Genomic DNA, 114,567 nt, shown 5'->3' with positions numbered 1-114,567 from the left:
CAGCTGCTGTAGGGAAACTCCTTGCCTTTGCGTACCCACACCACACTGTGGGCCGTAAATACCGGAGGATGCACATAATCCATGGTTTCCAAGCGCGACAGCGTGATAACGGCTCCGGCTAGCATGTCGACCCTTCCCGTGCGCACTTCCTCCTGGGCCCGCGACCAAGGCCCGCTGTCGATCACCTCTATTTTTACTCCCAAATCCTTGCCAAGCTGCTCCAGCAAGTCGGCATTAGCGCCGATTAATTTCTTGGGATTTACGGGGTCACGCCAAAGATACGGGGGATACTCCGGATTGCCGGTTGCCAATAGACGCTCACATTTACCCGCAGCCACTCCCCAAGTCGGTAACAAGACACATGCGATTAATAGCGAAGGCTTGAGAAGCTTATAAACGTACATAGCTATTTCCCTTACTGAAGGCAGCCAGATGAACAGCAACCTCTGTTCGAGCCGCTAGGCTTCATGCTAATTTCGAAAGCAAACCATAATAATTATTAGCAATAAAGGATTGAGAACTGATGAAAAAGCTATTGCTTGGCTTGGTTCTGATTTTAGCCGCCGCAGCCGCAACCCTTTACCTTTCTCCCGCCGCGTTTCTTGCCACCATCCGCTTTGTCGATCTACAGCGGGCGGGTCTTTCACACGAGGTAAAGGAAGTCGCGAATCTTAACATTCACTATTACGAAGGCGGCCCAACGGACGGGGAAACCATCCTTATGCTGCACGGCTTTGGAGCGAACAAGGACAACTGGCCCCGCTTCGCGAAGTACTTCACCAAGCGCTATCACGTGATTGCAATCGACTTGCCAGGCTTTGGCGATAGCAGCAAGCCGGATGCCAGCTACGACGTGGGTACTCAAACGGAGCGGCTAGCCGCCTTCACCAAGGCTCTAGGGATTGAGAAGGTGCATATCATCGGCAACTCCATGGGCGGGCATATCAGCGCCCTATTCGCCGCGCGCCATCCCCAGCAAGTCCTTTCAGTTGCGTTGATCGACAACGCTGGAGTAACCGCACCAACACCCGGCGAGCTTGCCTTGCGCCTGAAGCGCGGCGAGCCAAATCCACTGATAGTCACCAAACCCGAAGATTTCGATCAATTACTGAAGTTCGTGTTCGTTGAACCGCCGCGACTCCCAGAGCGGGTAAAGACTTATCTAGCTCATATGGCCATTATCAATAGCGACCATAACAACAAAATTTTCCAGCAACTGATGGAGCGGTATATCCCGCTAGAATCTGAACTTGGGAAGATCCAAGCACCCGCATTGTTACTCTGGGGGGATCAGGATCGAGTGCTGAATGTATCCAGTATCGAGGTGATGAAACCGCTACTGAAAAATCCCACCGTGGTGATCATGAAAGACTGTGGCCATGCACCGATGATCGAACGCCCTCAGGAAACGGCCGAACATTACCAGGCATTTCTTGATAGCGCGCAGACCCACTGAACATAAAAAAACCCGCTCGATGAGCGGGTTTTTTATGTCACTGAAAGACTGGATCAGACCAGTTTTTCCAGCTCCGGAATGATCTCGAACAGATCACCAACCAGGCCGTAATCGGCAACCTGGAAGATCGGAGCTTCTTCGTCCTTGTTGATCGCGACGATCACTTTGGAGTCTTTCATGCCTGCCAAGTGCTGGATCGCGCCGGAAATACCGACGGCGATGTACAGCTGCGGCGCGACGATCTTACCGGTCTGACCGACCTGCATGTCGTTCGGCACGAAGCCAGCGTCGACTGCGGCGCGCGAAGCACCAACAGCGGCGCCGAGCTTGTCGGCCAGGCTGTACAGGTACTTGAAGTTGTCGCCGTTCTGCATGCCGCGACCGCCGGAAACGACGATCTTGGCAGCGGTCAGCTCCGGACGGTCGGACTTGGCCAGCTCTTCGCCGACAAAGCTCGACTTGCCGGCGTCGCCGCCAACGCTGACAGCTTCAACGGCTGCGCTGCCGCCTTCGGCTGCGACCGGATCAAAACCAGTGCTACGCACGGTGATCACTTTCACCGCGGCCGAGGACTGCACGGTGGCAATCGCGTTGCCGGCGTAGATCGGACGCTGGAAGGTGTCAGCGCTGACTACTGCAGTGATCTCGGAGATCTGGTCAACGTCCAGCAGCGCGGCAACGCGCGGCAGGATGTTCTTGCCATTGCTGGTAGCAGCGGCCAGCACGTGGCTGGAACCCTTGCCCAATTCGGCGACCAGCGGTGCGATGTTTTCCGGCAGCTGATGAGCGAACGCGGCGTTGTCGGCGACCAGCACCTTGGCGACGCCGGCGATCTTCGCTGCGGCTTCAGCTACGGCACCAACGTTCTGGCCAGCGACCAGTACGACGATTTCACCACCGATCTTCTGAGCTGCTGCCACGGTGTTCAGAGTGGCAGGCGCCAGGGCGGCATTCGTGTGTTCTGCAACAACCAAGATAGTCATTTAGATTACCTTCGCCTCGTTCTTCAGTTTCTCGACCAGTTCGGCCACGGTCTTGACCTTGATACCGGCGCTACGTGCAGCCGGCGCTTCGACCTTGATGGTCTTAACGGTCGAGGCGGTGGATACGCCCAGGGCGTCCGGAGTGATCACATCGAGCGGCTTCTTCTTCGCTTTCATGATGTTCGGCAGCGAGGCGTAACGCGGCTCGTTCAGACGCAGGTCGGTGGTGACAATGGCTGGCAGGGCCAGGCTCACGGTCTGCAGGCCGCCGTCGACTTCACGGGTGACGCTAACTTTGTCGCCAGCAACTTCAACCTTGGAGGCGAAGGTACCTTGAGCGTAACCACTCAGTGCGGCCAGCATCTGCCCGGTCTGGTTATTGTCGCTGTCGATAGCCTGCTTGCCAAGGATGACCAACTGCGGCTGTTCCTTGTCGACTACGGCTTTCAGCAGCTTGGCCACGGCCAGGGAGTTCAGCTCGTCGTTCGACTCGACCAGGATCGCCCGATCGGCGCCCAGAGCCAGTGCAGTGCGCAGTTGCTCCTGAGCAGTGGTAGGGCCGACGGAAACCACTACGATTTCGCTGGCGACGCCCTTCTCTTTCAGACGTACCGCTTCTTCCACGGCGATTTCGCAGAAGGGGTTCATCGACATTTTGACGTTGGCCAGGTCAACGCCGGAATTGTCCGCCTTGACGCGAACTTTGACGTTGTAATCGACCACTCGTTTGACAGCTACAAGAACCTTCATGGATTCCTCGTTACTCTCCGGTGAATAAGAATGTCGCCAAGGCGTACCCGGCTGGTGTTGCACGCCGGCCGGAACCGGCGGTCAGCCCTTAAAAATTGGCGGGCGCAAAACCGCCCGTATCTTGACGGCATACCCCCTTTCGGTCAATACGACCAGATAGCCGTTCATGCCGCTGGGTCCGCTGCTCACTAGGGTTAAAGAATTCAAACAAACGTTCGTATTGGACCCTGCAAAGCCTGTGGATATAATGCGCAGGCATCGCTCCAGGAAGGAGCCGGCCCTCCAAACATAAAATGTCCAAGCCCTGAGTAGGAGATAGTCTGTGGAACGCGAATTTATGGAATTCGACGTCGTCATCGTCGGCGCCGGCCCTGCTGGTCTGTCCGCCGCCTGCCGACTCAAGCAGAAGGCCGCCGCCGCGGGCAAAGAGCTCAGCGTCTGCGTGGTCGAGAAAGGTTCCGAAGTCGGCGCCCACATCCTCTCCGGTGCGGTATTCGAACCGCGCGCGCTAAACGAGCTGTTCCCCGACTGGAAAGAGCTCGGTGCCCCGCTGAACACCCCGGTCACGCGCGACGACATTTACATGCTCAAGAACGCCGACAGTGCGATCAAGGTGCCGAACCTGTTCGTGCCCAAGACCATGCACAACGAAGGCAACTACATCATCTCCCTGGGTAACCTGTGCCGCTGGCTGGCGCAGCAGGCCGAGAATCTCGGCGTCGAGATCTACCCGGGCTTCGCCGCCCAGGAAGCGTTGATCGATGAAAACGGCGTGGTCCGCGGCATCCTCACCGGCGACCTCGGCGTCGACCGCGAAGGCCATCCGAAAGAGGGTTACTACACCCCAGGCATGGAACTGCGCGGCAAGTACACGCTGTTCGCCGAAGGCTGCCGTGGCCATATCGGCAAGCAGTTGATCAAGCAGTTCAACCTGGATTCCGATGCCGACGCCCAGCACTACGGCATCGGCATCAAGGAAATCTGGGACATCGATCCGAGCAAACACCAACCCGGTCTGGTGGTACATACCGCCGGCTGGCCGCTGAACGTGGTCGGCACCGAGAACACCGGGGGCTCTTTCCTCTATCACCTGGAGAACAACCAGGTGGTGGTCGGCCTGATCGTCGACCTGTCCTACAGCAACCCGTTCCTTTCGCCGTTCGACGAGTTCCAGCGCTACAAGCACCACCCGGTGATTGCCCAGCACCTGGAAGGCGGCAAGCGCGTGTCCTATGGCGCACGGGCGATCTGCAAGGGCGGCCTGAACTCGCTGCCGAAGATGGTCTTCCCGGGCGGCGCACTGATCGGCTGCGACCTCGGCACCCTGAACTTTGCCAAGATCAAGGGCAGCCACACCGCGATGAAGTCCGGCATGCTCGCCGCCGAAGCGGTGGCCGATGCGCTGCTGGCCGACGGCCAAGGCGGCGATCTGCTCAACAGCTACGTCGATGGCTTCAAGGCCAGCTGGCTGTACGACGAGCTGTTCCGCAGCCGCAACTTCGGCCCGGCACTGCACAAGTTCGGCCCGCTCGTTGGTGGCGGCTTCAACTGGCTGGATCAGAACATCTTCGGCGGCAAGATCCCCTTCACCCTGCACGACACCAAGCCGGACTACGCCTGCCTGAAGCCGGCTGCCGAGTCCACGCGCATTGACTATCCGAAGCCGGACGGCAAGTTGAGCTTTGACAAGCTCTCCTCGGTATTCCTCTCCAACACCAACCATGAAGAGGAACAACCCTGCCATCTGAAGCTCACCGACCCGAGCATCCCGCTGGCGAAGAACCTGCCGTTGTATGACGAGCCGGCGCAGCGCTATTGCCCGGCCGGGGTGTACGAGATCGTCACCCAGGAAGATGGCGAGAAGCGCTTCCAGATCAACGCGCAGAACTGCGTGCACTGCAAAACCTGCGACATCAAAGACCCGGCGCAGAACATCACCTGGGTCGCCCCGGAAGGCACCGGCGGGCCGAACTACCCCAATATGTAACTCGGCAAACAAACTAAAAAGGCTCCTTCGGGAGCCTTTTTTTATTCCGTCGGCTGCTGGCCGATCGGGAAAAACTCCCCGCTACTCCAGACGCCCAACCAATCCTGGCCATCGATCTGGCGGGTAACCGCCAACTCCACCAACTGATAAAACACATTGCGGTGGATCAATGCTTCCAGGTTGCTGCGCACCAGCACGTAAGGGGATGGCTCTTCAGTTTCAGCATCGAGGATCACCCGAAGCGGATGCTCGGCATTGGCCACGACCTCATCATCAACATTGGTGAAAAACCGCAAACACTGCGCTTCACCCTTGCCTTCTACCTGCAGGGTGACAGCCACGAAAGGTGCATCGTCGACTGTGATTCCGACCTTTTCCACCGGAGTGATGAGAAAGTAATCGTCGGCATCGCGGCGAATAATCGTGGAGAACAACCGCACCATCGGCTTTCGGCCGATCGGGGTGCCCATATAAAACCAGGTCCCGTCGCGTGCAATCCGCATATCGATGTCGCCACAGAAATCCGGATTCCATAAATGTACAGGCGGTAGGCCTTTTTCGGCTTTGGGAATCTGCGCCAGCAGATTGCCGGCCTTGCCTGGATCATTCATTAAACATTCTCCTATTCGCTCAAACCCAGCAGACGGCGAGCGTAATCCTGTAACGGCGGGCCGATGAGGTCCTCCGGCTTATTGTCATAGAACGTGAGGAAGCCGCCCCGGCTACGGATACTCGCCGTATCGACGAGATAGCGGGTATTGGTTTCAACCAGCATCAACTGGATCGTTCCGCGATCCACGCCCAAACGATCCACTGCCTCCTGATCCTCCCACTCTTCGGGCGTGCCAATGCGGTCATCCGCTGCGGCAAAGCGGCTATACAGCAGATAATGTGCACCCGCCGAGCGGGCCTGACTCATCGCCTCTTCCAGGCCAACCGGGCCACGAGCGCGGCGGACCATCGGGAAATACGGTACGAAGCCATTGAAAGCCTCTTCAGCTACCACGTTGGGACGCGGATACGCGCTGCCCGGTGGTAAGAAATACCCCTGAGCGATATAGATGAAAGAGTCGGGCTGCAAGCGCCAAGGGCTAGCTCGACGTATCTCGCTATGATCGAGAAAACCGGCATCGCTCAGCTGTGTGTGGGCGCCATCAGTGAGGTCGCTGACCTTCATACAACCCATCAGCAGCAGAAATGCGAACAGCGGAATCAGACAACGCATTGCAATTCTCCCAAGCCGGTGACGGAAAACCGGCGGACAGAAGCTCTCTGCAGCTTCCGCGCCAGCTCTGCGCTCGCTGCTCTGCAATGCAAATTAGCCACCGATAATTTTCATGACGGTTGCGCCGCCAGAAAACGCCACTTCCTGTTTATCCGCCAGCGTCTTGACCAGTAATCGCTGCAAGGCGGGCAAGGCCTGGTGGCGCGGCTTATCGAGCAAATCGCCGATGTAATGTCGATTGCTCGACGACAGGCAACCATGCAGCCAGCCAGTCGACGACAGCCGTAGGCGTGAACAGGTACGGCAGAACGGAACGGACTCGTTGGCGATCACGCCAAAAAATCCCTGGCCAGGGATTTCATAACGCAGCGCCGTTGCATCCAGAGGTGCGGGCGCCTGTGCATAGCCATAGCGCTCACCGATCAGCGCGAGCAACTCGGGCATGCCAACGAACTGTTGCAGGAAAGCATTCGGATCGCGGGCCAAATGGCCCATCCGCATCAACTCGATAAAGCGCAGCTCGAAACCACGCATGAGGCAGTAATCCAACAGCGGAAGTACTTGATCGAGATTGTGGCCGCGTAACGGCACCATATTGATCTTGATCTTCAGCCCCGCCTCGCGCGCTTGGTCGAGCCCGCCAAGCACACTGCTCAGATCACCGCCACGGGCGATTTTGCGGAACGCTTCCGGATCAAGGGTATCGAGAGAAATATTCAGACGCCGGATGCCAGCATCCAGCAAAAGCGGCAACTTACGCGCCAACAACTGACCGTTGCTGGTGATACTGATATCTGCCAGACCCAAACGCCCGACGCCTTGCAGGAATGGTTCAAGTTTGGGACTGACCAGTGGCTCGCCACCCGTGATACGCAAACGCTCAATGCCAGCCGCCTCGATCAGATAGGCAACCCCCTGAACCATGGCGTCAGCCGACAGCTCATCCTGCGCGGCGACAAGACGCTTACCGTCCGGCACGCAGTAGGTGCAAGCGTAGTTACAGGCGGCGGTCAGGCTGATCCGCAGGTTGCGGAAACGCCTGCCCTGGCGATCGACGATCATGGAAAAGCTCCCGCGATGTCTTACTGGAGTATATCCCTACCGCCAGCGGCGCCCATACGCCGCTACGGTGGCGACCTCAGTTGGCGGAGGGATCACCCTCGCGCTTGCGCTTGTTGCCCATGCGCACGCCGATATCCATCAGGAACTGGAAGAAGCCATCCTGATCTTCAAGCACATTGCTCCAGAATGGCGAGTGATACAGCGCCACGGCGCCATGCACCAACGCCCAGGCAGCGCAGTAATGGAAGTACGCCGGCACATCCTCCAGCTTGCCCTCCTCAATGCGCCCTTTGATCAACTGGGTCAGGCGCTCGAAGTTTGATGCACGGATCTTATGCAGTTCATCGACCATTTCCGGCACTTGATTGCCCTTCACCACTTTCTCTTCCAAGCGGTCGAACAGGCGATAGCGCTGCGGGTCGCGCATGCGAAACTCGAAATACGCACGTGACAGGGCTTCCTTGTCACGCGACACATCCTCGGAATGGAACAGGCTGTTCAGGTCACGCTCATAATCCAGCATCAGCCGCAGGTAGATCTCGGCCTTGGATTTGAAGTGCTTGTAGATAGTGCCTTTGCCAATGCCCACAGCGTCGGCAATCATCTCGACCGTCACGCTGTCTTCCCCCTGCTCGAGGAATAGCTTCAGCGCAGTATCGAGAACTTCTTGCTCACGACGACGAAATTCGCGGATTTTACGAGGTTCTTTCTGCATAAATAGACTGCAAGGTCAAAAAAACGAAGGGGCGTATTATGCCTATTCAGGGCTAAATTGCACGGATCTAAACCTATGTATGCCTATCGAAATGAGTTTACTCAAGCCTCGGGACTGCGCTATCTCAATCATGCCGCCGTCGCCCCGTGGCCACGCCGTGCCGCAGAGGCTGTCGCGCGCTTCGCCGAGGAAAATGTTTCCATCGGTGCACGCGACTATCCGAACTGGCTAATCCTGGAAAATACCCTGCGCGACCGACTCAAACGCTTGCTCAACGCGCCGAGTCGCGATGACATCGCCCTGGTAAAAAATACTTCCGAAGCGCTCTCCTTCGTGGCTTTTGGTCTGGACTGGAAAGCTGGCGACCAAATAGTCATCAGCAACGAAGAATTCCCCTCTAACCGCATCGTCTGGGAAGCCCTGAAACCTCTAGGCGTCGAAGTGAAGCAGGTGGATTTAAGTGGTGACGACCCAGAAGGCGCCCTACTCGCCGCTTGCGGACCGCGGACTCGGCTGATGTCGATTAGCGCGGTGCAATACGCCAGTGGCCTTCGGCTTGAATTGGAACGTCTAGGCCACGGTTGCCAGCAGCGAGGGGTGCTGTTTTGCGTGGATGCCATCCAGCAATTGGGCGCCCTTCCCTTCGATGCGCAAGCATGTGCATGTGCGTTTGCTATGGCGGATGGGCATAAATGGATGCTCGGCCCTGAAGGTCTAGGCGTCTTTTACTGCCGCAGCGATCTACGCGAGCAGTTGAAACTCCACGAGTACGGCTGGCACATGCTCGAACATGCCGGCGACTATGATCGCAGCGACTGGCGACCCGCGCGGTCTGCTAAGCGTTTCGAATGTGGCAGCCCCAACTTGCTAGGCGCGGTAGCCCTGGAGGCCAGCCTGTCACTGCTGGAAGAAGTGGGTATGAGCGCGGTCGGCCAAGCGCTGAACGAGCGGATACATTGGCTACAGAATGGGCTTGACCGGATTACCGGTGTCACGCTGCATAGCCCGCGCAATCCAGCTCGACGCGCTGGGATTCTGACTTTCAGCCTTGACGGTTGGGATCAGCGCGCCCTCTTCGAGAAACTGAAAAACGAGCAGATCGTGTGCGCCCAGCGCGGGCCGGGTATTCGTTTTTCACCCCATTTCTACACCGAAGGCCATGTTATTGAAGAAGCCTTGACCGTTCTAACCCAGCTGGCATCTAGGTGAGCACTCAGCAGTAGTTCATGTATTCCAAATCCGTTTAAAAAACGAACATTAGTAATCTGGACGATCAGCGATCTTCACCAATACTCAGAGTACTGGCGTGCGACATCTCCCCCCAAGTGTCCCGCCAGCCAAGGTACCGTGGACTGCGTACCTTGATTTACTCCTAATGGTCTTGACCCGGATTCATCCCCCAGAACCCGGGTTTTTTTTATCCGCGATTTAAGCCCACCAACGGAAACAGACGCTGAAAATTGCTCGTAGTCTGTTCGGCCAACAGATCAAAACTTACACCACGCAGCTCAGCGAGAAACTCAGCGACATCGCGAACATACTGCGGAAGATTCGGCTTACCGCGGTGAGGAATGGGCGCCAAGTACGGGGAGTCGGTTTCCACCAGCAGGCGATCGGAGGGGACTCGGCGTGCCACGTCACGCAATGCATCGGCATTGCGAAAGGTGACGATGCCGGACAGCGAGATGTAGAAGCCTAGATCCAGCGCGGCTTTGGCCATCTCCCAGTCTTCGGTAAAGCAATGCAGCACCCCGGCTTGTGACAAGGCCGCCTCGCGCAACAGCTCCAAGGTATCGGCGCGCGCCGTCCGGGTATGCACGATGACTGGTTTACCGGTGATTTGCGCCGCTTGTAGGTGCAAGCGAAAAGCCGTGCGCTGCAGCTCCGCGGCTTCCGGCTCATAGTGATAATCCAGCCCGGTCTCGCCTATCGCGACGACACGCGGATGCTCCAACTCGCTGAGCAACCAGTCTAGCGCTGGCGCCGCCCCAGGCTCCAAATCCAACGGATGGATACCCACTGAGCAGTGAACATCCGGATACTGCTCGGCGAGTCTCTTCACTACGGAAGCATTCTCGGCACTCACGCCGATGCAAAGAAAATGACCAACGCCAGCTTCACGGGCGGCAGTTAACGCCGCGTCGAGGCTGCCGTTGTGGGCTGAAAGATCGAGACGATCCAGGTGGCAATGGGAGTCAATTAACATGAAAACCTCAAACCGGACGGCGACCTTGTAAGCCGTGACGCCGGGGCTGATGCACTCGCCGATAGCTTGAGGTTGGCCGCCTGCGGCAATTACATCGTGTGGGTCGGACGATCGGAAGTCAGGGCGCCAGCCAGATAGGTTTCGATCTTGTTACGCGCAGTGTTGTCGCCATCATTGAACTGCACGCCGACACCAGCAGCGCGATTGCCCTGGGCACCCTTGGGCGTGATCCAGACCACCTTGCCGGCAACTGGAATTTTTTCAGGCTCATCCATCAAGTTGAGCAACATAAACACTTCATCGCCGAGCTTGTAGCTTTTGTTGGTGGGGATGAACAAGCCGCCATTCTTGATGAACGGCATATAGGCGGCATAGAGCACGGACTTGTCCTTGATAGTCAGAGACAAGATCCCGTTACGCGGGCCAAGATTTGGTGGCAAGCTCATGCGGCATTCCTAACTGACTGGTGCGCCGATTCTAGCCTTGTCCAAGCAGGCTTGCCCACTGCACCAACAAGGCTTCGAGAAGCAACACACGGTTGAGATTGGCCTTGGCCAAGACTTTCTGCCGATTGGCCAATAGCCACTCTTGCAGGGAAAGGATTTTCGCCGGGGTGGTCTTGTCGGCCAGATACTGAACCACCTTACGCATGTCGGCGAGCCCCAGGCCTGACTCATCACGCGTCATCTGGTAACGCAGGATCAATAGCGTCCAATCGCAGAACCAGTCGAACAGCAAAGGCAACGGTACGGCACTCCAGCCTTCAGCCAGCTGACTCGCCGCCTGCTGCTGTTTGAGCAGTTTTTTTACCCCCTCTACAACCTGAGCACGCTGCGCGATCGCGCCCTGCTCATGTAGACGTATCGCGGTCAGTGGCGAGCCTGCCGCTAACGTCAACAGCTCGCGGCGCTCATCCTCGCTGCTTTGCGGCAACGCTTGCGCCAGCCAGGCTAAACTCATTTCCGTGCTGGGTAACGGACAGGCTTGCTGTACGCAGCGACTTTTCACGGTTGCCAGCAACCGGCTCGGCTGGTGACTGATCAGCAACAGCACGGTATCGCCCGAGGGCTCTTCGAGACTTTTCAGTAGCGCGTTGGCGGCGTTCAAGTTCATTGCTTCGACCGGCTCGACCAACACCACCTTGCGGCCACCCAGCTGCGCGGTTTGCACGACAAAGCTCACCAGTTCGCGAACCTGATCAACCTTGATCGCTTTATCCGCCTCTTCTGGCTCGAGAATAAAGTTGTCAGGATGCGTCTCTGCTGCCAGCAGCAAGCAAGCCTTGCATTGGCCGCAAGCGTGTAAGCTAACTGGCGTGCGGCACAGCAAACGAGCCATGAGCCGTTCAGCCAGGGCGCGTTTGCCAATCCCCGCCGGCCCATGCAGCAGATAGGCGTGTGCGTGCTGAGCACGCCCAGCTAGTTGCTGCCAGAGGTCGTCTTGCCAGGGATATGCCTCAGCCACGTGCACGTTCCACAATCTGCGGCAGCAAACTATCTAAATCACGCTGCACTTGCGTCAATGACTGCGCGGCGTCGACGATGCGATAGCGCTCCGGCAACGCCTCGGCCCGGCGCAAATAGGCGAGGCGCACCGCCTCGAAAAAAGCCCGCCCTTCTTGCTCAAAACGATCGAGGCGTCCACGAGCAGCCGCTCGGGACAAGCCGATCTCTACCGGCAAATCGAATATCAGCGTGAGGTCCGGATTAAGATCGCCCTGAACGAAGCGCTCGAGCTCGGCGATACGAGCTTCCGGCAGCCCGCGACCGCCACCTTGGTAGGCATATGTTGCATCGGTAAAACGATCACACAGCACTATCGCGCCGCGCTGCAATGCCGGCCGAATCACCTCGGCCAAATGCTGGGCTCGCGCCGCGAAGACCAGCAGCAGTTCGGTATCTGCGGCCATTGCCTCATCGCTGTGCGCCAGCAGCAGCTCACGAATCCGCTCCGCCAGCGGCGTGCCGCCAGGCTCACGGGTTAACACCACTTCAAGATCGTGCTCGCGCAAGCGCTGCGCCAAAAACTCGCGGTTAGTGCTCTTGCCGGCGCCTTCGGGCCCTTCAAGAGTGATAAACAAGCCGGTCACTGGCTGTCCTTAATAATGGTGGCATCCGGAAGCGGTGCCGGGCTGGAGCGATAGTCTGCGCGCCGCTTGAGCTGAAACTCCCGCACGGCGCGGTTGTGCGCGTCAAGATCAGCGGAGAATACGTGGCTACCATCGCCGCGTGCGACGAAATACAAACTGGTGCCACCCTGAGGATGCAGCGCTGCACGAATGGCTTCGCGGCCGACCAGCGAGATCGGTGTCGGTGGCATCCCGGCGATCAGGTAGGTGTTGTAAGGCGTAGGTTCGCGCAAAAAGGCTCGGGTCAGCTTGCCGTTGTAACGTTCGCCAAGACCGTAAATCACTGTGGGATCGGTCTGCAGGAGCATGCCCTGCTGAAGCCTACGGACGAACACTCCCGCGATCTGGCCCCGCTCCTGCGGCACACCCGTTTCCTTCTCGATCAGCGACGCCATGATCAGCGCTTGGTACGAATCGCGGTACGGCAAGCTGTCCGAACGTCTTTGCCATTCTTCATCAAGCACTTGAGTAAGGCGGCTGTAGGCCTGCTTGAGCAGGTCCGCATCGCTCATCCCGCGCACATACCGATAGGTGTCGGGGAAGAAGCGCCCCTCAGGAAAGACACCGGGCTGACCGAGATGGGCCATAAGCTCAGGGTCACTCAGTCCAGCCACGGTTTGCTTGAGCTTGTCCTGTTTGGCCAGAGCCGCGCGCACTTGACGGAAGTTCCACCCTTCAACCAGCGTCAGGCTGTACTGCACCACCTCGCCCCGCTGCCATAAGCCGATCAAGTCGATGGCCCGCTGCCCAGGCAACAAGCGGTATTCGCCACTGTGCAGCGGCTGGCCATCCAGATTGAAACGCCAATATAAACGCAGCCAGAAGGCATTCTGCAGAATACCCTCGCGCTCAAGACGATTGAGCACACCACCTGGAGTGGCACCGGCAGGAACGTCAAGGAGCTGTTCGGCACTCACGCTCAATGGCTGTTGTAGTGCTGCACGCTGCTGCCAAGCGGCAAACGCCACCAACAGCCCAGCCAGCAAAAGGCCGACTTGTAGCAGCAAGAGAACTTTACGAATCACGAATCAACAGTCCACTAGATCGCCGGCGATGCTCTGGAGTTTACGGGTGAGCGAGCCGACCGGCCAGTCATGATCCAGCAGCGCGCGCACCGGCCAGATGCCGTAGAGACTGTTGCACAGAAATATCTCATCAGCATCCAGCAACTCCGCGTAGCTGATATCGCGTACGACGGCGGTGATACCACGCGCCGAGCACTGCGCCAACAACTCGGCACGCATCACGCCGGCCACGCCGCAGCGCTGTAAATCCGGAGTGGCCAGTATTCCATCCTTAATTAGAAACAGATTGCTGAACACGCCTTCGATGACCCTTCCGGAAACATCCAGCATCAAGCCCTCAGCGTGCTCGAAATCCTGCCATTCGGCACGGGCCAGGACTTGCTCCAAACGGTTCAGATGCTTCAGCCCGGCGAGCAGGGGTTGTTCGGCAAGCCGCGTTTGGCAGGAAAACAAACGTACGCCATGTTCGGCGTTTTTTGCAGGGTAGTCAGGCCAAGGACTTGCCTGCAGAATTCGCCGTGCTTGTGCCGATACTGAAGGAGCGTAGCCACGCACACCGTCGCCGCGAGTCACGATCAGCTTAGCGACGCCCTCACCGATCAGCGCACAGAAGCGCAGCAGTTCGGAATGGACAAGGTCTACATCACAGGGCAAGGCTAAGCGCGCGCAGCCCTCCTTCAAGCGGGAGAGATGCCGAGCCAAGAGCAGCGGCTGGCCATTCTTTACGCCGATGGTTTCGAACAACCCATCGCCGTAAGCGAGACCGCGATCCTGAACAGGAAGTGTCTCGCTGGGGCAACCGTCGACCCAGGTCAGCATTAGCCGGCGAACCGGCGAAACACCAGCGAGCCGTTGGTACCACCAAAGCCGAAGGAGTTGGAGAGCACGACATCAATCGGCAGCTCCTTGGCTTGATGCGGAACGAAATCAAGGTCACAGCCTTCGTCCGGGTCGTCGAGGTTGATGGTCGGCGGCGCCACCTGATCGCGAATCGCCAACACGCTGAAGATCGCCTCCACCGCGCCCGCCGCGCCAAGTAAATGGCCTGTCATCGACTTGGTCGAGCTGACCGCCAGCTTGTAAGCATGATCGCCGAATACCGACTTGATCGCAGCCGCCTCAGCCAGATCACCGGCCGGAGTCGAGGTGCCATGAGCATTGATGTATTGGACCTGATCGACACTCAGGCCGGCATCACGGATTGCGTTGGTGATGCAACGGGCGGCACCGGCACCGTCTTCCGGCGGCGACGTCATGTGATAGGCATCGCCACTCATGCCGAAACCGATTAACTCGGCATAAATAGTGGCGCCACGCGCTTTCGCATGTTCGAGTTCTTCGAGCACCAAAGCGCCGGCACCATCGGAAAGAACGAAACCGTCACGCCCCTTGTCCCACGGACGACTGGCACGGGTCGGGTCGTCATTACGGGTAGACAGCGCGCGCGCCGCGGCGAAACCGCCAATTCCCAGTCCGCAGGCTGCCATCTCGGCGCCCCCGGCAATCATGACGTCAGCCTCACCATAGGCAATGTTGCGGGCCGCCATGCCTATGCAATGCGTGCCTGTGGTGCAAGCCGTCGCAATCGCGTAGTTCGGTCCCTGCAATCCCAAATGGATGGACATGAACCCAGAAATCATATTGATGATCGAGCCGGGCACAAAAAACGGCGAAAGACGCCGCGGCCCTTGCTCATGCAATACCTTGCAGTTGTTCTCGATATTGGTGAGGCCACCAATCCCGGAACCCATCGCCACACCGATGCGCTCACGGTTGGCGTCAGTTACTTCCAGCCCCGAGTCACGAATGGCCTGGAAACTGGCTGCCATCCCGTACTGGATAAACAGGTCGAGTTTGCGAGCCTCTTTGGCTGACAAATATTGCTCGACATTGAAATCCTTCACCGAGCCGCCAAAACGGGTGGAATAGGCAGAAAGGTCCATATGCTCGATCGGACCAATGCCACTTCGGCCAGCCAGAATACCCTGCCAGCTGCTCGGCACATCGGTACCCAGCGGCGACAACATGCCCAGGCCGGTGACCACAACGCGTCTACGCGACACAGTAATCTCCTTCATCTATCTACTACATTGATTGCGCTTAAAGAAAAGCCGCACGCCCGGTTGGGGCAGTGCGGCTTTTCCGAGTCGGGAAACCGACGATTACATGTTCTTACGCGTGCGCAGTAACGTAATCGATAGCTTCCTGAACAGTGGTGATCTTCTCTGCTTGTTCGTCCGGGATTTCGGTCTCGAACTCTTCCTCGAGAGCCATCACCAGCTCAACGGTGTCAAGAGAGTCGGCACCCAGGTCTTCAACGAAGGAAGCGCTATTGGTTACTTCGTCTTCTTTGACGCCCAGTTGCTCAGCAACGATTTTCTTGACGCGTTCTTCGATGGTGCTCATACCTTGTTTTCACTCCTAATGGACAAATCCAGGCAGCTGGTCTGTGGGTAAGTGTATAGAAAGGGTTTTCCGCATTTCAAGCCAAATGCCTAGGACCTTCACTATCAGCCCAACCATCTACCTATAAACCGTTGCAACTTTATAACGGATTTTAGACAGCAGCTATGACAGTTTTCTGAAGGTCTTGGTCACATTTAGCTCATGTACATTCCGCCATTCACTGGAATAGTAGCCCCAGTGACATAAGCTGCACCGTCAGAAGCCAAGAAGCCTACCACCTTGGCGATCTCTTCAGCCTGGCCGAGACGGCCCAATGGAATCTGCGCCGCCAGCGCCTCGCGCTGTGCTTCGGGCAATTCACGAGTCATATCGGTGTCGATAAAACCTGGCGCTACCGAGTTCACGGTAATCGCACGGGAGCCGACTTCGCGAGCCAAGGCTCGACTGAAACCTTCCAGCCCCGCTTTAGCAGCAGCGTAGTTAACCTGGCCAGCATTGCCCATGGCACCAACTACCGAACCGATATTGATGATTCGCCCCCAGCGTGCCTTGGTCATCCCGCGAAGCACGGCTTTGGAGAGACGATACAGACTGTTCAGGTTCGTGTTAATGACATCGTGCCACTCGTCATCTTTCATGCGCAGCATAAGATTATCGCGAGTGATCCCGGCATTATTCACGAGAATCAGCGGCTGACCGACACTCTGCTGGATTTGCTCTAGAGTACTGGAGACCGATTCGTCATTGCTCACATCCAATACCAGCCCAGACCCCGCGATACCGTTTTCCTTCAGCATCTGTGAGATGCGCTCGGCACCCGATGCTGAAGTGGCGGTACCAATGACTACTGCGCCTTGGCGCCCTAGCTCAAGAGCGATCGCTTGACCGATACCACGACTCGCACCCGTTACTAGGGCAACTTTATCTTGCAGGCTCATGCAGCTTTCTCCTTGATTCAAGCCAGAGCCGCGCGGGTAGCGGCAAAAGCATCTGGGGTATCCAAGTTGTAGGTGTCGATGCCTTTTACGCAGCGCTTGTTAAGCCCTGAAAGCACCTTGCCGGGCCCGCATTCAATCAGGCCAGTCACGCCCTGAGCCGACAGCTGCACCATCGACTCGACCCACCGCACAGGGTTATAGAGCTGTGCAAGGAGATCGCGCTTAAGCGTTTCCAGATCAATCACCACTGCTGCACTGACATTCTGTACCAGGGAAATTTGCGGGGCCCGCCAAGCGACAGCCGATACCGACTCGGCAAAACGTTCAGCGGCTGGCCGCATCAGATCACAATGCGATGGCACGCTCACTGGCAGCGGCATGGCGCGCTTTGCTCCACGGGCTTTGCATGCATCGATTGCGCGCTCGACAGCTGCGGCAGCGCCGGCGATAACGACTTGACCGGGCGCATTGAAGTTAACGGCACTGACTACCTCGCCCTGCGCAGCTTCAGCGCAGGCCGCGCGCACATCATCATCCTCAAGACCAAGAATAGCGGCCATGCCACCCTGCCCAGCTGGTACCGCCTCCTGCATCAATTGACCGCGACGTTCGACCAACTTCAGCGCATCGGCAAAACCTATGCTCCCAGCTGCGACTAGAGCCGAATACTCGCCCAAGCTGTGACCAGCAACAAAGGCCGGCTGCAGACCTTGTTCTGCCCGCCAGAGGCGCCATAGCGCAATGGATGCGGCCAGAATTGCTGGCTGAGTCTTGTCGGTTTGATTGAGAAGGGCTTCAGGTCCCTGCTGAGTCAGCGCCCACAGGTCATAGCCGAGCGCATCGGACGCCTCGACGAAAGTATCCACAATTTGTTGCTGCTGGGCCCCATGCTCGGCAAGCATGCCAAGCGATTGCGAGCCCTGCCCGGGGAAAACGAATGCGAAAGATGCAGACATTTAATGGGTCCTTAAGGCCTGAACATCGAGAAAAGTGCATCCAGGCATGCCAGACGCGATAGACAGAATGTTGGATGACCAGCCGTGTCGGGCGGTCACATCCTACAGCAACAGATGCTCTAATCGCCCATGCAAACGCTGCGGCAGATCCTCGCGAATCTCGACGACCGCACGCCGAATTGCACTTTGAAAGCCATCAGGCCCAGCTGAGCCGTGGCTCTTCACAACGATACCCTGCAGCCCCAAGAAGCTCGCGCCGTTATGCCGCGCTGGCGCCAAGTCATTCTGCAAGCGCCGCAGCAATGGCAACGCCAACGTACCGACCAAACGGGAACCGAAACCCTGCTTGAAAAGCGCCTCCATTCGCGACGAAATCATGGATGCCAACCCCTCGCTGGACTTGAGCAAGATGTTGCCGACAAAACCATCGCAAACCACTACATCCGCCTCACCCCGATAGAGGCCGTCTCCTTCGATGTAGCCGATATAGTTCAAACCCTCGGCTTGCCGCAACAGGCTGGCAGCAACCTTCACCTGCTGATTACCCTTAATGTCCTCGGTACCGACATTCAATAAGGCAACACGTGGACTTGAGACACCCAATGCCTCTGCAGCTACCGCTCCCATCACAGCGAACTGATAAAGATGCTCAGCACTGCAATCGACATTGGCGCCCAAATCAAGTAAGTGGCAATACCCCGTCGACGTCGGGATGGCACTTACCATCGCAGGACGATCGATACCCGGCAGGGTCTTCAGGATATATCGGGAAAGCGCCATCAATGCCCCGCTGTTGCCGGCACTGATACATGCCTGGACTTCTCCATCACGCAGCATTTCCAGGGCGATACGCATCGATGAGTCAGGCTTGCCTCGCAACACCTGAGCAGGTCGCTCATCCATGGAAATTACTTCAGCAGCATGCACAACGCGAAGGCGTGAGCGATCCACAGCGGGGTGCTGGGCAATTAATTTCTCTACAAGAGGGGCTTGGCCGACTAGGACCAGTTGTAACGAAGGGAATTCAGCGAGCGCAGCTAGGCTGGCCGGAACAATGCAGTGGGGACCGAAGTCCCCACCCATTGCATCGATCGCGATGATCGGAGCGGACAAGGATTACTCGTCAGCGCCTTTATCGATCACTTTGCGACCACGGTATACACCTTCCGGAGATACGTGGTGACGCAGATGCACTTCACCAGTGCTTTTCTCTACGGACAGAGTGCTAGCCTCGAGAGCGTCATGAGAGCGACGCATGTCACGGGCAGAGCGGGATTTTTTGTTCTGCTGAACAGCCATAATCTATTAACTCCTAAACGTTTGGGTCACGCTTTAACTGTGCCAATACACTGAACGGGTTGGACCGCGATACCTCGTTCTCGCTCGGCTGGGGCTCATCGAGACCCACCGGCTGCTGACAATCTTCTGGATCATGCGTAGGCACGATAGGCAAGGCGAGCAATAGCTCATCCTCAACCAATTCCAGCAAATCTAAAGGACCTTCGCCCAACTCCAGCACGTCATAGCCTTTCGGCACTGACTGGGTATCCGCGCCTTCCTTTACCACGGCATAACTGCATTCGCTGTGGATTGGCAAAGCAACCAGCTCCAGACAACGCTGGCATACCATTTTGACTTCAACATCGATTGCGCTGTGCATAACCACTGCATTTCGCTCATCACGCTCGAAAGTATATTTCGCGCGTACAGTGCCAGCATTGCCAGCAAGCGAATCGCAGAGTCGCACCAAATTGGCCAGCGACACTTCGCCCTCGAGGGAAGCGCCGCGATCAGCCAACTTACGCGGATCAATATGAGGTGGAATCGGCCCATTCAACATAGGCGCAGCATTTTAGGGAGGCACCCTCCCCCTGTCAAAGGAAATTCGACACTTCAGAGCATGCCAAACCTTGGCTAAAATCGTGCACCGCGACACGCAGGAAGAATCAATGCAACCTCTACTCCTAGCATCCAGCTCACCTTATCGGCGCGAGTTACTAGCGCGATTGCGCCTACCGTTCAGCTCGGCCACTCCAGACATCAATGAGGCGCCTCGCGACGGCGAGAACCCTATCGAGCTAGTGAAACGCCTAGCTCAAGAAAAAGCCCAGGCCTTAGCCGCAAGCCACGAGCAACACCTGATCATCGGCTCCGACCAAGTCGCACTACTGCGAGGAACTATTCTCGGCAAACCTCACAGCATGGAGCGGGCGATACAGCAGCTGCGAAGTGCAAGCGGCGAAAGTGTGCATTTCCTTACCGGATTGGCATTGCTCAATAGCGCCAGCGGGCAATGTCAGGTGGATTACGTGCGCTTTACCGTTAATTTTCGACAATTGAGTGAAGCAGCGATCATTCGCTATTTGGAAGCGGAGCAACCCTTTGATTGCGCCGGCAGTTTCAAAGCCGAGGGCCTAGGCGTCTCGTTGTTTCGCAGCACTCAAGGCGATGACGCTACCAGCCTGGTAGGGCTTCCACTGATCCGCTTGGTCGACATGCTTCTGGTCGAAGGTATCCAGATCCCTTAGTGCAACCAAGGAGCGAGCCCAGCAGGGCTCGCCCTTGCCTCAGCGCAGCACTGGCCCTTGGAAGCCCATCCACAGCGCAGCCTGCTCAACGACGCTGGCGCCGATTTTTTTCGCAAAACGGTCGAACGGTGATTCCTGCACAGTGAAGTCGACCAATTCCTTCTCACCGACAACATCACGCGCCACCGCACTGGTACTGCTCAACCCATCGATCAACCCCAATTCCAACGCCTGCTCGCCAGACCAAACCAAGCCGGAAAACAGCTCAGGGCGCCCAGCATCCTTCAAGCGATCACCGCGACCCTTCTTAACGCTAGCGATAAACTGTCGATGAGTGGTGTCGAGTACGCCCTGCCAGAATTGGGTTTCTTCGGCTTTTTGCGGCTGAAACGGATCTAGAAAAGCCTTGTGCTCGCCCGACGTGTAGATGCGCCGATCCACACCCAGTTTCTCCATCGCACCAACGAAACCAAAACTCGCCGCCGTCACTCCGATGGAGCCGACCAGGCTCGCCTTGTCTGCATATATAGAGTCCGCAGCACTGGCAATGTAATACGCACCGGAAGCACCCAGATCAGTAATCACCGCATACAGCTTGATATCCGGATGTTCGCCCCGCAGGCGACGAATTTCGTCATAGATGTAACCAGACTGCACCGGACTACCACCAGGGCTATTGATGCGCAGGATCACTCCCTTGGTATTCGCATCCTCAAATGCCTTGCGCAAACTGCTAATGACGTTATCGGCACTGGCAGCCTCCTTATCGGCAATCACCCCCCGAATTTCGATCACCGCCGTGTGGTTCCCGCTACGCGCCGCCCCCCCCTTCAAATCGAACGAAGGCGAAAGCAGCGCGATAGCAACGAAAAGATAAATAAATGTCAGCAGCTTGAAAAAAATCCCCCAACGCCGCGACCGACGCTGCTCTTGAACGCTTGCCAGCAGTGTTTTTTCTAACAACTGCCAACTTTTAGCATCGTCACCCGCTGCATCTGCAGACTTCCACTCATCCGACATGCCTATCCACCTCAAGCAATGATTCATTCTTCGAGTGCCGGCCCAGCCAGCCCCGTAATTCCGTGAATTCGTCGATCATCAAACACGGCCGCTCATCGTTCAGCAGAGCTGAAGACTGGGCACCGTAACTAACCGCCACCGAGTCCATCCCCGCATTTTTAGCCATGCGCAGATCAAAAACCGAATCTCCAACCATCAGCGCCTGCCCTGCCCCCACCTGACAGTGCCTAAGAATTTCATTCAGCATCAGAGGATCGGGCTTACTGGCAGTTTCGTCGGCGCAGCGGGTGACATCGAAATACTTCAACCAACCGCGACGAGCCAGTACCGAATCGAGGCCATGACGAGTTTTTCCGGTAGCTACCGCGAGGCGATAACCTTGATCACGAAAAACTTCCAACCCCTCCTCAACGCCAGCGAACAAAGGCGACGGCTCAGATTCGAAGGCCAGATAACGCTCGCTATAGAGTCGACGGAAACGCTCGATAGATGGTCCGTCAGAAAAAACGGGGTACAGACTGGAGATGGCCTCCGGCAAACCCAACCCAATGATGCCCCTGATGGATGCATCCTCAAGCCGTTGCAAGCCACAACCCTCAGCGGCGAAATGCATCGAATCGACAATGCGCTGGATCGAGTCGACCAACGTACCATCCCAATCGAAGATCAGTAGCCGGTAATCAGACAATGAGCCGCTCCAGGGTTTTGGCCCAGACCTCATCGACCGGAGCCTCAAGCCGCAGCTCGCCCCCATCGGGCAGCGGAACCGTCAGCATGTAGGCGTGCAGGAACAAGCGCTTGCCACCCAGCCCTTTAATCTCACGCGTGAAATCCTCATCGCCATACTTACTGTCACCCGCGATGGAATGGCCGGCATGCTTGGCATGCACACGAATCTGATGCGTGCGCCCGGTGACCGGCTTAGCCTCGACCAAGGTGGCAAACTCGCCAAAACGCCTCAGGACGCGAAATAGAGTCAACGCCTCCTTGCCTTCAGAATTGACCTCCACCATGCGCTCACCCGAACGCAAATTGCTTTTCTGCAGAGGTGCATTGACTTGCTTTTTCGCCGTCGCCCAATGACCACGGACTAGCGCCATGTAACGCTTGTCCACGCCATCCTTGCGCAACGCCTCGTGCAGATGACGAAGCATGCTGCGCTTCTTGGCAATCATCAGCAGGCCCGACGTATCCCGATCCAGGCGATGCACCAACTCCAAATCCTTGCTATCTGGACGCAACTGACGAAAAGCCTCGATAACACCATAGTTCAGCCCACTTCCGCCGTGCACCGCCACGCCAGCCGGCTTGTTGAGGACGATCAGGGCCTTGTCCTCATAGACGATTGCCGCCTCTAAACGCTCCAGCAAGCCCTGCGCGAGAGGCGCCGGCTCATCGCGCTCGGCAAGCCGCAACGGAGGCACGCGCACAATGTCGCCGGCCTGAAGTTTGTATTCTGGCTTGATACGCCCCTTGTTCACCCGCACTTCGCCTTTGCGCAAAATGCGATAGATCAGGGTCCTAGGCACACCCTTCAGACGGGCAAGGAGATAGTTATCAATACGTTGGCCGGCATGTTCCGGTTCGACTTCAAGCAGCTGAACGCCGGAAGTCGGAGAGGCAGATTCTGTCATCCGCCAATGATAACAATTTTTTATTGAATTGAAGCACTTAATCAGAGCTGCTATAGTCGCGAACGCCGCCAAAAACGGCCTAGTTATCAGCTATCGCGCCAACTGCGATCCTGGCTAACTTGCACGGTATTTAGGACACAAGGCCGTCCGACGGATTGTTTACCGCATACAGCGTGAAGAGTCCGAAATAAGGCCTTTTAGTTATGACGCGCGCTCACCTAGGAGAGCGCAACCAATACCAACCCGCTGCGGATTCTGCGAGCGGCACCCGATTTTCAGTGACATGTGTAGGGTGGAGATGCACGACCGTCGGACTGCGTAGCACCAAGCTTTATTAAGACGCTCAACGCGTCCGCTACCGATGGCTGATTCCTCCTTCTGACTGCGTGCTTATACAGCACAACCCACAGGAGACGTCCGTCGCGACCCCAGCCCTATTGGCTGACGTCGCTTGACAGTGGAACGGCTGACAACCGTTTCTGACGCACACCTGACACCGACCTGAGAGTCGTGTGTGCCGAACGCCGTTTCCGGCAGCCCGGAAACCGACGGTACTACATGAAAAGAATGCTGATTAACGCAACTCAACCCGAAGAGTTGCGTGTTGCCCTGGTAGACGGCCAACGCCTCTATGACCTGGACATCGAATCGGGTGCTCGTGAGCAAAAAAAGGCCAACATCTATAAAGGCCGCATCACCCGCGTCGAACCCAGCCTCGAAGCTGCTTTTGTCGACTTTGGCTCTGAGCGCCACGGTTTCCTTCCCCTCAAAGAAATCTCCCGCGAATACTTCAAGAAGTCCCCAGAAGGCCGCGTCAACATTAAAGATGTGTTGAGCGAGGGCCAGGAAGTCATTGTTCAGGTCGAAAAAGAAGAACGTGGCAACAAGGGCGCAGCCCTGACCACTTTCATCAGTCTGGCCGGCCGCTACCTGGTTCTGATGCCGAACAACCCGCGTGCTGGTGGTATCTCCCGCCGCATCGAAGGCGAAGAACGCAACGAATTGCGTGAAGCACTAAATGGCCTGATCGCTCCGGCGGACATGGGCTTGATCGTGCGCACCGCTGGCCTCGGTCGCTCCAGCGAAGAAATGCAGTGGGACCTCGATTACCTGCTGCAACTGTGGAGCGCTATCAAAGAAGCCTCGCTGGATCGCGCCGCACCTTTCCTGATCTACCAGGAAAGCAACGTCATCATCCGCGCCATTCGTGACTACCTGCGCCAGGACATCGGCGAAGTACTGGTCGACAGCGTCGAAGCCCAAGAAGAAGCCCTCAGCTTCATCCGTCAGGTGATGCCGCAGTACGCCAGCAAGATCAAGCTGTACGAAGACAGCGTACCGCTGTTCAATCGCTTCCAGATTGAGAGTCAGATCGAAACCGCCTTCCAGCGGGAAGTGAAGCTGCCGTCCGGTGGCTCGATCGTTATCGATCCGACCGAAGCTTTGGTGTCCATTGACATCAACTCGGCGCGCGCCACCAAAGGCAGCGACATCGAAGAAACCGCCCTGCAGACCAATCTGGAAGCGGCCGAAGAAATCGCTCGCCAGCTGCGCCTGCGAGACATTGGCGGCCTGATCGTCATCGACTTCATCGACATGACGCCGGCCAAGAACCAGCGCGCCGTGGAAGAGAAAGTCCGCGAAGCACTGGAAGCCGACCGCGCCCGCGTGCAAGTCGGACGCATCTCGCGCTTTGGCCTGCTGGAAATGTCCCGTCAGCGCCTGCGTCCGTCCCTTGGCGAAACCAGCGGTATTGTCTGCCCGCGCTGCAATGGCCAAGGCATCATCCGTGACGTCGAATCGTTGTCGCTGGCGATCCTGCGCCTGATCGAAGAAGAAGCACTGAAAGACCGCACCGCTGAAGTTCGTGCGCAAGTGCCAATCCCGGTTGCCGCCTTCCTGCTCAATGAAAAACGCAACTCGATCACCAAGATCGAACTGCGCAGCCGTGCGCGCATTGTCATCCTGCCAAATGATCATCTGGAGACGCCGCACTTCGAAGTTCAACGCCTGCGCGATGACAGCCCGGAAGCCCTCAGCGGCCAATCCAGCTATGAAATGACCGCCGCTGAAGTCGAAGAAGCCCAACCGGTCAGCGCCACTCGCACACTGGTACGCCAGGAAGCTGCGATCAAGGCCACTCCGCGCCCCACTCCGACCCAAGTAGCACCGGCCAGCGAAGAGCCCCCTACCCCCAGCGCACAGCCCAGTCTGTTCAAGGGTCTGGTCAAATCGCTGGTAGGTCTGTTCGCCGCCAAGGAAGAGCAACAGCCGGTCGTCGTCGAGAAGAAAGCTGCGACCGAGCGCCAGCCACGCAGCGACGAACGCCGCAACGGTCGTCAGCAGAATCGCAGTCGTGGCGGTCGTCGTGATGACGAGCGCAAGCCGCGCGAAGAACGCCAGCCCCGCGAGGAGCGTCAACCTCGCGAAGAGCGTCAGGCTCGTGAGGAACGTCAACCGCGTGAAGCGCGCGAGCGTGACGACAGCCAGCCGCGTGAGCCGCAAGAAGCCCGTCGCGAGCGAGCTCCTCGTGAAGAGCGCAAACCACGCGAAGACCGCAAGCCCCGCGAAGAGCGCGTACGTGAGCTGCGTGATCCGCTGGAAACAGCCCCGACCGCTCAAGCACCTACCGAAGAGCGCGCCGAACGCAAACCACGCGAAGAGCGTCAACCGCGTCCGCCGCGTGAAGAGCGCCAACCGCGTGCTGCCGTGGAGCAGGACGCCGAGGACGCTCTGCCAAACGAAGAGCTGCTGAACGATGAAGAGCAGGAAGGCGGTGAAGGCGGTGATCGCCCGCGCCGTCGCTCCCGCGGCCAGCGTCGTCGCAGCAATCGTCGCGAACGCCAGCGCGATGCTGACGGCAATCTGATTGAAGGTAGCGAAGAAGAAGCCTCTAACTCCGATGAAGCCGCCCCAGTAGTGGCCGCCGGCGTCGTAATCGCCGCTAACCAAGCGACCGAGCAAAGCGCTGAGCAGGTTTTCAATCCTGAAGAAACCGCCGCTCCCGCTCATCAGTCGATTGCCAGCGAAAACGAGCAAATCGCCGTCGAAGCCGTCGAAACAGTAGCTGCTGAAGTTGCACAGCCTGAAGTCATCGCACCGGTCTTCACAGAGACGCCTGCCGTAGAAAACCTGGCCGAGGTTGAAGCCGCACCGGTGACGCCGAGCGTTGCTGAACCGGTAGAAGTAGCTGCCGAACCCGTAGTGGAAGCTGTCGCAGCGGAAGTCGAAGTCCACGACATCGTAGAGAACGTTGCGCAAGCGGATGAAGCACCTGCTGTTACCGCTGGTGGCCGCGCCGCCAATGATCCGCGCGAAGTACGTCGCCGTCAGCGTGAAACCGAGCGCCTGGCTAAAGAAGCTGAGCAGGCCGCTAGCACTCCCGCTGCGATCATCAGCGCGCCGGTTGAAGAAACCCTTCCGGTTGTCGAAGCCGAGCCCGCCACTGAGGCCGCTCAACCAGTAGCAGAAGTAGCCGATAAAGCTGTTGAGCCAACTGAGGAGCGTGACGAGAGCACTGGCGACGCATTTACCGGCGTCTCGCCAAGCGAGCACAAAGAAGCCGATGACGAGTCCAAACCTTCGGTTTAAGACTTGCTGCGTACAAAAAGGGATGCCTCGGCATCCCTTTTTTGTGGCCGGCGGTTACCGGAAAGATCGTACTGATGAGTCTACTCCAACCCTTCCTAGAGTACGTTTGGTTCTATTTCCAGGGCGACGCCGAAGCGCACCGCCACATCGGCCTGAATGCGCCGAGCCAACCCCAGCAACTGGCCACCAGTGGCCTCTCCGTAATTCACCAAGACCAAGGCTTGCAGTCGATGCACGCCCGCATCCCCCTCACGAAAACCCTTCCAGCCGGCGCGCTCGATCAACCAGCCAGCGGCTAATTTGACCAATCCACCAGCCTGCGGATAAGCCACCAGGTCTGCGTATTGCTGACGCAAACGGTCGGCCTGCTCCGCCGCCACCAAGGGGTTCTTGAAGAAGCTGCCGGCATTGCCGAGCTCATTGGGGTCCGGCAGTTTTTCGCTGCGAATTGCGCAAATGGCCCGACTTACATCCATAGGCGTCGGCGCCTCAATACCCTGCTCGACCAGACGCTGACGGATTGGGCCATAGTCAAGATGCAAAGCCGCCTGGCGACTCAGGGCCAGACGCACCCGCAGGATCAGCCAGCGCCCAGCTTCACGCTTGAACCGGCTATCCCGATAGGCGAAGGCGCAGTCCGCCAGAGAGAACTCGCGCAACTCGCCGGTGTGCCGGTCGAGGGCGGCGAGCCCAACAAAGACATCTTTCAACTCGACGCCATAAGCACCGATGTTTTGCATCGGCGCGGCACCCACGGTACCGGGAATCAGGCTGAGATTCTCCAAGCCACCCAGCCCTTGCCGCAGACTCCAGAGGACGAATGGATGCCATGGCTCGCCCGCCTCTGCTTCGACAATCACACGCTGGCCGTCGTCGCTGAGAAGTCGCGATCCGCGGCTGGCCATGCGCAGCACCAACGCATCGACATCGGCAGTCAGGAGAAGATTGCTGCCACCGCCGATGACCAACAACGGCAGTTGCTGCTGCTCGGCATAAGCCAGTGCCTCGCGCACTTCATCATCATCGTGCGCCTCGGCGAACAGGCGTGCCTGCACGTCGACACCGAAGCTATTGAATGGCTTGAGCGATACGCGCTCGCGAATCTGCAGGCTCATAGCCGTTGCCGCACTTCGGCGAGCAGCGCATCGCTGGCTTGCTCGATCAGATCCAAGACCTGCTCAAAACCGTCAGCGCCACCGTAATACGGGTCAGGCACCTCATCGAGAGGCAGGTCATAGCGGCGCAGATAGAGGTCCAGTTCGGCCTGCGCCACGGCCGGCTGCATGCGCTGCAGATCGCGCAAGTTACTGTGATCCATGGCGAGGATCAGATCGAAGCGGGAAAAATCCGCCACTTCGACTTGCCGCGCACGTAGCGCGGACAGATCGTAACCCCGTTGGCGAGCAGCCAAGCTGGTACGGGCATCCGCCGCCTTACCGATATGCCAATCGCCAGTGCCGGCCGAGTCGACCGTCACCCGCTCTGCCAGCCCCGCCTCACTGAGCTTGCGACGAAAAACGCCTTCGGCAGTCGGCGAGCGACAGATATTGCCCAAGCAAACGAACAGAACGCGCATCAAGCCCCCAACAGGCGGCGGACGCGCTCAAGGTCTTCCGCCGTATCGACGCCGGTTGGCGGCGCCTGCAAGGCATCGGCCACATGAATTCGCACGCCGTGCCATAGCGCTCGGAGCTGCTCCAGGCTCTCACAGTTCTCCAGCCAGCATGGGCCCCAAGTGACGAAGTCATGAAGAAACTGGGCACGGTAGGCATAGATGCCAATATGCCGGCGATAAGGTATGCCGGCGGGCAACTGTTCCCGGCTGACCGCGAAATCATCCCGCGCCCAAGGCAATGGCGCGCGACTGAAGGTCAGTGCCAGGCCATTGATATCGGTCAAGACCTTGACCACATTGGGATTGAACAGGGTCGCCGCCGCATCGATCGGCTCGGCCAAAGTGGAGATCGCCGCCTCGGCGTGGGCGAGCAGATTGGCTGCCACCTGGTCGATGATCACCGGCGGGATCATCGGCTCATCGCCTTGGACATTGACGACGACGGCATCACCAGACAACCCCAGTTGACTGGCCACCTCGGCCAGGCGGTCGGTGCCCGAGTTGTGATCCTCGCGGGTCAGCAGTACGTCAGCGCCGAAACCCTGGCACACCTCGACGATGCGCGCATCGTCGGTGGCAACGATCACCCGCTGGGCCTGGCTTTTGCGCGCCTGCTCCCAGACATGCTGGACCATTGGCTTGCCAGCGATGTCCTGCAAGGGCTTACCCGGCAGGCGAGTCGACGCGTAACGGGCAGGAATGACCACGGTGAACGCCTGGCTCATTTCTCCAGCCGCTCTTCCGCCGTGAGGGGGCGCGCTTCACTTTCCAGCATCACCGGGATGCCTTCACGGATGGGAAACGCCAGCCCGGCGCCTTTGCTGATCAGCTCGGACTTATCTTCGCTGAGTTTGAGCGGGCCCTTGGTAATCGGGCAGGCGAGAATATCCAGCAATTTCGGGTCCATCGAAGATCCTTTGAAGTCAGGGGCGCATGGGCAGCAGGCGTGCCAATTGCGCATCGAACCAAGTAACGAAGGCTTCCGAAGGGGCGGCGTCAATTGCCAGATACCACCAGTCGGCTGCAGCGAAGCTTCGGCACTTAACGGCATCCTTCTCGGTCATCAGCAGCGGCAATGGCGGAGTGAACGTCAGCGCAGGCTTACTGTATTGCGCGTGATCGGCGAAGGGATGCGGGATTGGCCGCCAGTTTAGCGCTTCGAGCGTGTTGAAGAAACGCTGCGGATTGCCGATCCCAGCCACCGCATGCAGCGCTTGCCCGGCGGCGAAATGGTCGAGCGGCACGCGCTGATCGCTGGCCAGATTGACCAACGCGGTTGGGCGCAATTGGAGCGCATAGCCCTCTCCCGTATCAGCGGCGCCACCATTGAAGAGCCGCGCATCGACACTTTCTAGACGCTCGAGCGGCTCGCGCAGCGGGCCGGCCGGTAGACAACGGCCGTTTCCCAGACCGCGCGCGGCATCGATCAGCACCAGTTCCAGATCGCGAGCCAAGCGGTAGTGCTGCAGGCCGTCGTCACACAGAATCAGATCCAGCGATTCGGACTCAAGCAAAGCGCGGACTGCCTGCGAGCGATCCGGATCGATCATCAGCGGAACGCCGGTACGCTGAACGATCAGCAGGGGCTCATCACCGGCGACGGTCGCGCTCTGATCGGCTTCAACCCGCCAGGGGAAATGCGCAGGCTTGGCGCCATAACCGCGACTGACCACCCCAACCCGCAGGCCACGCTGGCGGCAATGCTCGATCAACCAGAGGATCAGCGGCGTCTTACCGGTGCCGCCGACGGTGATATTGCCGACCACCACGACGGGGACCGGAGCGCGGTAGGTGGGCAGTTCACCCGCGAGAAAGCGCTGGCGCTTGCGGCATACCACGGCGCGATAAATGGCCTCCAGCGGACGCAACACGTGCAGCGCTGGGTGGCCGTCGTACCAGGCCGCAAGCAGACGATCAGCCAGAGCCATCAGGGCGCCGCCTGGGCCTCGACGGTGGTGATGCGCAAATGACTGAAACCGAGCTTGCCGGCCGCATCCATGGCGGTCACTACTGATTGATGAGGGGTCTTTCCGTCGGCGCTGATGGTCAGCGGCAGGCTGCTGTCGCCTTCCGACTCTTTCTGCATGGCCGCCATCAAAGTGCTCAGATCGCTTTTCGCCAGCACTTGGCCATTCAGCGAATAGGTGCCCTCGGCGTTGATCGCGACTTCGAGCTGTTTCAGCTCGGTGTCTTCGGCAGGTGTGGCGCTGGCCGCCTCGGGCAAATCGACCTTCAGTTGGGTCGGACGGCTAAAGGTGGTGGTGACCACGAAAAACAGCAGCAACACGAAGATCACATCGATCATCGACGTGAGGTTGAGAAACACCTCTTCGCGGGCCACATTGCCCGCCCTGCGGCGGAATTTCACGCTTTGGGCACCTCGGCAAAATCGACTTCACGATTGCCCTGCACCACCTCCACCAGCTTGATCGCCTCCTGTTCCATGGCGATCACCAATTCATCGACCCGGCGCAGCAGATAGCGATGGAAGAACACCGCCGGAATCGCCACGATCAGACCCGCGGCGGTGGTTACCAACGCTTTGCCGATACCGCCGGCGAGCATCGGCGCGTTGGCGGCGCCGCTGCCCATGAAGCCACTGAAAATATCGATCATGCCGAATACCGTGCCGAGCAGACCGAGCAATGGTCCCATGGCGGCGATGGTACCCAGGGCATTGAGGTAACGTTCCAGCTCATGGATGACTCGGCTAGCGGCCTCTTCAATGCACTCTTTCATGATCTCGCGACCATGCTTGGAGTTGGCCAAGCCTGCCGCCAGCACCTCACCCAGCGGCGAGGACTGGCGGATTTCCTTGAGTTTCTGCGCATTCAACTGCTTGTTCTTGATCAGCAGCCAGACTTGCCCCAGCAATTGCGGCGGCGAAACCCTGCTCACACGCAAGGTCCACAGGCGCTCGACGATGATGCCCATGGCAGCAATAGAACAGAGAATAATCGGCAGCATCATCCAGCCGCCTGCTTTAATCAGTTCCCACACGGCATTGATTCCCCTTGGAAAAGTGGCGCCACTCTAGCATAGGGTGCGGTGCCCGCCGACCGCCGCCGTTCTCATTTTTCCCGCCAGAATCGACGCTGTTCACGCAACCCGTACAAGGTGTCGTTAGCCCCCAACTGAATACGTTGAGCGCCGGTCACAACCGTGTCGTAAGTCGGGATGCCCAGCGCCTGATAGCGGGCCAGACTCTGCGGATGCGGATGACCGAAGGTGTTGTTGGCGCCACGGGAAATCAGCACCGCTTGCGGTTGGACGGCCTTGAGAAAACCCATTGAGGACGAGCTGCGACTGCCGTGATGCGGCGCCAACAGCCAATCGGCGCGGATGTCGCGACCGGCAGCGAGCAACGCGCGCTCGGCGCCGGCATCGATATCACCGGTCAGCAACAGACGCTCACCGTTCGCCTCGATTTGCAGCACGCAACTGGCCGGATTGCCTTCGACAGCCGACGGCCAACGCCAGGTCGTGAAACTCACTTCATCCCACCGCCAGGTGCTGCCATCGACACACAGCTCAGCGCGCAATGACGGTGCCAGCGCCGCGGGCTCACCACTGAGCACCCGATCGACCGACATGCCGCGCTGCACGCTGAGCGCACCGCCGGCGTGATCGGTGTCGGCGTGGCTAATCAGCATCAGGTCCAAACGATCAACGCCAAGCGTGCGCAGGGAAGGCAGCACCACCCGCTCGCCGCTATCGAATTCGCCATAACGCGGCCCGCTGTCGTATAGAAGTGCATGGTGCTGCGTGCGCAAGGCAACGGCTAACCCTTGACCGACATCCAATACCCAGGCGTCCAGTCGTCCTGGCGCGGGAGTATCGATCGGTGGCCGCAGCATCGGCAAAAGCAATGCCAGTCCTAGCGCGCGCAACGGCATGCCCGTCGGCAGAAGGATAAGCAGTGCGCCTGCAGCACCCAATAGCCACGCCCACCAAGGAATAGCCGGCGCCGACCAGGCCGGTAGCCAACTGGCGATCCAGGCTAGCAGTTGAAAAAGCAACTCCAACAGGCCGCCCGCCAGCCACAACAGCCCATCGCCCAACCCGAATAACGGCAGCAATAGCGTGCCGAGCAGCGCCAACGGCACTACCAGAAAGCTCACCCAAGGAACTGCAATCAAGTTAGCCAACGGCCCGCTGGCACTGACCGGCAAGCCTAAAGCCAGCAGCGCCGGCAGCAGACCGATGGCCATGGTCCATTGCGCCCTGCCCCAGCTCCGCCACCAACTCCACGGTCCGAGGCGACCGGCGAAGACCAGCATCAACACCGCGACAGCGCCAAACGACAGCCAGAAACCAGCTTGCAGACTGGCCAGCGGCTCCAGCAATAGCACGCCGTTAAGCGCCAGCAACCAGGGCAACCAGACGCCAAGATGGCGGTAGCGCAGCCGCCAGATCAGTACCATGGCGATCATCACGCAGGCGCGGCGCACCGGGACCTCGAAACCGGCCAGCACGCCATAGCCGAGCGCCACGGCGAACGATAGCGCGCAGGCCCACGGCAGCCATGGCCAGGATGGGGGCCACCAACCGAGGCGCGCCAGGGCGACGATCAAGGCGTAAACCAGGGCCGCCAGCATCGCCACATGCTGACCGGAAATCACCATCAGGTGCACCGTGCCGGTGTCCTGCAGCAATCGCCAGTCGGCCACCGACAATCCCGAGCCGTCGCCGATTACCAAGGCCACCAAGCCACCCTGACGACCAAACGCGTAAACCTTGAGCATCCGCTGACGCAATGCATCGCGCCAGGCGGAAGGCCCGTTGGCTGGGCTGATCCGCTCACCGTGTTTGACGGTGCCGGTGCCGCCAACCCGCTGTGCCAGCAACCAGGCTTCGTAATCGAAGCCCTGTGGATTAACCATGCCATGACCGCGCTTGAGCTTGACCGCCAACCGCCAGCGCTCACCCGCTTGCAATGCCGGGCCGCCGTACCAGGCCAGCCGTAGGCGTTGGGGTAGAAAGGCGCGCCGCGACTCGGGCTGTCCAAGCTGAAAGCGCACCACCCCATCACCCTGCTCCGGCAGACCAACCACCAGGCCTTGCAGCCATAGCGTATTGCCGTCCAGTTCAGGCGCCAGACGATCGTCCAGCGCCCATTGCGCCGAGGCGCAGGCCCAGCTGAAACCGAACAGGAAGAAGGCCAACGGATAGCTGCGAAACGGCAGCAGCATCAAACCCAACAGCGGAAGAACGCCCAGCAGCCAGGCGGGTGGCAGCTCCGGCAGAAACCGCAGCGTCAGCAGCCCGGCCGCCAACGCCAACATCCCTGTTCGCATGAATTACTCCTGACCCATCCTTGGGTCGCTGCATCAAACACTTATCTGTTGTCACAAAGTGCCGACTTGATCGCCGTGCAATCCATGCATAATACCCAGGCTTTATGCCTGCCCGAGAATGCTCATGCCGCGACGTCTGTTCAAGCGCTACATGCCCAATCCGCAAAGTATCCGCGAGCACAAGTCGCTGCGTTTTCTTGGCAGTTTGATGCACGATCCGAATCTTTGGCACCTCAATCGACACTCGGTATCGCGCGCCATGGCAGTCGGGTTGTTCGCCGCGTTTATTCCCATTCCCATGCAGATGCTGCTGGCAGCCACCCTGGCCCTGCCGGTACGGGGCAACTTGCCCATTTCGGTGGGCTTGGTCTGGCTGACCAACCCCATCACCATGCCGCCGGTTTTTTACTGCACTTACAAGCTCGGCGCGTGGGTCATGCAAGTACCGGCCGGGCAGATCAGCACGCAGGTGTGGCCGCGCATCAGTCGGTTCTTCGATGAGCCGTCATGGGAACTGATTCAGCTGATGTGGAAGCCGATCCTGCAACCATTTCTGGTGGGCTCAATTGTCTGCGGCCTGCTCGCCGCTCTGGTTGGCTATGTGCTGACCATGCTGTATTGGCGCTGGTGGGTGCAACGCAGCTGGGACAAGCGACGCAAGGCGCGACGCCTGGGCGCAGAATAAAAAACGCCGCTCAACAGCGGCGTTTTTTATGGCTTATTCGTAGCGCAACGCTTCGGCAGGCTGAATCTGCGCGGCTCGCCAAGACGGATAGAGGGTGGCCAGGAAACTCAAGCTGAGCGCCGCCACGGCGATCAGCAATACATCGAAACCTTGCAGATCGGATGGCAAGGTACTGATGAAATACACATCGGAACTGAAAATGCGCTGGCCGCTGACCTGCTCCAGCCAGCCGACCAGGCTGCTGACGTTCAGCGCAGCGATTACCCCAAGCACCGTACCGATCGTGGTGCCGACCACGCCGATGATCGACCCCTGCACCACGAAAGTGGCCATGATCTGCCCCGGCGTCGCACCGAGGGTCCGCAGGATGGCAATGTCGCCACCCTTGTCGGCGACCACCATGATCAACGTGGCGATGATGTTGAACGCCGCCACTGCTACGATCAGCAGCAGCAGCAGACCGATCATGGTCTTCTCCATCTTCATCGCACTGAACAGGCTGCCCTGAGTCTGCGTCCAGTCGCTCGCCGTATAGCCGTCACCCAGCTTCGCGGCAACCGCCGCGGCAACCTGTGGCGCCTGATACAGATCCTTCAGCGCCAGGCGCACGCCCTGCACTTGGCCAGGCTGCATACGCTGCATGGCGGCGGCATCGGCCACGTTGATCAGCGCCAGATTGCCATCCAGCTCGGCACCCACTTTGAATACCCCGACCACATTCAGCCGCTGCATACGTGGCGTGATACCACCGGGCGCCGAACTGACTTCGGGAACGATCAGAGTCAGCTTGTCGCCGACATTGATGCGAAACCGCCGCGCGGTGATCTCGCCGATCACCACACCGAATTCGCCAGGCTTGAGCGCCTCGAGACTGCCTTGCACGATGTGCTGGCCGATGATCGAGACCTTGGGCTCTTCCTGCGGATCGATGCCGTTGATCTGGACCGACTGCATGGCGCCCTTGTACGACAACATGCCATCCAACTCGCCGAATGGCACCGCAGCCAATACTTGCGGGTTACCTTGGGCGACTTTGGCTACCGCGCGCCAATCGCTCAGCGGTTGCGCATTGCCGATGGTGGCATGTGGGACCATACCGAGGATGCGTGAACTCATTTCCTGCTGGAAACCGTTCATCACCGACAGCACCACGATCATCGCCAACACACCGAGGGCCAGGCCGATCATCGAGGTCAGCGAGATAAACGAAATGAAATGGTTGCGCCGCTTGGCCCGCGTGTAGCGGCTGCCGATGAAGATCGAGATCGGTCTGAACATGGTTACGCCGCCACCAGCCGGCCATCTTCCAGACGCAGGATGCGATCCATCTGCCCGGCCAGCTCGGGATCGTGAGTAACCACCAGGAAGGCGGTGTTCGACGAACTGCTCAGCTCGCGCATCAACTCCTGAATGCCCTGCGCCGTGTGGTGATCGAGGTTACCGGTCGGCTCATCGAGCAGGACCAAGCCGGGCTGATTGACCAATGCCCGGGCAATCGCCACACGCTGGCGCTCGCCGCCAGACAATTCGGCTGGCTTGTGATCCAGACGGTGACCAAGACCCACCCGCTGCAGCAATGCCGCCGCCCGTTCACGCGCCGCGGGAATGGCCATCTTGCCAATCAGCAACGGCATGCAGACATTCTCCAGCGCAGTGAACTCCGCCAGCAGATGGTGGAACTGGTAGACAAATCCCAACTGCCGATTACGCAGCAACCCGCGAGCCTTTTCGCCGAGAGCCGAGAGTTCTTCACCAGCCAACCAGACACTGCCCTGACTCGGCGTATCGAGACCGCCCAACATGTTCAGCAGGGTGCTTTTGCCCGAACCGGAACTGCCCACGATGGCCACCCGCTCACCCGCCTGCAATTCCAGATCGAGGCCGGCCAGCACTACCACCGCCTGCGGGCCCTCTTCATAGCTCTTGCCAAGATTGCGGCAGCTCAGAACCACTTGCTTACTCATAACGTAACGCCTCCGCAGGCTGGGTACGCGCAGCACGCCAGGCCGGATAAAGAGTGGCGAAGAAACTCAGAATCAATGCCGCGCCGCACACCATGACGACGTCTGCGCGCATCAGTTGCGACGGCAGGTAATCGATGAAATACACATCGGCGTTGAGGAATTTGATGCCCAGCAGACGCTCCAGCGCGGCGATCCAACTGCTGACATTGAGCGCGGCAATAATCCCCAGCACAGCGCCAAGTAGGGTACCGATCACGCCGATCACCGTGCCCTGGACCATGAAGATGCGCATGATCTGCAACGGTGTCGCGCCCAAGGTACGCAGGATGGCGATATCCCCTTTCTTGTCGGTCACCACCATGACCAACGTGGAAATAATGTTGAACGCTGCGACTGCGACGATCAGCAGCAACAGCAGGCCGATCATCGCCTTTTCCATGCGGATGGCCTGATATAGGTTGCCGTGCGAACGGGTCCAGTCGCGGGCGTAGTAGTCAGGGCCGAGATGCTGGGCGATGCCCCAGGCAATGCGCGGTGCCTTGAACAAGTCGTCGAATTTCAGGCGCAGACCCTGCACCTGCTCCGGCTTCCAGCGATGCAGGCGGGCGATGTCCTGCAAATGCGCCATGGCGACATGGCCATCGATCTCGCCAGCGCCTACGTGAAAGATGCCGACCACGGTGAAGCGCTTGATGCGCGGAAACATGCCAGCTGGAGTGACCGTCACTTCTGGGGCGACGAAGGTCACTTTGTCACCGACGCCGACGCCGAGTTTGACCGCCGCCTTGTCGCCGAGGACGATGCCAAAGCCGCCGGCCTTCAGATCGTCCAAGCTGCCCTGCCGGAAGAACTCGCCGATGACTGACACCTTGCCCTCTTCCTGCGGATCGATGGCGTTGATCAGCACCTTTTCGACCTGGCCGGCGTTGGTCAGCAAACCCTGCATTTGCGTAAAGGGCGCCACCGCCAGGATCTGTGGCCGCTTGATCTTGTTGGCCATCTCGCGCCAGTCGCTGATGGGCTGCGCCGCTTCGAGGGTCGCGTGCGGCACCATGCCGAGGACGCGGGTACGCATTTCATGGTCAAAGCCGTTCATGACCGACAACACCACGATCATCACCAGCACGCCGAGGGCGAGACCGATCATCGAGGTCAGGGAGATGAAGGAGACGAAATGATTGCGGCGTTTAGCGCGCGTATAACGGGCGCCGATGAACACGGACAGCGGTCTGAACATAGAAAGAGTTGGTTCGCTGGCGAAAGAAGGAACGTCCTTGTGGCGGGGCTTGGCGAGCGGCCTTACACTCAGACCAATCTCGCTGCCATGGGTTCGCCATGACGACACAAGACGAAAATGATCGCCGCGAATACTATCGCATCGACGACACCATCGCACTGGAATTCAGCCTCTTGTCAGGCGCTGAGGCCCTGGCTGGCGAGGCGCTGCACGACACCTCGCCGCTGTTCAATCTACTCAGCGAACTGCATCTGCTCGACTATGAATCGCAGCACCTGTTGCGGCATATCAGCGAACGCGACCGCACCCTGGCCAACTACCTGAAAGTCATCAACCGGCGCACCGATCTGCTCGGCCAGGCACTGGCCCAGAACCTGCTGAGTGCACTCGGCACACCGCGGCAGGTCACCATGTCCGAAGGTGGCCTGAGCTTCGACAATGCCAGCTCGCTTGAGCTTGGCAGTCACTTGGCGCTGAAGATGGTGCTGATGCCGCAAGCCCTTGGCTTGCTGGTTCGCGCTTTAGTGATCCACTGCCAGCCGCTGGAAAATGGCCTCTATAACATCGGCACCGAGTTCGAAAGCCTGACCGATGCCCAGCGCCAATTGCTGGCGCGGCACATCCTGCAGCGCCAAGCGCTGGAGCGCCGCCAGGCACGCGAACAACTCTGATCAGTTCGCCAGGAGACGGCCATGTGGCGCCTGTTACTACTCATCACCCTGCTCGGCCCGCTGGCTAGCTGGGCGCAAACCATCGAAATCCCGGTAGGTCAGCAAGGCGCTGCGGAGATCGCCCTACCCGCTCGCGGCCTGACGCAAAAAGAAGTGCTGATGCGCTTCGGGCTTGCCGACCAGGAGCATCCCGCGGTCGGAAAACCACCGATTACGCGCTGGGACTACCGCAATTTCAGCGTCTATTTTGAAAGCGGTCGAGTGATCGACAGCGTCCTTCAGCATCGCCCACGCAGCCCAGCGGGGCAGCCTGGCGCACAACCCAAGGAGTTCCAGTGACGCAGATTTACGGCCATCGTGGCGCCAAAGGCGAAGCACCGGAAAACACCCTGAACAGTTTCAAGAGATGCCTGGAACAGGGCGTGCGGCGCTGTGAGCTGGACTTGCATCTGTCCCGCGATGGCGAGCTGATGGTGATCCACGACCCAACGCTGAAGCGCACCACTGGCCGCCGCGGCAAGGTTTCCGCATACGATGCCACCGACTTGACCAACTACGACGCTCGCCAGGGCGGCCCTGGCTGGGTACAGCCCTGCCCGATTCCGCGCCTGGCTGAGCTGTTCGAAAAATGCCCGTTCGAACACTGGCAGCTGGAGGTCAAGAGCGCTTCGCGTGACCGTGCAGCCCGTAGCGTGCTGGCCATTCAGGAGCTCGCCAACCACTACGGGGTGATCGACAAAGTCACCGTCACCTCCAGCTCTCGCGAGGTGCTGCGTGCGCTGACCCAGCTAACCCCGCAACTGGCGCGTGGCCTGGTGGCCGAGTACGCCTGGCTCGATCCGCTCAAGGTGGCGCAGAGCTATGGCTGCAATCTGCTCGCGCTGAACTGGACGCTGTGCACCCCGGAACGCCTGTTCAAGGCGCAGAAGCAAGGTCTGCATGTATCGGTGTGGACGGTCAACGAACCCGCCCTGATGCGCCGCCTCGCCGACTTCGGCGTAGACAGCCTGATCACCGACTTCCCGAGCCTGGCGGTGAGTACGCTCAAGGCCTGAACCACACATTTTATTCATGCACAAAAAACCGGCCCAAAGGCCGGTTTTTCGTTACCTGGTCAGAAACTCTCCCGATTCGGCCAGCGCCAGGTTGGGGAGTCGCTGAAAAAGTCCCCCCCGACCGGCTCAGGCCACCGGTCGGAGCTGGTCAAAAAAGCCGGTTGAGCCCATCGAATGCGGCCACCCGATAGGCCTCGGCCATGGTCGGATAGTTAAAGGTGGTGCTGACGAAGTACTTCAGCGTGTTCGCCTCGCCTTTCTGACTCATGATCGCCTGGCCGATATGGACGATTTCCGAAGCCTGGTAGCCGAAGCAATGCACGCCGAGGATTTCCAAGGTCTCGCGGTGGAAGAGAATCTTCAGCATGCCCACCGGTTCGTTGGATATCTGCGCGCGCGCCATGCCCTTGAAGAATGCCTTGCCCACTTCGTAGGGGATCTTCGCCTGGGTCAACTCTTTCTCGTTCTTACCGATCGAGCTGATCTCCGGAATGGTATAGATACCGGTCGGCACGTCGTCGACGAAGCGCCAGCTGTCGTTCTCGGCGATGTTGCCGGAGGCCGATCGGCCTTGGTCGTAAGCGGCACTGGCCAGACTCGGCCAGCCGATTACATCGCCAGCAGCGTAGATGTTCGATACCGAGGTGCGGTAGTTCTCATCCACCTCGACCTGCCCGCGACTGTTGACCTTGATGCCGATGTTTTCCAAGCCGAGCTTGTCGGTGTTGCCGGTACGCCCGTTACACCAGAGCAGCGCGTCGGCCTTGATCTTCTTGCCCGACTTGAGGTGCAGGATCACGCCGTTGTCGATGCCCTCGATGCGCTCGTATTCCTCGTTGTGGCGGATCAACACATTCTGGTTGCGCAGGTGATAACTGAGCGCATCGGAAATCTCGTCATCGAGGAAACTGAGCAACTGGTCGCGGTTGTCGATCAGGTCGACCAGCACGCCGAGGCCGCTGAAGATCGACGCATATTCACTACCGATCACCCCGGCACCGTAGATGATCAGCCGGCGCGGGGTATGGGTCAGGCTGAGAATGGTGTCGCTGTCGTAAACCCGCGGGTGCGTGAAGTCGACGTCCGCCGGACGATAGGGACGCGAACCGGTGGCGATGATGATGTGCTTGGCCACCAGCTTTTCCACCACGCCGTTCGGGCAGACCACTTCGATGGTCTGATCGGCGGCGAAGCTACCGGTGCCGAAGAACATGTCGATGCGGTTGTGCGCGTAGTAACCGGTGCGCGAGGTAACTTGCTTGGCGATCACCCGCTCGGCGCTTTTCAGCACGTCCGGAAAGGAGAACCAGCGCGGCTCACCGATCTGGCGGAATAGTGGGTTGGTGTTGTACTGCATGATTTGCCGCACCGAGTGGCGCAGCGCCTTGGAGGGAATGGTGCCCAAGTGCGTGCAATTGCCGCCGACTTCGCGACGACTATCGACCACCGCGACCTTGAGGCCGCTCTTGGCCGCATTCATTGCCGCCCCCTCGCCCGCGGGACCGGAACCGAGCACTACCACGTCGTAGTTGTAGACCGCCATGCTTACTCCTCTCAACTGGCCAGAGCGCCTTACTGCGCTGCGGCTGAGCCACGGCCGTGGCCATGACGAACACAAATTTGGCAACAAGCACCGGGATTGCCGTTGCAGCTTACCCGCGACCCTCGGCGCTGCCCATTAGCGCTTGGTCATAGGCAGGCAACTCGCGCCATCACTTAACAGGCTGTTGAAAAATTACCTGCGTTGCCGATCCGGCGTTAAAAACGGCCTCAAAATGCTCATTTACAACACGTAAACTGCGCTTTTTCGGCCGCTTTTGCCTTGTCTCGGCTGCCTCGCCTACATTTTTCAACGGCCTGTTACCGTTGATTTTCCTGCCTGCAGCGCCTGAAACGCAGGGCTCGCATCGACTTGAAAACCATCGACCTCGCGACGAATGAACAATGCCGCGACCCCCTTTTGCTTTGCGAATGCCAGGCCGCGCTGCGGGCCCAGCACCATCAACAAGGTCGACAACCCATCCGCCCGCAGCGCCGACGGATCGACCACCGTGACCGAAGCCAGGTTATGCCTGACCGGCGCACCGCTGGCCGGATCGAAGGTGTGCGAGTAACGGCGCCCCTGTACTTCGAAATAATTTCGGTAGTCGCCGGAAGTGGACACACCGTAGCCGTCCAACGTCAGCTCTTGCTGGGCCTCCTGACCCGCCTCGCGCGGCGCCTCGATAGCGACACGCCAGGGCGAACCATCCGGCTTGCGTCCGCGCACCTTGAGTTCGCCGGTGACGCTCAGCAAATAGCTGCGCACCCCTGATTCATCCAAGCGCTGCGCAATGCGATCGACCGTATAGCCGGCGGCGATGCTGTCGAAATCCACCTGCACGGCGGCATCTTTGCAAAGCTGTTGACCGTCCACACGCAAGTGAGTGAAGCCGACATTGGCGCGTACTGCAGCGATTTCCTCGGCACTCGGCACCCGCTCGCCACGCGATTGCGGACCAAAGCCCCACAGATCGAGCAGCGGCTCGACGGTCAGATCGAACGCCCCGGCGCTTTCCCGCGACAAGCTCTCGCCAAAGCGCACCAGATCTAATATTGACGCTGGCATCGCCTGGCAACGGTTCGCCGGTAAGGCATTGAAACGGGAAATCAGCGAGTCGCTGCGATAGGTCGACATCTGCGCATCGACCTCAGCGAGTATCGCCTCGACCTCGCCGCGCAACTGCGCCATACCAGGTCCGTCGGGTTCAGCCACATATTTGAGCGAATAGTGACTGCCCATGGTCGGCCCCTCGAACGCTTCAATCTGCGCGCCGCACCCGGCCAGCAGGCCAATAACAGCCAGCAGCAACGTCGTGCCACTGCGCCTTGCCTGCCACATCGCCACACCTATCGCACTCATGGAACCACCGCACCCGTAAATGCAAAACGGGAGCCGAAGCTCCCGTTTGTCATACCGCGTTTAGCGCGGGAAAGCTGGCGGGTTGACCCCAGCCATGTCTTCCATCACGCGAACTACCTGGCAGCTGTAGCCGAACTCGTTGTCGTACCACACGTACAGAACGACGCGATTGTCGTTGGCGATGGTGGCTTCGGCATCGACCACACCGGCGTGGCGCGAGCCGACGAAGTCAGTGGATACCACTTCCTGCGAGCTGACGAAGTCAATCTGCTTCTGCAGATCCGAATGCATGGCCATCTGGCGCAGGTATTCGTTGATTTCTTCGCGGGTGGTGGCTTTCTCAAGGTTCAGGTTGAGGATCGCCATCGACACGTTCGGCGTCGGTACACGAATCGCGTTACCGGTCAGCTTGCCTTTCAGCACAGGTAGAGCCTTGGCCGCGGCAGTGGCTGCACCGGTCTCGGTGATCACCATGTTCAGCGCGGCGCTACGACCACGGCGATCGCCCTTGTGGAAGTTGTCGATAAGGTTCTGGTCGTTGGTGTAGGAGTGCACGGTTTCAACGTGGCCGTTGACGATGCCGTAGCGATCGTTCACCGCTTTGAGCACCGGCACGATGGCGTTGGTGGTGCAGGAAGCCGCGGAGATGATCTTGTCCTCAGCGGTGATTTCGCTGTGGTTGATGCCGTGCACGATGTTCTTCAGCGCGCCTTTACCAGGAGCCGTGAGCACCACGCGGTCGACACCCGGGCACGCCAGGTGCTGGCCCAGACCTTCGGCATCACGCCATACGCCGGTGTTGTCGACCAGCAGGGCGTTCTTGATGCCGTATTGGGTGTAATCCACTTCTTTCGGGTCTTTGGCGTAGATCACCTGGATCAGGTTGCCGTTGGCCGTCAGGGTGTTGTTCTCTTCGTCGATGGTGATGGTGCCATCGAATTTTCCGTGTACCGAGTCGCGACGCAGCAGGCTGGCACGCTTGACCAGGTCGTTGCTGGCGCCCTTGCGGACCACGATGGCGCGCAGACGCAGGCCGTCGCCACCACCGGTTTTCTCGATGAGGATGCGTGCCAGCAGGCGGCCGATGCGACCGAAGCCGTAGAGCACGACGTCGGTGCCTTCGCGGCCGGAGCCGTTCTGCTTGCCAACCACGTCGGCCAGGGCGTCCTTGACGAACTGCTCGACGCTGCGGCCGGCCCCTTCGGCCTTGAACTTGGCGGCCATCTTGCCGAGGTCGACCGAGGCGGCGCCCAGCTTGAGCTCGCTCATGGCCTTGAGGATCGGGAAGGTGTCATGCACCGATAGCTCGCTGTCGTCCGCCAGACGGTGACGGGCGAAACGGTGTGCTTTCAGAATGTCGATCACCGAACGGTTGATCAGACCACGGCCGTAGATCGAGGTAACCACGCTGTTGTTGCGGTAGAGTTGGCCGATCATCGGGATCATCGCTTCTGCGAGGGCTTCACGATCAATCCACTCACCGAGACACTGGTCGGGCTTCTGGGTCACGGGCAATACCTTCCAAATGTAGGGGCTGAAAAAAGGGGCTACATTATGACGGCGCACGTTGGCGCCGGCAATCAGCAGCGGCGCTGACACTGACAGCAGGTCATCGGGGTAGTTACAATCCGCCGGTCCATTTCCCGACCGGAGCTACGACCGCCCGTGTCCGTATTGCGCCTTCCCCCCCTGCCCGCCGCGGCAGGCAAAAAGCATTGGGGCAATCTGCCCGGTGCCGCCCTCTCCCTCGCGATTGCCGAGGCCGCCAGCGCTGCCAAGCGCTTCACCCTACTATTGACTGCCGATAGCCAAGCCGCCGAGCGCTTGGAGCAGGAGCTCGGATTTTTCGCTCCCGATCTGCCGGTGCTGCATTTCCCCGACTGGGAAACGCTGCCGTACGATTTGTTCTCGCCGCACCAGGACATCATTTCCCAGCGCATTGCCAGCCTCTACCGCTTGCCCGAGCTGAGCCACGGAGTGCTGGTGGTGCCGATCACCACCGCCCTGCACCGCTTGGCGCCGACGCGCTTTCTGCTTGGTTCCAGCCTGGTCCTGGACATCGGCCAGAAGCTTGATGTCGAGCAGATGCGCCTGCGTCTGGAAGCAACCGGCTACCGCTGTGTGGATACGGTGTATGAACACGGCGAGTTCGCCGTGCGTGGCGCGCTGATCGATCTGTTCCCGATGGGCAGCACGCTGCCGTTTCGCATCGACCTGTTCGACGATGAGATCGAAACGCTGCGTACCTTCGACCCGGAAACCCAGCGCTCGATCGACAAAGTCGAATCGATCCGCCTACTGCCGGCGCGCGAGTTCCCGCTAGACAAGAAATCCGTCACCGACTTCCGTGGCCGCTTCCGCGAGCGTTTCGACGTGGATTTCCGCCGTTGCCCGATCTATCAGGACTTGAGCACTGGCATTACCCCGGCCGGCATCGAGTACTACCTGCCGCTGTTCTTCGAAGAAACCGCGACGCTGTTCGACTACCTGCCGCAGGACACCCAGGTGTTCTCCCTGCCGGGAATCGAGCAAGCCGCCGAACAGTTCTGGAATGACGTGCGCAACCGCTACGAAGAGCGGCGCGTCGATCCGGAACGCCCGCTGGTGCCGCCGGCCGAGCTGTTCCTGCCGGTCGATGACTGCTTCGCGCGCCTGAAGAGTTGGCCGCGCATCGTCGTCAGCCAGGACGATATCGACACCGGTGTCGGTCGTGACCGCTTCAACGCCCGGCCGCTGCCGGACTTGGCCATCCAGTCCAAAGCCAGCGAACCGCTGGCCGCGCTGCGCCGCTTTATCGAGGAATATCCCGGCCGCGTGCTGTTTAGCGCCGAATCCGCTGGGCGCCGCGAGGTGCTGCTGGAATTGCTCGCCCGTTTGAAACTCAAGCCCCAGGAAGTCAGCGGCTGGCCGGAATTCACTGCCAGCCGCGCACGCTTGGCGATCTGTATTGCGCCACTGGACGAGGGTCTGCTGCTCGACGATCTGGCGCTGATCGCCGAGAGCCCGCTGTTCGGCCAACGCGTCATGCAGCGCCGCCGTCGCGAGAAAGCCCGGGATGGCGGCGACAACGTTATCAAGAACCTCGCCGAGCTGCGTGAAGGCGCGCCGGTGGTGCACATCGACCATGGTGTCGGCCGGTATCTGGGCCTGATCACCCTGGAGATCGAAGGCCAATCCGCCGAATTCCTCGCCCTGATGTACGCCGAGGAAGCCAAACTGTACGTGCCGGTGGCCAGCCTGCACCTGATCGCCCGCTACACCGGCAGCGACGACGCCCTCGCCCCGCTGCACCGCCTGGGCTCGGAGACCTGGCAGAAAGCCAAGCGCAAAGCCGCCGAACAGGTGCGCGACGTCGCCGCCGAGCTACTCGACATCTATGCCCGGCGTGCCGCCCGCGAGGGCTATGCCTTCCTAGACCCGGGCCTCGACTACGCCAGCTTCAGTGCCGGCTTCCCCTTCGAGGAAACCCCGGACCAACAGACCGCCATCGACGCGGTGCGCGAGGATATGCTCGCGGCCAAACCGATGGATCGACTGATCTGCGGCGACGTCGGCTTTGGCAAGACCGAAGTGGCGATGCGCGCCGCGTTCCTCGCCGTGCACAGCGGCAAGCAGGTGGCGGTACTGGTGCCCACTACCCTGCTCGCCCAGCAGCACTACAACAGCTTCCGCGACCGTTTCGCCGATTGGCCGGTCAAGGTCGAGGTGATGAGCCGCTTCAAGTCCGCCAAGGAAATCGACGGCGCAGTCCAGCAGCTCGCCGAAGGCAAGGTGGATATCGTCATCGGCACCCACAAGCTGCTGCAGGACGACGTCAAGTTCGACAATCTGGGCCTGGTGATCATCGACGAAGAGCACCGTTTCGGCGTCCGTCAGAAGGAGCAACTCAAGGCGCTGCGCAGCGAGGTGGACATTCTCACCCTCACCGCTACGCCGATCCCGCGCACGCTGAACATGGCGGTGGCGGGCATGCGCGACCTGTCGATCATCGCCACCCCGCCGGCGCGCCGGCTGTCGGTGCGCACCTTCGTGATGGAGTCCAACAAGCCGACTATCAAGGAGGCATTGCTGCGCGAGTTGCTGCGCGGCGGCCAGGTCTACTACCTGCACAACGATGTGAAATCCATCGAGAAATGCGCCGCCGATCTCGCCGAATTGGTGCCCGAGGCGCGCATCGCCATCGGCCACGGGCAGATGCGCGAACGCGAACTCGAGCAGGTGATGAGCGACTTCTACCACAAGCGTTTCAATGTGCTGATCGCCTCGACCATCATCGAAACCGGTATCGACGTGCCGAGCGCCAACACCATCCTGATCGACCGTGCCGACAAGTTCGGCCTGGCCCAGCTGCACCAGTTGCGTGGTCGGGTCGGGCGCAGCCACCACCAGGCTTACGCCTACCTGCTGACCCCGCCGCGCAAGCAGATGACCGACGATGCGCAAAAGCGCCTCGAAGCCATTGCCAATGCCCAGGACCTGGGCGCCGGCTTTGTGCTTGCCACCCACGACCTGGAAATCCGCGGCGCCGGCGAACTGCTCGGCGACGGCCAGAGCGGGCAGATCCAGGCGGTCGGTTTCACCCTCTACATGGAAATGCTCGAGCGCGCGGTGAAAGCCATCCGCAAAGGCGAGCAGCCGAACCTCGACAAGCCGCTGGGCGGTGGTCCGGAGGTCAACTTGCGGCTGCCAGCCTTGATTCCCGAGGATTACCTGCCGGATGTGCATGCCCGCCTGATTCTCTACAAGCGTATTGCCTCGGCTGCCGATGAAGAGGGCCTCAAGGAACTGCAGGTAGAAATGATCGATCGCTTCGGCCTGCTGCCGGAGCCGACCAAGAACCTGATGCGCCTGACCCTGCTCAAACTGCAGGCCGAACAGCTCGGCATCGTCAAAGTCGACGCAGGTCCGCAGGGCGGACGCATCGAGTTCGCCAGCGATACCGGCGTCGATCCGCTGACCCTGATCAAGCTGATCCAGAGCCAGCCAAACCGTTACAAATTCGAAGGTGCGACTTTGTTCCGCATTCAGATGCCGATGGAACGCCCGGAAGAACGTTTCAATACTTTGGAGGCGCTTTTCGAGCGCCTCACCCCGCAAACGGCCTAAAGCGGTTGCGCCCGGAGTGGCCGCGTTGAAAACTGGTCGTCTGCCTTTCGTTCACCCGCTTCAGCTCATTGCTTGATCAAAAAGGACTCACTTCATGCGTATGTTCCGCCACCTGGCCCTGTTGCTCGCTCTGTTCGCCCCGTTGGCGGTGGCCGATGGTCAGTACCTGATCGAACTGATCATTTTCCGCCAGGCCGGTGAGCCCGTGCCCGCCAGCCAGCCGGCACCGGACGACTGGGCCGGTGGCGCGCAGTCGATCGCCGGCACTGAACGCGGTACCGCGCTGGATGGCGAAGCCGCCAAGCTGAGCCCTAACGCGGGTTATGAGGTGTTGCTGCACAAGGCGTGGGCACAGAATCTGTCCGCCGTACCGAGCAAAGTGGCGCTCAGCTCCGGCGACCAGCACTTCGGCCATTTCCCGGTAGAAGGCACGGTCAGCCTCACCCAGGTGCGCTTCACCGACGCGACTGTGGAGTTCTGGATCAACCAGTTCGACGCCGACGGCCTGCTGACCGGCAGCGAGCGCCTGAAGCAAAGCACCCGTCTGAAGAATGGTGAACTGACCTATCTCGATCACTCCAATCTCGGCGTGCTGATCAAGATCGTGCCGCTCTAAGCACCGATGGACACTCTGGCGGCGTTCGTCGCACGTCTGCGCAGCCTGCCGTGGACCGACGCCTTCGACGCCGCGACCCTGCAGCGCGGCGTCGGCTACGCGAACCAAGGCCACCCGCGCTTTGCCGAGCTGCGCGACGGGCAACTGATCGCCAGCTGTCTGGGCTCGGGCGATCAGCTCTACCGCCAGCGCATCCGCCTGCAATACCCCAGCGATCCGGTGATTGGCTTCTGCACTTGCCCGGTCGGCTACAACTGCAAGCATGTCGCCGCGGTGTTACTGGAGCTGCAGCAAACATCCGAGCAGCCGGCCACCGCCGGCCTGCCGGAGCGGCGCATCGATGATCTACAACCGGCGCCGGTGCTGAGTCTCGGCAGCCTGCTGCATACCCAATACGACTTGCGTAGCCGGCGCATGCAACGCAGTCAGCAGCACCGCGCGGGCCTGGCGTTCGACTATGCGGACTACCGGGCACACGGTAAATCCAAGGACGCGACGATCCGCCGCAACGTGGACGGCGAAACGCTCTGCATCGTCCGTCATCCCCAGGCCGAGCAAGCGCTGCGTAACACCCTGCAGCAACTCGGCTTTCGCGTCGCCCTGCGGCAAAGCCAAGCCCTGCCACCCGACTCGGCAGAAATGTTCGAGCTGCCGGGTGAAGACGCCTGGCTGCACTTCGTTCAGCAGCAGTTGCCGGTATTGCGTGAGCAGGGTTGGCAGATCGAGATCAGCCCTAGTTTCAGCTTCGATCTCAGTCCGATCGATACCTGGTACGCCGATCTCGATGAATCTCCCGAGCACGACTGGTTCGACCTCGAGCTGGGCATCGTCGTCGAAGGTCAGCGCATCAGCCTGTTACCAGTGCTGCTGCGCCTGATCCGCAGCACACCCGAACTGCTCAGCGCGGAAAGCCTGGCCCTGCGCGGCGATGACGAAATGCTTCATGTGCAGCTCGACGCGCAGCGCTCGGCGGACGGTCAACCGCTGCAGGTGGTGCTGCCCTTCGCGCGCCTCAAGCCGGTATTCGCCACGCTGGGCGAGCTGTATCTGCGCGATCAACCGCCGGGCGCCAATCTGCGCCTCGCCGCACCAGACGCCGCGCGCTTGAGCGGTCTGGAAGGCCTGGAACTGGAGTGGCGTGGCGGCGAACAACTACGCGAGTTCGCCCACAAGCTGCACGAGAGCGCGCGTAACGTCGTTCAGCCCCCGGCAGGTCTGAACGCGACCTTGCGGCCGTACCAGCTAGAAGGCCTGAGTTGGATGCAGATCCTGCGCGAGTTGGGTGCCGGCGGCGTGCTGGGCGATGACATGGGGCTGGGTAAAACCCTGCAAAGCCTGGCGCATCTGCTCGTCGAAAAGCAGGCCGGGCGCCTCGATCGACCGGCGCTGGTGGTCATGCCCACCAGCCTGATTCCCAACTGGCAAGACGAAGCCGCGCACTTCGCCCCGCAGCTGCGCGTGCTGACCCTGCAAGGCCCGCAGCGACACACGGACTTTGCTCGTCTGGGCGACTACGACCTGCTTCTCACCACCTATGCACTACTCCCCCGCGACATTCAGCAGCTGCGTGAGCAACCCCTGCACGTGCTGATTCTCGACGAAGCGCAGTTCATCAAAAACCCCACCAGCAAGGCGGCCCATGCGGCACGCGAGCTGAACGCCCGGCAGCGCCTGTGCTTGACCGGCACGCCGCTGGAAAATCATCTCGGCGAACTCTGGTCGCTGTTTCATTTCCTCATGCCCGGCTGGCTGGGCGACAGTAAACAGTTCACCCGCGACTACCGCACGCCCATCGAAAAGCACGGCGATCACGCCCGCCTCGTGCATCTGAAGGCGCGGATCAAACCGTTTCTGCTGCGCCGCACCAAGGAAGAGGTGGCCAAGGAATTACCGGCCAAAAGCGAAATCGTCCAGTGGATCGAACTCAGCGAAGCGCAACGTGATGTCTATGAAACGGTGCGGCTGGCCATGGATCGCAAGGTCCGCGAAGAAATCCAGCGCAAGGGCCTGGCCCGCAGCCAGGTAGTGATTCTCGACGCGCTGCTCAAGCTACGTCAGGTCTGCTGCGACCTGCGCCTGGTCAAACAGGACGCGCCACGGCGCAAGGCCGGCAGTCATTCGAGCAAACTCGATAGCTTGATGGAGATGCTCAGCGAACTGCTCGCCGAAGGCCGCCGCGTCCTGCTGTTCTCGCAGTTCACCTCAATGCTGGCTCTGATCGAGGAGGAGCTGCAGCGGCGTGGGCTGACTTACGTGCAAATCACCGGCGCCACGCGGGATCGGCGCACCCCGGTGCAACGCTTCCAACAGGGCGAGGTGCCGCTGTTTCTGATCAGCCTGAAGGCGGGCGGCACCGGGCTCAATCTAACCGCGGCGGACACCGTGATCCACTACGACCCGTGGTGGAATCCGGCTTCGGAAAACCAGGCTACCGATCGCGCCTACCGGATCGGCCAGACCAAGCCGGTATTCGTCTACAAATTGATTGCTCGCGGCACGGTCGAAGAAAAGATCCAGCAGCTACAACAGCACAAGGCCGCCCTGGCCGCTGGAGTACTGAGTGGCGATGCCAGCTCCGACTGGCAGATCCAACCCGGTGATATCGATGCCCTGCTCGCCCCACTGCCTGGCACGGCCAGCGCGCGCGCGAACAGCTAGCGACTCAAGCGGCGCTCAGCGCCCTGCCCAGAACGGCCTTGATCTGGTCGATCCCGTCGCCCAGGGCTCGTTCGATGTCAGCCATGCTGATCAGTCCGGAAGAGCGTCCCGCTGCCGGATTGACCACCAACGCCAGGCACGCGTAGGGCAGTTCCAATTCGCGCGCTAGCGCCGCTTCCGGCATTCCGGTCATGCCGACGATATCGCAGCCATCGCGCTCCAGTCGGTCGATCTCCGCCGCCGTCTCCAGGCGCGGACCTTGGGTGCAGGCGTACACGCCGCGCTCGCTGTGAGCGAATTGCTCGGCGCGCAGCGCGTCGATCAGGCGCTGGCGCAACGGCTCGTCGTAGGGATAGCTGAAATCGACATGGGTGACGTGATCGAGAATCCCTTCAAAAAAGGTCTGCTCGCGGCCGAAGGTGTAATCGATGAGCTGATGCGGCACACACAAATGCCCCGCCCCCATCTGCCTGTGAATTCCACCCACTGCATTGACCGCCAACACCGCCTGCGCGCCGCACTGCTTGAGCGCCCACAGGTTGGCGCGGTAATTCACCTGGTGCGGCGGAATCCGGTGGGGATGGCCGTGGCGCGCAACGAACAACACCTCACGACCGGCGAAGTCACCGCGCAGCAACGGCGCCGATGGCGCGCCATACGGCGTATCGACGTTCAGCGCGGCGGTGATGGTCAAGCCTTCCAGCTGGGTCAGACCGGTACCGCCGATAATCGCGTGGACTGTCATGGTGGGAACCTCAATCGATCAATTGGGCAGCCCGCAAGGCGCCAGTAGCCGCCAGCCAGCGGGGATCCTGGCGATATTCCGTAGAGGCAACGGCCTGGCCACGCATCCGCGCCAAGCGGGCCGGCGGCTGGACATCCAGACGTTGCAGCGCGCTGAGCGCCAGTTCGGCCGCCGCGCGGTCATTGCAGACCAGGCCCATGTCACAACCCGCAGCCAGTGCCGCCTCAATGCGATTGGCGGCATCACCGACCACATGAGCGCCGGCCATGGACAAGTCATCGCTGAAAATCACGCCATCGAAGCCCAGCTCGCCGCGCAGGATGTCCTGCAGCCAGCGCCGTGAGAAGCCGGCCGGCTGCGCATCCACCTGCGGATAGATGACATGCGCCGGCATCACCGCCGCCAACTGCTGGCTGAGCAGCGCGAACGGCTGCAAGTCGTTGGCGCGAATCTGTTCCAGGCTGCGCTCGTCGGTCGGGATGGCAACATGGGAATCGGCTTCAGCCCACCCATGTCCAGGGAAATGCTTGCCCGTCGCCGCCATACCGGCAGCGTTCATGCCGCGGATAAACGCCCCGGCAAGTGCCGCCGCGCGCTGCGGGTCGCCCTCGAATGCACGGCTACCGACCACCGCGCTACGTTGGTAGTCGAGATCGAGCACTGGCGCGAAACTGAGATCGAGACCGACCGCCAGCACTTCGGTCGCCATCAGCCAGCCGCAGTGCTCGGCCAACACCTCGGCATCGACGTTATCGGCGATCGCCCGCATCGCCGGCAGCCGCACGAAACCTTGGCGCAACCGCTGCACCCGTCCGCCTTCCTGATCCACCGCCAACAACAGCTCGGGGCGCACCGCACGGATCGCCGCCGTCAACTCGCGCACCTGGCGCGGATGCTCGATGTTGCGGGCGAACAGAATCAATCCGCCGACTTGCGGCTGTCGAAGAATCTGCCGGTCTTCAGCAGTCAGCCAAGTACCGCCGACATCCAGCATCAATGAGCCTTGCAGGCTTGAAGTCATAGAAAATCCTTAAACGAGTTCGATCGCAGCCCACTGCGGGCACGACGCTTCTTCAATCTGTACGGCGCAGTGAACGGGTACACGCGGGAAGAGCTTGAGCAGATCGGCATTCCGCAAACGAATGCATCCATGTGACAGCGGAACGCCCAAGGGTTCGCTGTCCGGCGTGCCATGCAGATAGATATAGCGACGAAACGTATCCACCGCACCGAGTCGATTGCGACCAGGCTCGCAGCCGCTGAGCCAGAGAATCCGCGTGAGTATCCAGTCACGACCGGGGAACTGCTCGCTCAGCGCCGTCGACCAGACCTCGCCAGTCCAGCGCCGACCGCGCAACACGGCGCCCTCTGGCAAGCCCGCGCCGATCATCGCACGCACTTGATGCCGCCCACGGGGCGTGCAGCCGGAGCCGTTGAGTTCGCCAACGCCATTCAACGCAGTGGAAACCGGCAGACGCAGCAACAGGCGCCCTTCGGCAAAGCCGTAGAGGCACTGGTCAGCAATTGAAATGTGCAGAAAATCGAGGGATGGCATGGGCGCCAAGCTTAGCCGATCAGCTCAGCCGCGCCCATCGCGAACATCATGCCTTGGCTGGCGCGGCCGCCTTGCTGCGTGGTTTCAACTGCGCGTTGGCCAATGTCTCATCGGCAATTCCCGTCTCTGCCCGCATCGCTGCCGCCAGGAAAGGCACCATCAGGCGCATCACCTGTTCGATGGAGGTACTGACGCCGAAATCCTCCTCGGCGATTGCGCGCAATGCCTTGATGCCAGACATGCTGAACGCCGCCGCACCGAGCATAAAGTGAATACGCCAGAACAACTCCACCGGCGGAATCCGCGGCGCCGACTCCTGAACCAGCGACAGATAACGACGAAATAGCTTGCCGTAGACATCGTCCAGGTAACGCCGCAAGTGCCCCTGGCTTTGGCTAAAGGCCAATCCGAGCAACCGCATGAAGATCGAAAGGTCATCGCCGCTGCGCGGTTTCACCGCCAACGCCTGCTCGACCACCATCTCGAGCATTTCCTCGAGAGTGACTTTTTCGGCCCGGGCTTGGCGGCGGTCCAGTTCGCGCTCGAGACTGATGCAAAAAGGCCCGAGGAAGCGTGAAAACACGGCTTGAATCAGCGCTTTTTTGGAGCCGAAGTGATAATTCACCGCCGCCAGATTGACTCCGGCTTTGCTGGTGATCAAACGCAAAGAGGTTTCAGCGAAACCTTTTTCCGCGAATAACTGTTCTGCTGCGTCGAGAATGCGCTCGACGGTTTCCGACTGGGCCATGCCATTCACACCCTAACAAACACTTGTTTGAAACATACGTAGCGGGCGCTGCGCTTGTCAAGGCGGCATACGGGCGCCATGCACACGCGCATATAACAAAATTCCTAAAAACCATCTCTTGGCAAGGGATTGCCAAGCGCTTTTCACTGTATATAATCCCAGTCACTGTATAAAAAGACAGAGCGCTCCCGACATGCTGAAACTAACGCCACGCCAAACCGAGATTCTCGAGTTCATCAAGCGTTGCCTGGAAGATAACGGCTACCCGCCAACGCGCGCCGAAATCGCCCAGGAACTTGGTTTCAAATCGCCCAATGCCGCCGAAGAACATCTCAAGGCACTGGCCCGCAAGGGCGCTATCGAGATGACCCCAGGCGCCTCACGCGGCATCCGCATCCCCGGCTTCGAGCCCAACAGCGAGGAAGAAGGCCTGCCTATCATCGGCCGTGTAGCGGCTGGCGCCCCAATGCTCGCCCAACAGCATGTCGAAGACGCGTGTCGAATCAATCCCACCTTCTTCCAGCCGGCCGCCGACTATCTGCTTCGGGTTCGCGGCATGAGCATGAAAGACATCGGCATTCTCGACGGCGACTTGCTCGCTGTACACACCACTCGCGAAGCGCGTAACGGCCAGATCGTCGTTGCCCGTCTGGATGACGAGGTGACGGTGAAGCGCTTCAAGCGTGAAGGCAATAAAGTTTGGTTGATCGCGGAAAATCCTGAGTTCGCGCCCATCGAAGTGGATCTGGAAACCCAGGAGCTAGTCATCGAAGGTTTGAGTGTCGGCGTAATACGCCGCTAGAGGAGGCTTTATGCAGTTCCCGCAGTCGCTCAGTCGTACCCAGCTACCGCTGTTTGACGCCTTTCTGGCGCAACCGGCAGCACCTCTACCTGATGAAATTACTAATGTCTGGATCGATGAACCGGACACGTTCAGCGAGATGTCTTTGCGCGGCGCGGTGGGCAACCGCTTGCATCTGCTCGCCCCGATCCTGCGAGAGCTGAGTGAAAATCTGGATGCCCGGTGGCTAACGCTGATTGCACCACCGGTCAGCCTCACTCAAGCCTGGCTGCGCGATGCGGGCCTGAATCGTGAACGCATTCTGATTCTACAGCCGGGCCACGGACAGAACGCCTTGGAGCTGGCCTGCGAGGCATTGCGCCTGGGCCGCAGCCACACCGTGGTCAGTTGGTTACACCCGCTTCACAGCCCCGCGCGCCAGCAACTGGCCGCCGCCGCCCGCCAAGGTGGCGCGCAAAGTCTGAATATCAGTCTGGGCTAACGAAAAGCCGAGAGCTCGGCCTCCCCCGGCACAAGGATGTGCCACCCTCTTTACGCCAAAAATTAACGCCAGTCACCCGACACTTGTGCATGCTCAATGCAGTACATGCGGACCTTCATCGCGCTCGAAATCACCTTCGGCCAATCGCCCGGCCATCTGCAAGCCGACATTCAGCATCGCCTTGGCCACTTCGATGTGATGTCCCTGCAGAAAAGCTTTCGCATCGCCGGAAAAATCCAGCGTTACCAGCGCCTCTTGGTCTTCGGCGCGACGCAGGGCGATACGACCATCGGGTAGTTCTACGATTTCAAGAAAGGATGTCGACATCAGAACCTCCGAAAAAAGGCCGAAATTGTATCAGCCGAACGAGGCTCTTCCCTAGTCCGTACGCCGAGTGGCTCAGCATTCACTGAGGGACTCACGAAACCGCAGCGCCAGGATTTTCAGCTGCTGACGCCATTCTTCCAGCTCTTCGAGGGCCAAGGCCGGGGGCGCCTCGTCTTCCAAGCTAACCGCAGTGATCAGCGGCAACGTTGGATCAACCTTGGTCTTTTTAGGCTCATGCGGAGGCTGGAACAAAGCCGCATAGGCAGCCAACAGCCGCGCCAGCCACGTTTCCGACTGCTGCGCGAGCTCTACCAATTCAGCCAGTTCCGGACTCGGTGCCTGATTCAGCACCTCGGACGTCAGAAACAGCTCGGCACGTGGCACATGGCTCTGCGGCAACCGGTAGTAACCGGCAATCTCATGACACAGGCCAAGCAACGCGCCGTATAGATGGAACAGCGATGCTTCGCGCTCGGCATGAATCAGGGCCTGGGCATTCATTGCCCGCCCCTCTTGCGCCTGCCGCCAGCTATTCAGCGCCAGGCCTGCGAAATACAGTTTCTGGTTAGTGCGGGTATACAACTCATGGGCCATCTGCAGCGCCCTCCAAGTAGAGGCATTCACTATACGCGCGCGGGCAAAGCCTCAACGCGCGTTTATCCGATAGCGTCTAGCGCTTGTCTTCGACTTTCCAGGCGCCATTGCTGTAGAAGGCACGCCAACCGGTCGGCTTGCCATCGACCTCGGATTGCACGTATTGCTCTTTGGTCTTGCGGCTGAAGCGGATGACTGCCGGTCGCCCTTCCGGATCTTTTTTCGGCGCTTCCAAGAGGAAGTGGTACTTCGAATCCAGCTCATCTTTATGCGGGATCAGTTCCAGTACCAATGGCGCCCGCGTCTCCCGATTCTTCGGGAATTGGCTGGCCGCCAGGAACAAACCGGAAGCCCCGTCTCGTAGCACGTAGGTGTCGTTGACCTTTTCACACTTGAGCTCCGGCATTTTGACCGGGTCGATCTTCGGTGGCGCAGCTTCACCGCTCTTCAGCAGTTTGCGGGTGTTCTTGCACTCGGTATTGGTGCAACCGAAGAACTTGCCGAAACGCCCGGTCTTCAACTGCATTGCACTACCGCACTTGTCGCATTCCAGACTCGGGCCTTCATAACCCTTGATGCGGTACTGACCTTCTTCGATTTCGTAACCCGCACAATCGGGGTTGTTGCCGCAGATATGCAGCTTGCGCTTCTCATCGAGCAGATAGGCATCCATCGCCGTGCTGCAGATCGGGCAACGATGCTTGCCGAGCAGCACGCGCGACTCGGATTCACCCTCGTCATCCGCCGCAACTTCATCGCCCGGGATCAGATTGACAGTCGCCTTGCAGCGCTCTTTCGGCGGCAACGCATAACCCGAACAACCCAGGAATACGCCGGTGGAAGCGGTGCGAATCATCATCGGCCGACCACAATCCTTACAGGCGATGTCGGTCAACGTCGGCTGATTGGCACGCATGCCGGTGTCGCTGGTTTCCGCCAGTTCAAGCTTCTTCTTGAAGTCGCCATAGAACTCGTCGAGCACATGCTTCCAGTCACGCTCGCCTTGGGCGACGTCGTCAAGATGCTCTTCCATGCCGGCGGTGAAGCCGTAATCCATCAGGTGCGAGAAGCTTTCGCTCAAGCGCTCGGTGACGATATCGCCCATCTTCTCGGAATAGAAACGGCGATTCTGCACCGCGACATAACCGCGATCCTGAATGGTCGAGATGATTGCCGCGTACGTCGATGGGCGACCGATGCCGCGCTTTTCCAACTCCTTGACCAGGCTAGCTTCGGAGTAACGCGCCGGCGGCTTGGTGAAGTGCTGACTGGGATCGAGCTTGAGCAGTTTGAGCGCTTCGCCCTGATCCATTTCTGGCAGCACGTCGTCATCGCCAGGCTTGCTCTGCTGCGGCAAGGCACGGGTATAACCGTCGAACTTGAGGATGCGGCCTTTGGCGCGCAATTCGAATTCACTGGCCTTAACACTGACACTGGTGGACAGATATTCCGCCGGTGGCATCTGGCAAGCGACAAATTGGCGCCAGATCAGGTCGTACAGGCGCTCGGCATCGCGCTCCATGCCGGTCAACTGGGTCGGTTTGAGGTTGACGTCGGACGGGCGAATCGCTTCGTGCGCTTCCTGCGCGCCTTCCTTGCTGCTGTACACGTTCGGGTTAGCGGGCAGGTATTTCTTGCCGAACTCCCCCTCGATGAAGTCACGCACCATGCTCACGGCATCGGCCGAGAGGTTGGTCGAGTCGGTACGCATATAGGTGATATAGCCGGCCTCATAGAGACGCTGGGCCATCATCATGGTCTTCTTCACGCCGAAGCCGAGGCGGTTACTCGCCGCTTGCTGCAACGTGGAGGTGATAAAAGGTGCGGAAGGCTTGCTGCTGGTCGGCTTGTCTTCGCGTTTGATCACGCTATAGCTGGACGCCTTGAGCTTCTCCAGCGCGGCGGTGGCCTGAGACTCATTCAGCGGTTTGAAGGCTTCGCCATTTTGCCGAGCGACTTCGAAGCGCACGTTGGCGCCCTTGGCCGTGCCCAGATCCGCATGGATCTCCCAGTATTCCTCAGGCACGAACGCGCGAATTTCTTTCTCGCGCTCGACGACCAGCTTCACCGCTACCGACTGCACGCGGCCGGCGGAAAGGCCGCGGGCGATCTTCTGCCACAGCAGAGGGGAAACCATGTAGCCCACCACGCGATCGAGGAAGCGTCGCGCCTGCTGGGCATTGACCCGGTTGATATCCAGCTCGCCCGGTTGCGAGAACGCTTCCTGGATCGCCTTCTTGGTGATTTCGTTGAACACCACGCGCTTGTAGCGGCTGTCATCGCCACCAATGGCTTCGCGCAGGTGCCAAGCGATGGCCTCCCCTTCGCGATCCAAGTCGGTTGCGAGATAGATGGTGTCGGCATCCTTGGCCAGGCGGCGCAATTCCTCGATCACCTTTTCCTTGCCAGGCAGGATCTCGTACTTGGCTTTCCAGCCATGCTCGGGATCGACGCCCATGCGCGTGAACAACTGGCGCTTGGCTTTTTCCTTGGGCGACAGCACCGGTGCCTCGCCTGCAGCAGCCTTGCCGCGCTTGGCTGGCTCTTTGCTGGCACTGGCCGAACCGCTGGTAGGCAGGTCACGGATATGGCCGATGCTCGACTTCACCACGTACTGGTTACCCAGATACTTGTTGATGGTCTTGGCCTTGGCCGGGGATTCCACGATGACCAGCGATTTGCCCATGGATCGGAAAGTTCCTGAATTTAAGAAATTAAAGGCGGGGTGTCTGAAGCGGCACCGCTATATATAGTGGCGACTGAGGCAAGGTCAAGCGCAGGGCTTGCCCGGTCGACTCTCAGGGCCGCGCGAACAAGTCAGGTTCGGCTTGTACCAGAGCAAAGCGCTGAATGGTGCAACCGTCCACTTCCAGGGTCCCGCAGAACATACTCAGCGGCCGCACCCACAAGCCGTACTCGCCATATAACGCCTGGTAAACCACCAGCTCTTCCTCGGTTTCGGAATGGCGCGCGGTACCGATGACGCGGTATTCGGGGCCCTTGTAATGACGATATAGACCGGGCTGCAATGACATGCTGAGTATCCAAACGGCGGAATATTAAAAACGAGCAGAAATGAAAACCGGGGCACTCGGCCCCGGCTTTCACACCTCGTTGCGCGTTAGATGCGCTCGAAGATGGTGGTGATTCCCTGGCCGAGGCCCACACACATGGTGGACACGCCGAAAGTACCACCGTTCTGCTTCATCACGTTCAGCAGGGTACCGGAGATACGCGCACCGGAACAACCGAACGGGTGACCCAGGGCGATAGCGCCACCATGCAGGTTGACCTTCTGCTCCATTTTGTCGAGCAGCTTCAGGTCCTTCAGAACCGGCAGAGCCTGGGCAGCAAAGGCTTCGTTGAGCTCAACGAAATCGATGTTATCCATGGTCAGGCCAGCGCGCTTGAGCGCCTTCTGGGTGGACGGTACCGGGCCGTAACCCATGATCGCCGGATCGACACCGGCCACGGCCATCGCCCGCACCACGGCCAGCGGCTGGATGCCGAGGTCTTGAGCGCGCTGAGCGGACATCACGATCATGCAGGAAGCGCCGTCAGTGATCTGCGAGGACGTACCCGCAGTCACGGTGCCGCCTTTCGGGTTAAACGCCGGCTTCAACGCAGCCAGGCTTTCCAGGGTGGTTTCCGGACGGATGGTCTCGTCGAAGTCGAACACCTTGAGGAAGCCGTTCTCGTCGTAGCCTTGCATCGGGATGATTTCATCCTTGAACTTGCCTTCGACGGTGGCCTTGTGTGCCAGACGGTGCGAACGCTCACCGAACGCGTCCTGCTGCTCGCGGCTGATGCCATGCATCTTGCCAAGCATCTCCGCAGTCAGACCCATCATGCCCGAAGCCTTGGCGGCGTACAGGGACAGGTGCGGGTTCGGATCGACGCCATGCATCATGCCGACGTGGCCCATGTGCTCCACGCCGCCGACGACGAACACGTCGCCATTGCCGGTCTGGATCGCTTGCACGGCAGTGTGCAGCGCGCTCATCGACGAACCGCACAGGCGGCTGACGGTTTGACCGGCGGCCGTGTGTGGAATCTGGGTCATCAGCGACGCCATGCGCGCGATGTTCCAGCCTTGTTCCAGGGTCTGGTTGACGCAGCCCCAGATCACATCTTCCACTTCAGCCGGGTCTAGCTTGGTGTTGCGGGCCAGGACGCCACTGATCAGGTTCGCCGACATGGTCTCGGCACGGGTGTTGCGGTGCATGCCGCCTTTGGAACGACCCATCGGGGTACGACCGAAGTCGACAATGACTGCATCTCTAGGATTCAGGCTCATAAATTCACTCTCGCTCTGTTCGTTCCGCGATTAACCGAAAAACTTCTGGCCGTTTTTGGCCATTTCGCGAAGCTTGGCGGTCGGGTAGTACAGCGCACCCAGCTCGGCATATTTGTCGGCCAGGGCGACGAATTCGGCTACACCGACGCTGTCGATGTAACGCAGTGCACCACCGCGGAAGAGCGGGAAGCCGATGCCGTAGATCAGGCCCATATCGGCCTCGGCAGCGGTTTCGACGATGCCGTCTTCCAGGCAACGAACAGTTTCCAGGCACAGCGGAATCATCATGAAATTGATGATGTCCTCGTCGGTCACTTCACGCTGTTCGGTGACGATCGACTTGAGCAGCTCGTAGGCGGCTGGATCCTGCACTTTCTTCGGCTTGCCACGCTTGTCCATCTCGTAAGCGTAGAAACCTTTGCCGTTTTTCTGACCCAGACGATTGGCTTCGTACATCACGTCGACGGCCGTCTTGCCTTCCACGGCCATACGGTCCGGGAAGCCTTCAGCCATGACGTCGCGGCCATGATGGCCGGTGTCGATACCGACCACGTCGGACAGATAAGCCGGGCCCATAGGCCAGCCGAACTTCTCCATCACCTTGTCGATGCGCACGAAGTCGACACCGAAGGACAGCAGCTTGGAGAAGCCGCCGAAGTACGGGAACAGTACGCGGTTGACCAGGAAGCCCGGGCAGTCGTTGACCACGATCGGGTTCTTGCCCATTTTCTTGGCGTAGGCAACGGTGGTGGCCACGGCCACATCGCTGGACTTCTCGCCGCGAATAACTTCAACCAGCGGCATCATGTGCACCGGGTTGAAGAAGTGCATGCCGACGAAGTTTTCCGGACGCTTGAGGGCTTTGGCCAGCAGGCTGATGGAAATGGTCGAAGTGTTGGATGCGAGGATGGTGTTCTCACCCACCACGCCTTCCACTTCAGCCAGCACCGCTTGCTTGACCTTCGGATTCTCGACCACGGCTTCGACGACGAGGTCGACGTTGCCGAAATCACCGTAGGACATGGTCGGGCGAATGGCGTTGAGGGCTTCGGCCATCTTCGCCGGAGTCATGCGGCCTTTCTCGACACGCTTGCCGAGCAGCTTGGATGCTTCGTTCAGGCCCATCTGGATACCGTCTTCACGGATATCCTTCATCAGAATCGGCGTGCCTTTGGACGCGGACTGGTAGGCGATACCGCCACCCATGATCCCAGCACCCAGTACGGCGGCCAGCTTCACATCACGTGCGATTTCGTCGTGCTGCTTGGCTTTTTTCTTCAGTTCCTGATCGTTCAGGAACAGGCCGATCAGGCTGTCCGCGACCGAAGTCTTGGCCAGTTTGACGAAACCATTGGCTTCCACTTCCAGCGCTTTGTCGCGACCGAAGTTGGCGGCTTTCTGAATGGTTTTGATCGCTTCGACCGGCGCCGGGTAGTTCGGGCCCGCCTGGCCGGCGACGAAACCTTTCGAGGTTTCGAACGCCATCATCTGCTCGATGGCATTGAGCTTGATCTTTTCCAGCTTCGGTTGACGCTTGGCTTTGTAATCCAGCTCGCCGGAAATGGCGCGCTTGACCAGGTCCAGAGCGGCTTCCTTGAGTTTGTCGGCCTTGACCACTGCATCCACAGCGCCAATTACCAGCGCGTCGGCGGCCTTGTTTTCCTTACCGGAAGCAATCCACTCGATGGCGTTGTCGGTACCGATCACGCGCGGCAGGCGCACGGTGCCGCCGAAACCGGGATAGATGCCCAGTTTGACTTCAGGCAGACCAACCACGGCACGCTCGGCCATGACGCGGTAATCCGCAGCCAGACACATCTCGAAACCGCCACCGAGGGCGATGCCGTTGACGGCGACTACGGTCGGAACATTGAGGTCTTCGAAGTCGCTGAAGATCTTGTTGGCTTCGAGGTTACCCGCAACCAGCTCTTCATCCGACAGCTTGAAATTTTCAGTGAATTCACTGATATCGGCGCCGACGATGAACACGTCTTTGCCACTGGTGACAATCACGCCCTTGATCGAACCGTCGGCCTTGATGGCGTCTACCGACTGGCGCAGATCGGCCAGGGTCAGACGGTTGAATTTGTTGACGGACTCACCCTTGAGGTCGAAATTCAATTCGACGATGCCACTCTCAAGAGCCTTAACCGTGATGGCTTTACCTTCGTAAATCATCAACTGATCTCCACGGTATGGAAGCTGAACAGTACACGTCAGACGCCTGAAGCAACGGGGCAACCCCATTGCAGAGCCTTCGAGGATAGCCCCGATGAGCCCGGCACACCCGCCGACGCGATATTCGGGTTACGGCTGAAACGGCGTCGCACGCAGGCAAACACTCATTTCATACGCCCGTTTGATTGGGTGCGCACACATTCGTGGAAAAGCGCCCGGTTGTCAATTAGCGCCCACCCAAAGCAGTGACCTGTATGACCACGGAGAGTGCTGACCGCCCCGCCCAACTAATAGCATCGTATAAAGGTCGCCAATTATCCTCTCCAGCCCTGGCAGTTCGCGGATTGCGTACCAGCGCACGCTTCTAGCCAAACCGTTTAACGACGGGTACATTCGTCCCAAAATGCCACTACTTGGCAAGAAAACAACAAGCCTGCGGGCAACATGGAGCAGTTCCCATGACAATACGCCTATGCGTGCGCACTCTTTCGCTCAGCGTCTTGCTGTATGCCAGCGCTTCCAGCGCCTTTGCCGCGCCGGCCGACGACTTACTGAAACTGCATCAAGTCCGCCTCGCCGCCCAGAAGACCCTGGGCGACTTCTATATGTACAACGGCATGGAAGGCGATCAGCGTTACGCGCGAATGATCGAGGCGTCGCTACAGCAAGCGGACACACAACTCAAAGCAATCGGTGAGATGCCTGGAGACTCTTCCCAAGCCCTACGCGGTCAGCTCGACAGTCAATGGCAGGCCTACGAAAGTGAACTCCAGGGTCTGGTAAGCACATTGAAGAGTGACGGCTTTACCGATCTACAGCCGATTGCCGATCTCGCCGCGCGTAATCAACAGCTGCTTGAGCTGAGCACCGAGCTGTACAAAAAAATTCAGCAAGAAGGTGCGGTGCAAGTACCGCCGCTGACTCAACAAAGCCGTGAACAAAGCGTATTGATGCAGACCATCGCGGTCGATTACGCCTCGCGCAGCGCGTCGGTTGGCGGCTCGTTCTATGGCAGTGCAGAGGGAGCGACGCCCATCGAAGAATTGGTCAAGACGTTTTCCGAGAAGCTCAACAGCATGGAAAAGGCCCCGCAAAACACCGCGCAGATCAATCAGGCACTGGAAAATATCGGCACCAAATGGCGCTATATCGAAAAATCCCTGCAAAACTACAACGAGAAAAGCGTACCCTTCCTGGTCAATAAGTACTCAGATCGCATCATCGAAGGATTGGAAGCCGTCTCCGCGCAGTACTCAGTAGCCCAGCTCTAAGCAGTAATTCAGCGATTACCGGCCTGCCTGGCCACTTGAAGCCCGATGTTCGCATCGGGCTTTTTCTTGCTTTATGCCAGCCCCTGCAAGGCCGCTGCGATGCGCTGCAAAGCGCCCTCTTCGCTCCCCTCACCCCAGTACAACGCAACCATTTGCCGGTCCGCCTCCGCCTTAAAGACATCCGCTGGCAAAGTCTCGAAATGCTCGTTCAAGCGCGTGTCGGTGCAGGGCTCACGCCATTGATTGACCCACTGACCAGGCGCCAATTGCCAATAGCTCCAGCTATCGACCTTTCCCGCGCGACGCGGGCGGTGGTATTGGGCGCATGGGCTCGGCGGCTGCAGCGCCAACCAATGTGGCCATTCCTGCGACACCAATTGCATCCCCAGCCCACGACGTCGCGCTTCCAAGCGCACGGTAATCTGGCGGCCCTGACGGCGCGAAGGCCGCAACCAGGCCAGCGGACTGAGCGCCGCCATCGTGAGCAATATCACTATCCACCAGGTCATAAGCTATATCTCACAGGGAAATCGCGGCAAACGGCCAGGACGGCCATACTTAAGTTCATCGTTCACCTCAGGAGTCATCTCATGCCCTACCAGCACATTCTGATCGCCATCGACCTGTCGGAAGAATGTCACCCGGTCATGCAACGCGCCCAGGAACTTGCCATCAGCAGCCAGGCCAAGCTGTCGTTGGTACACATCGTCGAGCCGATGGCGATGGCGTTTGGTGGTGATGTACCGATGGATTTATCGATGCTTCAACAACAGCAGTTCGACCAGGCTCGCGAACGGCTGAATACCTTTGCCGGCCGCTATCCGCAACTGGGTGCTGACAACCGCCATCTGGTCTACGGCCAACCGCGCCAGGAAATCCATCGGCTCGCCACAGAGCAAGGTTGCGACCTGATCGTCGTGGGCAGCCATGGCCGCCATGGGCTTGCCTTACTCCTCGGCTCGACGGCCAACGACGTGCTGCATGGTGCGCCTTGCGACGTATTGGCCGTACGCCTGAAAAAGCCCGAGTAAGCTAACGGCGAGCCGTTTCCAAAGGCGGCTCGCCTTACTCCAGCGAATCACCTGCACTCATTACCAGCGGGCGAATTTTCTGCAGCTGGGTCTCCAGCGAATAGGTCATGCTCGAAGACATGGAGAAGAACGTCAGGAAGGCCTTGAGGTTCGAATCGCCCTCGCAGGTGTCATGAATTCGCTGCCAGAACGCCTGGTTGACTAACTGCAGCTGCTGGAACAAACGCACCAGCCCCTTGAGCTCCCAATCGGGCCGCCGCCCTTCGCGCTGATTGAAGTATTGGCGGGCCAGATACAGTGAAACCGCGCGAAGGATAAACTCCTGATTGCTGGCGAACGGCAGATGGTTGTGCGCCATCGGCTTGAGTTTTCCCAGCATTGGACAATCACTAGTCGCCATGATTACCCCCAGCAGAGCACGCAAGCCTTCCTCCAACCCCGCCTGTTTGCTGTATTCCCGCTCGGGAGTACGCACCCAGAATTCGGCCTTCTTGAACGCCGGCAAACCATGGAAATCTTCCACTACCCGATGCAAGTCGACGGCGGCCGGGCAATGGCTGTAGTCCTCGCGCTTGAGCGGACAATTGCTGCATTGCTGATGCTCCAGACGAGCCCACGCCGGTGCTTGTTCGGCTCGCTCACGGTCATAACCCCGCTCCAGCTCAATGCGGTAGTTCAACTCGTGCCCACTATCGAGGCTGATGCGATACTCAATCGCCATCCCTGTCTCCCTACCTATTATTCTTATTCTTCGAGTTCGGCCCAGCGTTCCAGCAGGGCATCCAGTTCATGCTGCAAAGTTTCCAGTTTTTGCAAAGCTCCACCAGTTTCACCTGCCGGGCGCTGGTAGAAAGCCGGATCGGCAATTTCGGCATTCGCCGCTGCGATCTTGTTTTCCTGAGCTTCGATCAGAGCCGGTAAAGCCTCCAACTCGCGCTGCAACTTGTAACTCAACTTTTTCTTCGCCGCCGGAACGACTTCGCTAACTACAGCCTCTGTCGTGGCTGGCTCCGGCGCCGGAGCAATCATTTCGGCCTTGCCCGATTTGCTCTCACCCACGCCGAGCAAGCGTGGAGAACCACCCTGACGCAGCCAATCCTGATAGCCACCGACGTACTCGCGCACCTGCCCTTCGCCTTCGAAAACCAAGGTGCTGGTCACCACGTTGTCGAGGAAGGCTCGGTCGTGGCTGACCATCAACACGGTACCTTGGAAGGTCAGCAAGACCTCTTCGAGCAACTCGAGAGTTTCCACGTCGAGGTCGTTGGTCGGCTCGTCAAGGACCAACAGGTTGGCTGGCTTACTGAATAGCTTGGCCAGCAACAAACGTGCCCGCTCGCCGCCGGATAGCGCCTTGACTGGCGTGCGGGCGCGCTGCGGGCTGAACAGGAAATCGCCGAGATAACTCAGGACATGCCGGCTTTGGCCGTCGATCTCGATGAAGTCACGGCCTTCGGCAACGTTGTCGATTACGGTCTTTTCCAGATCCAGCTGATGCCGCAATTGGTCAAAATATGCCACATCGATGCGTGTCCCCTCCTCGACCGTGCCGTTGGTTGGCTGCAAACCGCCGAGCATGAGTTTCAGCAAGGTGGTCTTGCCAGTGCCGTTAGCGCCGAGCAGACCGATACGGTCGCCGCGCTGCAAGACCATGGAGAAGTCTTTGATCAGGAACGGGCCGCCCGGGTGGGCGAAGCTGACGTTATCCAGAACCATGACCTGCTTGCCGGACTTGTCCGCGGTTTCCAGCTGGATATTGGCCTTGCCGGTGCGCTCACGGCGCTCGCTGCGCTCGACGCGCAATGCCTTCAAGGCCCGCACCCGACCTTCGTTACGGGTACGACGAGCCTTGATGCCCTGACGTATCCACACCTCTTCCTGGGCCAGACGCTTGTCAAACAGGGCATTGGCGGTTTCTTCAGCCGCCAAGGAGGCTTCCTTGTGCACCAGGAAGCTGGCGTAGTCGCCATTCCAGTCGATCAGACCACCGCGATCCAACTCGAGGATCCGGGTGGCCAGGTTCTGCAGGAAGGAACGGTCGTGGGTGATGAACAGTACTGCGCCCTGGAAGCCGGTCAGCGCCTCTTCCAGCCAGGCGATCGCCCCGATATCGAGATGGTTGGTTGGCTCATCGAGGAGCAGCAAATCCGGCTCGGAAACCAACGCCTGGGCCAGCAGAACACGACGACGCCAACCGCCGGACAGTTCGGCGAGGGTCTTGTCGGCCGGCAGCTGCAGGCGACTCAGGGTGCTGTCCACCAGTTGCTGCAAACGCCAGCCGTCACGCGCTTCGAGGTCCTGCTGGACATGCATGAGCTTGTCCAGATCTTCGGCGGAGTGAATGTTCTGGCTCAGGTGATGATACTGCGCAAGCAGTTCGCCAACGCCGTCCAGACCCTGGGCGACCACGTCGAACACGGTCCGCTCGTCGGCGACTGGCAATTCTTGCGGCAATTCGCCGATCTTCAGTCCAGGGGCACGCCAGATCGCCCCTTCATCGGCCTTCTGGTCACCCTTGACCAGCTTCATCATGCTGGACTTGCCGGTGCCGTTACGGCCGATGATGCACACCCGCTCGCCACGGGCGATTTGCCAGGACACCTTGTCCAACAGCGGCATTGCGCCGTAGGCCAGGGACACATCGCTGAACTTGAGCAGGGTCATGGGCACCTCCGAAAAACTGGGGGCGCATTCTACCCGTTTTGCGCTGCGGCCAGCCGGGCATTTTTGCCTGATGTTTCCCGCAGCGGCGCAGCACTTTCACCGGCTCATGGCAAAAGGCTAAGCTAGGCGCGTTCAATGCCGGCCTGCCTGCCGTGCTTCTTTCTGTACCCGTTATTTTCGGATGTGTCATGCGCGGTCGTCTGCTCAGCCTGTTGTTGCCCTGCCTTTTTCTCTCCGTCGCCAGTATTAGCGCCGCACAAGCCGCCAGCCTGGCCCAGCAGCGCCTCTATTACGACGAAGCCAAACGCGCCTTGGCCAAGGGCAATAGCGGCCCTTATCGGATGTACGCCAGCGCCCTGCGTGACTATCCGCTGGAACCTTATCTGGCGTATGACGAGCTAACCGCCCGTCTGAAAACCGCCAGCAATGCCGAAATCGAGAAATTCCTCGCCGAGCATGGCGACCTGCCGCAAGCCAACTGGATGAAATTGCGCTGGCTGCGCTGGCTGGCCGAACGTGGCGAATGGAAAACTTTCGTCAATTATTACGATCCGAAGATGAATTTCACCGAGCTGGACTGCCTATATGGCCAGTACCAACTCAGCCATGGCCTGGAAGCCGAAGGTTATGCCAGCGCCGAAAAGCTCTGGTTGGTCGGCAAATCCCAACCGGACGCTTGTGAAGCGCTGTTCAGCATGTGGAGCAGCCGCGGCCAACTGACCGAAGCCAAACGCTGGCAGCGCGCCAAACTGGCGGCTGAGGCACGCAACTATGGCTTGGCCAATCACCTGGTGAAAACCTTGCCGACTCTGTCCACTCAGGGTCAGCTGATGATCGACGTGGCGCAGAAGCCGTTGATGCTCACGCAAGTCGCTCGTTTCACGCCGGCCAGCGAGACCATGGCTGACGTTGCCGGCCTCGGCCTGCGGCGACTGGCGCGTCAAGATCCGGAAAAGGCCCTCGATCTGCTCGATGTGTACAGCAAGCGCCTGCCGTTCTCGACCGAAGAGAAGGTCGCCATCGCCCGCGAAATTGGCCTGACCCTCGCCAAGCGCTTCGACTCTCGCGCCCTGGCCGTAATGACCCAATACGACCCAGGGCTGCGTGACAACACCGTTAGCGAATGGCGCATGCGCCTGTTGTTGCGCCTCGGCCGCTGGGATGACGCCTACCAGCTGAGCCGCAAGCTCCCGCCCGAGCTGGCCAGCACCAACCGCTGGCGCTACTGGCAAGCGCGCAGCCTGCAGTTGGCGCAGCCGAACAGCCGCGAGCCGATCGCCCTCTACCAGCCGGTGGCGCGCGAGCGTGATTTCTACGGTTTCATGGCTGCCGACCAGATCAAGTCGGCGTATCAACTGAACAACAAACCGTTGGCACTGGACCCAAAGGTCATCCAAAAAGTACGCAATACCGCTGGCATTCGTCGGGCCTTGGAATTCCATGCACGCGGGCAAATCGTCGATGGGCGCCGCGAGTGGTATTACGTCAGCCGCCTGTTCAGCCGTGACGAGCTGGTCGCCCAGGCACGCCTGGCGTACGACATGGAATGGTATTTCCCGGCGATCCGCACCATCAGCCAGGCGCAGTATTGGGACGATCTGGATGTGCGCTTCCCGATGGCCTACCGACCGACCCTAGTTCGCGAGGCCCGCACCCGCGGCCTGCATTCCAGCTGGGTATTCGCCATCACCCGGCAGGAAAGCGCCTTCATGGCCGACGCGCGCTCCGGCGTTGGCGCCACCGGGTTGATGCAGCTGATGCCGGCGACCGCCAAGGAAACCGCACGCAAATTCGGTATTTCCCTGGCCTCACCGCAACAGGTACTCGTGCCGGAGAAGAACATCCAGCTCGGCGCCGCGTATCTGAGTCAGGTTCATGGCCAGTTCAATGGCAACCGCGTGCTGGCTTCCGCCGCCTATAACGCCGGCCCCGGCCGCGTGCGTCAGTGGCTAAAAGGCACCGACCATCTGGCCTATGACGTGTGGGTGGAGAGCATTCCGTTCGACGAAACCCGCCAGTACGTGCAGAACGTGCTGTCCTACTCGGTGATCTACGGACACAAGCTCAACGCGCCGCAACCATTGGTCGAATGGCATGAGCGCTACTTCGACGATCAATAAGCCGCTATCCAGGTTGGCGCTCAGCGCCAACCTACTCCAGCACTTCTACCTGCATGCCCACGCGTAGTTCGCCCTGATTTTCGTTGATCAGGTTTTGGCCGAAGTACACATCACCGTCCCGCTCGCGATAGGTCTTGAGGGTCGCCAATGGCTCGCGGTCGGCGTTGCGCTCGCCGGTGACAGGATCAAGCGTGGTCATGATGCAGCGACTGCAGCCCTTGACCAGGCGGAACTGCATGCCGCCGATGCGGATGCGCTTCCAACTGTCCTCGGCATACGGCTCGCTGCCTTCAACGACCAGATTGGGACGAAAACGCAGCATCTCCAATGGTCGACCGACGCGTGCCGACAAATCGTCCAACGAGGCCTGACCGATCAACAGCAACGGGAAGCCATCGGCGAAACTGACCTTCTCCCCCGGTTCGGCATAGCTCGTGTTGATCTGCCGCGCACGAGCTTGGGGGACCTGCACCAACCGATAGGACTTGCCGAGTAACTCGCTGAGCCAGGCGGCCGCTTCATCGCCAGCGTCGGGCACCAGCATGCTGTCGCTCCACACCGTGACCCCGCGCACCGCGCTATCGGCGTCCGGCAGCGGGATATCCAGGTGTGGTCGCCCTGGCGCCTGCAAGGTCAGGCCACCGGCGGCGTTCCAGCGCGCGTAAATCTGAGTCATCTGCGGCAAAGCGCGCTGCGATTGGAAACGTCCGCTGGCTGCATCCACGACCATCCAGCGCCGATCGCCGGCCATGCCCAGGGCGTCCAGCTGCGCGGCCTGCAGCGGCTCGGCGAGGCCCGATTTGAGGGGAAAACGGTAAAGCGCGGAAAGTTTCAGCATGGCCTGCATCCTGCCCTGGCGGTCAAAGCTCCGTTATACGGAAGCCCTGCCCGCCAGCTCAAGCCCAGCCACAGGAAACCGCACCGCGCGCCGGCCTCCGCCTACGCCCGACACGCGCTCACTGGTCGAGTTGCAAACGCTCGCGGATGACATCGACCAACCGATCCGGCTGGAATTTGGAGAGGAAGTTGTCGCAGCCGACCTTCTTGACCATCGCATCGTTGAAACTGCCCGACAGCGAGGTGTGCATCACCACGTACAGCTCACGCAAGCGGGGATCGTTGCGGATCTCGGTGGTCAGGCGATAGCCGTCCATTTCCGGCATTTCCGCGTCTGTGAAGATCATCAGCAGCTTGTCGGTCATCACCTCGCCGCTGTCGGCCCACTTTTTCAACTGGGTCAGTGCCTTCAGTCCGTCGCTGGCGATATGCATCTTCAATCCCAGCTGCACCAGGGTGTCGCGCAGTTGCGCCAGGGCCACGCTGGAGTCATCGACCAGCAGCACTTCGCGGCCACGGGCTTTTTCCAACAACGGATCGGCGAGTCGATCATTAGAAATCTTCGCCTTGTAGGGCACGATTTCGGCCAGCACTTTTTCCACGTCGATAATTTCCACCAGTTGCTCATCGACCTTGGTGATTGCCGTCAGGTAATGCTGGCGACCCGCTCCACCGGGTGGCGGCAGGATGGACTCCCAGTTGAGGTTGAGAATGCGGTCGACGCCACTGACCAAGAACGCCTGCACCGAACGGTTGTACTCGGTGACGATGATGGTGCTTTTCTCATCGGCAGCTTGCGGACGCATGCCGATAGCGCGCGACAGGTCGATCACCGGCAGCGTCTGGCCGCGCAAACTGACCACCCCGCAAACAAACGGGTGACGGTGCGGCATCAAGGTCAGCTTGGGCATGTGCAGGACTTCCTGCACCTTGAATACATTGATCGCGAACAGCTGGCGGCCAGCCAGACGGAACATCAGAATTTCCAGCCGATTTTCGCCCACCAGCTGGGTGCGCTGATCCACCGATTCAAGAATGCCGGCCATCGTCTACTCCTGGGCTGCGAAGATGTTTGTTGCATGCGTTATCGGCAGTTACCGTAAAAGCATGAAGCCGGCGAATGACGGCACATGGATATCAGCTACAAATAGAGCCTTCTACTGGCCCGAGACCGGAGTGAGGTCGTTACTCAACAATGGCGAGCCTGCCGGTAGATGCACGCGCAGCGCCGCCGAACGAACGGCAAAACGCAGGTGATTACTTTCTAGAGGTTCGCCATCGAGGTTCACATCCAGACCTTCCGGGGCATCGATCTCGATCCACGGCAAGCGCGCGTTTATCGACACCGCCTCCAGTCCACGCATCCCTCCAGACAACAGCGTGCCCAGAGTCCCCATCAGGTCCTGGGCCGCCGGCACGATGCACAGATCGAGCAGCCCGTCGTCGACCATGGCCTGCGGACACAACTCATGGCCGCCGCCCGCCTGACGGCCATTGCCGATACCCAAGGCGAGAAACTCACCAGCCCAGGCGAAGTCCGGCCCAGTGAAGCTGCCAAACGACGAATGCACTTCGGAAAAACGGCTCAAGCCGGTCAACAGATAAGCCGCGCCACCTAGGACTTTTTTCAAGTCGTCCGAGGTATTGGCAGTGACATTCGAGCCGAAGCCGCCGTGGCCATGTTAAGAAACAGCTGGTCGCCAACTTCACCCAAATCGATGAACCGCGGAAGCACCTCCAACAACGCCAGGGCCTCGCTTGGGATCAGCGGCACGCCAGCAGCGCGAGCGAAATCGTTGGCGGTTCCTAGTGGCAACAGCGCCAGACTGGCATCCGCGGCGGACAGCGCCAGCGCCTCGGCGACTTCGCGCAATGTGCCGTCGCCACCGCCAGCAATGAGGATCGGATATCCCGCCGCCAGCGCCTCATCGACCAACCGGCAGCCATCACCCTCCTCCCAAGTTAGACGCACCGCCAACTCCCAACCCTCCTCACGCTTGGCATGGACCGCTGCCCGCACCTCTTCATTGAGCGCCTGCTTACCGTGCAGGATCAAAAACGCCTTGCGTTCGCTCATTACCGTTTTCCCATCAATGGTTACTGCAGGAATAGACCGCAATGAGCAGAGAAACGTTACAGGTGCGTCTCAGCAGCCCTCACGAACGGGAGAAATCTGGGCGCTGGCACTTCCACCTTGCCAGCAGCCCACAAACCAGTTGTAAAAACGATATCCCGTAAAAACCGATACCGCGCAGGTTACAAGGGCCAATATCCCCAGCCCCCGCTCGGCTGACGTTCGACCTACACACTCACGATCTGCATGAAGCGGTACTGAAATCGGATTTTGTCCTAGAGCGTTTCGATGGATTGTCTTGTCTCGATCTGCAGGGACAGCAAGTCGGTAGCGGCATCCCCAGCCTCGTCACGCTTGCGCCCCGATAGCGACATCCTGTGCATCTGGGCATCCGCACCGCCTAGACCGCTTTGGTCGGATGGCGACCCGCTGCTGAGGCATGGAATAATCCGCGAAAGATGTGGAACTCGAACAACTCTAACCACCCACATCTCTCCGGAGGCCCACCTTTGCAACCAATCCTGGATCCCAAGTGGCATCACTTCATCAAGGTGGCCAAGCTGGGCAGCCTGACCCAAGCCGCCGTGGCACTGGACGTGCCACAATCGATGATCAGCCGCCATATTTCCCAACTCGAACGGGACTGCGGCGTACGCCTGTTCAACCGTACCGGACGCGGTGTCACCCTGACCGAGTTCGGCCGGCAGATTCTGCCGCGCATCGAGTCCTTGGCCGATGAGTCCGAGGAAATCTCCGATGTGATCCGCACCTCCGGCGGCGTGCCGGTCGGCGAGGTGCGCGTCGGCCTGCTGCCGTCCACCGTCGCGCCCATCACCGGGCCGCTGTATCGGCTGATCCGCGAGCGTTATCCGCGCGTCAAGCTGCACTTCTGCGACGGCAGCAGCGCGCACCTCGAGGAATTGCTCAACGAAGGGCGCATCGACATGGCCCTGCTGCTCAGGGAAGCGGATGTCTCGTCCTCGGACGAATCCGTGCTGGTCCAGCCCAAGTTAATGCTGGTGGGCCGCGCCGGCGACCCCGCGGTCGCCCAGACCACCGTGGAGCTGGCCACCCTGCAGAACCTGCCGCTGGTCCTGCCTTCGCGCCCCCACCCCCTGCGCATGCGTCTGGAGAGGCTGTCCAAGACCCATGACATCTTTTTCGACTGCGCCGTGGAGGCCGACTCGATACGCCTGCAATGGGAAGTGGTCGCCGCTGGCGGCGGCTATGCGATTATCTCGGGGCTGTTCGAACACATCGACGACCCGCGCTTCTCGGTCGCCCGCATCGTCAAGCCGGAGCTAATGCGCAGCGTGGTGCTGGCCAGCTCGCTGCGCCGCCCCAGCAGCCTGGCGACGCGCACGGTGCAGAAGCTGATCGAGCAGGAAGTGCCGCTGCTGCTGAAGAACCGCGTCTGAGCCGCCGCAGTTGATCGTTCCCACGCTCTGTGTCTGCGGGACGCAGAGCGTCCCCGGATCAGGTTCCCACGCTGGAGCGTGGGAACCATCGGAACCACCGGGGCCTCATCAGCCCCGGTTGAGCACCGCGCGATTGAGCAGGCCCTGGTCCGCCACCACCGTCTGCCCGGTCATGATGCGGTTATGCCGCGAGGCCAGGAAGGCATACAGCGGGCCGTGATCCTCGGGCGTCGGTAGTTCCTGCAGCAGACTCAGCGAGCGGAACATGGACAGGAAGGCGTCTTGGGGAATATCCGACTGCTTCTGCGCATCAAGCCCCAGCGAACGCGGCCCGCTCAACTGGCTGTTAGCGATACCCGCCGGCGCCACCGCATTGACCCGCACCAGCGGGGCAAACTCGAATGCCAACTGGCCCACCAGGCTGCGAATGGCGCCCTTGCTGGCGCTGTACACCGCCCCACCGCCATCGGCGGCGTAGGCCGCCGTCGAGGTGGTCAGCACCAGCGCGCCCTGGCTGGCGCGTAGCAACTCGCCGAACACCCGGGCCGACAGTAGATAGCCCTTGACGTTGACCCGCATGACTTCCTCGAACAACGCGTCGAGCCGTTCCTCGGGCATCTCCAGAATCGGCACGTTGCCATCGAAGATGCCCTGGGCGCCGATCAGCGCATCGAGGCGACCATAACGCTCAGTGATCGCCTCGCGGCAGGCGCGCAGGTCGGCAAGGCTGGTCACGTCGCCCTGGACGATCAGCACGTCAGGACCGAACTCCTCACGCAGCGCTCGAACCTTATCTGCGGATATCTCGAAGATCACCACCTCTGCGCCCTCGGCGAGGCAATGGCGCGCCAGCCCCAAGCCCAGGCCGGAACCTCCGCCAGTCACCAGCACGACATGGTCTTTCAGCAACGACATTGCAGATTCCTCGCTCATATGGGCTGGGCCAGGGCGGCGAATGACTCATGCATGATGCGCATGTGCTCGGCCTTGTCGCCGCCGGAGATTTCGATTTCACCCAGGCGCGCGGAGTTCTCCACCACCAGGCGGCAACGCTCCCAGCGGCGCGACTGAAAGCGATCCAGCGCGGCCGGCAGTCCGGCGGCACGCTCCAGCTCCTCGGCCAGGACGATGGCGTCTTCGATGCCGATGCAGGCTCCCGAAGCCAGATGCGGTGTGGTCGCGTGCACGGTGTCGCCGATCAGCACTACGCGCCCGCGATACCAGGGCTGCGGTACCAGCAGGCCTTCCAATGGGCGGAACACCACCAGCGAGTCCTCGTTCAGCGCCGCACTCGCGGCCCTCACCTCTGGCGCGGAGAATTGCTCCAACAGCGCCTTCAAGCGCTCCAGGAACTGCTCCGGCGGCACAAAGTCGTTGACCGGGCGGTTTTCATTGACGAACAGATACATCTCGTCGCGGGACACTGGATTGAGGCCAACCTTGAGCTGCGCCCCCACCCACAGCATGGTGCAGGTGATCCCGGCCGGGCGTGGCAGCACTGCGCGCCACACGCCCTGGCCGCTGTAGCGCGGTGTCGGCGCCTCCGCCAGCAGGCGCTCACGCAACTGGGAATACAGGCCGTCGGCGCCGATCAGCAGATCGTAGCGACCCCGCGTGCCATCGCTGAAGCCTACGCTGACGCCCTCGGCGTCCTGCTCAAGATCAGTCAGCGTGCAGCCAAGACGGACATTGGCGCCGGCCGCACGGGTGGCGTCGGCGAGTATTTTCGCCAGCACCGGACGCATCACCGCGCCGCTGCCTGGCACCTCGTCGCCGGCGATGCGCGGCGTCGCTACCTGAGTCAGCAGCTGACCCTCCGCCGAGAAGATGTCCAGGCCATCACAGGCATAGCCCTCGTCGAGGAAGCGTTCGAGGATGCCCAGCGTACGGAAGGCCCGCAGCGTAGGGCCGCCGATGCTGATGCCGGCACCATAGCTGCGCCAGCCGGCATCGATCTCGACCAGGTCGACGGAAATACCGCGCTTGCGCAGTTCGATGGCCGCCGACATGCCGGAAAAACCGCCGCCGACGATCAGGACGTTGCTTACTACAGGTGCAGCCATGAGATAGCCCTCGGGCCGGGCGCGTGCGCCCACCGCTGTTGTTGTTATGGGTCAGCGCATCAGCGCGCCGCCGTACATGGTGCGCAGCATCCTAATCCCGTCCACCGCCACCAGCAGCCCCCGAAGCTGCATCTCAGCTTTCTATTTCCGGATGCAGTTTCCGGCTGTAGGCAGCCATGCACGGACTGGATAGCTGCAATCCAGCTGCGCAGCTAGCTTGCGCGGCGCGAGGTTCGTAAAACGTGCGGCAAGCGATAGGAGTCTGTTCGATGAAAGCATTGCCCACCTTCAACCACGTCGTCGAGGGCCCGCAAGGGGCACCCTGGCTGACCTTCATTCCCGGCATCGGCAACGACGCCGGCTTCTGGGCCGAACAGGCCGCGGCGCTAGCCACGCACTTTCGCGTACTGCGCTTCGACCCCTGGGGCCACGGCCACAGCCCGGCGCCACCGCAGGATTGCCGCTTTGCCGACATCCGCGAAGGCGTGGTGCAACTCTGGGACAGCCTGGGCATCCAGCGCAGCGGCCTGGTCGGCCTCGGTTTCGGCGGTTCGCTGGCCCTGGCGCTGGGCATCGAGCATCCCGAGCGGGTCGAACGCATCGCCGCCTTCTGCTGCCGGCCGCGTCAGCCGGATGATCGCCGCGACTTCTGGCGCGCGCGCTGCGAGGCGGCCCAGGCTCAGGGTATCGACAAGCTGGCCGACGTCACCGTCGACCGCTGGCTGAGTGCCGACTTCCGCGCCGCGCATCCGGACGTCGACCAACTGCTGCGGCAGATGATGAAAAACACCACGCTGGACGGTTATCTCGCCTACGTGCAGGCCTTCATCGAGATGGACTTCAGCGCGCGCTTCAGCGAACTGCGCGTGCCCACCCTGCTGGTAGCGGGCGAGCACGACCATGGCGGCGGCCCGGTGCCGGACATGCAGGCAATGGCCGAGCAGAACCCGCACAGCACCCTGGCGATCATCGCCGGCGTCGGCCACATCGGCAACCACGAGGCTCCCGCCGAGGTGAAGCGCCTGCTCCGCCAGTTCTTTGTGGACTAACCCGAGCCGGCACAGCGTTGCCGGAATCAACCAACGACAGAGACAACAAGCATGACAAAACATGTCGTTATCGTCGGAGCCGGACACGGCGGAGTCAGCCTCGCCGCCGCCCTGCGTGCCCAGGACTGCGACGCCAGCATCACCCTGCTCAGCGACGAAGCCGATCTGCCTTACCACCGCCCGCCACTGTCCAAGGCCTTCATCGCCAGCGACACGCCCGAAGCGGAGAAGAAGCTGCTGCTCGAAAGCGAGGACTTCTACAGCGAGAAGCGCATCGACCTGCGCCTCGGTTGCCGGGTCAGCGCGCTGGACACCAACGCCCGCCGGCTGACGCTGGCCGACGGCAATAGCCTGACCTACGACGAGCTGGTCCTCGCCACCGGCGCCCGCGCGCGCCGCCTGCCCCTGCCGGGCAACGAGCTGGACGGCATCCTGGCGCTGCGCACCCTGGCCGAAGCCCGCGACCTGCGCCGACGCTTGGCCGACTGCCAGGCTCTGGTGGTGGTCGGCGGCGGCTTCATCGGCCTGGAAATCGCCGTCACGGCACGCGCGCTCGGCAAGCAAGTGACCGTGCTGGAAACTGCCGCACGCATCATGGAGCGCTCGGTGGCGCCGGAAGTCTCCGCGCACATCACCCGCAAGCACCGCGAGAAGGGCATCGTCATCGAGCTGAACAGCACCGTGCAGGCCTTTCTCGGCGACCACGGCCAGGTGACTGCGGTGCGCACCGACAGCGGCGATTTTCCGGCCGACCTGGTGATCGTCGGCGCCGGCGCGCTGCCCAACAGTGAGCTGGCCGAAGCCGCCGGCATCGCCTGCGCCAACGGCATCCTTGTCGACGCTCAGCTACGCACCTCGGCAACGCACGTCTACGCCATCGGCGACTGCGTGGCCTGCGAGAACCGCTACGCCGGCAACGCCCGCCTGCGCCTGGAATCGATCCAGAACGCCAACGACCAGGCGCGCACCGTCGCCCTGCAGATCACCGGCAACCAGGCGCACTTCGACGCCGTGCCCTGGTTCTGGAGCGACCAGGGCGAGATCAAGCTGCAGATGGTCGGCCTGTCCATCGGCCGTACCGCTTGCGTGACCCGCGGCAACCCCGAGCTAGGCCGTTTCTCGGTGCTCCACTACCGGGATGACACCTTGATCGCCGTCGATTCGATCAATCAGCCACTGGAGCACATTCTCAGTCGCAAGCTGCTGGCGGCCGGCATCTCGCCGGATCGGCAGCAAGCCGCCGACCCGGCTTTCGACCTGAAAAGCCTGCTCGGCTGAGCCACAACTTTCCTTCAAGGGCAGAGGCCTCGCGCCCTGCCCTGTTTTCCATGCCCCCAATATTTATCCGGCCCTTTGATGTCTTGATTTTCGTAGGGTGGGTTAGGCCGCAGGCCGTAACCCACCGACCGGCCGCAGAGCCGGCCACAGGGATGCCTGCCGACATCCATGGCGGGTTACGCCGCTGCGCGACTAACCCGCCCTACGACTGCGGACTGCCGGCTGAAAGTTCAAACTTCAGCGGGCCTGATCAATAAGAAGAAACGTCCAGCTCCCCAGAAGGAGACGACCATGCTCGTTCGTGTACTCGGCAACCTGTCGGTAGGCGCCAAACTCTCCCTCGGCTTTGGCCTGGTGCTGCTGTCGACCCTCGCCGTGGCCCTCACCGCCTTTCAGGCCCTGCACATCCTGGAGGAGCGCGGCGCCACCATCCGCGAGCTCGGCGGCGCCCGCGCCCTGATGCTGCAGGCCCGCGAGGCGGAAAAGACATTCGCCCTGTCGCTGACGGCTGACGCTGGCCAGCGGGTTGCCGACCTCGTCGAGCGGCTCAATGGCCTGTTGCAGCAACACGCCCTGCTCCCCCAAGCGGCGGCGGCCAGCCAGGACGCCAGCGTCTACGCCAGCCAGTTCCAGCGCTACGCCCAGGCCAAGCAGGAGGAGCGGGATGCGCGAGTCAGCATGCAGGAGCTGGCCCAGAACCTCGGCGAACGTTTCACCGCCGTACTGCTCGACCAGCTCGACGCGCTCAACGCACTCGCCGAGCAAAGCCAGCCGGCCCAACTGGAGCGCATGATGCTGCTGGAGCAGAGCTCGATGCTGCGCGACAAGCTGGCCGCCCTGCGTGACAGCGAGCTGTACTACGCCCACGAGAACAGCCTGCGCGCCCGCGACGATTGGGAAACCCGGATGACCGAGCTGCTCACCTACATGGACAGCCTGGCCCGGCAACTGGACGGCAACGAACAGGACTCGCTGCAGCAAGCCAACCAGGCACTGTCCGGCTATCGTGCGGCCTTCGCCCGCTTCGTCGCCAGCCGCGAGCGCGCCAGCGCCAGCCAAGCGGCAATGCGCAGCGCCGCCGATGAGGTCGATAACCGCCTCGCCGCGGTCGCCAGCGCCCAGGAGCACGACTGGCAACAGACCAGCCGCCAGGTTACGCAATTGCTCGCGATGATCCTGCTGCTCGCGCTGGGCTTCGGCATCGGCGCCGCCCTGCTGATCCGCCAGCTGATCCTGCAGCCGCTACGCCAGGCCCTGGCCCTCACCCGCCAGGTAGCCGCCGGCGACCTCAGCGCACAGATCGACCACGACGGGCGCCGCGACGAACTGGGCCAGCTGATCGCCAGCGTCGCGGGCATGCTTGACAGCTTGCGCGGCCTGATCGGGCGCATCGGCCAGAGCGTCGGACGCCTCAACCAGGCCACTAGCGGCGTGGTCCAGGTCGCCGACCGCACCAGCCAGGACGTCGTGCAGCAGAACGTCGAGACCGAGCTGGCGGCCACCGCCATGCAGCAGATGACCGCCACCGCCCAGGAGGTCGCGCGTAACGCCAGCGAGACCTGCGACGCGGTGCTGCTGGCCAACCGTGAAGCACGCCGCGGTGACGAACTGGTGCGCCAGGCACATAACCGGATCGACCATCTGGCCCATGAAATGACTGGCTGCACCGAGGCGATGGAGCAACTGCTGCTGGAAAGCAGCGCAGTGGGCAAGGTCCTGCAGGTGATCAACACGCTCGCCGAACAAACCAACCTGCTGGCGCTGAATGCTGCCATCGAGGCCGCGCGGGCTGGCGAGCATGGCTGCGGCTTCGCCGTGGTCGCTGACGAAGTGCGCCAACTGGCCCATCACACCCAGGGCTCCACGGAAGAAATCGCCAGCATCGTCCGCCAGTTGCGCCTGGTCACCGAGCAGGCTGCCGGGCGCCTGCAGAGCAGCCAGGCGCTGACCCGCGAAAGCGTCGAGCTGGCCGCCCATACCTCCGTGGCGCTACAGGCCATCAGCCTGGCGGTGTCCACCGTGGAACAGATGAGCCAGCAGATCGCCGCAGCCGCCGAAGAGCAGAGCACGGTAGCTGAGCAGGTCGGCCACAGCATGGAACGGGTCCGCGCGATCGCCGAACAGAGCAGCGCGGCGAGCGGTCAGCTGGAGGGCTCGGTACGCGAGCTGGAACAGGTGAGCGGTACGCTGAACACCGCAGTGGCCGACTTCCGCACCTGATGAGCGCGGGGCGAGCTTAGGGCCTGTTAACGCTACTGACACGGCCGCGCCGGAGCCAGTTTTTGCGCGAGGCAAGGCGCGAGATGCAAGGTTTGGCATTCCAAATGAGCATCGAGAAACGCAGCTTCGCGCAAAAACAGGCCCGTCCCACAGGGTTGCGCGGGAAATGGCCCCCGCTGTCGTTGCAGGACTTGCCAAGGGAATGACCATTGCCTGCATCCTGCGCCTAACCGGGGGCCATTTCTCGCTGCAACGCGGCTCGCGTCAGTAGTGTTAGCAGGCCCTAGTCGGGCGGGTTAGCCGCGTAGCGGCGTAACCCGACATGGATGTCGGCAGGCATCCCTGCGGCCGGTCGGTGGGTTACGGCCTGCGGCCTAACCCACCCTACGAAAATCAAAACATCAAAGGGCCGGATCAATAGAAGCTGTTCAAAGACGACGGCCGACGTAGATGGCCAGCATGGCACAGCCGAACATCAACCAGGCCACCGGCGCGGTGGTGCCGGTGTAGCACAGGTTGAGCAGCAGGCCAGCAAGCATGCCGAACCCGAAGATGGCGCCGTTGAGGATCGCCGAAGCCTTGCCGGCGCGGCGTCCCTGATCGGCCATGGCCAGCGCCGACGCGTTGGGATTGACGAAGCCCACGCTGCACACCGCGAGGAAGAACCCCGGCAACACCAACCACAGGGTGCTTGCGGCCAGTTGCGCATCGATCACCAGGAGCGTGCCGCCGAGCAGCGGCAGCCACAACGCCCGCCGCAGAATCTCGACCGGCGCGCAGCGCTTGAGCAGCGCACGGTTTAGCTGCCCGGTGAGCATCACACCGATGGCGTTGGCGCCGAAGAAGTAGCCGAACAGGCCTGGCGAGATGCCGTGGATATCCATCAGTACGGACGGCGAACCAATGATGTAGCTGAACATCCCACCCATCACCAGCGCCTGGATCAGCACGAAGGTCATGAAGCGGCTGGACTTCAGCAGGTCCAGGTATTCGCGCAGCACCGCGAAAAACCCGCTGTCGCCGTGGTGGGCGAGTGGCCGCTCGTCGAGCACCACAAACGCATAGAGAAACAGCGCCACGCCGAACAGGCTCAACGCGCTGAACACGTTGCGCCAGCCGGCCAGCTCCATCACCCAGCCGCCCAGCAGCGGCGCCAATATGGGTGCGGCGCCCATGATCAGGACCAGCAGGGAGATGTTGTGGGCGCTCTGCGACATGTCACAGCGGTCGCGGATGATGGCGAAGGTCAGCACCGCGCCGGCGCAACCGCCCAGGCCCTGGAGGAAGCGCCAGAACACCAGGCTACCCAGGCCGTCGACCTGGGTGATCGCCGCACCGGCGAGCACGTACAGACCGAGGCCGACCAGCAGTGGCAGCTTGCGACCGATCCGATCGCTGACCGGGCCATAGCAGAGCATGCCAATCAGCATGCCGATGAAATAGGACGAGAAGCTTAACTCCACGTCACCAGCAGCCAGGCCGATTTCCTGACGAATCGCAGCGAACGCAGGCAGGTACATATCGGTGGACAGCGGCGCGATGGCCGCCAGGCTGCCGAGCAGGAACAACAGTGGCAAGGGAATGGGACGCAAGGCGGTAGTTGTGCTGTTCAAGGCAGATTTCCTTGGAGTGAAGGGTGGCAAGAAAAAGGCTATGTCTGCGTTTCCGATGGTTCCCACGCTCCAGCGTGGGAACCTGATCCGGGGATGCTCCGCGTCCCGCAGACGCAGAGCGTCTGTGGCGGCGTTCCCACGCAGAGCATGGGAACGATCAAAAAACCCGCCCTACGAATCTGGTTGCAGCGCTTCGGTAGGAGCGAATTCATTCGCGATCCGCGGCGTCGGCTATCGCGGATAAATCCGCTCCTACAAAAAATCTGCGTCAGACCCGTAGATCCAAGGCTGGACACCAGTGTTCCGGGCGTGACCATGCAGCACGTAACCGGGACATAGCCAAGAAAAAACCCGGCACAGGGCCGGGTGTGGCAATCGGATGTAACCTCCCGCGCCAGGAGTGGAGCGCGTATCGGTCAGCCAGGCGTGCGCGCCGCCAGTAGGTCCAGCGCCACGTCGACGATCATGTCTTCCTGGCCGCCGACCATCCGCCGCCGACCCAGCTCGACGAGGATGTCGAGGGTCTTCAGGCCGTACTTGGCGGCGGCGACTTCGGCGTGGCGCAGGAAGCTCGAATACACCCCGGCGTAGCCGAGGCCGAGGGTCTCGCGGTCGACGCGCACCGGGCGGTCCTGCAGCGGGCGCACCAGTTCGTCGGCGGCGTCCATCAGGCGGTAGAGGTCGGTGCCGTGGTTCCAGCCGAGGCGCTCGGCGGCGGCGATGAACACCTCCAGCGGCGCGTTGCCGGCGCCGGCGCCCATGCCGGCGAGGCTGGCGTCGATGCGATCGCAGCCTTCCTCCACCGCGACTATGGAGTTGGCCACGCCCAGGGACAGGTTGTGGTGCGCGTGCATGCCGGTCTGCGTCTCCGGCTTGAGCACGGCCTTGAAGGCGCGCATGCGGTCGCGGATGTCCTGCATGTTCATCGCCCCGCCGGAGTCGGCCATGTAGATGCAGGTCGCGCCGTAGCTCTCCATCAGCTTGCCCTGCTCGGCGAGTTTTTCTGCCGGGATCATGTGGCTCATCATCAGGAAGCCGACGGTGTCCATGCCCAGGTGCCGGGCGTACTCGATGTGCTGCTTGGAGACATCCGCCTCGGTGCAATGGGTGGCGATGCGCACCACCCGCGCGCCGGCGTCGTAGGCGGCCTTCAGGTCGTGCACGGTGCCGATGCCGGGCAGCAGCAGGGTGGCGATCTTGGCGTGCTTGAGCTCGCCGGCCACCGCCTCGATGTACTCGAGGTCGGTATGGCGGCCGAAGCCGTAGTTGAACGAGGAGCCCTGCAGACCGTCGCCATGGGCGACTTCGATGGAATCGACCTTGGCCGCGTCCAGCGCGCGGGCGATGGCGCGCACGTCCTCCAGCTGGTACTGGTGGCGGATCGCGTGACTGCCGTCGCGCAGGGTCACGTCGGAGATGTAGATTTTCTTACCGTTCATGGTCGTACCCTCAAGCCTTGAGCATGGATTGCGCCATGCGCTCGGCGGTGGCCAGCGCGGCGGAGGTCATGATGTCGAGGTTGCCGGCGTAGGCCGGCAGGTAATGGGCGGCGCCTTCGACTTCGAGGAACACCGAGGTCTTCAGCCCGCTGAACTGGCCGTGGCCGGGGATGTGCAGCGGCGCCGACTCAGGGATCACGTCGAACTGCACCTTCTGCTTCAGGCGGTAGCCCGGCACGTAGGCCTGCACCGCTGCAGCCATCTCGACGATGCTCGCTTCGACCTTGGCCTGGTCGGCCGCTTCGCTGAGCACGAATACCGTGTCGCGCATCATCAGCGGTGGCTCGGCCGGGTTCATGACGATGATCGCCTTGCCTTTCGCCGCACCACCGATCACTTCGATGGCCTTGCTGGTGGTCTCGGTGAATTCGTCGATGTTGGCGCGCGTGCCGGGGCCGGCGGACTTGCTGGCGATCGAGGCGATGATCTCGGCGTAATGGACCTTGGCCACCCGCGACACCGCGGCGACCATCGGAATCGTAGCCTGGCCACCGCAGGTGACCATGTTGACGTTCAACTGGCTGAGGTTCTGCTCCAGGTTGACCACCGGCACGCAATAGGGACCTATTGCGGCCGGAGTCAGGTCGATCAGGCGAAGACCGGGCTTGTGGCCCCGCAGGAACGCGTCGTTCTTCACATGAGCGCCAGCACTGGTGGCATCGAAGACGAAGTCGATCTCGTTAAAGATCGGCAGGCGGGTCAGGCCTTCCACGCCTTCGTGGGTAGTGGCGACGCCCATTCGTGCTGCGCGCGCCAGACCGTCGGACGCCGGGTCGATACCGACCATGGCGCCCATTTCCAGGTACTGCGCATTGCGCAGCACCTTGATCATCAAGTCGGTACCGATGTTGCCGGAGCCGACGATGGCAACCTTGAGTTTCTTGTGCATGGTGGAACTCCAGCCATTCATGGCAGGCCAAGCGAGCGCCGGCCCGGGGTGTCTAGCAGGTCGTTGAAAAACTACTGCGCTCGGCTCGCTACGTTTTTCAACGGCCTGCGTGGTTCTGGCCGGTCTTGCGCAACACCAGGAAGACCCCGACGAAACCGCTGAGCAGGCCGCTGATGAAACCGCTGATGCCGTTGCCCAGCGAGTTGTCGAATACGCTCTGTGGGAACGGCACGAGGAAGTGATTGACGGCGAAAGCCAGGAACGCGGCGATGACGCCGCCGATGATTCCGGCCAGGATCGATTCTTTCAGCACGAAGCTCATGCCAGGTTCTCCTTGTTATTGTTCGAGGACTGGTCGATACGGCCCGTGCGGCATGCAGGGCCGTTATGCCGATGGCCAGCATACGAACCGGGCAGCGCGGTGAACCAGACAGCCCGGGGCAAAGCAGCTATTCCGAAAACGCATGCGTCCGGCGCTTCACAACGGCTCGGCCAAAGCGTCGAGGCGCGCCATGTTCTGGCCCAGGTAGCGATCCACGCCGTAGCCGGCGAGCTCCTTGCGCGCCTCGAAAAGTTTGGGTCGCACGAACCGATAGCGGCGCCGCAGGCTGTCCACCTCCGCCGGCTGCACACCCTCGGCCGCCAGCTGCTCCAGACCGGCGTTGATCTGCGCATCGAGCGACGCGAGCATCTCCTCGTTCAGCGGCAGTCCCGGATAAACCACCAGGCCGCCGTAGGGACGCATCTGGTGGAGGATCAGCACCTGCCCGCTGGCAAGGCTCAGCGCGTGCAGACGCCGCTTCAGCGGCGCCTCACCGGGCGTCAGCCGCGCATAGAGCCGGTCGGCGGCGCCGAGCAGCGCCGCCTGCGCGGTGAGCAGTCGGTTGACCGTCATCGGCGCGGCATGCCGAGGCTCCGCTTCCAGTTCGTTCAACGCCGTGACGAAGGCCGCGTAAGCGTCCTGCAATTCCTGCAGTGCCGGATCGCGCAGCGCCGCCGTCATCTTCTCCAGGCTGCCCTGGGAGACGCCAAGCTGCTCCCCCGCCAGGGTGCCGGCGAGGGCGTCATAGCCCAGCAGAAGGCTGGAGATCACCCGAAAACTCTCGCTGCGCAGCACCTGGATGCGATCCGCCTCGCCATACTCCGCAGCCACTGGCCAGGACATCGACAACAGCAGCATCCCGACCAGCGCCAACCCCTTGCGACTGCCCATCCTTGTGCTCCCTGCTCGTCCATGGACAGCGTGGCGCCCGCCAGCGAGCGCCGCTGCCATGCCGCGCTGTCAGTTGAAACGCACCGAGCAGCTACCGAGGCCACCGATCGAAACGCGCAGGTTGTCGCCGGCACGCACCGGAATCATCGGCCCCAGGGAGCCGGACAAAATCACCTCGCCGGCCTTCAGGCTCATGCCCAGGCGGCCGAGGGTGTTGGCCAGCCAGGCCACCGCCACCGCGGGCGAGCCCATCGAGGCGGCGCCGGCACCGGTGGCGACGATCTCGCCGTTCTTCTCCAGCACCATGCCGCACAGGCTCAGGTCGATCTGGTTGGCCGGCACCAGCCGGTCGCTGAGGACGAACACCCCGCACGAGGCGTTGTCCGCCACGGTGTCCTGGATCTTGATCCTCCAGTCCTGGATGCGTGAGTCGACGATCTCGAAGCAGACCATCAGCCCCTCGGTGGCGCGCAGCACGTCGGCCACGGTGACACCCGGGCCAGACAGGTCGTGCTTGAGCACGAAGGCGATCTCGCCCTCGGCCTTGGGCTGGATCAGCGTGGATGCCGGAATCGCCTCGCTGGAGTTGAAGGTCATCGCGTCTGTGAGGATGCCGAAGTCCGGCTGGTCGACGCCCAGCAGGTTCATCACCGCCTGGCTGGTCACGCCGATCTTCTTGCCGACGATCCGCTCGCCGTCGTCTAGACGCTGGGCGATCAGGTACTGCTGGATGGTGTAGGCGTCGCGGATGCTCAGTTGCGGGTACTGCTCGGTCAGCGGCGCGATCGCCTCGGCGCTGCGCAAGGCGTTGTATAGGTCGGCACTGATGCCTTGCAGCAGCGATTCTTGAATGCTCATGTCTGCCCCTCGTAGCTGTTCGGATGCGTGGTGGTCGGTGCTCAGATGGGCTCGCTCAACTTGAGCAGCGCCCGTTCAACCACCGCGGTCTGCGCCTCGACCGGCGCACGCGCCTGCTCCAGACGGCCAAGCTCCATCGAGCTTTCGGTGACCAGGCGGCAGCGCGCCTCACGGCGTTCCATGAACTGCGCGAACGCCTGCTCGACGCTGTCCGCGCGCTGCAGCTCCTCGGCCAGGACCAGGGCGTCCTCGATGCCCATGCCGGCACCGGAGGCCAGTTGCGGGGTGGTTGGATGCGCGGAGTCGCCGATCAGCAGGACGCGGCCCTGATACCAGGGAGCCGGCAGGATGAAGGCCTCCAGCGGGCGGAAGTTGATCGCCGCAATGTCCTTTTCCGAGAGCGACTGGCGAATCTCGGCGAGGATCCCGCCATAGCTCTCCATGCGCTTGGCCAGTTCGACGTGGAACTGCTCCGGCTGGATGAACACCTGCGGGGTGCGCTCGAGCAGGAACATGTACATGTGCGTCGCCGACACCGGGGTGAAGCCGACTTTGTGCGGGCCACCGAGGAAGTAGGTGCGCCGCTCGACGCTGGCCGGGCGCTCGAGGAACAGGCGCCAGCAGCTCTGCCCGGTGTACTCGGCCTTCGGCGCGCCAGGGAAGATCAGCCCGCGCACCTTGGAGAACACCCCGTCGGAGCCGAGCACGATGTCGTAGCGGCCCTGACTACCGTCGCTGAAAGTCACGTCGACGCCCTCGGCGTCCTGCGCCAGCGCATCGACGCTCAGGCCCAGGCGGATCGGCGCGCCGCCGGCCTGGGCGTGGCGGGCGAGAATGTGGTGCAGGGTCGGGCGCATGATGCCGCCGCTGCTTTGCGTCGGGCTGTCGCTGGGCATCGGCGTGGCCAGTTTGCGCAGCGGCTCACCCTCGGTGTTGCAGACCTGGATGCCTTCGCCGACATAGGCCTCGTCGACCATGTCCTGGTAGACGCCGAGCTGGTGCAGGGCACGCAGGGTCGGCCCGGTGATGGTCAGACCGGCGCCGAGAGCACCCCAGTTGGGGTTGATGTCGATCATGTCGACCTCGACCCCGATGCGACGCAGGGTGATGGCAGCGGACATGCCGGCCGTTCCGGCGCCGACGATCAGCGCCTTTTGTACAGCTTTGGCCATGGTGGGATTCCTTGATTCTTGTTGTCGGGCACTATTGATCCGGCCCTTTGATGTCTTGATTTTCGTAGGGTGGGTTAGGCCGCAGGCCGTAACCCACCGACCGGTTGCAGGGCCGGCCACAGGGATGCCTACCGACATCCATGGCGGGTTACGCCGCTACGCGGCTAACCCGCCCTACGACTGGTTGTCAGGCGCCCTTGAGGAAGTTGTCGACCAGTTGGCCGAAGGCGGCGGCGTGCTCGATCTGGGTCCAGTGGCCACAGCGACCAAAGATGTGCAGCTGGCTGTCGTCGATCCACTGCTGCAGGGTCAGCGAGGTGGCCAGTGGGATCACCTTGTCGTCACGACCGTGGACCAGCAGGGTCTTGTGGCCGATGCCGCGGATCTCGGCCTCGCTGTGGGCCATCGCCTCGACCCAGCGCTGGCGCGGGGCCGAGAACATCGCCTCATAGGCCTCGTGCACGCCGGCACGCTTGCTCGCCTCGTAGCGCATGCGCACCAGGTCGTCGCCGACCAGCTTCTGGTCGTAGGCGAAGATGCGCATGATGGCGCGCATGTTGTCCTCGGACGGGGTATAGCCCCATACCGCGTCCAGCCCCGGGGTGAGTTCGAAGGGCACGCCGACGCTACCCATCAGGATCAGCTTGTTGACCCGTTCGGGGTGGTGGATGGCCAGGGCCAGGGCCATGGAACCGCCGAACGAGTTGCCGACGACGTTGACCTTGGCGATGTCCAGGGCATCGAGGAAGGCGACTATCTGCTCCAGCCAGAGTTGCCGCGAATAGACGATGTCCGCCGGCGAGCGGCTGTAACCGAAGCCGGCTAGGTCCGGCGCCAGCAGGCGGAAGTCGTCCTTGAGGCCCTGGATGCTCAAGCGCCAGTTGGCCCAGGCGCTGACACCCGGCCCGGAGCCGTGCAGCAGCAGCACCGGTTCACCGCTGCCGATGTCGTGGTAATTAGTGAGGATGGAGCCGGTTTGGATGTACTGGCCGATTTCGGGGTTGGTTTGCATGTTCATCGCAGAATCTTCCTCAGGTTACGCGCGGCGCCAGACGAGGCGCGCGGTACGGGCTTGGGGGGTGCCTTCCTCGAGACGGGCGCTGAGGGTCAGGGTGGCGTCGGCATTGACCTCGAAGCGGCGCTTCTGGCTGCCACCGATCCAATTGGGGAACAGGCTGATGTCGACCAGATGGGTGATCACGTCACCGTTGACCTCGTAGCGGCCGCCATAGGCCAGCATGCTGTTGTAGGCGCCGGCCTTCTCCGCGTCGCCAGCATCCCACTGGCCACCGGTCACGAACTTGGCGCGCTCGGCCCTGGCGATCATGCAGGCCATGTGGCCGCTCTCGCTGTACTGGATGAAGCCTTGCAGCTGCTCGCCCATCGGCAGCTCGCGACGGCCATCGTCGAAGGCCTGCTCCCAGGAGAGAATCTCCCAGCGCCCGAGCGGATTGAGGGTGCTTGTCGGCATGTTGCTGTGCTCCGCTGACAGTTGCGACTCGAGGAAGGCCGCGACCACTTGGTTGTGTTCGGCTGCGCTCTCGAACTGGGCCCAGTGCCCGGTGTCCTGCGCGCAATGGAAGGTGCCGTGCTGCACCTGGCGAGCGATGTGCTGGCCGAGGGCCGGCGGCGTGCGGTTGGCGTCGCCCCAGTAGACCAGCGTCGGCTGGCGGATCTGCCGGGCCAGTGCATCGGTGACCAGGTGCTGGCGGATGGTGCTGCCGGCCAGGTACTCGCTGATGAACGGCTGCTGCACCGCGGCCAGGGCGGGCTGGCGATAGAGCGCCTGGCGCACCATGACCGCCTCGTCGGTCAGCCGCTCGGGCTTGGCCAGGATGCGCGCCATGCGCGTGCGCACATTGTCGAAACTGGGATCGCGCAATACCTCCAGGGAACTCGGCAGGTTGGCCGCCCAGTCCGGCTCGACGTAGCCGGGGATGGCCCCCTCGTCCGGGGCATAACCCATGGTGGTGGTCAGCACCAGCGCACGCACCCGTTCGGGATGCTGCAACGCCAGCTGCATGGCGACCCAGCCGCCGAGCGACTGGCCCTCGACGAAAGCCTTGGCCAGGCCCAGCTGATCCATTACATCGACGACCTGATCGACCAGGCTGGGGATGATCTCGAGGTCAAAGCCCTCGGTCTGCGACTTGCCGTGCCAGAGAAAATCCATGGCGATGACATGGAAGCGCTTCGCCAGCTCGGCGATGTTGCGTGCGTAGTTTTCCGCATGACCACCGGTGCCATGCAGCAGGAGCAGCGCCGGGCCGCTACCGGCCTCGATGATGCGGGTGCGGTACTTGCCCTGGATCTGGCGGACCTGGCAATCCAGCAGTTCGATCCAGTAAGGGGTTTCGCTAGAGCGTGATGCGGACACGAGAGACTTCCTTCTTGCCGGCAGAATGCTGCGTCCGCCTCGCCACGGCGGGGAGCCGCGTTTGGCGCGACCCCGCCAAGGCGGCGGACAGGTTCGGGAGGGATAGCGGCGAATTAGCAGGCCGTTGAAAAACTACTGCGCTCGGCTATACCGCGTTGAAATCAGGCTCAAAATGCTCATTTACCACTCGTAGACTGCGCTTTTTCGCCTGATTTCGCCTTGTCTAGCCTTCGCTCGCTACGTTTTCAACAGCCTGCTAGAGCGCCTTCTCCTTGCTCCCCGAGATCGGCCCTTTCAGGGTGCCGTCGGACTTCTCCAGGCCGAAGGTCCACTCGGTGAAGACATGCGAGGTGGCAGCGAAGTCCTGCGACTCCCATTCGTCGGTGACGATGTCCTCGTCGGCCGCGTATTCCCAGGAGCCGCCGAACGGCGTCTGGAAGTACCAGAAGCAGGCCGAGGAGATGATGTGGCGACCGGGCCCGGCGAAGGTCTTCCAGCCCAGCGACTCGACATGCTGGCCACCGCCGATCACCTCGTGGATGTCGCGCACCTTGAAGGCCAGGTGGTTGAAGCGCGTACCGGGCACCTTGGCGTTCATGAAGAACACGTGGTGGTGGTTGCCGGCCGGCGAGCAGCGCATGAACAAGCCACGGTTGGCATAGCGATCGGAGACGATGAAGCCCAGGCGCTCGATGTAGAAACGCGCGGCCTCGCCGGCGTCGTCCACCCCAATGGCGATGTGACTGATTTCGCGCGGCTTGGCCACCTTGTAGGCAGCGGCGCGGCGGTTAATGCGCTCCGGCTGGCCCGGCGCGTTGTAGCGGGTGGCCTCGAAGGGCATCGGCTTGCGCTGGGCGATGCGGAAAGCCAGGTTGATCCCCAGGTCATCGACGCTGTGCAGCTCACCCTTGGCGTCCAGTTCGGCGCGCCGATCCCGTCCCAGGTCCTCGGCCAGCGCCGTCAGCGTGGCCTGATCCTCCACGCCCCAGACGATCTCGCACAGGCCGCTGCCGCCACCGATCGGCGTGCGCTCTATGCACGCCGGGTCGGCGGCGACCACCTGGACTTCCGAGCCGTCGACGGCACGGAACAGTTTCACCTCCGGATCGGCGGAAGGGACGTAGGAAAGCCCCCAGTCGGAGGCGAAGCGGCATGCTTCGTCAAGGTTCTCGACCGCGAACCTGACGCACTCGACGCCGGTGAAACGAAAAGGTTTGCCTGCTGCCATGATTGTCTTCCTGCTGGTTCTTGTTGCTCTTCTGTTACGTCTCAACGCTGCAACTTCAAGCCAACTTCCAAAGCGCCCGAATGCATAACTTCCGCGCAGTCCTGTTAAAACTTGGCAGACACTTCGGACACTCTTCGAGTCTTCGCCTTATTGATTGGATGGCATCTTATGAAGCACCCCGTGATCGAGCCAGAGGGATTCCCTCAAGGCAGATATCCAACAATTGCAAGGCTTCGCGGGCCGCGAGCGATATATGCTGAGCGCGTATTTGCACACCCATCCGCCGCCGCTCGGCCTGCATAACTACAGGTTGTTGCGGGCCGCCCGACCGTTCTCCCGCGAGAAATAAGAAGAGCGCCATGCACGATTGGCCCGACGCTTTGCGCGCCCTGCGCCATCGCAACTTCCGTCTGTATTTCGCCGCCCAGGGCATTTCCACCCTGGGGCTCTGGGCGCAACAGGTCGCCCAGGCCTGGCTGATCTACCGGCTGAGCGATTCCATCGCGCTGCTCGGCCTGGTCACCTGCCTGGGGCTGCTGCCGCAGTTACTGATCGGCCCGCTGGTCGGCGCCTGGATCGACCGCCACGACAAGCGCCGCCTATTGATGATCGTCGAGAGCCTGCTGTGCCTGCAGGCCATCGCCCTCGCCGCGCTCACCGCGCTCGGGCTGATCACCCCGCTCGGCCTGGTGGCGCTGGCCACCCTGCTCGGCGTGCTCAACGCCTTCGACACTCCGCTGCGCCTGTCACTGGTCGGCGCCCTGGTCGAGGAGCGCGACGACCTGGCCAATGCGCTGGCGCTCAACGCCAGCCTGTTCACCCTGGCGCGCTTCGTCGGCCCGCCACTCGCCGGGCTGATCCTCGGCCTGTTCGGCGAGGCGCTGTGCTTCGCCTTCAATGCCCTGGGCTTCCTGCCGCTGCTGCTGGCCCTAAGCTACGTGCGCATGGCGCCGACGCCGCGCAGCGCCGGCTCGCTGCGCAGCCTGCTGGTCGAGGGTCTGGATTATGTGCGCGGCACCCCGCAGGTGCGTGCGCTGATGCTCAGCGTGCTGGCGGTCAACCTGTGCGCTTCCGGGTATGCGGCGCTGCTGCCGGTGTTCGCCCGCGACATCTTCAGCGGCGACGCGCGCACCCTCGGCTGGCTGTGGGGCGCCGCCGGGCTGGGCGCCCTGCTCGCCAGCCTGTTGCTGGCCCGCCTGCGCGCGCCCCAGGCGCTGCCCCGGCTGATCCATCTGTGCGCCGGCCTCTGCGCCGTCGCCCTGCTGCTGTTCGCCGCCAGCGCCCAACTGTGGCTGGCGCTGCCGGCCATGGCGCTGCTCGGCTTCGCCATCGCCGGCAACAACCTGGGCAGCAACATCGCCCTGCAAAACGCCGCCCCGGATGCGCTGCGCGGCCGGGTGGTGGCCATCTTCAGCGCCACCCGTTTCGGCTTCGATGCCCTCGGCGGCCTGCTGCTCGGGCTCTGCGCCCAGCACTTCGGCGCCCCGCCGACGCTGACCGCCGCGGGGCTGCTGCTGGCCGCCTACTGCCTGTGGGCCAGATCCAGAACCTGTTTACGATCTTTTGGACTAGAGCCAGACAAGGCAAAAACAGGCGAGGAAGCGCAGTTTACGAGCCGTAAATGAGCATTCCGAACCTGTTTTTAACGCGGTATGGCCGACGGACAGGAGATCGCAAACAGGTTCTCAGGCCAGCGCCTCCGCGCTGAGCGCAGCCCGTACCGCCGGGCGCGCGCCAATGCGCGCTTGGTAGGCCGGCAGGCGCGGCCAGCGCGACAGGTCGATGTCGATCTTCGCCATCCAGCTCAGCGCGGTGAACAGGTAGCCGTCGGCCACGCTGAACGCCCCGCCAACCAGGTAGTCGCGGTCTGCCAACTGCTCGTCGATATAGGCCAGGCGCTTCTCCAGATTGACGCGGGCCGCGCCTTTCCAGTCGTCCTTGGCCATGGGATTGAAGAAGGCGGCGCAGGATTTCTGCAGCTCGCTACCGATGAAGTGCAGCCAGCTCTGCATGCGATAACGGTCGAGCGTGCCGTTGGCCGGCGCCAGCTGCTTGTCCGGCACCAGATCGGCGATGTACTGGACGATGGCCGGACCTTCGGTGAGCAACTCGCCGGAGTCGAGCAGCAGTGCCGGGACGTAGCCCTTGGGATTGATCGCCAGGTAGTCGGCACCGCTGGCGGTGCGCTTGGTCGGCAGATCCACCGCCTCGGTTTCGAAGGGCAGGCCGGATTCGGCGAGGGCGATATGCGGGCTGAGCGAGCAGGCGCCGGCTTTGTAGAAGAGTTTCATCGAGGTGCTCCAGTAAAGGCCAGGGCACGCACTGCGCCGCTGGCGGATGGGTAGGCAGGTGGGAATCTGACGGGCAAAAGACTGGTTTCCGATGGTTCCCACGCTCCAGCGTGGGAACCTGATCCGGGGGCGCTCCGCGTCCCGCAGACGCAGAGCGTCTGTAGCGGCATTCCCACGCAGAGCGTGGGAACGATCAAATAATTCCGCATATCGCGTGGCCTGATTCCCGGATTGCATCCGGGCTACGCGCTTGTCGCCTGGGTAGGAGCGAATTCATTCGCGATTGCGGGCTATCCAGCACCGCGGATCGCGAATGAATTCGCTCCTACAGGTTCGGCATGTGCTGACAGCCCGAACACGTAACCGGGACATTGGCAAAAGAAAGCCGAGGCCAGAGCCTCGGCTTGCGGCGGTGCCGAATCAGGCTGCGGGGCCGCTCGGCTTGCGTGGGCCGTTGAACGGCGCCCAGTTCTCGCGCTGCATTTCCAGCAGGTAGGACTGGGCGTTGTCGGCGTGCAGTGGCTTGTCGCGCGGCACCCAGTTGTCGTCGTGCTTGTCCATGTCGGCGTCGTACTCGAAGCGGCAGGCCAGCGGGCTTTCGAAGTACCAGAACCAGTTGGAGCCGAAGCCATGGCGGCCCGGGCCCCAGTAGCTGTTGTGCCCCTTGGCGAGGAAACGGTTGCCGGCCTGCATGACTTCGCTGGGCCCGGCCAGGTGGAAGGCCATGTGTTCGACGCCCTTGACCTGCGGCGGGGTCTGGATCAGGAACATGGTGTGGTGTTCGTAGGTGCCCTTGGAACGCATGAACGGGCCACCGCCGAGACGGTCGTTGACGCGGAACTGCAGGCGCTCGACGTAGAAGGCCTCGGCCTTGGCCAGATCCGGCACGAACAGGGCGAAGTGGCCGAGACTGCGCGGCAGCCCGACGTGGCTGTCGTCGACACCGAGCACGTTGATTGGGCGCTGCAGCGGTGCACCGGGGGCGTTGATCGCCTCGGCGGGCAGGTTGATCTCGCGGCGCCGGGTCAGCTGGAACGCCAGGGTGATACCCATGTCGTCGAGCGCCTCGAGCGCGCCATCGGCCAGGCGCTTGACCTCGCGGTCCTTGCCCAGTTCGGCGGCGATCTCGTCGAGGCTCTGCTGATCGGCGACGCCATAGATGATCTTGCGCGCCTTATTGGCCGGGCTCAGCGGTGCCGGCAGCGCCGGGTCATTGCTGGCGGCAATGATCACGCCGGTGCCGTCGAGGGTTTCGAACAGGCGGCCGTCGCGCACCAGGCCGGCGTCCTTGAGACCGAAGTCGGTCATGTACTGGATGGCGACGTCGAGGTCGTCGACGCCGAAGACCACTGCATCGGGTCCGAGGATGTTCATATAGGGGTGCTCCGAATTCGGATGGGCGGCGTCCGCGACCGCCGCGTGCGGCGGTCGCAGGTCGGTCACGAGGTGATGCTGACGTTCTCGCCACGGCGCAGGGCGGCCATGCGCTCGTCCAGCTCGCCATCGACGTAATACAGCTCGGTGTAGAAACCGATCAGCTCGCGGGTATCCCAGTAGCTCCAGCGGCAGTTGCCGAACGGCCCCTCGAAGAAGCCGGCCATGGCTTTCTCCAGGCCCTGCTCCAGGTAATGCTGCTCGGCCTGGGCGTATTCCTCGGCGCTGGACTGACGGAAACCGATGTGGTGCGGGCCGTAGCCGCGGCTGTCGATCCAGTCCTTGTACAGGCTGCTGCCGCCGTCGTGGCGGGCCAGCTCGATCAGGGTGTCGCCGGCGAAGCCATAGGCGCAGCTGAACTGGAAGTCGCCCGGCTGGCCGCGGTATTCCTTCTGGGTCTGCTCCTTGGCCAGGTCGTAGGCGACGTTCCACACCTCGACGCCGTTGGTCTTCGTCCACATTTGCATGGCCGCTTCGATGTCCGGGACGACGAAGCAGATCTGGTCGAACTTGCGACCGATCAGGTTCTTGGCGATATCACTCATGGCTTGCTCCAGTCCTCACTCTTGAATCACACGCAGGCTGATGGCGGCCGCCGGGCAGTCGCGCACCAGTTGCTCGAACTCGCCCTTGCGCGCGATGTCGACGAAACGCTGCTTGAGATGGGCGATATTGGCCGCCGCATCCAGCTCGAAGACGTCGTCCGCCCCCAGGCACAGGCCATAGCCCTGGCACTTCTGGGTGTCCAGGATCACTTCAACTCTCTCAGTCGCCATCACTCTGTTCTCTTGTTCTGGGTGTTACAGGAATACGCCGAGGTTGGGCGTATGCAGCACGGCATGGGTGATCAGCGCCTTGCGCTTGAGCAACTTAAGGCCGCCATCGGTGATGCGCAGCAGGTCGTGGCGGCGCACCGGGATCACATCGCCCAGTTCATCGTGGCCACGCTGGCGATACAGCATCAGCGCGCTGATCACCGAGATCACGTCAGGGCGCTCGGTGGCCTCCACCAGCACGCTGCCGACCAGCCGCAGGGTGCGCGACGGCGGCACTTCGGCCCAGGCGTGGTCGCTTTCCAGACGGGCGATGCGGGTCTGGATATGCGCCTTGCAGTCCTTGATGCGGAACGCGCCTTCGGGGAACTCGTCGGCGTAGTCGCGCATGGCGATGCGGATCGGCACGTCGTAATCGATCTCGTCGTCGAGCAGGGCGAACCAGTCGCGGAAGCGACGTTCATCGAGGATCAACGCCTCGCGGGCGAGGAAGTCCGAGGCGATCTCGCGCAATTCATGCAGGTTGCTCATCACTCACACTCCCCTTCGCCCAGGCACTTGTCGGCAGTCGAACGCGGCGCCGACTTGCCTTCGGTCATCTCTTTCACCCAGCGGCGCCAGAAGCGCTCCTGGCTGTACTCGCCGTAGACCGACGGGTGGAACTCGCCCGGCCCCTTCCAGTCCGGATCCGGCCCGCCGCGCTTCTGCTGGTAGTGCAGGCGCATGCCCTTGGAGCGGGTCCACGGGCTGGACGCCACCTTGGCGATGCCTTCCCAGACTGCGGTGTCGTCCTGCTCGAAGATGCCGCCGGAACCGAAGCCGAACTGGCCGGCCATATAGGCGCGGGCATGGAAGTCCTCGGGCAGGCAGGCGTATTCCAGCTCGTAGTTCCACAGCTCCATCACCCCCGGCGCCACCGGCTGCCACATGCGGATGCTGGTGAAGGGAATCGGCATCTGCCCTGGCACGTCCGGCTGCGGGAAGCGCAGGAAGCTGAAGTTAGGGAAGATGGTGCCGATGGTCGGCGGCACCGTCTTGAGCATCTCCAACTGCACCTCGTCGAGATTGGACAGGTCGAACTGGGCGCGCTGCTCGGGCGTGTAGCCCCACATGTCGAACATCGGTGCGATCAGCTCCGGCAGCGCGTGGCCGATGAAGCTGTTGCCGTTGCCGAAGTCGTAGCCGCTGGCCATGCTGCTGACCTGGTTGACCCCGGGAATGAACTCCGACAGCGCCGCCGACAGGTGCGCTGTGCTGACGTGATAGGCGTCGCCGCTGAAGTTCTCCGCGCCGCTCTTCCAGTCGGCCTTGACGATGAAGCGCTCCGGTTCCTTGAGCACCTTCATGCCGTCCGGGTGCAGGCCGAAGATGGCGTCCATCATCCAGGCCGCGCCGCCGAGGTACTCGCGCAGCGGCGGCACTTCCTCGCTCAGCGAGGCGAACACGAAACCGTGGATGGCCTCGACCTTGGCCGCCTTGAGCAGGCCCCACTCCTTCTTGTCCAGCGGGCCGCCGTAGGCGTCGCGCATGTGCGGCGCGCCGGCCCAGTCGCCGTTGTTGCGGTAGACCCAGCCGTGGTAGGGGCACTTGAAGTGCTTGGTATTGCCCTTGTCCTGGTGGCACAGCTCGGTGCCACGGTGGCGGCAATGGTTGAGCATCACGTTGATCTGGTCGTCGTCGTCACGGGTGACGATGACCTTGTCGATGCCCATACGCCGCAGCACGTAGTCGCCCTTATTGGGGATCTCCGAGACATGCGCGACGAAGATCCAGTTGCGCGTGAAGATGCGCTCCATCTCCGCCTTGAATACGGCGTCGTCACGGAACACCTCGATGGGCAGCAGGCCTTCGTCCATGCCTTGCGAGACACGCTGGCAGAGATCGTCCAGATACTGGTCGGGGTTGCCTGGATAGATCAGGTCGTAATTCATCTTGGGTTACCTCCTCACTACTTATTCTTATTGGTCATGGGCCTTGCGGCGGGTCGGCTAATGGCCCGCTCGCTCCAGCACCTGCGCGCCCACTTCGGTGGCCACGCCCGCTTGTTTCGTTTCCCGAGCCTGCTTGGGTTTCAGCAGGAACACCGACAGCGCCGGCACCAGTACCAGAGCGCCGAGCATGTTCCACAGGAACATAAACGCCAGCAATGCCCCCATGTCAGCCTGGAACTTGATCGGGCTGGCCAGCCAGGTGGCGACACCGAGCGACAGGGTTATCCCGGTCAGCATCACCACCTTGCCGGTGAAGATCAGCGAGCGGTAATAGGCCACCGACAGCGGCTGGCCGCTCTTCAGCTGCACCAGCATCACCGACAGGATGTACAGCGCGTAGTCGACACCGATGCCCACGCCTAGGGCGATCACCGGAAGGGTGGCCACCTTCACGCCCATGCCCAGGGCGACCATCAGCGCCTCGGCCAGCAGCGAGGTGAGCATCAGCGGCAGCACCGCAACGACCACCGCGCGCCAGGAGCGGAAGGTGATCAACGCCAACAGGGCGACGATGGCATAGACCAGCATATTCATCTGCCGCCATGCGTCGCTTACCACCATGTTGGTCGCCGCCTCGATACCGGCGCTACCGGCCGCCAGGAGGAACTGCACCTCGTCGGTGTTGTTCTCCACCGCGAAGCGCTCGACGTGGTCGACGACGCGCGACAGGGTGGCGGCCTTGTGGTCGGCCAGGTAGACGTACAGCGTCAGCAGCGAGCAGCTGTCGTCGTACAGCCCGCGCGGCGCACTGGCGGTGATGGTGTTGAGCATGTCCTGGTTGGGCACGAAGTCGTACCACTTGGGATTGCCCTCGTTCAGCGCGGCACTCATGCGCCGACTCAGCAGGGCCAGGGTATCGGTGCTCTCCACGCCGTCCAGCTGGCGCAGCTGCCACTCCAGGGCGTCGATCTTGTTCAGGGTTGCCTTGGCCGAGCAGTAACCGGCGGGGGTCTTCACCATCACCGCCAGCACGTCGCTGGAGGCGCCGTAGCGGCTGTTCATGAAGGCCATGTCGCGGTTGTAGCGGCTGTCCTGGCGCAGTTCCGGAGCGCCCGGATCGAGGTCGCCGATCTGCAGGTGACTGGCGACGGTCCAGCCGGCAGCGGCCAGCACCAGGCTGCCGACAATCGCACCAATGGCCCAGCGCCGCTCGGTGAACCGATCGAGAAAACGCCACAGCGGATGCTTGGCCGCCCCGCCCTGATCGGCATGCTCGGCGCGCAGGCTACGCTTGGCGGCCAGCGGCGAAACCCCGACATAGCTGAGGATCACCGGCAGCAGGATCAGGTTGGTGAAGATCAGAATGCCGACGCCGATGGAGGCGGCCAGCGCCAGCTCGCGGATCACCTCGATGTCGATCACCAGCAACACGCCGAAGCCCACGGCATCGATCACCAGCGCCGCCAGGCCGGCGCCGAACAGGCGACGGAAGGTCAGGCGCGCGGCCGTCAGCTTGCAGACCCCGCGACCGACGTCCTGCAGGATGCCGTTCATCTTCTGCGAGCCATGGCTCATACCGATGGCGAACACCAGGAACGGCACCAGGATCGAATAGGGATCGAGGGCGTAGCCCAGGGTCGGCAGCATGCCGAGCTGCCAGACCACGGCGATCAGCGAGGCGATCACCACCGCAGCGGTGGAGCGCCAGCAGCGGGTGAACCAGTAGAGCACCGCGCTACTTAGGGCCAGGGTGATAAGGAAGAACAGCAGCACGCTGCGCACGCCGTCGATCAGATCACCGATCAGCTTGGCGAAGCCGGTGATGTGCAGCTCGAAGCCACGCGCCTCGTACTTGGCGCGCAGCCCCTCGAGGGACGCCGCCAGTGCGGTGTAGTCCAGCGGCTGCCCTTTGGCATCAGTGGCCAACAGCGGCAGGAAGATCGCCGAGGAGCGGAAGTCGTTGGCGACCAGGCGACCGATCTCGCCGGAACGCGCCAGGTTGGCCGCGAGTTGCTCAAGGCTGGCCTTTGATCCGTTGTAACCGTCCGGAATCACCGGACCACCCTCCAGACCATCCTCGGTCACGCCGGCCCAACGGGTCGACGGCGTCCACAGCGACTTCATCTGCATCCGGTTGACACCGGGCGTCAGGAACAGATCGTCATTCAGCTCGCGCAGCGCCTCCATGTAGCTAGCGTCATAAATGCTGCCCTTGGGGTTGGCCAGGGCGATGCGCACGGCGTTGCCCAGGCCAACCAGATCCTTCTGGTGGGCGGTGAAGTTCTGGATGTAGGCGTGAGCCTGCGGAATCATCTTCTCGAAGCTGGCCGCCAGTTGCAGGTGGCGCAACTGACCGGCGAAGAACAGCGTGAGCAGTGCGCACAGCACCACGACGATCAGTCGGTGGTTGAAGATCGCACGCTCGACCAGCGAACCGGAGCGGGGATCGAAATCGGTCATCGGGGTACGTTCCGGCGGAGTGACATTGAGGTTCATGGCTGCGCCTCCGTGCCGGCGTTCAGCTGCAGCGTGGTCAGGCCGAGGTTGCTGAGCAGCACGACGCTTTGCGGATTGACCGGCAGGATGCCGTTGAGCGAGGGCATGGCCTGGCTGCTCAACTGCACCAGCCCGTCCCGTTGCAGACCGAGCACATGGCCGGCCTGGGTCACCAGATAGAGCGAACCGTCACGCCCCAGGGTCGAAGCGGTGAAGGAAGAGGCATCGGCGGCGTCCAGGCGCTGCCAACTGGCCCCGCCATCGCGGCTGCGCAGCAGGCTGCCCTTGAGGCCGGCGACAACCATGTCGCCATCGCCCGGCAGCTCGGCCGTAAACAGACTGCCCTGATAGGGCACTTCCAGGCGCTTGAAGCTGGCACCGCCGTCCACCGAGCTCAGCACCAGGCCGCGCTCGCCGGCGACCAGCAGCGCTTGGCCGCGTTGGCGCACTGCGTAGAGGTGCAAGCCGGTGGGATTGTCCAGGCGCCCGCTCCAGGAATTCCAGCTCTGCCCCATGTCCGGCGAGGCGAAGACCATGCCGTAGGCACCGACCACCAGCAGTTGGCCGTCGGCACCGATGGTGGCATCGAGGAACGGTTTGTCCGGGCCTTCGTCGACCAGCAGTTGGGCGCTGTAGATCAACTGTTCGTCCTTGCTCGCCTGGGCGTCGCGCATCGCCACTTCGGCCGCGCGGCGGCCATCCAGACGCTGTACCCAGGTCTCGCCACCATCGCCGCTGGTCAGGACCACACCGGCGTGGCCGACCGCGACGCCCTGCTGGCCGGCGAAACGCACGGCGGTGAGCGTCACACTGACCGGCACGACAGCCTGGCGCCAGTGCGCACCACTGTCGTCGGACAGCAACACCAGACCACGTTCGCCAACGGAAACCAGGCGATCACTACCCGTGCGGGCAGCACCCAGCAGCACTGATTTTTCCGCCTGACTGGAGGCCAGCGCCGCGCGGCTGGCAGGCTCGCCGACTTCAGCGGCCGGCACCGATGCGACGGCGCAGGCAGACAGTCCACACAGCACCGCCCCGAGCACGCCGCGGCGCGCCTTGTCGAATTTGCAGCTCATGGGCATTGCCTCTTGTTGTTGTTCGCCACAGTCGCGACTCCGACTGTTGTGGCCCGAGTGTATGGAGTGGCTCCGGCACCAGCTACGCGCCGGCCTTTAATTCAGTTATCTAGAAAATGCAGGGCTAGGAGCGCCGCATGCAGCCATGAAAAGGCCATGCCCCAGCGATGTGTTGCACCCCGCTTTTATAGGGTGGGTTAGCCGTGTAGCGGCGTAACCCACCAGCGGTGCCGGCATGGACTCCGTGGCCAGGAGTTGGTGGGTTACGCTGATGGTTCCTACGCTCCAGCGTGGGAACCTGATCCGGGGACGCTCCGCGTCCCGCAGACGCAGAGCGTCTTGTAGCGGCATTCCCACGCAGAGCGTGGGAACGATCAAACTGGAACATTGCCAATGAAAAAGGGGCCTTGCGGCCCCTTTTTGTACAGCGCTGCGCTCGACTTCAGCGCACGCTGCTGCCGGCCAGGCCGTCAGGTGAAAACACCTTGTCGTTGCCCATGTCCTTGAGCACGTACTGCTTGGGCTTGGAGCCGTTGAGCTGGGCGACGAAGGCGGTGCCCGCCTGCAGGTCGTTGTAGCCGAAGGTGGAGATGGCGCTGCCCGGCAGCTCCGGCACCGCGATCACCTGCGACCACAGGGTCCGCCACAGCTGGCCGTTGGCATCCCAGCGGTCGGCCAGTACGCAGACCCAGGTGTCCTCGTCGCAGTAGTAGCGGCTCTTGGCGGCCTGGTGACGCTGGCCGCTGCGCACGTTGGCCTCGACCACCCAGACGCGGTGCTTCTCCCAACGCACATAGTCGGGATTGAGGAAATGGCCCTTGATCGCGTCCTCGTCCTTGCCCGCCTGCAACAGACGGTTGGCGTTGTAGGGGATGAACATTTCCTTCTTGCCGATCATTTTCCAGTCGAAGCGGTCCATGCGCCCGGTCCAGGTGTACATCTCGTCGAAGGTCATCACTCCGGCGGCGGCCGGGGTCGGCGTGTCGCAGCAGCCGTTGGGCAGCTTGCGCACGCGGCGCTGGCCCTTCAGGTAGACCCAGGTCTGCAGCTGGTCCGGATCGAGATACTCATGGGCCAGCAGCGCCTCGCCGGCGCGCAATGGCGGGCCGATGTTGCGGATCGCCACCTGCCAGAACGGCTTGCCCTCGCTGTCGAACTGTTCGAGGCTGCCGTTCTGGTCGTAGTACGGCAGCTGCTCGTTGATCTCCGCATCGGTGACCAGCACAGCGCGGCCGTCGGCGAGAATCTGGTACCAGGTGTTGAAGTGCTGGAAGCGCGCACCACGCCAGCGCAGCACATGGTTCCACATCACCTCCTCCGCGCTCTGCGGGATCGCAAAAGGAATGCCACCATAGACGCCCTTGGGCACGCCCTTGTCGAGCGTGCCGCGGGTGGCGTTGGCGAAGGTGTTGTCGTACACCCACTGCGGCGCAGCCGCGGTACGGTGCGTGGGGTAGACGTCGAGGCGGTAGTCCGGGTACTTCTTCAACATCGCCTGCACCCCGTCGCTGAGGTTGCCGGCGTACTGCGCCATGTTCTGCGCGGTGATGGAAAACTGCGGTTTTTCATCCTTGAACGGATCGCCGCGGCGCCCGCCCGGCGTGTCGCCCGGCGTCGCAGTGGTCAGGCCGCCGGTCCAGGCGGGAATCGAACCGTCGGCATTGGCGGCCTTCTCGGCGCCTACGGGCGTGAGGTCACCGCCTTTCAGCCGTTGCGCCTGATCCGCCGGCACTGCTGCGTGGGCAGGCAGCGCAACGGCACAGGCGAGCAGCGCCAGGCCTTGCCCGATGGCAAATAGCTTTCTCATGGCTTTTTCCTCGTTCTTGTTTTAAGCAGGTTGATCAGAAACTGCGGCGCACCGTGAAGGCGACGAAGTCGCGGTCGTGGCGAGCCTGCTGGTAGCTGTACGAATTGGTTTCATCCAGGAAGGTGCCGGCCGGACCGAAGAAGTGGGTGTAGGCCAGGTTCAGGTCCCACTGATTCATGTACAGGCCGCTGACGCCGATGGTGAAGTCGCCGCCGTTTTCCGCCGGTACCGCCGCCGGGCCAAGCGGGTTGCGCGAGCCGTCGGGGGTAAAGCCGACGCCCATCGGCACGCTGATGTCCCAGCCGACCAGGGCCTGGCGGTACATCGGCTCGAACACCGCACGCATCGACCAGGAGTCACGGGTGATGTTGGGGTCCAGGGCGGCAGCGCCGGCCGGCGTGTCGTCGCAGTTCTGCTTGCACTTGAGCAGGCGCGTCCAGGCCACCTCAGCCACCAGATTGGCCTCGTTCCACAGCGCGGTGCGCGGCACGGTCCAGATGGTCGAGAGGTTGACGTGGGCGGTGTCGCCAACGGCGTAGGCCGGGTGGTCGCTGTTGTCCGGGGCCGGTGCGCCGAGCGCCGAGGCATCGACGGCATGGGTGGTGGCCAGGGACTGGTCCTTGCGAATCGAGGTCTCCATGGCCAGGTTCAGGTCGCCGAAGCTACGACTGGCGCTGAAACCATAGAGCTGGGTGTCCTCCTGATAGGCCAGGTAGTAGCCAGTCGGCAGTACCGGACCGAACGGGCCGAACGGCTGCCCCAGCTCGGTAACCTGCTGCAAGTCCTTGTCGTGGAAGCGCAGGGCATAGAAGCCCAGGTCGAACTCACCCACCTGCCAGCGCAGCTGCACGCCGAACTGGCCTTCGTCCTTGGCATCCTGATCGGAACCACGCAGGGCAGAGAGACCCGTGACCGGATCGAGCACCAGGCGCTCGGCACCGTCGCCAACGATGTCGGATACCGAGAAATAACTGCCGGATGCCGGAATGCGGTTATGCACATAGCGGAACTGGTAGTAGGCGCCGAGCGACAGACCATCGGTGAGCTGCCATTGCGCCGAGACCTGCGGTACCGGCAGGACGAACTCCTTGGCCTCGGCAGTCGGGTCGTCGATCAGCCGGGTGACATCGAACGGGCTCTGCGCACCGGCCACCGCGTTGCCGGCGAAGAACAGGCTCTCACCCCAGACCAGCGAGTGCTGGCCAAGACGCCCGGTCAGCTCGGTCTCGCCCAGTTGCAGGCGACCGAAGACGAAGGCATCGCGCAGCTCGACGTCACGGCCGTGCTGGTCACGGGTCGAGTCGGTGAACTCGTTGTAATCGCTGGACAGCTGGCTGGGGAAGGCCCCACCAGCGACGCCCGGGTTGTCGTTATCGCGGTTGTAGACGGTGTCGTACCAACCCATGGCACTGGCCCGCGCGCCGAAGCCGTTGGCGTGGACGATGTCGAGCTCGCTGAGCAGCTCGCCGCGGTTGGAAACCAGGCCGCTGCTGAAGTTCTGGTCGCCGTCGTCGAGGTTGGGATTTCTCAGCAACTCGCTCTCGCGATCCTTGACCCGAAACATGGCCGAGTAGCGTAGCGAGTTGGTCCAGTCGACCTTCAGGCCGTCGTCCGACTCCCAGCTGAACGTCGCCCAGCTCTGCGCGGGTGACAGGGCGCCAACCACCAGGGCGACACCGAGGGCGGCGGGTAAACGAACGCACTTGCTCTTGCGAAGTGTCATGGCTCTACCTTCTTTTATGATTGTTCTGGGTGCCAAGTTGCGGTGCAGCGACCCGCCACCAACGCGTGCGGCGGGCCACCGGTTCTGGGTGCTACACGGGTGTCACTCCGTCCCAGCACAGGTACTTGATCTCGAGGAACTCATCGATGCCGTAGTGCGAGCCCTCGCGACCCAGGCCGCTCTGCTTGATGCCGCCGAATGGCGCCACCTCGCTGGAGATCAGCCCGGTGTTGATGCCGACCATGCCGGTCTCCAGCGCCTCGGCGGTGCGCCAGATGCGCGCCGCGTCCTTGCTGAACAGGTAGGCAGCCAGGCCGAAGTCGGTGTCATTGGCCATGGCGATAGCCTCGGCCTCGTCACGAAAGCGCAGCAGCGGCATCACCGGGCCGAAAGTCTCCTCGCGGGCGATGGTCATGCCGAGGTCGACATCGGCCACCACGGTCGGCTCGAAGAAGGCCCCACCCAGCGCGTGACGACGGCCACCGGCGAGCACCCGGGCGCCACCGGCCACGGCGTTCTGCAGGTGTTCCTCGACCTTGCCCACGGCGGCCTCGTCGATCATCGGACCGATCTGCACGCCCGCCTCCAGGCCGTTGCCAACCTTGAGTTCGGCGGCGCGTGCAGCAAGGCGCGCGGCCAGTTGCTCATAGATGCCGTCTTGGATCAGCACGCGGTTGGCGGCGATGCAGGACTGTCCGGTGTTGCGGAACTTGGCGTTGAGGATGCCCTCCACGGCGAGATCCAGATCGGCGTCCTCGAAAACGATCAGCGGCGCGTTACCGCCCAGCTCCATCGAACATTTCTTGATCGTCTCGGCGGACTGCGCGAGCAGCACACGGCCCACTTCGGTGGAGCCGGTGAAGGTGATCTTGCGCACCAGCGGATGGCCGGTCAGCACGTTGCCCACCGGACGCGTGGCGTTGCCGGTCACCACGCTGAACACCCCGGCCGGCACGCCGGCGCGCTGCGCCAGTTCGGCCAGGGCCAAGGCTGTCAACGGGGTCTGGCTGGCCGGTTTGACCACCATCGAGCAGCCCGCAGCGAGCGCCGGACCGGCCTTGCGGGTGATCATCGCCGCAGGAAAGTTCCACGGGGTGATGGCCGCGCACACGCCGATTGGCTGCTTCAGCGCGACGATGCGCTGGCTGTCCTTCGGCGCCGGGATCACGTCGCCGCGCACCCGCTTGGCTTCCTCGGAGAACCACTGCAGGAAGGAGGCGGCGTAGTCGATCTCGCCACGCGCCTCGGCGAGCGGCTTGCCCTCCTCCAGGGTAATCAGGGTCGCCAGGTCTTCCTTGTGCTCGACCACCAGCTGGTACCAGCGGTTGACGACCTCGGCGCGCTGCTTAGCAGTGACCTTGCTCCAGCGCTTAAACGCCTCGTGCGCCGACTCGATGGCGAACTCGGTCTCGGCTTCCCGGCACACCGGCAGCTCGACCAACATCTCGCCGGTCGCCGGGTTGCGCAGGGCGTACTTGCCATGCGCGGTCTGCTCGACCCACTGGCCATTGATAAAGGCAGCCTGACGCCACAGCATCTTGTCTTTCAGTAGTTCCTGGCTCATCGCCGTATCCTCAGCAGGGGAAGCGGCCGATCAGGAACTGGCTGTCGTCGTCCGAGGTGCACTCGAGCTTCGACGCCACCAGCCCCTGACGCAGGACCTTCATCAGACGGTCTGGAATACGGCCGACCGGCGCACGCAGCGGGCCGCCGTTGAAACCGGCCAGCCAGTCCATGTACTTCCAGTGGGCACGGTTGATGTAGTTGGAACCTGGCATGTAGGCACCGGTGGCCGCGCCCACGGCACCGCGCGCCGGCTGTACCTGCCAGTACAGCTGCATCGCCTCTTCCCACTTGCCGTTGCGGGCCAGGTCGAAGGTCTTGGTGAAGTGGTCGCCCATCCACTGGGTGTAACTGGTACCGGAGAACTGCAGATCCATGAACTTCATCAGCGGGATCACATCGCTCTCGATCGGGCAGCTGATGATGGTTTCCTTGCCGAAGCGGTGGTAGGTCTCGATCAGCCCGGCAACATGCGGGAAGCCCTGCTCGGCCTTGATCGCCACGACGTTCGGGCAGTCGTCGAGCAGGCGGCGGATCAGCTCCGGCGACATGCCCTGCGGGTGCACGCGCTCGAAGCCCCACAGCGGGATCGGGAACAGCATCACGGCCAGGTCGGTGGCGTCGCAGAAGGTCTTGGTGTAGTCGTAGATTTCCTTCTCGCTGGTCGGCCAGAAGTTCGACGGGTAGGACAGCAGGACGATATCGGCGCCAGCCTTCTCGGCCAGTTTCACCGCCTCGATGTTCTCGGCCAGGGTGCCGAAGCCGGCATGGAAGAACAGACCCAGCTTGTCGCCGGTGGTGTCCTTGGCCCAGGCGGTGAACTGCGCGTTCTCCTCCGGGGTGATCGCCACTTCGGTGCACAGCAGGGTGTAGGTGAAGCCCAGGTCGGAGACCTTCTGGATGTCGTGGCGGATGCCCTGCTCGTTCAGGCGTTTGAGGTCGGCGCTGTAGCTGGGGATGGTCACACCCGAGCAGCCGACCAGCATCTCGCTGGCCCAGGCACGGGCGTCTTGGCGTTTGTAGTTGGCCATTTTTGTTGCTCTCCTAGTGCAATGCTTCAGCGGTCGATCGTCACGACGCCCGCAGGGATCAATTGGTATTGGTTGCTGGCCAGCGCTTCGCGCAGCAGCATCTCGGCGGTCACCACGTCTTGCAGGGCAGTGCCGACCGACTTGTAGATGACGATGTCGCTGGGCGAGCGGCGTGCCGGCACCTGGCCGGACATGACCTGATCGAGGCCGACGGTCTTGCCCGCCACGTCCACGCCGTCACGGATGGCAACCAGCGCGTCGCCGGTCTCGTGCAGCACTTCCTCGGGCATGTCGGCGATGATCAGATCGGCGCGGGCCATGGCGGTCGAATCGACTTCGCGCTGCTCGGGCAGCGTCGAGCCAATGGACAGCACGATCATCCCCGGCTGCAGCCATTCGCCCAGCAGCACCGGCGACTCGTCGCGGCTACGCGCGGCGCACATCACCACGTCGACGCCATCGATGGCCGCCTGCGGACTGTCGACCGCCTCGATGGCCAGGTCGTGCGAGAGGTGAAAGCTCGCGGCGAACTTCTCGCGGCTCGCCGGCGTCGGGCTGAATACCCGCGCCTGGGCCACTTCGCGCACCGACAGCAATGCGGTCAGCATGCTCTTGGCCACCGAACCGGAACCAATCACGCCGACCCGCAGCGCACCGTTCGGCTTAACCGCGTTGACCGCCACCACGGCGGTGGCCGCGGTACGCAGGTCGGTGATGCGATTGCCGTCGACCAGCGCGGCCAGCTCCATGGTTTCTTGCTTGAACAGCGAGATCAGGTAGCTGGCGCGCTTGATCTTCGGCGAGGCGGCAATCAGCTTGCAGCCCATGTACTCGCCCGACGGCGAGATCGCGCTCAGGCTGCGCAGCCAGAAACCGTCGCCACGCGCCATGGTGCGCGGCGGCACCATGGTTGGTTTGATCGGCTGGGCATAGGCTGCCGCCAGCGCCGCCACGACCTTGGGCCACTCGGCCAAGGCAGCGACGTCCGCATCCCTGATGAAGGGGGTGGAAACCTCGACCTTGTCGAGATTGAGTGATACTGCAACGTCCATAGAGTCCTCCGGAACCATGGGCCGGAGTCTATGAACGCCACCTTGGGTGAGCTACGCGAGCGGGCCTAAACCAGATATCTACAAAATGAGGGGCGATTCATTCAGGCTATCGGCGCCATACAGCGGAGATGTCGTTAAACGTGCCGAACAGCTAGACCTTGCCGCTCTGGTTGAACGAACGGTCGTAGCAGGAGTGTTCTAGGTTGATCACTGAACGAGCACCCTGAAATACCGCTCACCACGAGAGTTCAGGCGCCTGGCAGGAACCTCAACTTAACGGGGTGCCGGTGTCCGGTTTGATAGGGGCAAGTCCAAAAAAACGGGGAACGAACGGGGAAAATCTGGAAGACCGAAAGCTAAAAAGAAACCAAAAAATTGATAAGTCATTGATTTTTTGGCGTCCCAGAGTGGGTTCGAACCACCAACCTTCCCCTTAGGAGTTTTAAGGTCTACGCATTACCAGACCTTAACAATCCCCTACCAACCTATACAAATCAAGGGCTTCAGCGTACTCTCACCTTAACCGGCCAGCACTAAAATTAACCATTTTTGCTAGCCCATGCTAGCCCGGCGCTAGCCCGATATAGACAGGTGAGCCAATGCAGCCAGCAACCGAACGATTCAAGTTCACAAAAACCGACCTGCTAAAGCTGGAGCTACCCCCGCAAGGAAAGCGCAGAACCGTCTATGACAGCCAGTGCCAGAAGCTAGCTTTGCGAGCGACGGCGGCAGGGGCTAAGACCTTCTATGTCGTGAAGCGTACCGGCGCGGCGATGACGTGGCTAAAGCTCGGCTCCTTTCCAGAAATGACAGTCGAGCAGGCCAGAAACGAAGCAGCAAAAGTCCTGGGCGAATTCGCCAGCGGAGCCAACCCGGCAGAGGCCCGTAGAGCCGTCCGCGAGCAGATGGCCTTTGGTGACGTATTCGCAAGCTATCTGATCGATAAGAAAAAGCGCGATGGAACCACGCTTACCGCCAAGACCCGAACCAACTACTCAGATGTACTGCGGCTGTACCTGGGCAAGATAACCGGCAAGAAACTGGCCGAGATTAGCCGGGACGATCTGAAAGCCATCCATGTCAAGGCATCCAAGAAAAGCCATGCTCAAGCCGATAGAGCCGTCCGCATCGTCTCTGCTGTTTTCAATTTCGCGGGCGACCTAGGAATATTCGACGGGATCAACCCAGCGGCACGCATCCAGAAGAACCCAGCAGTCGAGCGCGACAGGTTTGTTCAGCGTGTCGAGTTGCCGCACTTATTCGACGCTATTGCCACATCTGCCATTGGTGACTTCTTCCTGCTTTCGCTACTGACTGGCGCAAGACGCTCAAACGTTCAGGAAATGGGATGGCATGACATAGACCAAGAGGCGGGCATTTGGCGCATCGGCATGACCAAGAATGGCACCCCTCAGAATGTCACCCTTTCGCCCGAAGCATTAGCAATACTGAAAGCCCGCAAACAAGCAGCTAACGGCTCGCCCTTCGTATTCCCAGGAACCGGTAAGACCGGGCATCTAGTCGAACCCAAAACCTCATGGGCGACCATCCTGAACCGAGCGACAACCTGTCGCCTGCTGGAAGTTCTTGATGAGATGGGGCAGCTAACCGACGCGAATCGCCAACAGGCCGTCGATCTATTGGCCCACGCCCCCACCCAAGCACTTGAGCATTGCCGCTCCATTGCAGAAGCACTCAAGATCAGCCCGACAGCCTATGACATGACCGACATTCGCATTCACGACCTGCGCCGCACACTTGGAAGCTGGCAGGCTAAGACTGGCGCGTCACTGGTGATCATCGGCAAGAGCCTGAACCACAAAACCACGCAATCAACCCGCATCTATGCGCGCCTCGATGACGATCCGGTGCGGCAGTCGGTGAATACCGCTACTGCTGCAATGATGGCGGCGGGCGGCCTGAAAAAAACAGCCGAAGTTCTGGAGCTGCGCCCGAGAGGAAAACGCTGATGACTGGGAAAGGCAATGGTCGGATGACAAAGGTTTGCAAGGAGCTGTCTGACAGTGGCTATCCCCACGAAGTATCACGACTCGGTTTAATTAACCTATTGGCAGGTACTGAGGACAGGGAAAACCCCAAACACTGGGAATGGACAGGCATGGTGTGGGGTTGGTCGACGGAGGGCAAAAGGTATCCTGATGACTTAAAGCTCTGGTCCAATGAGTATCGTCAGAACAAAGCGAACAAAGAAGGAAATGACACCCGTTATATAGATCTGCTGCTGCTACCCAAGGTTACGCCTGCTGTCGCGGCGCAATGGCTTAAAGATATAGGGGAAACACCAGACACGCTGAGCGAAGAGGTCAAACACTGGCTTTGTGATTACTTGGACAAGCCAGGCAAACCCCGCCAGCACCGCAAGCACCGACAAGACCTGCTGCGGCAGGTTGTCGAGCAACTCAAGACTGTCGACCCAAACCTAGACACTAGCGCTATGCCAGGCACTCGCGCTGATCTGCAGGCGTTATGCCGGAAGCTACATCAGAGCGCGTTTTCTATATCCGAATCAGTGTTCAAGAACGACCTAAGCGGCATTTGTGCCTTCCGTTCCGGTGCCAGGTCGAGCAGCTATTACAGAATGCAACTGTCCCGACTGTCCTGACTTAATTCACTACATCTTCCTGAAGGCCGCGCAATGAACGGCTTTAACTGTCCTGAAGCAAGTCAGGACAGTTAAGCCCCTTACGCTATCCAAGCTGCTGCATAGATTAACCATCTACACCGCAAAGCAACGTGCTTCGTTGGTAGTAAATGGAGCCTTACAAGATGAAAACAGCCAGCCCCATGCTTGACGAAGCTCAAGCCGCCAAGCACCTCGACGTTAGCCCCGGCACGCTGTCCGTATGGCGCAGCACTGGCCGCTATCAACTCCCCTTCCTGAAAGTGGGCCGCAAGGTTCGCTATCGCCTGTCCGATCTTGATGCATGGTTGGACTCGCGCACTCGCAAAACCACCAGTGCATAAAAAAGCCGGACGTAGGCGCGTCCGGCTGTGCCGATCACTGAGCAAGCAGTGGCAAGCGCGCTGATTGTCGCACCCGGTCTGGCCTTCGACAATGATCGAGGGTAGCCCTTATGAGCTTCAAGGATGCTTTACAGGCCCGATGCGGGCTGATTGATGGCGAGCCTGTGGCTGATGGCAAACCACACCGAATCCATGCCCACGGCGACCGGCCAGGCCAAGACAGCGGGTGGTATTTGCTCTTTCCAGACGGCCACGGCTGTTGGGGTTCGCCATACCCTCACGGCTCAGGTGTTTGGCCTGCCCCCAGCCTAGGTGCTCCGCCACGATCCTTTGCAGGTAAGGATTAGACATGGCGCGGAAACGCCCCAAGGCGAATGGAAGAAAGGAGTCCGGCAGCTTCGCCGCGCTCCCCCATATCGTGATGGATCATGACGATTACAAGTCACTCTCAGGCAGTGCCATGAAAGTCTTGATGTGCGTGCTTAGGCAGTACAAAGGCGGTAACAACGGTGACCTGTCAGCCTCGTTCACTCAAGCCAAGCCCTGGGGGATCGGCAGTAAGTCAACGCTCACTAAGGCCCTGAATGAGCTTCAGGAGCGCGACCTGATCACCTGCACCCGTCAGGGTCGATTCATCAAGCCAGGGGGCTGCTGTGCGCTGTATGCGGTCACCTGGCAGCCCATCGACGAATGCGGCGGCAAGCTGGAGGTTTCGTCCACCATCACTCCGCCACGCAAGTTCAGCCTAGAAAGAGCAAAAAACCCGGTACAGAAACTGTACCCACTGCGTACAGAAACTGTACCGATGACGGTCTAGGAGCCTTCTTTTCAGGCTCCATCGGTACAGAAACTGTACGCATGGGAGGGGTTCACTTGGTACAGAAACTGTACTCCTTCTTAGATATACCAGACGGAGCCTGGCAAATGCTGTTGCTGTTGCTTTTGCCTAGGTCAGAAATGACCTGCTTTGGCTTTGGGCGAATGGGGCCCCGCTTGCGGGGTTGAGCCTGCTTTTGCTCTGTGCAGTTATCCACGGAGTAGAGGTGCGAAGCGCCGTAAGGAGGTGGGCAAGTGGTCATTCTCGGTGAGAGGTGGTCTATGGGTGACACGGTTTACACACGGTTAAGCGAAACGATGATAGGCAGGCTGCGCCGGGATACGGACGCCAGCTATTTACGGGACGATCATTATCCGGCGTTGCGTTTTCGATACCGGACAGTCAGAACGAGGGGCACTTGGGATGTGTTCCAGGGCGGGCGTTGGCGCAAGGTCGGCAATTATCCCGAGCTGAATTGTCCGACCATGCTGGAGCGTCTGCCTCGTGTGATCGAACAGCTTAAGGGGGGCGCTCGGCCAGTCGTGTCGGCGGGCATGTTGGTGATGACGGGGCAGTTACTGACGTGGTTTTCGGAGCGGCAATTGCGCACGCGCACGCTATCAAGCGTCCGTAAAAGCAACTGCAAGTCGGTTATGCAGACTTGGCTTTTGCCGCGCCTGAGCGCGGTTCCGGTCGCTGATCTGGACAAGGTGTTGCTTGACCGGCTGTTGATCCATCCGATGCAGGAGGCGGTGACGCCCGCGTACATTCGTCAGGTCTATGGCTTGTTGGTGGCTGCTATTCGCTGCGCTGTGGGCCTTGGGTTGTTGGCTTCCAATCCGCTGATAGGCGTTAAGTTCACTGACTTTGGGCTAGCCAAGATCAAGCCAAAGGTAGCGCGGTTGCGTCCTGGGCAACTGGTCGACCTGTTGCCGAAGTTAGTCGAGCGTTTCGAGCGCGATCCGCGTGTGGGCATGTTGGCGCTGCTGATGTTGTGCCACGGAACGCGGGTGGGTGAGACGCGGCAAGCGCGCTGGTCTGACTTTCATGAAGCCGAACGGTTATGGATCATTCCGGCTGAGAAAACCAAGACGCGGACACAGCATGAGTTACCGCTAACGCCGCAGATGTTGGCGCTATTGAAGCGTTATCGGGCGACCTGTGGTGATGATCCTGGGGAGTACCTGTTCCCTGGTGAGTGCGGGCAACCGCTGAGCGCGCAGGCAGTGACGGGACTATTCATGAACCTGAGCGAAAGAGAGTGGACAAGTCATGATTTGCGCAAGCTGGCGCGGGCCTGCTGGGCTGAGATTGGAGTGGATTGGCTGCCGGGAGAGTTGTTGTTAAACCATGCTTCGCCGTTGCTGACGGCAACGTATGTGCAAACGGAGTTGGAAGCGTTGAAGCGAGAGGCGTTGGAGCGGTGGCATGGTGAGGGGGGCGCGCGTTTCGCGGGGTTGAACTTGGGCGGGTGGTTGGCGTTGGTGTAAACAGACTGTTTGAGAAAGCATGAGCGCTGGGCGTGGCGGGCTGGCTCGGCTGTGGTGTGTTTGTAGGGGAGTGGAATTCTCGGTTGTGAACGAGGTTTTCAAAGTGGAGTTTTTTGAGTGCTTTTAGGGGGTATGTTTTGGGGATGTTGAGGCTCTATAAAAATCTAATTCGCCCGAGAGGTGCGTTTTAGACGCGCCGGGATGGTTTTATGGTTATGTGTTTCGCGTCCGTGCTGGTTGAGAAAGATATGCGCGTTACGCGCGCTAGGACGCTGTTTGTAGCGGGTTGGCTAATTGGGAATATTCATTTTTCCGCATTGCCGAAACTGACTGGGTGCAAACCGTGTGTACCCAGTTCTGTATTTGCTAATCAAATCAAGGGTCTGCACGCTGGAAAAGGTGCAAAACCCCAGCCAGCCCCGCGCTGATTTTCGGCGCGGCCAGGAAAAATGGCCGCCGTCCTACTCTGCGCAATTGCACCCATCTGACCAGCCAACTGCATCGGTGCTGACCACTGATTGCATCCGACTTGACCAGTAGACGGCAGTGATGTGACTGGCAGAGATCGACCCATTGCTGCCACTCGCAGAAGCTGGTGGACAAGAAAGCGTTGTCCACCCTACATAGCTCTCAAGTTCGCGTAGGGTGAAAAACCGCAGAGCGTTTTCCACCAATGGTCATCCAGGCTACCTCGCTGGCAGAAGCCGGCAATAATGAGACGGAGAGTCTGTCGCTCAATTGAAGGGGCGGTAACGACCTGTCATGGCCTGCGCGCTACTGGCGCCCCCTCAAGCATGCAGGGCCACCTGGCGAAGCGTTACGGCGAGGTCGTACTCCATCAGCCGGACATTCGGAACCTGCGTTGCCGCGTAACGCAGTTTCTGGCCGATGTCCGACGCGATAATGATGCCATACACGTTCTTGTCGCCCGCCAGGTGCTCTTTAACCCAGCCCATATAACGAAGAATTTGTCCCAGAGCCGCGTCTGGTCCGCGGCCGACTTTCAGTTCGAGTACGTAGAAGTCGCCCTTGCCGGTCGCCAGGATATCGATGGGACCAACGTCGGTTTGAAATTCCA

Annotated in this window: 105 protein-coding genes and 3 pseudogenes (2 of these 108 running past the window's edge); 29 read left to right on the top strand and 79 right to left on the bottom strand. The window is 61.2% G+C overall.

Annotated features, from left to right (window positions below; translation table 11 throughout):
- Positions 1-404: the start of an ABC transporter substrate-binding protein gene (locus NVV93_RS07775; protein ID WP_258253853.1), read on the bottom strand. It extends 442 nt beyond the left edge of the window; only the first 404 of its 846 coding nucleotides appear in the window; its start codon is at positions 402-404; its stop codon lies off the left edge, out of view.
- A gap of 119 nt (positions 405-523) precedes the next feature.
- Between NVV93_RS07775 and NVV93_RS07770 the strand changes: the two genes are divergently transcribed.
- Positions 524-1,456: an alpha/beta fold hydrolase gene (locus NVV93_RS07770; RefSeq protein ID WP_258253852.1), complete on the top strand. Its 933-nt coding sequence runs from the start codon at positions 524-526 to the stop codon at positions 1,454-1,456.
- Positions 1,457-1,509: 53 nt separating this feature from the next.
- On the opposite strand, the gene NVV93_RS07765 is transcribed toward NVV93_RS07770, so the two are convergent.
- Positions 1,510-2,439 (bottom strand): electron transfer flavoprotein subunit alpha/FixB family protein, encoded by a 930-nt coding sequence (locus NVV93_RS07765; RefSeq protein WP_258253851.1) that lies wholly within the window; start codon positions 2,437-2,439, stop codon positions 1,510-1,512.
- The gene (locus tag NVV93_RS07760; RefSeq protein WP_258253850.1) at positions 2,440-3,189 is read right to left on the bottom strand and encodes an electron transfer flavoprotein subunit beta/FixA family protein; all 750 of its coding nucleotides are present in this window, start codon (positions 3,187-3,189) and stop codon (positions 2,440-2,442) included. It lies immediately after the preceding gene.
- Between the two features lie 322 nt (positions 3,190-3,511).
- On the opposite strand from NVV93_RS07760, the gene NVV93_RS07755 reads away from it, so the two are divergent.
- Entirely contained in the window at positions 3,512-5,176 is a 1,665-nt protein-coding gene (locus tag NVV93_RS07755; RefSeq protein ID WP_258253849.1) for an electron transfer flavoprotein-ubiquinone oxidoreductase, read from the top strand.
- A 41-nt stretch (positions 5,177-5,217) separates the two neighbouring features.
- On the opposite strand, the gene NVV93_RS07750 is transcribed toward NVV93_RS07755, so the two are convergent.
- The 4 genes from NVV93_RS07750 to NVV93_RS07735 form a co-directional block, all read right to left on the bottom strand.
- On the bottom strand, positions 5,218-5,787 hold the full coding sequence (locus NVV93_RS07750; protein WP_258253848.1) for a DUF1285 domain-containing protein: 570 nt from the start codon (positions 5,785-5,787) through the stop codon (positions 5,218-5,220).
- 11 nt (positions 5,788-5,798) lie between these two features.
- Positions 5,799-6,401 (bottom strand): DUF4823 domain-containing protein, encoded by a 603-nt coding sequence (locus NVV93_RS07745; protein ID WP_258253847.1) that lies wholly within the window; start codon positions 6,399-6,401, stop codon positions 5,799-5,801.
- Positions 6,402-6,494: 93 nt separating this feature from the next.
- Positions 6,495-7,463 (bottom strand): GTP 3',8-cyclase MoaA, encoded by a 969-nt coding sequence (locus NVV93_RS07740; protein WP_258253846.1) that lies wholly within the window; start codon positions 7,461-7,463, stop codon positions 6,495-6,497.
- A gap of 76 nt (positions 7,464-7,539) precedes the next feature.
- Positions 7,540-8,178 (bottom strand): TetR/AcrR family transcriptional regulator, encoded by a 639-nt coding sequence (locus tag NVV93_RS07735; RefSeq protein ID WP_258253845.1) that lies wholly within the window; start codon positions 8,176-8,178, stop codon positions 7,540-7,542.
- Between the two features lie 75 nt (positions 8,179-8,253).
- Between NVV93_RS07735 and NVV93_RS07730 the strand changes: the two genes are divergently transcribed.
- On the top strand, positions 8,254-9,387 hold the full coding sequence (locus NVV93_RS07730) for an aminotransferase class V-fold PLP-dependent enzyme (protein WP_258253844.1): 1,134 nt from the start codon (positions 8,254-8,256) through the stop codon (positions 9,385-9,387).
- 208 nt (positions 9,388-9,595) lie between these two features.
- Here NVV93_RS07730 and NVV93_RS07725 read toward each other — a convergent pair whose 3' ends face one another.
- From NVV93_RS07725 to NVV93_RS07665, 13 genes are all read right to left on the bottom strand, one after another.
- Entirely contained in the window at positions 9,596-10,384 is a 789-nt protein-coding gene (locus NVV93_RS07725; protein ID WP_258253843.1) for a TatD family hydrolase, read from the bottom strand.
- A gap of 89 nt (positions 10,385-10,473) precedes the next feature.
- A complete protein-coding gene (locus tag NVV93_RS07720) occupies positions 10,474-10,830 on the bottom strand; it encodes a PilZ domain-containing protein (RefSeq protein ID WP_090238100.1) in 357 nt (118 codons plus the stop codon).
- Between the two features lie 31 nt (positions 10,831-10,861).
- Positions 10,862-11,848: a DNA polymerase III subunit delta' gene (locus tag NVV93_RS07715; RefSeq protein ID WP_258253842.1), complete on the bottom strand. Its 987-nt coding sequence runs from the start codon at positions 11,846-11,848 to the stop codon at positions 10,862-10,864.
- The gene (gene tmk, locus NVV93_RS07710) at positions 11,841-12,473 is read right to left on the bottom strand and encodes a dTMP kinase (protein WP_258253841.1); all 633 of its coding nucleotides are present in this window, start codon (positions 12,471-12,473) and stop codon (positions 11,841-11,843) included. Before tmk ends, NVV93_RS07715 begins: the two co-directional genes overlap by 8 nt.
- Positions 12,470-13,537 carry an endolytic transglycosylase MltG gene (gene mltG, locus NVV93_RS07705; protein ID WP_258253840.1) on the bottom strand — a complete coding sequence of 356 codons (1,068 nt, stop codon included), beginning with the start codon at positions 13,535-13,537 and terminating at the stop codon, positions 12,470-12,472. Before mltG ends, tmk begins: the two co-directional genes overlap by 4 nt.
- Before the next feature lie 3 nt (positions 13,538-13,540).
- Positions 13,541-14,356, bottom strand: coding sequence for an aminodeoxychorismate lyase (gene pabC / locus NVV93_RS07700; RefSeq protein ID WP_258253839.1), 816 nt, complete (start codon positions 14,354-14,356; stop codon positions 13,541-13,543).
- On the bottom strand, positions 14,356-15,600 hold the full coding sequence (fabF, locus tag NVV93_RS07695) for a beta-ketoacyl-ACP synthase II (protein ID WP_258254312.1): 1,245 nt from the start codon (positions 15,598-15,600) through the stop codon (positions 14,356-14,358). The genes pabC and fabF overlap by 1 nt, the downstream gene beginning before the upstream one ends.
- A 109-nt stretch (positions 15,601-15,709) precedes the next feature.
- A complete protein-coding gene (acpP, locus tag NVV93_RS07690) occupies positions 15,710-15,943 on the bottom strand; it encodes an acyl carrier protein (protein ID WP_068826648.1) in 234 nt (77 codons plus the stop codon).
- Between the two features lie 194 nt (positions 15,944-16,137).
- Positions 16,138-16,881 carry a 3-oxoacyl-ACP reductase FabG gene (fabG, locus tag NVV93_RS07685; protein WP_258253838.1) on the bottom strand — a complete coding sequence of 248 codons (744 nt, stop codon included), beginning with the start codon at positions 16,879-16,881 and terminating at the stop codon, positions 16,138-16,140.
- Positions 16,882-16,898: 17 nt separating this feature from the next.
- A complete protein-coding gene (gene fabD, locus NVV93_RS07680) occupies positions 16,899-17,837 on the bottom strand; it encodes an ACP S-malonyltransferase (RefSeq protein ID WP_258253837.1) in 939 nt (312 codons plus the stop codon).
- Between the two features lie 102 nt (positions 17,838-17,939).
- A complete protein-coding gene (gene plsX / locus NVV93_RS07675; protein ID WP_258253836.1) occupies positions 17,940-18,950 on the bottom strand; it encodes a phosphate acyltransferase PlsX in 1,011 nt (336 codons plus the stop codon).
- A 3-nt stretch (positions 18,951-18,953) separates the two neighbouring features.
- Entirely contained in the window at positions 18,954-19,136 is a 183-nt protein-coding gene (rpmF, locus tag NVV93_RS07670; RefSeq protein WP_003245185.1) for a 50S ribosomal protein L32, read from the bottom strand.
- Positions 19,137-19,149: 13 nt separating this feature from the next.
- Positions 19,150-19,677 carry a YceD family protein gene (locus NVV93_RS07665; RefSeq protein WP_258253833.1) on the bottom strand — a complete coding sequence of 176 codons (528 nt, stop codon included), beginning with the start codon at positions 19,675-19,677 and terminating at the stop codon, positions 19,150-19,152.
- Positions 19,678-19,786: 109 nt separating this feature from the next.
- Between NVV93_RS07665 and NVV93_RS07660 the strand changes: the two genes are divergently transcribed.
- Positions 19,787-20,365 (top strand): nucleoside triphosphate pyrophosphatase, encoded by a 579-nt coding sequence (locus NVV93_RS07660; protein ID WP_258253832.1) that lies wholly within the window; start codon positions 19,787-19,789, stop codon positions 20,363-20,365.
- Between the two features lie 39 nt (positions 20,366-20,404).
- Here NVV93_RS07660 and NVV93_RS07655 read toward each other — a convergent pair whose 3' ends face one another.
- From NVV93_RS07655 to rluC, 3 genes are read right to left on the bottom strand one after another with little or no spacing between them, the layout of a single operon-like run.
- On the bottom strand, positions 20,405-21,385 hold the full coding sequence (locus NVV93_RS07655) for a S49 family peptidase (RefSeq protein ID WP_258253831.1): 981 nt from the start codon (positions 21,383-21,385) through the stop codon (positions 20,405-20,407).
- A complete protein-coding gene (locus NVV93_RS07650; RefSeq protein ID WP_258253830.1) occupies positions 21,375-22,073 on the bottom strand; it encodes an HAD-IA family hydrolase in 699 nt (232 codons plus the stop codon). Before NVV93_RS07650 ends, NVV93_RS07655 begins: the two co-directional genes overlap by 11 nt.
- Complete coding sequence (gene rluC / locus NVV93_RS07645; RefSeq protein ID WP_258253829.1) at positions 22,066-23,019, bottom strand: 23S rRNA pseudouridine(955/2504/2580) synthase RluC; 954 nt, start codon at positions 23,017-23,019, stop codon at positions 22,066-22,068. The genes NVV93_RS07650 and rluC overlap by 8 nt, the downstream gene beginning before the upstream one ends.
- A gap of 558 nt (positions 23,020-23,577) precedes the next feature.
- Between rluC and rne the strand changes: the two genes are divergently transcribed.
- On the top strand, positions 23,578-26,610 hold the full coding sequence (gene rne / locus NVV93_RS07640) for a ribonuclease E (RefSeq protein WP_258253828.1): 3,033 nt from the start codon (positions 23,578-23,580) through the stop codon (positions 26,608-26,610).
- A gap of 95 nt (positions 26,611-26,705) precedes the next feature.
- On the opposite strand, the gene murB is transcribed toward rne, so the two are convergent.
- From murB to NVV93_RS07600, 8 genes are all read right to left on the bottom strand, one after another.
- The gene (murB, locus tag NVV93_RS07635; protein ID WP_258253827.1) at positions 26,706-27,725 is read right to left on the bottom strand and encodes a UDP-N-acetylmuramate dehydrogenase; all 1,020 of its coding nucleotides are present in this window, start codon (positions 27,723-27,725) and stop codon (positions 26,706-26,708) included.
- On the bottom strand, positions 27,722-28,186 hold the full coding sequence (locus NVV93_RS07630; protein ID WP_258253826.1) for a low molecular weight protein-tyrosine-phosphatase: 465 nt from the start codon (positions 28,184-28,186) through the stop codon (positions 27,722-27,724). The genes murB and NVV93_RS07630 overlap by 4 nt, the downstream gene beginning before the upstream one ends.
- Positions 28,186-28,950 (bottom strand): 3-deoxy-manno-octulosonate cytidylyltransferase, encoded by a 765-nt coding sequence (gene kdsB / locus NVV93_RS07625; RefSeq protein ID WP_258253825.1) that lies wholly within the window; start codon positions 28,948-28,950, stop codon positions 28,186-28,188. Before kdsB ends, NVV93_RS07630 begins: the two co-directional genes overlap by 1 nt.
- On the bottom strand, positions 28,947-29,132 hold the full coding sequence (locus NVV93_RS07620) for a Trm112 family protein (RefSeq protein WP_258253824.1): 186 nt from the start codon (positions 29,130-29,132) through the stop codon (positions 28,947-28,949). Before NVV93_RS07620 ends, kdsB begins: the two co-directional genes overlap by 4 nt.
- A 16-nt stretch (positions 29,133-29,148) precedes the next feature.
- The gene (lpxK, locus tag NVV93_RS07615; RefSeq protein ID WP_258253823.1) at positions 29,149-30,153 is read right to left on the bottom strand and encodes a tetraacyldisaccharide 4'-kinase; all 1,005 of its coding nucleotides are present in this window, start codon (positions 30,151-30,153) and stop codon (positions 29,149-29,151) included.
- Positions 30,153-30,593: a biopolymer transporter ExbD gene (locus NVV93_RS07610; protein WP_258253822.1), complete on the bottom strand. Its 441-nt coding sequence runs from the start codon at positions 30,591-30,593 to the stop codon at positions 30,153-30,155. Before NVV93_RS07610 ends, lpxK begins: the two co-directional genes overlap by 1 nt.
- A complete protein-coding gene (locus NVV93_RS07605) occupies positions 30,590-31,225 on the bottom strand; it encodes a MotA/TolQ/ExbB proton channel family protein (protein WP_258253821.1) in 636 nt (211 codons plus the stop codon). Before NVV93_RS07605 ends, NVV93_RS07610 begins: the two co-directional genes overlap by 4 nt.
- A gap of 71 nt (positions 31,226-31,296) precedes the next feature.
- On the bottom strand, positions 31,297-33,522 hold the full coding sequence (locus NVV93_RS07600) for a DNA internalization-related competence protein ComEC/Rec2 (protein ID WP_258253820.1): 2,226 nt from the start codon (positions 33,520-33,522) through the stop codon (positions 31,297-31,299).
- 124 nt (positions 33,523-33,646) lie between these two features.
- Here NVV93_RS07600 and NVV93_RS07595 point away from each other — a divergent pair, with 124 nt between their 5' ends.
- Entirely contained in the window at positions 33,647-34,207 is a 561-nt protein-coding gene (locus tag NVV93_RS07595; RefSeq protein WP_258253819.1) for a DUF2062 domain-containing protein, read from the top strand.
- Positions 34,208-34,240: 33 nt separating this feature from the next.
- Here NVV93_RS07595 and NVV93_RS07590 read toward each other — a convergent pair whose 3' ends face one another.
- The 3 genes from NVV93_RS07590 to NVV93_RS07580 are packed head-to-tail and all read right to left on the bottom strand — an operon-like array spanning position 34,241 to position 37,408.
- Positions 34,241-35,485 (bottom strand): lipoprotein-releasing ABC transporter permease subunit, encoded by a 1,245-nt coding sequence (locus tag NVV93_RS07590; RefSeq protein ID WP_258253818.1) that lies wholly within the window; start codon positions 35,483-35,485, stop codon positions 34,241-34,243.
- Positions 35,486-35,487: 2 nt separating this feature from the next.
- Positions 35,488-36,171, bottom strand: a complete 684-nt coding sequence (gene lolD, locus NVV93_RS07585) for a lipoprotein-releasing ABC transporter ATP-binding protein LolD (protein WP_258253817.1) — start codon at positions 36,169-36,171, stop codon at positions 35,488-35,490.
- On the bottom strand, positions 36,164-37,408 hold the full coding sequence (locus tag NVV93_RS07580; protein ID WP_258253816.1) for a lipoprotein-releasing ABC transporter permease subunit: 1,245 nt from the start codon (positions 37,406-37,408) through the stop codon (positions 36,164-36,166). Before NVV93_RS07580 ends, lolD begins: the two co-directional genes overlap by 8 nt.
- 98 nt (positions 37,409-37,506) lie before the next feature.
- Between NVV93_RS07580 and NVV93_RS07575 the strand changes: the two genes are divergently transcribed.
- From NVV93_RS07575 to NVV93_RS07565, 3 genes are read left to right on the top strand one after another with little or no spacing between them, the layout of a single operon-like run.
- Positions 37,507-38,079, top strand: coding sequence for a PilZ domain-containing protein (locus NVV93_RS07575; protein WP_258253815.1), 573 nt, complete (start codon positions 37,507-37,509; stop codon positions 38,077-38,079).
- 21 nt (positions 38,080-38,100) lie between these two features.
- Complete coding sequence (locus NVV93_RS07570; protein WP_258253814.1) at positions 38,101-38,418, top strand: phosphodiesterase; 318 nt, start codon at positions 38,101-38,103, stop codon at positions 38,416-38,418.
- Positions 38,415-39,134, top strand: coding sequence for a glycerophosphodiester phosphodiesterase (locus NVV93_RS07565; protein WP_258253813.1), 720 nt, complete (start codon positions 38,415-38,417; stop codon positions 39,132-39,134). The genes NVV93_RS07570 and NVV93_RS07565 overlap by 4 nt, the downstream gene beginning before the upstream one ends.
- A 148-nt stretch (positions 39,135-39,282) precedes the next feature.
- On the opposite strand, the gene sthA is transcribed toward NVV93_RS07565, so the two are convergent.
- The 3 genes from sthA to NVV93_RS07550 all read right to left on the bottom strand — a co-directional run bounded on the left by sthA (position 39,283) and on the right by NVV93_RS07550 (position 43,563).
- Positions 39,283-40,677, bottom strand: coding sequence for a Si-specific NAD(P)(+) transhydrogenase (gene sthA, locus NVV93_RS07560; RefSeq protein ID WP_258253812.1), 1,395 nt, complete (start codon positions 40,675-40,677; stop codon positions 39,283-39,285).
- Between the two features lie 306 nt (positions 40,678-40,983).
- Positions 40,984-42,036: an FAD:protein FMN transferase gene (locus tag NVV93_RS07555; protein WP_258253811.1), complete on the bottom strand. Its 1,053-nt coding sequence runs from the start codon at positions 42,034-42,036 to the stop codon at positions 40,984-40,986.
- Positions 42,037-42,096: 60 nt separating this feature from the next.
- A complete protein-coding gene (locus tag NVV93_RS07550; protein ID WP_258254311.1) occupies positions 42,097-43,563 on the bottom strand; it encodes a glyceraldehyde-3-phosphate dehydrogenase in 1,467 nt (488 codons plus the stop codon).
- A gap of 138 nt (positions 43,564-43,701) precedes the next feature.
- On the opposite strand from NVV93_RS07550, the gene mfd reads away from it, so the two are divergent.
- From mfd to NVV93_RS07535, 3 genes are all read left to right on the top strand, one after another.
- Positions 43,702-47,142, top strand: a complete 3,441-nt coding sequence (gene mfd, locus NVV93_RS07545) for a transcription-repair coupling factor (protein ID WP_258253810.1) — start codon at positions 43,702-43,704, stop codon at positions 47,140-47,142.
- 94 nt (positions 47,143-47,236) lie between these two features.
- Positions 47,237-47,758: a peptidoglycan binding protein CsiV gene (locus NVV93_RS07540; RefSeq protein ID WP_258253809.1), complete on the top strand. Its 522-nt coding sequence runs from the start codon at positions 47,237-47,239 to the stop codon at positions 47,756-47,758.
- 6 nt (positions 47,759-47,764) lie between these two features.
- Complete coding sequence (locus tag NVV93_RS07535; protein WP_375162912.1) at positions 47,765-50,416, top strand: DEAD/DEAH box helicase; 2,652 nt, start codon at positions 47,765-47,767, stop codon at positions 50,414-50,416.
- Between the two features lie 4 nt (positions 50,417-50,420).
- On the opposite strand, the gene NVV93_RS07530 is transcribed toward NVV93_RS07535, so the two are convergent.
- The 4 genes from NVV93_RS07530 to NVV93_RS07515 are packed head-to-tail and all read right to left on the bottom strand — an operon-like array spanning position 50,421 to position 53,464.
- Positions 50,421-51,161 carry an S-methyl-5'-thioinosine phosphorylase gene (locus NVV93_RS07530; RefSeq protein WP_258253808.1) on the bottom strand — a complete coding sequence of 247 codons (741 nt, stop codon included), beginning with the start codon at positions 51,159-51,161 and terminating at the stop codon, positions 50,421-50,423.
- Positions 51,162-51,171: 10 nt separating this feature from the next.
- Entirely contained in the window at positions 51,172-52,170 is a 999-nt protein-coding gene (nagZ, locus tag NVV93_RS07525; protein WP_258254309.1) for a beta-N-acetylhexosaminidase, read from the bottom strand.
- A 21-nt stretch (positions 52,171-52,191) separates the two neighbouring features.
- Positions 52,192-52,716 carry a L,D-transpeptidase gene (locus NVV93_RS07520; protein WP_258253807.1) on the bottom strand — a complete coding sequence of 175 codons (525 nt, stop codon included), beginning with the start codon at positions 52,714-52,716 and terminating at the stop codon, positions 52,192-52,194.
- A gap of 46 nt (positions 52,717-52,762) precedes the next feature.
- Positions 52,763-53,464: a TetR/AcrR family transcriptional regulator gene (locus NVV93_RS07515; RefSeq protein ID WP_258253806.1), complete on the bottom strand. Its 702-nt coding sequence runs from the start codon at positions 53,462-53,464 to the stop codon at positions 52,763-52,765.
- A 193-nt stretch (positions 53,465-53,657) separates the two neighbouring features.
- On the opposite strand from NVV93_RS07515, the gene lexA reads away from it, so the two are divergent.
- On the top strand, positions 53,658-54,266 hold the full coding sequence (gene lexA, locus NVV93_RS07510) for a transcriptional repressor LexA (protein ID WP_258253805.1): 609 nt from the start codon (positions 53,658-53,660) through the stop codon (positions 54,264-54,266).
- Positions 54,267-54,276: 10 nt separating this feature from the next.
- Positions 54,277-54,747: an SOS-induced cell division inhibitor SulA gene (sulA, locus tag NVV93_RS07505; protein WP_258253804.1), complete on the top strand. Its 471-nt coding sequence runs from the start codon at positions 54,277-54,279 to the stop codon at positions 54,745-54,747.
- A 93-nt stretch (positions 54,748-54,840) separates the two neighbouring features.
- Here the strand turns inward: sulA and NVV93_RS07500 are convergent, their stop codons facing one another.
- The 6 genes from NVV93_RS07500 to fadB form a co-directional block, all read right to left on the bottom strand.
- A complete protein-coding gene (locus NVV93_RS07500) occupies positions 54,841-55,074 on the bottom strand; it encodes a hypothetical protein (RefSeq protein ID WP_258253803.1) in 234 nt (77 codons plus the stop codon).
- Between the two features lie 72 nt (positions 55,075-55,146).
- On the bottom strand, positions 55,147-55,668 hold the full coding sequence (locus tag NVV93_RS07495) for a DUF6586 family protein (protein WP_258253802.1): 522 nt from the start codon (positions 55,666-55,668) through the stop codon (positions 55,147-55,149).
- A gap of 76 nt (positions 55,669-55,744) precedes the next feature.
- Positions 55,745-58,354, bottom strand: a complete 2,610-nt coding sequence (gene topA, locus NVV93_RS07490; RefSeq protein ID WP_258253801.1) for a type I DNA topoisomerase — start codon at positions 58,352-58,354, stop codon at positions 55,745-55,747.
- 112 nt (positions 58,355-58,466) lie between these two features.
- A complete protein-coding gene (locus NVV93_RS07485; protein ID WP_119894099.1) occupies positions 58,467-58,703 on the bottom strand; it encodes a DUF1653 domain-containing protein in 237 nt (78 codons plus the stop codon).
- Between the two features lie 86 nt (positions 58,704-58,789).
- Positions 58,790-59,965 carry an acetyl-CoA C-acyltransferase FadA gene (gene fadA, locus NVV93_RS07480; RefSeq protein WP_258253800.1) on the bottom strand — a complete coding sequence of 392 codons (1,176 nt, stop codon included), beginning with the start codon at positions 59,963-59,965 and terminating at the stop codon, positions 58,790-58,792.
- A gap of 30 nt (positions 59,966-59,995) precedes the next feature.
- Complete coding sequence (fadB, locus tag NVV93_RS07475; protein WP_258253799.1) at positions 59,996-62,143, bottom strand: fatty acid oxidation complex subunit alpha FadB; 2,148 nt, start codon at positions 62,141-62,143, stop codon at positions 59,996-59,998.
- A gap of 458 nt (positions 62,144-62,601) precedes the next feature.
- Between fadB and NVV93_RS07470 the strand changes: the two genes are divergently transcribed.
- A complete protein-coding gene (locus NVV93_RS07470; RefSeq protein WP_258253798.1) occupies positions 62,602-63,414 on the top strand; it encodes a hypothetical protein in 813 nt (270 codons plus the stop codon).
- 71 nt (positions 63,415-63,485) lie between these two features.
- Here NVV93_RS07470 and NVV93_RS07465 read toward each other — a convergent pair whose 3' ends face one another.
- Positions 63,486-63,923, bottom strand: coding sequence for a hypothetical protein (locus NVV93_RS07465; protein WP_258253797.1), 438 nt, complete (start codon positions 63,921-63,923; stop codon positions 63,486-63,488).
- Positions 63,924-64,004: 81 nt separating this feature from the next.
- Between NVV93_RS07465 and NVV93_RS07460 the strand changes: the two genes are divergently transcribed.
- A complete protein-coding gene (locus NVV93_RS07460; protein WP_258253796.1) occupies positions 64,005-64,445 on the top strand; it encodes a universal stress protein in 441 nt (146 codons plus the stop codon).
- Between the two features lie 34 nt (positions 64,446-64,479).
- On the opposite strand, the gene NVV93_RS07455 is transcribed toward NVV93_RS07460, so the two are convergent.
- Entirely contained in the window at positions 64,480-65,166 is a 687-nt protein-coding gene (locus NVV93_RS07455; protein ID WP_258253795.1) for a DUF6901 family protein, read from the bottom strand.
- A gap of 23 nt (positions 65,167-65,189) precedes the next feature.
- Complete coding sequence (locus NVV93_RS07450; protein WP_258253794.1) at positions 65,190-67,109, bottom strand: ATP-binding cassette domain-containing protein; 1,920 nt, start codon at positions 67,107-67,109, stop codon at positions 65,190-65,192.
- A gap of 188 nt (positions 67,110-67,297) precedes the next feature.
- Between NVV93_RS07450 and NVV93_RS07445 the strand changes: the two genes are divergently transcribed.
- Entirely contained in the window at positions 67,298-69,229 is a 1,932-nt protein-coding gene (locus NVV93_RS07445) for a transglycosylase SLT domain-containing protein (RefSeq protein WP_258253793.1), read from the top strand.
- Positions 69,230-69,260: 31 nt separating this feature from the next.
- Here the strand turns inward: NVV93_RS07445 and NVV93_RS07440 are convergent, their stop codons facing one another.
- The 3 genes and pseudogenes from NVV93_RS07440 to yegS form a co-directional block, all read right to left on the bottom strand.
- On the bottom strand, positions 69,261-70,067 hold the full coding sequence (locus NVV93_RS07440; RefSeq protein ID WP_258253792.1) for an MOSC domain-containing protein: 807 nt from the start codon (positions 70,065-70,067) through the stop codon (positions 69,261-69,263).
- 118 nt (positions 70,068-70,185) lie between these two features.
- Positions 70,186-71,112 carry a chemotaxis protein CheV gene (locus NVV93_RS07435; protein WP_258253791.1) on the bottom strand — a complete coding sequence of 309 codons (927 nt, stop codon included), beginning with the start codon at positions 71,110-71,112 and terminating at the stop codon, positions 70,186-70,188.
- 111 nt (positions 71,113-71,223) lie between these two features.
- Positions 71,224-72,143: pseudogene (gene yegS, locus NVV93_RS07430) on the bottom strand (lipid kinase YegS).
- A 506-nt stretch (positions 72,144-72,649) separates the two neighbouring features.
- On the opposite strand from yegS, the gene NVV93_RS07425 reads away from it, so the two are divergent.
- The gene (locus NVV93_RS07425; RefSeq protein WP_258253790.1) at positions 72,650-73,558 is read left to right on the top strand and encodes a LysR family transcriptional regulator; all 909 of its coding nucleotides are present in this window, start codon (positions 72,650-72,652) and stop codon (positions 73,556-73,558) included.
- 108 nt (positions 73,559-73,666) lie between these two features.
- Here the strand turns inward: NVV93_RS07425 and NVV93_RS07420 are convergent, their stop codons facing one another.
- Entirely contained in the window at positions 73,667-74,473 is an 807-nt protein-coding gene (locus NVV93_RS07420; RefSeq protein ID WP_258253789.1) for an SDR family oxidoreductase, read from the bottom strand.
- Positions 74,474-74,487: 14 nt separating this feature from the next.
- Positions 74,488-75,621, bottom strand: a complete 1,134-nt coding sequence (locus tag NVV93_RS07415; RefSeq protein ID WP_258253788.1) for an FAD-dependent oxidoreductase — start codon at positions 75,619-75,621, stop codon at positions 74,488-74,490.
- 269 nt (positions 75,622-75,890) lie between these two features.
- On the opposite strand from NVV93_RS07415, the gene NVV93_RS07410 reads away from it, so the two are divergent.
- The 4 genes and pseudogenes from NVV93_RS07410 to NVV93_RS20165 all read left to right on the top strand — a co-directional run bounded on the left by NVV93_RS07410 (position 75,891) and on the right by NVV93_RS20165 (position 80,168).
- Positions 75,891-76,670 carry an alpha/beta hydrolase gene (locus NVV93_RS07410; protein ID WP_258253787.1) on the top strand — a complete coding sequence of 260 codons (780 nt, stop codon included), beginning with the start codon at positions 75,891-75,893 and terminating at the stop codon, positions 76,668-76,670.
- Between the two features lie 51 nt (positions 76,671-76,721).
- Positions 76,722-77,948 (top strand): NAD(P)/FAD-dependent oxidoreductase, encoded by a 1,227-nt coding sequence (locus tag NVV93_RS07405; RefSeq protein ID WP_258253786.1) that lies wholly within the window; start codon positions 76,722-76,724, stop codon positions 77,946-77,948.
- A 168-nt stretch (positions 77,949-78,116) separates the two neighbouring features.
- Positions 78,117-79,262: pseudogene (locus NVV93_RS20170) on the top strand (hypothetical protein); the annotation flags it as partial.
- Between the two features lie 42 nt (positions 79,263-79,304).
- Positions 79,305-80,168 carry a methyl-accepting chemotaxis protein gene (locus NVV93_RS20165; protein WP_375162928.1) on the top strand — a complete coding sequence of 288 codons (864 nt, stop codon included), beginning with the start codon at positions 79,305-79,307 and terminating at the stop codon, positions 80,166-80,168.
- Between the two features lie 428 nt (positions 80,169-80,596).
- On the opposite strand, the gene NVV93_RS07395 is transcribed toward NVV93_RS20165, so the two are convergent.
- From NVV93_RS07395 to NVV93_RS07350, 10 genes are all read right to left on the bottom strand, one after another.
- A complete protein-coding gene (locus NVV93_RS07395) occupies positions 80,597-81,781 on the bottom strand; it encodes a multidrug effflux MFS transporter (protein WP_258253784.1) in 1,185 nt (394 codons plus the stop codon).
- Positions 81,782-82,197: 416 nt separating this feature from the next.
- Entirely contained in the window at positions 82,198-83,220 is a 1,023-nt protein-coding gene (gene dmpG, locus NVV93_RS07390; RefSeq protein WP_258253783.1) for a 4-hydroxy-2-oxovalerate aldolase, read from the bottom strand.
- 10 nt (positions 83,221-83,230) lie between these two features.
- Positions 83,231-84,169: an acetaldehyde dehydrogenase (acetylating) gene (locus tag NVV93_RS07385; RefSeq protein WP_258253782.1), complete on the bottom strand. Its 939-nt coding sequence runs from the start codon at positions 84,167-84,169 to the stop codon at positions 83,231-83,233.
- A 97-nt stretch (positions 84,170-84,266) separates the two neighbouring features.
- Complete coding sequence (locus NVV93_RS07380) at positions 84,267-84,491, bottom strand: hypothetical protein (protein ID WP_258253781.1); 225 nt, start codon at positions 84,489-84,491, stop codon at positions 84,267-84,269.
- A 156-nt stretch (positions 84,492-84,647) separates the two neighbouring features.
- The gene (locus NVV93_RS07375) at positions 84,648-85,382 is read right to left on the bottom strand and encodes a hypothetical protein (protein WP_258253780.1); all 735 of its coding nucleotides are present in this window, start codon (positions 85,380-85,382) and stop codon (positions 84,648-84,650) included.
- Between the two features lie 69 nt (positions 85,383-85,451).
- Positions 85,452-86,234, bottom strand: a complete 783-nt coding sequence (gene dmpE, locus NVV93_RS07370; RefSeq protein WP_258254308.1) for a 2-oxopent-4-enoate hydratase — start codon at positions 86,232-86,234, stop codon at positions 85,452-85,454.
- A 47-nt stretch (positions 86,235-86,281) separates the two neighbouring features.
- The gene (locus tag NVV93_RS07365; RefSeq protein WP_258253779.1) at positions 86,282-87,412 is read right to left on the bottom strand and encodes an FAD-dependent oxidoreductase; all 1,131 of its coding nucleotides are present in this window, start codon (positions 87,410-87,412) and stop codon (positions 86,282-86,284) included.
- A 187-nt stretch (positions 87,413-87,599) separates the two neighbouring features.
- Positions 87,600-88,430 (bottom strand): alpha/beta fold hydrolase, encoded by an 831-nt coding sequence (locus NVV93_RS07360; RefSeq protein ID WP_258253778.1) that lies wholly within the window; start codon positions 88,428-88,430, stop codon positions 87,600-87,602.
- Between the two features lie 18 nt (positions 88,431-88,448).
- Positions 88,449-89,789 carry an alpha/beta fold hydrolase gene (locus NVV93_RS07355; protein WP_258253777.1) on the bottom strand — a complete coding sequence of 447 codons (1,341 nt, stop codon included), beginning with the start codon at positions 89,787-89,789 and terminating at the stop codon, positions 88,449-88,451.
- A 256-nt stretch (positions 89,790-90,045) separates the two neighbouring features.
- Positions 90,046-91,017, bottom strand: a complete 972-nt coding sequence (locus tag NVV93_RS07350; protein ID WP_258253776.1) for a VOC family protein — start codon at positions 91,015-91,017, stop codon at positions 90,046-90,048.
- Positions 91,018-91,376: 359 nt separating this feature from the next.
- On the opposite strand from NVV93_RS07350, the gene NVV93_RS07345 reads away from it, so the two are divergent.
- Positions 91,377-92,642 (top strand): MFS transporter, encoded by a 1,266-nt coding sequence (locus NVV93_RS07345; RefSeq protein WP_258253775.1) that lies wholly within the window; start codon positions 91,377-91,379, stop codon positions 92,640-92,642.
- Between the two features lie 60 nt (positions 92,643-92,702).
- On the opposite strand, the gene gstA is transcribed toward NVV93_RS07345, so the two are convergent.
- The 13 genes from gstA to NVV93_RS07280 all read right to left on the bottom strand — a co-directional run bounded on the left by gstA (position 92,703) and on the right by NVV93_RS07280 (position 108,197).
- Positions 92,703-93,308, bottom strand: a complete 606-nt coding sequence (gstA, locus tag NVV93_RS07340; RefSeq protein WP_258253774.1) for a glutathione transferase GstA — start codon at positions 93,306-93,308, stop codon at positions 92,703-92,705.
- A 420-nt stretch (positions 93,309-93,728) separates the two neighbouring features.
- Positions 93,729-94,682, bottom strand: coding sequence for a VOC family protein (locus NVV93_RS07335; RefSeq protein ID WP_258253773.1), 954 nt, complete (start codon positions 94,680-94,682; stop codon positions 93,729-93,731).
- Between the two features lie 65 nt (positions 94,683-94,747).
- Complete coding sequence (locus tag NVV93_RS07330) at positions 94,748-95,287, bottom strand: VOC family protein (RefSeq protein ID WP_258253772.1); 540 nt, start codon at positions 95,285-95,287, stop codon at positions 94,748-94,750.
- Positions 95,288-95,302: 15 nt separating this feature from the next.
- Positions 95,303-95,518, bottom strand: coding sequence for a ferredoxin (locus tag NVV93_RS07325; protein WP_258253771.1), 216 nt, complete (start codon positions 95,516-95,518; stop codon positions 95,303-95,305).
- A gap of 24 nt (positions 95,519-95,542) precedes the next feature.
- The gene (locus tag NVV93_RS07320) at positions 95,543-96,046 is read right to left on the bottom strand and encodes an aromatic-ring-hydroxylating dioxygenase subunit beta (protein WP_258253770.1); all 504 of its coding nucleotides are present in this window, start codon (positions 96,044-96,046) and stop codon (positions 95,543-95,545) included.
- Positions 96,046-97,446: a Rieske 2Fe-2S domain-containing protein gene (locus NVV93_RS07315; RefSeq protein WP_258253769.1), complete on the bottom strand. Its 1,401-nt coding sequence runs from the start codon at positions 97,444-97,446 to the stop codon at positions 96,046-96,048. Before NVV93_RS07315 ends, NVV93_RS07320 begins: the two co-directional genes overlap by 1 nt.
- Before the next feature lie 57 nt (positions 97,447-97,503).
- Entirely contained in the window at positions 97,504-99,942 is a 2,439-nt protein-coding gene (locus tag NVV93_RS07310) for an RND family transporter (RefSeq protein ID WP_258253768.1), read from the bottom strand.
- A complete protein-coding gene (locus NVV93_RS07305; RefSeq protein ID WP_258253767.1) occupies positions 99,939-101,021 on the bottom strand; it encodes a YCF48-related protein in 1,083 nt (360 codons plus the stop codon). Before NVV93_RS07305 ends, NVV93_RS07310 begins: the two co-directional genes overlap by 4 nt.
- Positions 101,022-101,463: 442 nt before the next feature.
- A complete protein-coding gene (locus tag NVV93_RS07300) occupies positions 101,464-102,828 on the bottom strand; it encodes a DUF1329 domain-containing protein (protein WP_258253766.1) in 1,365 nt (454 codons plus the stop codon).
- Between the two features lie 34 nt (positions 102,829-102,862).
- Positions 102,863-104,551, bottom strand: coding sequence for a DUF1302 domain-containing protein (locus NVV93_RS07295; RefSeq protein ID WP_258253765.1), 1,689 nt, complete (start codon positions 104,549-104,551; stop codon positions 102,863-102,865).
- 91 nt (positions 104,552-104,642) lie between these two features.
- Positions 104,643-106,115: an NAD-dependent succinate-semialdehyde dehydrogenase gene (locus NVV93_RS07290; RefSeq protein WP_258253764.1), complete on the bottom strand. Its 1,473-nt coding sequence runs from the start codon at positions 106,113-106,115 to the stop codon at positions 104,643-104,645.
- Positions 106,116-106,125: 10 nt separating this feature from the next.
- Entirely contained in the window at positions 106,126-107,145 is a 1,020-nt protein-coding gene (locus NVV93_RS07285) for a dihydrodipicolinate synthase family protein (protein ID WP_258253763.1), read from the bottom strand.
- A 26-nt stretch (positions 107,146-107,171) separates the two neighbouring features.
- The gene (locus tag NVV93_RS07280) at positions 107,172-108,197 is read right to left on the bottom strand and encodes an ornithine cyclodeaminase family protein (protein WP_258253762.1); all 1,026 of its coding nucleotides are present in this window, start codon (positions 108,195-108,197) and stop codon (positions 107,172-107,174) included.
- A 599-nt stretch (positions 108,198-108,796) separates the two neighbouring features.
- Here NVV93_RS07280 and NVV93_RS20160 point away from each other — a divergent pair.
- The 6 genes and pseudogenes from NVV93_RS20160 to NVV93_RS07255 all read left to right on the top strand — a co-directional run.
- Positions 108,797-109,030: pseudogene (locus tag NVV93_RS20160) on the top strand (Arm DNA-binding domain-containing protein); the annotation flags it as partial.
- Positions 109,031-109,540: 510 nt separating this feature from the next.
- A complete protein-coding gene (locus NVV93_RS20155; RefSeq protein ID WP_375162927.1) occupies positions 109,541-110,167 on the top strand; it encodes a tyrosine-type recombinase/integrase in 627 nt (208 codons plus the stop codon).
- A complete protein-coding gene (locus NVV93_RS07270; protein ID WP_258253760.1) occupies positions 110,167-110,820 on the top strand; it encodes a hypothetical protein in 654 nt (217 codons plus the stop codon). The genes NVV93_RS20155 and NVV93_RS07270 overlap by 1 nt, the downstream gene beginning before the upstream one ends.
- 164 nt (positions 110,821-110,984) lie before the next feature.
- Positions 110,985-111,182: a helix-turn-helix domain-containing protein gene (locus tag NVV93_RS07265; RefSeq protein ID WP_258253759.1), complete on the top strand. Its 198-nt coding sequence runs from the start codon at positions 110,985-110,987 to the stop codon at positions 111,180-111,182.
- A gap of 349 nt (positions 111,183-111,531) precedes the next feature.
- Positions 111,532-111,999 carry a hypothetical protein gene (locus NVV93_RS07260; RefSeq protein WP_258253758.1) on the top strand — a complete coding sequence of 156 codons (468 nt, stop codon included), beginning with the start codon at positions 111,532-111,534 and terminating at the stop codon, positions 111,997-111,999.
- 254 nt (positions 112,000-112,253) lie between these two features.
- Positions 112,254-113,489 (top strand): site-specific integrase, encoded by a 1,236-nt coding sequence (locus NVV93_RS07255; RefSeq protein ID WP_258253757.1) that lies wholly within the window; start codon positions 112,254-112,256, stop codon positions 113,487-113,489.
- Between the two features lie 788 nt (positions 113,490-114,277).
- On the opposite strand, the gene NVV93_RS07250 is transcribed toward NVV93_RS07255, so the two are convergent.
- On the bottom strand, positions 114,278-114,567 hold the 3' end of the coding sequence (locus NVV93_RS07250) for an endonuclease NucS domain-containing protein (protein ID WP_258253756.1). 514 nt of this gene lie beyond the right edge of the window; 290 of the gene's 804 nt are visible here — the last part of the coding sequence; its start codon lies off the right edge, out of view — the gene reads right to left on this strand; it ends in the stop codon at positions 114,278-114,280.

The sequence above is a fragment of the Pseudomonas sp. LS44 genome (assembly GCF_024730785.1).
Taxonomy (GTDB): domain Bacteria; phylum Pseudomonadota; class Gammaproteobacteria; order Pseudomonadales; family Pseudomonadaceae; genus Aquipseudomonas.
This window is presented reverse-complemented; position numbering and strand designations above follow the sequence as displayed.

What these genes read in the sequence shown, in the direction of transcription:
- NVV93_RS07495 (WP_258253802.1), bottom strand. Translation starts at nt 55,668, where the DNA reads ATGGCCCATGAGTTGTATACCCGCACTAACCAGAAACTGTATTTCGCA.
- NVV93_RS07270 (WP_258253760.1), top strand. Translation starts at nt 110,167, where the DNA reads ATGACTGGGAAAGGCAATGGTCGGATGACAAAGGTTTGCAAGGAGCTG.
- NVV93_RS07315 (WP_258253769.1), bottom strand. Translation starts at nt 97,446, where the DNA reads ATGAATTACGACCTGATCTATCCAGGCAACCCCGACCAGTATCTGGAC.
- fadB (WP_258253799.1), bottom strand. Translation starts at nt 62,143, where the DNA reads ATGATTTACGAAGGTAAAGCCATCACGGTTAAGGCTCTTGAGAGTGGC.
- NVV93_RS07415 (WP_258253788.1), bottom strand. Translation starts at nt 75,621, where the DNA reads ATGGCTGCACCTGTAGTAAGCAACGTCCTGATCGTCGGCGGCGGTTTT.
- NVV93_RS07555 (WP_258253811.1), bottom strand. Translation starts at nt 42,036, where the DNA reads ATGAGTGCGATAGGTGTGGCGATGTGGCAGGCAAGGCGCAGTGGCACG.
- kdsB (WP_258253825.1), bottom strand. Translation starts at nt 28,950, where the DNA reads ATGAGCCAGGCGTTCACCGTGGTCATTCCTGCCCGTTACGCGTCGACT.
- NVV93_RS07360 (WP_258253778.1), bottom strand. Translation starts at nt 88,430, where the DNA reads ATGAACATGCAAACCAACCCCGAAATCGGCCAGTACATCCAAACCGGC.
- sthA (WP_258253812.1), bottom strand. Translation starts at nt 40,677, where the DNA reads ATGGCGGTCTACAACTACGACGTGGTAGTGCTCGGTTCCGGTCCCGCG.
- NVV93_RS07580 (WP_258253816.1), bottom strand. Translation starts at nt 37,408, where the DNA reads ATGTTCAGACCGCTGTCCGTGTTCATCGGCGCCCGTTATACGCGCGCT.
- NVV93_RS07530 (WP_258253808.1), bottom strand. Translation starts at nt 51,161, where the DNA reads ATGACAGTCCACGCGATTATCGGCGGTACCGGTCTGACCCAGCTGGAA.
- NVV93_RS07445 (WP_258253793.1), top strand. Translation starts at nt 67,298, where the DNA reads ATGCGCGGTCGTCTGCTCAGCCTGTTGTTGCCCTGCCTTTTTCTCTCC.
- NVV93_RS07745 (WP_258253847.1), bottom strand. Translation starts at nt 6,401, where the DNA reads ATGCGTTGTCTGATTCCGCTGTTCGCATTTCTGCTGCTGATGGGTTGT.
- NVV93_RS07515 (WP_258253806.1), bottom strand. Translation starts at nt 53,464, where the DNA reads ATGGCCCAGTCGGAAACCGTCGAGCGCATTCTCGACGCAGCAGAACAG.
- NVV93_RS07575 (WP_258253815.1), top strand. Translation starts at nt 37,507, where the DNA reads ATGACGACACAAGACGAAAATGATCGCCGCGAATACTATCGCATCGAC.
- NVV93_RS07325 (WP_258253771.1), bottom strand. Translation starts at nt 95,518, where the DNA reads ATGGCGACTGAGAGAGTTGAAGTGATCCTGGACACCCAGAAGTGCCAG.
- topA (WP_258253801.1), bottom strand. Translation starts at nt 58,354, where the DNA reads ATGGGCAAATCGCTGGTCATCGTGGAATCCCCGGCCAAGGCCAAGACC.
- fabG (WP_258253838.1), bottom strand. Translation starts at nt 16,881, where the DNA reads ATGAGCCTGCAAGATAAAGTTGCCCTAGTAACGGGTGCGAGTCGTGGT.
- NVV93_RS07740 (WP_258253846.1), bottom strand. Translation starts at nt 7,463, where the DNA reads ATGATCGTCGATCGCCAGGGCAGGCGTTTCCGCAACCTGCGGATCAGC.
- NVV93_RS07620 (WP_258253824.1), bottom strand. Translation starts at nt 29,132, where the DNA reads ATGGACCCGAAATTGCTGGATATTCTCGCCTGCCCGATTACCAAGGGC.
- NVV93_RS07485 (WP_119894099.1), bottom strand. Translation starts at nt 58,703, where the DNA reads ATGTCATTGCAGCCCGGTCTATATCGTCATTACAAGGGCCCCGAATAC.
- NVV93_RS07335 (WP_258253773.1), bottom strand. Translation starts at nt 94,682, where the DNA reads ATGAACATCCTCGGACCCGATGCAGTGGTCTTCGGCGTCGACGACCTC.
- NVV93_RS07420 (WP_258253789.1), bottom strand. Translation starts at nt 74,473, where the DNA reads ATGTCGTTGCTGAAAGACCATGTCGTGCTGGTGACTGGCGGAGGTTCC.
- NVV93_RS07720 (WP_090238100.1), bottom strand. Translation starts at nt 10,830, where the DNA reads ATGAGCTTGCCACCAAATCTTGGCCCGCGTAACGGGATCTTGTCTCTG.
- NVV93_RS07435 (WP_258253791.1), bottom strand. Translation starts at nt 71,112, where the DNA reads ATGGCCGGCATTCTTGAATCGGTGGATCAGCGCACCCAGCTGGTGGGC.
- murB (WP_258253827.1), bottom strand. Translation starts at nt 27,725, where the DNA reads ATGAGCCTGCAGATTCGCGAGCGCGTATCGCTCAAGCCATTCAATAGC.
- NVV93_RS07725 (WP_258253843.1), bottom strand. Translation starts at nt 10,384, where the DNA reads ATGTTAATTGACTCCCATTGCCACCTGGATCGTCTCGATCTTTCAGCC.
- NVV93_RS07300 (WP_258253766.1), bottom strand. Translation starts at nt 102,828, where the DNA reads ATGAGAAAGCTATTTGCCATCGGGCAAGGCCTGGCGCTGCTCGCCTGT.
- NVV93_RS07750 (WP_258253848.1), bottom strand. Translation starts at nt 5,787, where the DNA reads ATGAATGATCCAGGCAAGGCCGGCAATCTGCTGGCGCAGATTCCCAAA.
- NVV93_RS07310 (WP_258253768.1), bottom strand. Translation starts at nt 99,942, where the DNA reads ATGAACCTCAATGTCACTCCGCCGGAACGTACCCCGATGACCGATTTC.
- NVV93_RS07455 (WP_258253795.1), bottom strand. Translation starts at nt 65,166, where the DNA reads ATGGCGATTGAGTATCGCATCAGCCTCGATAGTGGGCACGAGTTGAAC.
- NVV93_RS07320 (WP_258253770.1), bottom strand. Translation starts at nt 96,046, where the DNA reads ATGAGCAACCTGCATGAATTGCGCGAGATCGCCTCGGACTTCCTCGCC.
- NVV93_RS07570 (WP_258253814.1), top strand. Translation starts at nt 38,101, where the DNA reads ATGTGGCGCCTGTTACTACTCATCACCCTGCTCGGCCCGCTGGCTAGC.
- NVV93_RS07375 (WP_258253780.1), bottom strand. Translation starts at nt 85,382, where the DNA reads ATGGGCAGTCGCAAGGGGTTGGCGCTGGTCGGGATGCTGCTGTTGTCG.
- NVV93_RS07630 (WP_258253826.1), bottom strand. Translation starts at nt 28,186, where the DNA reads ATGCGCGTTCTGTTCGTTTGCTTGGGCAATATCTGTCGCTCGCCGACT.
- NVV93_RS20165 (WP_375162928.1), top strand. Translation starts at nt 79,305, where the DNA reads ATGCTTGACAGCTTGCGCGGCCTGATCGGGCGCATCGGCCAGAGCGTC.
- NVV93_RS07380 (WP_258253781.1), bottom strand. Translation starts at nt 84,491, where the DNA reads ATGAGCTTCGTGCTGAAAGAATCGATCCTGGCCGGAATCATCGGCGGC.
- NVV93_RS07260 (WP_258253758.1), top strand. Translation starts at nt 111,532, where the DNA reads ATGGCGCGGAAACGCCCCAAGGCGAATGGAAGAAAGGAGTCCGGCAGC.
- NVV93_RS07540 (WP_258253809.1), top strand. Translation starts at nt 47,237, where the DNA reads ATGCGTATGTTCCGCCACCTGGCCCTGTTGCTCGCTCTGTTCGCCCCG.
- fabD (WP_258253837.1), bottom strand. Translation starts at nt 17,837, where the DNA reads ATGTCTGCATCTTTCGCATTCGTTTTCCCCGGGCAGGGCTCGCAATCG.
- NVV93_RS07350 (WP_258253776.1), bottom strand. Translation starts at nt 91,017, where the DNA reads ATGGCAGCAGGCAAACCTTTTCGTTTCACCGGCGTCGAGTGCGTCAGG.
- NVV93_RS07365 (WP_258253779.1), bottom strand. Translation starts at nt 87,412, where the DNA reads ATGGCCAAAGCTGTACAAAAGGCGCTGATCGTCGGCGCCGGAACGGCC.
- NVV93_RS07290 (WP_258253764.1), bottom strand. Translation starts at nt 106,115, where the DNA reads ATGAGCCAGGAACTACTGAAAGACAAGATGCTGTGGCGTCAGGCTGCC.
- sulA (WP_258253804.1), top strand. Translation starts at nt 54,277, where the DNA reads ATGCAGTTCCCGCAGTCGCTCAGTCGTACCCAGCTACCGCTGTTTGAC.
- NVV93_RS07770 (WP_258253852.1), top strand. Translation starts at nt 524, where the DNA reads ATGAAAAAGCTATTGCTTGGCTTGGTTCTGATTTTAGCCGCCGCAGCC.
- NVV93_RS07450 (WP_258253794.1), bottom strand. Translation starts at nt 67,109, where the DNA reads ATGACCCTGCTCAAGTTCAGCGATGTGTCCCTGGCCTACGGCGCAATG.
- NVV93_RS20155 (WP_375162927.1), top strand. Translation starts at nt 109,541, where the DNA reads ATGGGATGGCATGACATAGACCAAGAGGCGGGCATTTGGCGCATCGGC.
- NVV93_RS07285 (WP_258253763.1), bottom strand. Translation starts at nt 107,145, where the DNA reads ATGGCCAACTACAAACGCCAAGACGCCCGTGCCTGGGCCAGCGAGATG.
- acpP (WP_068826648.1), bottom strand. Translation starts at nt 15,943, where the DNA reads ATGAGCACCATCGAAGAACGCGTCAAGAAAATCGTTGCTGAGCAACTG.
- NVV93_RS07305 (WP_258253767.1), bottom strand. Translation starts at nt 101,021, where the DNA reads ATGAGCTGCAAATTCGACAAGGCGCGCCGCGGCGTGCTCGGGGCGGTG.
- fadA (WP_258253800.1), bottom strand. Translation starts at nt 59,965, where the DNA reads ATGAGCCTGAATCCTAGAGATGCAGTCATTGTCGACTTCGGTCGTACC.
- lexA (WP_258253805.1), top strand. Translation starts at nt 53,658, where the DNA reads ATGCTGAAACTAACGCCACGCCAAACCGAGATTCTCGAGTTCATCAAG.
- NVV93_RS07295 (WP_258253765.1), bottom strand. Translation starts at nt 104,551, where the DNA reads ATGACACTTCGCAAGAGCAAGTGCGTTCGTTTACCCGCCGCCCTCGGT.
- NVV93_RS07330 (WP_258253772.1), bottom strand. Translation starts at nt 95,287, where the DNA reads ATGAGTGATATCGCCAAGAACCTGATCGGTCGCAAGTTCGACCAGATC.
- NVV93_RS07660 (WP_258253832.1), top strand. Translation starts at nt 19,787, where the DNA reads ATGCAACCTCTACTCCTAGCATCCAGCTCACCTTATCGGCGCGAGTTA.
- NVV93_RS07595 (WP_258253819.1), top strand. Translation starts at nt 33,647, where the DNA reads ATGCCGCGACGTCTGTTCAAGCGCTACATGCCCAATCCGCAAAGTATC.
- NVV93_RS07600 (WP_258253820.1), bottom strand. Translation starts at nt 33,522, where the DNA reads ATGCGAACAGGGATGTTGGCGTTGGCGGCCGGGCTGCTGACGCTGCGG.
- dmpG (WP_258253783.1), bottom strand. Translation starts at nt 83,220, where the DNA reads ATGAACGGTAAGAAAATCTACATCTCCGACGTGACCCTGCGCGACGGC.
- gstA (WP_258253774.1), bottom strand. Translation starts at nt 93,308, where the DNA reads ATGAAACTCTTCTACAAAGCCGGCGCCTGCTCGCTCAGCCCGCATATC.
- lolD (WP_258253817.1), bottom strand. Translation starts at nt 36,171, where the DNA reads ATGAGTAAGCAAGTGGTTCTGAGCTGCCGCAATCTTGGCAAGAGCTAT.
- rne (WP_258253828.1), top strand. Translation starts at nt 23,578, where the DNA reads ATGAAAAGAATGCTGATTAACGCAACTCAACCCGAAGAGTTGCGTGTT.
- rpmF (WP_003245185.1), bottom strand. Translation starts at nt 19,136, where the DNA reads ATGGCTGTTCAGCAGAACAAAAAATCCCGCTCTGCCCGTGACATGCGT.
- NVV93_RS07500 (WP_258253803.1), bottom strand. Translation starts at nt 55,074, where the DNA reads ATGTCGACATCCTTTCTTGAAATCGTAGAACTACCCGATGGTCGTATC.
- NVV93_RS07730 (WP_258253844.1), top strand. Translation starts at nt 8,254, where the DNA reads ATGTATGCCTATCGAAATGAGTTTACTCAAGCCTCGGGACTGCGCTAT.
- NVV93_RS07735 (WP_258253845.1), bottom strand. Translation starts at nt 8,178, where the DNA reads ATGCAGAAAGAACCTCGTAAAATCCGCGAATTTCGTCGTCGTGAGCAA.
- NVV93_RS07520 (WP_258253807.1), bottom strand. Translation starts at nt 52,716, where the DNA reads ATGCCATCCCTCGATTTTCTGCACATTTCAATTGCTGACCAGTGCCTC.
- NVV93_RS07765 (WP_258253851.1), bottom strand. Translation starts at nt 2,439, where the DNA reads ATGACTATCTTGGTTGTTGCAGAACACACGAATGCCGCCCTGGCGCCT.
- NVV93_RS07535 (WP_375162912.1), top strand. Translation starts at nt 47,765, where the DNA reads ATGGACACTCTGGCGGCGTTCGTCGCACGTCTGCGCAGCCTGCCGTGG.
- lpxK (WP_258253823.1), bottom strand. Translation starts at nt 30,153, where the DNA reads ATGGCTCTGGCTGATCGTCTGCTTGCGGCCTGGTACGACGGCCACCCA.
- NVV93_RS07265 (WP_258253759.1), top strand. Translation starts at nt 110,985, where the DNA reads ATGAAAACAGCCAGCCCCATGCTTGACGAAGCTCAAGCCGCCAAGCAC.
- NVV93_RS07655 (WP_258253831.1), bottom strand. Translation starts at nt 21,385, where the DNA reads ATGTCGGATGAGTGGAAGTCTGCAGATGCAGCGGGTGACGATGCTAAA.
- NVV93_RS07665 (WP_258253833.1), bottom strand. Translation starts at nt 19,677, where the DNA reads ATGTTGAATGGGCCGATTCCACCTCATATTGATCCGCGTAAGTTGGCT.
- NVV93_RS07590 (WP_258253818.1), bottom strand. Translation starts at nt 35,485, where the DNA reads ATGTTCAGACCGATCTCGATCTTCATCGGCAGCCGCTACACGCGGGCC.
- NVV93_RS07760 (WP_258253850.1), bottom strand. Translation starts at nt 3,189, where the DNA reads ATGAAGGTTCTTGTAGCTGTCAAACGAGTGGTCGATTACAACGTCAAA.
- NVV93_RS07460 (WP_258253796.1), top strand. Translation starts at nt 64,005, where the DNA reads ATGCCCTACCAGCACATTCTGATCGCCATCGACCTGTCGGAAGAATGT.
- NVV93_RS07465 (WP_258253797.1), bottom strand. Translation starts at nt 63,923, where the DNA reads ATGACCTGGTGGATAGTGATATTGCTCACGATGGCGGCGCTCAGTCCG.
- NVV93_RS07345 (WP_258253775.1), top strand. Translation starts at nt 91,377, where the DNA reads ATGCACGATTGGCCCGACGCTTTGCGCGCCCTGCGCCATCGCAACTTC.
- NVV93_RS07385 (WP_258253782.1), bottom strand. Translation starts at nt 84,169, where the DNA reads ATGCACAAGAAACTCAAGGTTGCCATCGTCGGCTCCGGCAACATCGGT.
- NVV93_RS07440 (WP_258253792.1), bottom strand. Translation starts at nt 70,067, where the DNA reads ATGCTGAAACTTTCCGCGCTTTACCGTTTTCCCCTCAAATCGGGCCTC.
- NVV93_RS07410 (WP_258253787.1), top strand. Translation starts at nt 75,891, where the DNA reads ATGAAAGCATTGCCCACCTTCAACCACGTCGTCGAGGGCCCGCAAGGG.
- pabC (WP_258253839.1), bottom strand. Translation starts at nt 14,356, where the DNA reads ATGCTGACCTGGGTCGACGGTTGCCCCAGCGAGACACTTCCTGTTCAG.
- NVV93_RS07470 (WP_258253798.1), top strand. Translation starts at nt 62,602, where the DNA reads ATGACAATACGCCTATGCGTGCGCACTCTTTCGCTCAGCGTCTTGCTG.
- NVV93_RS07405 (WP_258253786.1), top strand. Translation starts at nt 76,722, where the DNA reads ATGACAAAACATGTCGTTATCGTCGGAGCCGGACACGGCGGAGTCAGC.
- NVV93_RS07280 (WP_258253762.1), bottom strand. Translation starts at nt 108,197, where the DNA reads ATGGACGTTGCAGTATCACTCAATCTCGACAAGGTCGAGGTTTCCACC.
- rluC (WP_258253829.1), bottom strand. Translation starts at nt 23,019, where the DNA reads ATGACAGAATCTGCCTCTCCGACTTCCGGCGTTCAGCTGCTTGAAGTC.